This window comes from Bacillus sp. WP8 (assembly GCF_000800825.1).
In the GTDB taxonomy this organism is placed as follows: Bacteria; Bacillota; Bacilli; order Bacillales; family Bacillaceae; genus Bacillus; species Bacillus safensis.
On sequence record NZ_CP010075.1, the window covers coordinates 3,047,684 to 3,163,026 of the forward strand.

114 protein-coding genes, 1 tRNA gene, 1 pseudogene and 1 other annotated feature (2 of these 117 running past the window's edge) are annotated in these 115,343 nt (G+C 41.7%); of the genes and pseudogenes, 22 read left to right on the forward strand and 94 right to left on the reverse strand.

Annotation, left to right across the window (positions count from 1 at the left end; all coding sequences use genetic code 11):
• From nikA (QR42_RS15475) to QR42_RS15540, 14 genes are all read right to left on the reverse strand, one after another.
• On the reverse strand, positions 1 to 24 hold the 5' end (the start) of the coding sequence (nikA, locus tag QR42_RS15475) for a nickel ABC transporter substrate-binding protein (RefSeq protein WP_039181547.1). Its footprint begins 1,599 nt before the window's first position; only the first 24 of its 1,623 coding nucleotides appear in the window; its start codon is at positions 22 to 24; its stop codon lies beyond the left edge, outside the window.
• Between the two features lie 149 nt (positions 25 to 173).
• Positions 174 to 1,352, reverse strand: a complete 1,179-nt coding sequence (locus QR42_RS15480) for a DegT/DnrJ/EryC1/StrS family aminotransferase (protein ID WP_039181549.1) — start codon at positions 1,350 to 1,352, stop codon at positions 174 to 176.
• Positions 1,352 to 2,038, reverse strand: a complete 687-nt coding sequence (locus QR42_RS15485) for an acetyltransferase (protein ID WP_052196535.1) — start codon at positions 2,036 to 2,038, stop codon at positions 1,352 to 1,354. The genes QR42_RS15480 and QR42_RS15485 overlap by 1 nt, the downstream gene beginning before the upstream one ends.
• Entirely contained in the window at positions 2,001 to 2,594 is a 594-nt protein-coding gene (locus QR42_RS15490; protein WP_039181552.1) for a sugar transferase, read from the reverse strand. Before QR42_RS15490 ends, QR42_RS15485 begins: the two co-directional genes overlap by 38 nt.
• Before the next feature lie 20 nt (positions 2,595 to 2,614).
• Entirely contained in the window at positions 2,615 to 4,129 is a 1,515-nt protein-coding gene (locus QR42_RS15495) for an MATE family efflux transporter (protein WP_039181555.1), read from the reverse strand.
• A 28-nt stretch (positions 4,130 to 4,157) separates the two neighbouring features.
• On the reverse strand, positions 4,158 to 5,186 hold the full coding sequence (locus QR42_RS15500; protein WP_052196536.1) for a polysaccharide pyruvyl transferase family protein: 1,029 nt from the start codon (positions 5,184 to 5,186) through the stop codon (positions 4,158 to 4,160).
• A gap of 5 nt (positions 5,187 to 5,191) precedes the next feature.
• Positions 5,192 to 6,214: a glycosyltransferase family 2 protein gene (locus tag QR42_RS15505; RefSeq protein WP_039181558.1), complete on the reverse strand. Its 1,023-nt coding sequence runs from the start codon at positions 6,212 to 6,214 to the stop codon at positions 5,192 to 5,194.
• A 27-nt stretch (positions 6,215 to 6,241) separates the two neighbouring features.
• The gene (locus QR42_RS15510; protein WP_039181561.1) at positions 6,242 to 7,345 is read right to left on the reverse strand and encodes an EpsG family protein; all 1,104 of its coding nucleotides are present in this window, start codon (positions 7,343 to 7,345) and stop codon (positions 6,242 to 6,244) included.
• Between the two features lie 14 nt (positions 7,346 to 7,359).
• The gene (locus QR42_RS15515) at positions 7,360 to 8,490 is read right to left on the reverse strand and encodes a glycosyltransferase family 1 protein (RefSeq protein WP_039181564.1); all 1,131 of its coding nucleotides are present in this window, start codon (positions 8,488 to 8,490) and stop codon (positions 7,360 to 7,362) included.
• Positions 8,483 to 9,322: a glycosyltransferase EpsE gene (locus QR42_RS15520; protein WP_039181568.1), complete on the reverse strand. Its 840-nt coding sequence runs from the start codon at positions 9,320 to 9,322 to the stop codon at positions 8,483 to 8,485. The genes QR42_RS15515 and QR42_RS15520 overlap by 8 nt, the downstream gene beginning before the upstream one ends.
• Positions 9,315 to 10,463 carry a glycosyltransferase family 4 protein gene (locus QR42_RS15525; protein ID WP_039181571.1) on the reverse strand — a complete coding sequence of 383 codons (1,149 nt, stop codon included), beginning with the start codon at positions 10,461 to 10,463 and terminating at the stop codon, positions 9,315 to 9,317. Before QR42_RS15525 ends, QR42_RS15520 begins: the two co-directional genes overlap by 8 nt.
• Positions 10,429 to 12,303, reverse strand: coding sequence for a polysaccharide biosynthesis protein (locus QR42_RS15530; protein WP_039181574.1), 1,875 nt, complete (start codon positions 12,301 to 12,303; stop codon positions 10,429 to 10,431). The genes QR42_RS15525 and QR42_RS15530 overlap by 35 nt, the downstream gene beginning before the upstream one ends.
• A gap of 165 nt (positions 12,304 to 12,468) precedes the next feature.
• Positions 12,469 to 13,152, reverse strand: coding sequence for a CpsD/CapB family tyrosine-protein kinase (locus QR42_RS15535; RefSeq protein WP_024423527.1), 684 nt, complete (start codon positions 13,150 to 13,152; stop codon positions 12,469 to 12,471).
• Complete coding sequence (locus QR42_RS15540) at positions 13,142 to 13,873, reverse strand: YveK family protein (RefSeq protein ID WP_024423528.1); 732 nt, start codon at positions 13,871 to 13,873, stop codon at positions 13,142 to 13,144. The genes QR42_RS15535 and QR42_RS15540 overlap by 11 nt, the downstream gene beginning before the upstream one ends.
• A gap of 257 nt (positions 13,874 to 14,130) precedes the next feature.
• Here QR42_RS15540 and slrR point away from each other — a divergent pair, with 257 nt between their 5' ends.
• The gene (gene slrR, locus QR42_RS15545; protein WP_039181579.1) at positions 14,131 to 14,601 is read left to right on the forward strand and encodes an HTH-type transcriptional regulator SlrR; all 471 of its coding nucleotides are present in this window, start codon (positions 14,131 to 14,133) and stop codon (positions 14,599 to 14,601) included.
• A gap of 86 nt (positions 14,602 to 14,687) precedes the next feature.
• Here the strand turns inward: slrR and QR42_RS15550 are convergent, their stop codons facing one another.
• The 4 genes from QR42_RS15550 to QR42_RS15565 form a co-directional block, all read right to left on the reverse strand.
• Complete coding sequence (locus QR42_RS15550) at positions 14,688 to 14,912, reverse strand: phage holin (RefSeq protein WP_039181582.1); 225 nt, start codon at positions 14,910 to 14,912, stop codon at positions 14,688 to 14,690.
• A 144-nt stretch (positions 14,913 to 15,056) separates the two neighbouring features.
• Complete coding sequence (locus QR42_RS15555; RefSeq protein ID WP_039183325.1) at positions 15,057 to 15,956, reverse strand: iron-hydroxamate ABC transporter substrate-binding protein; 900 nt, start codon at positions 15,954 to 15,956, stop codon at positions 15,057 to 15,059.
• A 17-nt stretch (positions 15,957 to 15,973) separates the two neighbouring features.
• Positions 15,974 to 16,975, reverse strand: a complete 1,002-nt coding sequence (locus tag QR42_RS15560) for a FecCD family ABC transporter permease (protein ID WP_039181585.1) — start codon at positions 16,973 to 16,975, stop codon at positions 15,974 to 15,976.
• Positions 16,972 to 18,000: a FecCD family ABC transporter permease gene (locus QR42_RS15565; protein WP_200885520.1), complete on the reverse strand. Its 1,029-nt coding sequence runs from the start codon at positions 17,998 to 18,000 to the stop codon at positions 16,972 to 16,974. The genes QR42_RS15560 and QR42_RS15565 overlap by 4 nt, the downstream gene beginning before the upstream one ends.
• Positions 18,001 to 18,323: 323 nt before the next feature.
• Between QR42_RS15565 and QR42_RS15570 the strand changes: the two genes are divergently transcribed.
• Positions 18,324 to 19,733 carry a polysaccharide deacetylase family protein gene (locus tag QR42_RS15570; protein ID WP_039181592.1) on the forward strand — a complete coding sequence of 470 codons (1,410 nt, stop codon included), beginning with the start codon at positions 18,324 to 18,326 and terminating at the stop codon, positions 19,731 to 19,733.
• Positions 19,734 to 19,748: 15 nt separating this feature from the next.
• Here QR42_RS15570 and abc-f read toward each other — a convergent pair whose 3' ends face one another.
• The 11 genes from abc-f to QR42_RS15625 all read right to left on the reverse strand — a co-directional run bounded on the left by abc-f (position 19,749) and on the right by QR42_RS15625 (position 30,595).
• A complete protein-coding gene (gene abc-f / locus QR42_RS15575) occupies positions 19,749 to 21,308 on the reverse strand; it encodes a ribosomal protection-like ABC-F family protein (protein ID WP_200885532.1) in 1,560 nt (519 codons plus the stop codon).
• A gap of 332 nt (positions 21,309 to 21,640) precedes the next feature.
• Positions 21,641 to 22,411: an ABC transporter ATP-binding protein gene (locus QR42_RS15580; RefSeq protein ID WP_039181599.1), complete on the reverse strand. Its 771-nt coding sequence runs from the start codon at positions 22,409 to 22,411 to the stop codon at positions 21,641 to 21,643.
• Positions 22,405 to 23,223, reverse strand: coding sequence for an ABC transporter ATP-binding protein (locus QR42_RS15585; protein ID WP_039181602.1), 819 nt, complete (start codon positions 23,221 to 23,223; stop codon positions 22,405 to 22,407). The genes QR42_RS15580 and QR42_RS15585 overlap by 7 nt, the downstream gene beginning before the upstream one ends.
• Positions 23,186 to 24,073: a nickel/cobalt ABC transporter permease gene (gene opp1C / locus QR42_RS15590; RefSeq protein ID WP_039181605.1), complete on the reverse strand. Its 888-nt coding sequence runs from the start codon at positions 24,071 to 24,073 to the stop codon at positions 23,186 to 23,188. The genes QR42_RS15585 and opp1C overlap by 38 nt, the downstream gene beginning before the upstream one ends.
• Before the next feature lie 5 nt (positions 24,074 to 24,078).
• Positions 24,079 to 25,008, reverse strand: a complete 930-nt coding sequence (gene opp1B / locus QR42_RS15595) for a nickel/cobalt ABC transporter permease (RefSeq protein WP_039181606.1) — start codon at positions 25,006 to 25,008, stop codon at positions 24,079 to 24,081.
• A gap of 15 nt (positions 25,009 to 25,023) precedes the next feature.
• Positions 25,024 to 26,667 (reverse strand): nickel ABC transporter substrate-binding protein, encoded by a 1,644-nt coding sequence (nikA, locus tag QR42_RS15600; RefSeq protein ID WP_039181609.1) that lies wholly within the window; start codon positions 26,665 to 26,667, stop codon positions 25,024 to 25,026.
• A 119-nt stretch (positions 26,668 to 26,786) separates the two neighbouring features.
• The gene (locus tag QR42_RS15605) at positions 26,787 to 27,956 is read right to left on the reverse strand and encodes a macrolide family glycosyltransferase (RefSeq protein ID WP_039181612.1); all 1,170 of its coding nucleotides are present in this window, start codon (positions 27,954 to 27,956) and stop codon (positions 26,787 to 26,789) included.
• A 168-nt stretch (positions 27,957 to 28,124) separates the two neighbouring features.
• Entirely contained in the window at positions 28,125 to 29,015 is an 891-nt protein-coding gene (locus QR42_RS15610) for an ABC transporter substrate-binding protein (RefSeq protein WP_039183327.1), read from the reverse strand.
• Between the two features lie 295 nt (positions 29,016 to 29,310).
• The gene (locus QR42_RS15615) at positions 29,311 to 29,775 is read right to left on the reverse strand and encodes a DinB family protein (RefSeq protein WP_039181615.1); all 465 of its coding nucleotides are present in this window, start codon (positions 29,773 to 29,775) and stop codon (positions 29,311 to 29,313) included.
• 317 nt (positions 29,776 to 30,092) lie between these two features.
• Positions 30,093 to 30,168, reverse strand: a tRNA-Arg gene (locus tag QR42_RS15620).
• A 118-nt stretch (positions 30,169 to 30,286) separates the two neighbouring features.
• Positions 30,287 to 30,595: a TM2 domain-containing protein gene (locus QR42_RS15625; RefSeq protein ID WP_039181618.1), complete on the reverse strand. Its 309-nt coding sequence runs from the start codon at positions 30,593 to 30,595 to the stop codon at positions 30,287 to 30,289.
• 228 nt (positions 30,596 to 30,823) lie between these two features.
• Here QR42_RS15625 and clpP point away from each other — a divergent pair, with 228 nt between their 5' ends.
• Entirely contained in the window at positions 30,824 to 31,420 is a 597-nt protein-coding gene (gene clpP / locus QR42_RS15630) for an ATP-dependent Clp endopeptidase proteolytic subunit ClpP (protein ID WP_024427684.1), read from the forward strand.
• A 58-nt stretch (positions 31,421 to 31,478) separates the two neighbouring features.
• Here clpP and QR42_RS15635 read toward each other — a convergent pair whose 3' ends face one another.
• Positions 31,479 to 32,057, reverse strand: a complete 579-nt coding sequence (locus QR42_RS15635) for an LOG family protein (protein WP_039181623.1) — start codon at positions 32,055 to 32,057, stop codon at positions 31,479 to 31,481.
• A gap of 137 nt (positions 32,058 to 32,194) precedes the next feature.
• Here QR42_RS15635 and QR42_RS15640 point away from each other — a divergent pair, with 137 nt between their 5' ends.
• The gene (locus QR42_RS15640) at positions 32,195 to 32,536 is read left to right on the forward strand and encodes a MazG nucleotide pyrophosphohydrolase domain-containing protein (protein ID WP_039181626.1); all 342 of its coding nucleotides are present in this window, start codon (positions 32,195 to 32,197) and stop codon (positions 32,534 to 32,536) included.
• Positions 32,537 to 32,563: 27 nt separating this feature from the next.
• Here QR42_RS15640 and QR42_RS15645 read toward each other — a convergent pair whose 3' ends face one another.
• Both QR42_RS15645 and QR42_RS15650 read right to left on the reverse strand, forming a co-directional pair.
• The gene (locus QR42_RS15645) at positions 32,564 to 34,186 is read right to left on the reverse strand and encodes a SulP family inorganic anion transporter (protein ID WP_039181629.1); all 1,623 of its coding nucleotides are present in this window, start codon (positions 34,184 to 34,186) and stop codon (positions 32,564 to 32,566) included.
• A 38-nt stretch (positions 34,187 to 34,224) separates the two neighbouring features.
• Complete coding sequence (locus QR42_RS15650) at positions 34,225 to 34,806, reverse strand: beta-class carbonic anhydrase (RefSeq protein ID WP_039181632.1); 582 nt, start codon at positions 34,804 to 34,806, stop codon at positions 34,225 to 34,227.
• A 554-nt stretch (positions 34,807 to 35,360) separates the two neighbouring features.
• On the opposite strand from QR42_RS15650, the gene QR42_RS15655 reads away from it, so the two are divergent.
• Both QR42_RS15655 and QR42_RS15660 read left to right on the forward strand, forming a co-directional pair.
• A complete protein-coding gene (locus QR42_RS15655) occupies positions 35,361 to 36,338 on the forward strand; it encodes a 2-hydroxyacid dehydrogenase (RefSeq protein WP_039181635.1) in 978 nt (325 codons plus the stop codon).
• A gap of 345 nt (positions 36,339 to 36,683) precedes the next feature.
• Positions 36,684 to 37,010: pseudogene (locus QR42_RS15660) on the forward strand (ribonuclease); the annotation flags it as partial.
• Between the two features lie 50 nt (positions 37,011 to 37,060).
• Here the strand turns inward: QR42_RS15660 and QR42_RS15665 are convergent.
• From QR42_RS15665 to QR42_RS15745, 17 genes are all read right to left on the reverse strand, one after another.
• A complete protein-coding gene (locus QR42_RS15665; RefSeq protein ID WP_039181641.1) occupies positions 37,061 to 37,804 on the reverse strand; it encodes an arylamine N-acetyltransferase family protein in 744 nt (247 codons plus the stop codon).
• 37 nt (positions 37,805 to 37,841) lie between these two features.
• Positions 37,842 to 38,099, reverse strand: a complete 258-nt coding sequence (locus QR42_RS15670; protein ID WP_024423549.1) for an HPr family phosphocarrier protein — start codon at positions 38,097 to 38,099, stop codon at positions 37,842 to 37,844.
• Positions 38,100 to 38,125: 26 nt separating this feature from the next.
• On the reverse strand, positions 38,126 to 39,076 hold the full coding sequence (whiA, locus tag QR42_RS15675) for a DNA-binding protein WhiA (RefSeq protein ID WP_024423550.1): 951 nt from the start codon (positions 39,074 to 39,076) through the stop codon (positions 38,126 to 38,128).
• A 17-nt stretch (positions 39,077 to 39,093) separates the two neighbouring features.
• Positions 39,094 to 40,053: a gluconeogenesis factor YvcK family protein gene (locus QR42_RS15680; RefSeq protein WP_034281026.1), complete on the reverse strand. Its 960-nt coding sequence runs from the start codon at positions 40,051 to 40,053 to the stop codon at positions 39,094 to 39,096.
• The gene (gene rapZ, locus QR42_RS15685) at positions 40,054 to 40,941 is read right to left on the reverse strand and encodes an RNase adapter RapZ (protein WP_039183329.1); all 888 of its coding nucleotides are present in this window, start codon (positions 40,939 to 40,941) and stop codon (positions 40,054 to 40,056) included. It abuts the gene before it with no gap.
• A 39-nt stretch (positions 40,942 to 40,980) separates the two neighbouring features.
• Entirely contained in the window at positions 40,981 to 41,445 is a 465-nt protein-coding gene (locus tag QR42_RS15690) for an 8-oxo-dGTP diphosphatase (protein WP_039181644.1), read from the reverse strand.
• A 358-nt stretch (positions 41,446 to 41,803) separates the two neighbouring features.
• Positions 41,804 to 42,754 carry a thioredoxin-disulfide reductase gene (gene trxB / locus QR42_RS15695; protein ID WP_039183330.1) on the reverse strand — a complete coding sequence of 317 codons (951 nt, stop codon included), beginning with the start codon at positions 42,752 to 42,754 and terminating at the stop codon, positions 41,804 to 41,806.
• 234 nt (positions 42,755 to 42,988) lie between these two features.
• Positions 42,989 to 44,377 carry a C40 family peptidase gene (locus QR42_RS15700; protein WP_039181648.1) on the reverse strand — a complete coding sequence of 463 codons (1,389 nt, stop codon included), beginning with the start codon at positions 44,375 to 44,377 and terminating at the stop codon, positions 42,989 to 42,991.
• 364 nt (positions 44,378 to 44,741) lie between these two features.
• Positions 44,742 to 46,202 (reverse strand): tetratricopeptide repeat protein, encoded by a 1,461-nt coding sequence (locus QR42_RS15705; protein WP_039181650.1) that lies wholly within the window; start codon positions 46,200 to 46,202, stop codon positions 44,742 to 44,744.
• Between the two features lie 130 nt (positions 46,203 to 46,332).
• Positions 46,333 to 46,962: a bifunctional phosphoribosyl-AMP cyclohydrolase/phosphoribosyl-ATP diphosphatase HisIE gene (gene hisIE / locus QR42_RS15710; protein WP_039181653.1), complete on the reverse strand. Its 630-nt coding sequence runs from the start codon at positions 46,960 to 46,962 to the stop codon at positions 46,333 to 46,335.
• Positions 46,959 to 47,717 (reverse strand): imidazole glycerol phosphate synthase subunit HisF, encoded by a 759-nt coding sequence (hisF, locus tag QR42_RS15715; RefSeq protein ID WP_039181656.1) that lies wholly within the window; start codon positions 47,715 to 47,717, stop codon positions 46,959 to 46,961. Before hisF ends, hisIE begins: the two co-directional genes overlap by 4 nt.
• The gene (hisA, locus tag QR42_RS15720; RefSeq protein WP_039181659.1) at positions 47,714 to 48,451 is read right to left on the reverse strand and encodes a 1-(5-phosphoribosyl)-5-[(5-phosphoribosylamino)methylideneamino]imidazole-4-carboxamide isomerase; all 738 of its coding nucleotides are present in this window, start codon (positions 48,449 to 48,451) and stop codon (positions 47,714 to 47,716) included. Before hisA ends, hisF begins: the two co-directional genes overlap by 4 nt.
• Positions 48,448 to 49,086: an imidazole glycerol phosphate synthase subunit HisH gene (hisH, locus tag QR42_RS15725; protein WP_039181662.1), complete on the reverse strand. Its 639-nt coding sequence runs from the start codon at positions 49,084 to 49,086 to the stop codon at positions 48,448 to 48,450. The genes hisA and hisH overlap by 4 nt, the downstream gene beginning before the upstream one ends.
• Positions 49,086 to 49,670, reverse strand: coding sequence for an imidazoleglycerol-phosphate dehydratase HisB (gene hisB / locus QR42_RS15730; RefSeq protein ID WP_034281037.1), 585 nt, complete (start codon positions 49,668 to 49,670; stop codon positions 49,086 to 49,088). Before hisB ends, hisH begins: the two co-directional genes overlap by 1 nt.
• On the reverse strand, positions 49,670 to 50,956 hold the full coding sequence (gene hisD, locus QR42_RS15735; RefSeq protein WP_039181665.1) for a histidinol dehydrogenase: 1,287 nt from the start codon (positions 50,954 to 50,956) through the stop codon (positions 49,670 to 49,672). The genes hisB and hisD overlap by 1 nt, the downstream gene beginning before the upstream one ends.
• A complete protein-coding gene (hisG, locus tag QR42_RS15740) occupies positions 50,953 to 51,600 on the reverse strand; it encodes an ATP phosphoribosyltransferase (RefSeq protein WP_039181668.1) in 648 nt (215 codons plus the stop codon). The genes hisD and hisG overlap by 4 nt, the downstream gene beginning before the upstream one ends.
• Positions 51,593 to 52,768: an ATP phosphoribosyltransferase regulatory subunit gene (locus QR42_RS15745; protein WP_039181671.1), complete on the reverse strand. Its 1,176-nt coding sequence runs from the start codon at positions 52,766 to 52,768 to the stop codon at positions 51,593 to 51,595. The genes hisG and QR42_RS15745 overlap by 8 nt, the downstream gene beginning before the upstream one ends.
• 233 nt (positions 52,769 to 53,001) lie before the next feature.
• Between QR42_RS15745 and QR42_RS15750 the strand changes: the two genes are divergently transcribed.
• Positions 53,002 to 53,796 carry a C39 family peptidase gene (locus QR42_RS15750; protein ID WP_039181674.1) on the forward strand — a complete coding sequence of 265 codons (795 nt, stop codon included), beginning with the start codon at positions 53,002 to 53,004 and terminating at the stop codon, positions 53,794 to 53,796.
• Positions 53,797 to 53,811: 15 nt separating this feature from the next.
• On the opposite strand, the gene QR42_RS15755 is transcribed toward QR42_RS15750, so the two are convergent.
• From QR42_RS15755 to hprK, 8 genes are all read right to left on the reverse strand, one after another.
• Positions 53,812 to 54,468, reverse strand: a complete 657-nt coding sequence (locus tag QR42_RS15755; RefSeq protein WP_039181677.1) for a DsbA family protein — start codon at positions 54,466 to 54,468, stop codon at positions 53,812 to 53,814.
• Positions 54,469 to 54,512: 44 nt separating this feature from the next.
• Positions 54,513 to 55,154, reverse strand: coding sequence for an NAD(P)-dependent oxidoreductase (locus QR42_RS15760; RefSeq protein ID WP_039181680.1), 642 nt, complete (start codon positions 55,152 to 55,154; stop codon positions 54,513 to 54,515).
• 87 nt (positions 55,155 to 55,241) lie between these two features.
• On the reverse strand, positions 55,242 to 55,670 hold the full coding sequence (locus QR42_RS15765; RefSeq protein ID WP_024423567.1) for an Rrf2 family transcriptional regulator: 429 nt from the start codon (positions 55,668 to 55,670) through the stop codon (positions 55,242 to 55,244).
• Between the two features lie 69 nt (positions 55,671 to 55,739).
• Positions 55,740 to 56,258 (reverse strand): acyltransferase, encoded by a 519-nt coding sequence (locus QR42_RS15770; protein ID WP_039181684.1) that lies wholly within the window; start codon positions 56,256 to 56,258, stop codon positions 55,740 to 55,742.
• 1 nt (position 56,259) lies between these two features.
• Positions 56,260 to 56,910: a pyrophosphatase PpaX gene (gene ppaX, locus QR42_RS15775; RefSeq protein WP_039181686.1), complete on the reverse strand. Its 651-nt coding sequence runs from the start codon at positions 56,908 to 56,910 to the stop codon at positions 56,260 to 56,262.
• Positions 56,907 to 57,851 (reverse strand): nucleoside recognition domain-containing protein, encoded by a 945-nt coding sequence (locus QR42_RS15780; protein ID WP_039181688.1) that lies wholly within the window; start codon positions 57,849 to 57,851, stop codon positions 56,907 to 56,909. Before QR42_RS15780 ends, ppaX begins: the two co-directional genes overlap by 4 nt.
• 19 nt (positions 57,852 to 57,870) lie before the next feature.
• Entirely contained in the window at positions 57,871 to 58,695 is an 825-nt protein-coding gene (lgt, locus tag QR42_RS15785; protein WP_039181691.1) for a prolipoprotein diacylglyceryl transferase, read from the reverse strand.
• 11 nt (positions 58,696 to 58,706) lie between these two features.
• Positions 58,707 to 59,639 (reverse strand): HPr(Ser) kinase/phosphatase, encoded by a 933-nt coding sequence (hprK, locus tag QR42_RS15790; RefSeq protein ID WP_024423572.1) that lies wholly within the window; start codon positions 59,637 to 59,639, stop codon positions 58,707 to 58,709.
• Positions 59,640 to 59,816: 177 nt separating this feature from the next.
• On the opposite strand from hprK, the gene nagA reads away from it, so the two are divergent.
• The 3 genes from nagA to QR42_RS15805 are packed head-to-tail and all read left to right on the forward strand — an operon-like array spanning position 59,817 to position 62,476.
• Entirely contained in the window at positions 59,817 to 61,007 is a 1,191-nt protein-coding gene (gene nagA, locus QR42_RS15795) for an N-acetylglucosamine-6-phosphate deacetylase (protein WP_039181693.1), read from the forward strand.
• The gene (nagB, locus tag QR42_RS15800; protein ID WP_039181696.1) at positions 61,007 to 61,732 is read left to right on the forward strand and encodes a glucosamine-6-phosphate deaminase; all 726 of its coding nucleotides are present in this window, start codon (positions 61,007 to 61,009) and stop codon (positions 61,730 to 61,732) included. The genes nagA and nagB overlap by 1 nt, the downstream gene beginning before the upstream one ends.
• Before the next feature lie 18 nt (positions 61,733 to 61,750).
• Positions 61,751 to 62,476: a GntR family transcriptional regulator gene (locus tag QR42_RS15805; RefSeq protein ID WP_039181699.1), complete on the forward strand. Its 726-nt coding sequence runs from the start codon at positions 61,751 to 61,753 to the stop codon at positions 62,474 to 62,476.
• A 30-nt stretch (positions 62,477 to 62,506) separates the two neighbouring features.
• On the opposite strand, the gene QR42_RS15810 is transcribed toward QR42_RS15805, so the two are convergent.
• The 5 genes from QR42_RS15810 to QR42_RS15830 form a co-directional block, all read right to left on the reverse strand.
• Positions 62,507 to 66,361: a metallophosphoesterase gene (locus QR42_RS15810; protein ID WP_039181702.1), complete on the reverse strand. Its 3,855-nt coding sequence runs from the start codon at positions 66,359 to 66,361 to the stop codon at positions 62,507 to 62,509.
• A gap of 94 nt (positions 66,362 to 66,455) precedes the next feature.
• Entirely contained in the window at positions 66,456 to 66,842 is a 387-nt protein-coding gene (locus QR42_RS15815; protein ID WP_024423577.1) for a phage holin family protein, read from the reverse strand.
• Positions 66,843 to 67,037, reverse strand: coding sequence for a PspC domain-containing protein (locus QR42_RS15820; RefSeq protein ID WP_024423578.1), 195 nt, complete (start codon positions 67,035 to 67,037; stop codon positions 66,843 to 66,845).
• Positions 67,038 to 67,043: 6 nt separating this feature from the next.
• Positions 67,044 to 68,135, reverse strand: coding sequence for a DUF4097 family beta strand repeat-containing protein (locus QR42_RS15825; protein WP_039181705.1), 1,092 nt, complete (start codon positions 68,133 to 68,135; stop codon positions 67,044 to 67,046).
• 11 nt (positions 68,136 to 68,146) lie between these two features.
• Entirely contained in the window at positions 68,147 to 68,482 is a 336-nt protein-coding gene (locus QR42_RS15830; RefSeq protein ID WP_039181708.1) for a membrane protein, read from the reverse strand.
• Positions 68,483 to 68,679: 197 nt separating this feature from the next.
• Here QR42_RS15830 and QR42_RS15835 point away from each other — a divergent pair, with 197 nt between their 5' ends.
• Entirely contained in the window at positions 68,680 to 68,910 is a 231-nt protein-coding gene (locus QR42_RS15835) for a hypothetical protein (protein ID WP_034281058.1), read from the forward strand.
• A 31-nt stretch (positions 68,911 to 68,941) separates the two neighbouring features.
• Here the strand turns inward: QR42_RS15835 and uvrA are convergent, their stop codons facing one another.
• The 3 genes from uvrA to QR42_RS15850 form a co-directional block, all read right to left on the reverse strand.
• Positions 68,942 to 71,818, reverse strand: a complete 2,877-nt coding sequence (gene uvrA / locus QR42_RS15840; RefSeq protein WP_039181711.1) for an excinuclease ABC subunit UvrA — start codon at positions 71,816 to 71,818, stop codon at positions 68,942 to 68,944.
• 7 nt (positions 71,819 to 71,825) lie between these two features.
• Positions 71,826 to 73,811, reverse strand: a complete 1,986-nt coding sequence (uvrB, locus tag QR42_RS15845) for an excinuclease ABC subunit UvrB (protein WP_039181713.1) — start codon at positions 73,809 to 73,811, stop codon at positions 71,826 to 71,828.
• Between the two features lie 279 nt (positions 73,812 to 74,090).
• Positions 74,091 to 74,336, reverse strand: coding sequence for a CsbA family protein (locus QR42_RS15850; protein WP_025093987.1), 246 nt, complete (start codon positions 74,334 to 74,336; stop codon positions 74,091 to 74,093).
• Between the two features lie 281 nt (positions 74,337 to 74,617).
• On the opposite strand from QR42_RS15850, the gene QR42_RS15860 reads away from it, so the two are divergent.
• The 8 genes from QR42_RS15860 (at position 74,618) to QR42_RS15895 (ending at position 85,877) form a co-directional block, all read left to right on the forward strand.
• The gene (locus QR42_RS15860; RefSeq protein ID WP_039181717.1) at positions 74,618 to 77,149 is read left to right on the forward strand and encodes a PEP/pyruvate-binding domain-containing protein; all 2,532 of its coding nucleotides are present in this window, start codon (positions 74,618 to 74,620) and stop codon (positions 77,147 to 77,149) included.
• A gap of 80 nt (positions 77,150 to 77,229) precedes the next feature.
• Positions 77,230 to 77,802: a TetR/AcrR family transcriptional regulator gene (locus QR42_RS15865; protein ID WP_039181719.1), complete on the forward strand. Its 573-nt coding sequence runs from the start codon at positions 77,230 to 77,232 to the stop codon at positions 77,800 to 77,802.
• A 40-nt stretch (positions 77,803 to 77,842) separates the two neighbouring features.
• Positions 77,843 to 79,177 carry an MFS transporter gene (locus QR42_RS15870; protein WP_039181722.1) on the forward strand — a complete coding sequence of 445 codons (1,335 nt, stop codon included), beginning with the start codon at positions 77,843 to 77,845 and terminating at the stop codon, positions 79,175 to 79,177.
• Between the two features lie 277 nt (positions 79,178 to 79,454).
• Positions 79,455 to 80,438, forward strand: coding sequence for a YncE family protein (locus QR42_RS15875; protein ID WP_039181725.1), 984 nt, complete (start codon positions 79,455 to 79,457; stop codon positions 80,436 to 80,438).
• A complete protein-coding gene (locus QR42_RS15880) occupies positions 80,435 to 81,121 on the forward strand; it encodes a response regulator transcription factor (protein ID WP_039181727.1) in 687 nt (228 codons plus the stop codon). The genes QR42_RS15875 and QR42_RS15880 overlap by 4 nt, the downstream gene beginning before the upstream one ends.
• Complete coding sequence (locus QR42_RS15885) at positions 81,118 to 82,533, forward strand: HAMP domain-containing sensor histidine kinase (RefSeq protein ID WP_039181731.1); 1,416 nt, start codon at positions 81,118 to 81,120, stop codon at positions 82,531 to 82,533. The genes QR42_RS15880 and QR42_RS15885 overlap by 4 nt, the downstream gene beginning before the upstream one ends.
• 205 nt (positions 82,534 to 82,738) lie before the next feature.
• Complete coding sequence (locus QR42_RS15890; protein ID WP_039181734.1) at positions 82,739 to 84,853, forward strand: ArnT family glycosyltransferase; 2,115 nt, start codon at positions 82,739 to 82,741, stop codon at positions 84,851 to 84,853.
• Between the two features lie 31 nt (positions 84,854 to 84,884).
• Complete coding sequence (locus QR42_RS15895; protein ID WP_039181735.1) at positions 84,885 to 85,877, forward strand: glycosyltransferase family 2 protein; 993 nt, start codon at positions 84,885 to 84,887, stop codon at positions 85,875 to 85,877.
• A 44-nt stretch (positions 85,878 to 85,921) separates the two neighbouring features.
• On the opposite strand, the gene QR42_RS15900 is transcribed toward QR42_RS15895, so the two are convergent.
• Positions 85,922 to 87,271 carry an amino acid permease gene (locus QR42_RS15900; RefSeq protein WP_039181738.1) on the reverse strand — a complete coding sequence of 450 codons (1,350 nt, stop codon included), beginning with the start codon at positions 87,269 to 87,271 and terminating at the stop codon, positions 85,922 to 85,924.
• 74 nt (positions 87,272 to 87,345) lie between these two features.
• Positions 87,346 to 87,570: a binding site (T-box leader), on the reverse strand.
• Between the two features lie 89 nt (positions 87,571 to 87,659).
• On the reverse strand, positions 87,660 to 88,334 hold the full coding sequence (locus QR42_RS15905; protein ID WP_039181741.1) for an NAD(P)H-dependent oxidoreductase: 675 nt from the start codon (positions 88,332 to 88,334) through the stop codon (positions 87,660 to 87,662).
• 228 nt (positions 88,335 to 88,562) lie between these two features.
• Between QR42_RS15905 and QR42_RS15910 the strand changes: the two genes are divergently transcribed.
• Positions 88,563 to 88,928: a winged helix-turn-helix transcriptional regulator gene (locus QR42_RS15910; RefSeq protein ID WP_024423595.1), complete on the forward strand. Its 366-nt coding sequence runs from the start codon at positions 88,563 to 88,565 to the stop codon at positions 88,926 to 88,928.
• Positions 88,929 to 88,937: 9 nt separating this feature from the next.
• Here the strand turns inward: QR42_RS15910 and QR42_RS15915 are convergent, their stop codons facing one another.
• The 3 genes from QR42_RS15915 to ctpB form a co-directional block, all read right to left on the reverse strand.
• The gene (locus QR42_RS15915; RefSeq protein WP_039181742.1) at positions 88,938 to 90,125 is read right to left on the reverse strand and encodes a PDZ domain-containing protein; all 1,188 of its coding nucleotides are present in this window, start codon (positions 90,123 to 90,125) and stop codon (positions 88,938 to 88,940) included.
• 68 nt (positions 90,126 to 90,193) lie between these two features.
• Positions 90,194 to 90,547, reverse strand: coding sequence for a swarming motility protein SwrAA (locus tag QR42_RS15920; RefSeq protein WP_003212923.1), 354 nt, complete (start codon positions 90,545 to 90,547; stop codon positions 90,194 to 90,196).
• Positions 90,548 to 90,891: 344 nt separating this feature from the next.
• Positions 90,892 to 92,340 carry a carboxy-terminal processing protease CtpB gene (gene ctpB, locus QR42_RS15925; protein ID WP_039181746.1) on the reverse strand — a complete coding sequence of 483 codons (1,449 nt, stop codon included), beginning with the start codon at positions 92,338 to 92,340 and terminating at the stop codon, positions 90,892 to 90,894.
• Between the two features lie 153 nt (positions 92,341 to 92,493).
• Between ctpB and QR42_RS15930 the strand changes: the two genes are divergently transcribed.
• A complete protein-coding gene (locus tag QR42_RS15930) occupies positions 92,494 to 93,234 on the forward strand; it encodes a sulfite exporter TauE/SafE family protein (protein WP_039181748.1) in 741 nt (246 codons plus the stop codon).
• Between the two features lie 49 nt (positions 93,235 to 93,283).
• Here the strand turns inward: QR42_RS15930 and QR42_RS15935 are convergent, their stop codons facing one another.
• From QR42_RS15935 to QR42_RS15955, 5 genes are all read right to left on the reverse strand, one after another.
• Positions 93,284 to 94,546: a murein hydrolase activator EnvC family protein gene (locus QR42_RS15935; protein ID WP_039181752.1), complete on the reverse strand. Its 1,263-nt coding sequence runs from the start codon at positions 94,544 to 94,546 to the stop codon at positions 93,284 to 93,286.
• 110 nt (positions 94,547 to 94,656) lie between these two features.
• Positions 94,657 to 95,547: a permease-like cell division protein FtsX gene (ftsX, locus tag QR42_RS15940; RefSeq protein WP_039181755.1), complete on the reverse strand. Its 891-nt coding sequence runs from the start codon at positions 95,545 to 95,547 to the stop codon at positions 94,657 to 94,659.
• Entirely contained in the window at positions 95,540 to 96,226 is a 687-nt protein-coding gene (gene ftsE / locus QR42_RS15945; RefSeq protein WP_024423601.1) for a cell division ATP-binding protein FtsE, read from the reverse strand. Before ftsE ends, ftsX begins: the two co-directional genes overlap by 8 nt.
• 383 nt (positions 96,227 to 96,609) lie before the next feature.
• Positions 96,610 to 96,939, reverse strand: a complete 330-nt coding sequence (gene cccB, locus QR42_RS15950) for a cytochrome c551 (RefSeq protein WP_039181758.1) — start codon at positions 96,937 to 96,939, stop codon at positions 96,610 to 96,612.
• A 48-nt stretch (positions 96,940 to 96,987) separates the two neighbouring features.
• A complete protein-coding gene (locus tag QR42_RS15955; RefSeq protein WP_024426245.1) occupies positions 96,988 to 97,836 on the reverse strand; it encodes a YitT family protein in 849 nt (282 codons plus the stop codon).
• Between the two features lie 189 nt (positions 97,837 to 98,025).
• On the opposite strand from QR42_RS15955, the gene QR42_RS15960 reads away from it, so the two are divergent.
• Entirely contained in the window at positions 98,026 to 98,760 is a 735-nt protein-coding gene (locus tag QR42_RS15960) for an alpha/beta fold hydrolase (RefSeq protein WP_039181762.1), read from the forward strand.
• Between the two features lie 16 nt (positions 98,761 to 98,776).
• On the opposite strand, the gene QR42_RS15965 is transcribed toward QR42_RS15960, so the two are convergent.
• The 19 genes from QR42_RS15965 to QR42_RS16055 form a co-directional block, all read right to left on the reverse strand.
• Positions 98,777 to 100,570 (reverse strand): M3 family oligoendopeptidase, encoded by a 1,794-nt coding sequence (locus QR42_RS15965; protein ID WP_039181766.1) that lies wholly within the window; start codon positions 100,568 to 100,570, stop codon positions 98,777 to 98,779.
• 124 nt (positions 100,571 to 100,694) lie between these two features.
• Positions 100,695 to 101,796 (reverse strand): peptide chain release factor 2 gene (prfB, locus tag QR42_RS15970; protein WP_098677688.1). Its coding sequence is split into 2 segments (ribosomal slippage): positions 100,695 to 101,723 and positions 101,725 to 101,796, totalling 1,101 coding nucleotides; the frame shifts between segments, so codons are not numbered across the junction.
• 67 nt (positions 101,797 to 101,863) lie between these two features.
• Complete coding sequence (secA, locus tag QR42_RS15975) at positions 101,864 to 104,389, reverse strand: preprotein translocase subunit SecA (protein ID WP_039181769.1); 2,526 nt, start codon at positions 104,387 to 104,389, stop codon at positions 101,864 to 101,866.
• Positions 104,390 to 104,587: 198 nt separating this feature from the next.
• Positions 104,588 to 105,151, reverse strand: coding sequence for a ribosome hibernation-promoting factor, HPF/YfiA family (hpf, locus tag QR42_RS15980; protein ID WP_024423608.1), 564 nt, complete (start codon positions 105,149 to 105,151; stop codon positions 104,588 to 104,590).
• 188 nt (positions 105,152 to 105,339) lie between these two features.
• Positions 105,340 to 107,025, reverse strand: a complete 1,686-nt coding sequence (locus QR42_RS15985; RefSeq protein WP_039181772.1) for a methyl-accepting chemotaxis protein — start codon at positions 107,023 to 107,025, stop codon at positions 105,340 to 105,342.
• Between the two features lie 33 nt (positions 107,026 to 107,058).
• Positions 107,059 to 107,439 carry a DUF8042 domain-containing protein gene (locus QR42_RS15990; protein ID WP_039181775.1) on the reverse strand — a complete coding sequence of 127 codons (381 nt, stop codon included), beginning with the start codon at positions 107,437 to 107,439 and terminating at the stop codon, positions 107,059 to 107,061.
• Between the two features lie 13 nt (positions 107,440 to 107,452).
• Entirely contained in the window at positions 107,453 to 107,794 is a 342-nt protein-coding gene (gene fliT, locus QR42_RS15995; protein ID WP_039181778.1) for a flagella biosynthesis regulatory protein FliT, read from the reverse strand.
• Positions 107,791 to 108,195: a flagellar export chaperone FliS gene (gene fliS, locus QR42_RS16000; RefSeq protein WP_039181781.1), complete on the reverse strand. Its 405-nt coding sequence runs from the start codon at positions 108,193 to 108,195 to the stop codon at positions 107,791 to 107,793. Before fliS ends, fliT begins: the two co-directional genes overlap by 4 nt.
• 17 nt (positions 108,196 to 108,212) lie before the next feature.
• A complete protein-coding gene (locus QR42_RS16005; protein ID WP_039181785.1) occupies positions 108,213 to 109,727 on the reverse strand; it encodes a flagellar hook-associated protein 2 in 1,515 nt (504 codons plus the stop codon).
• 20 nt (positions 109,728 to 109,747) lie between these two features.
• Positions 109,748 to 110,089 (reverse strand): flagellar protein FlaG, encoded by a 342-nt coding sequence (gene flaG, locus QR42_RS16010; RefSeq protein WP_039181788.1) that lies wholly within the window; start codon positions 110,087 to 110,089, stop codon positions 109,748 to 109,750.
• Positions 110,090 to 110,250: 161 nt separating this feature from the next.
• Positions 110,251 to 110,475, reverse strand: a complete 225-nt coding sequence (gene csrA, locus QR42_RS16015; RefSeq protein WP_039181790.1) for a carbon storage regulator CsrA — start codon at positions 110,473 to 110,475, stop codon at positions 110,251 to 110,253.
• Positions 110,469 to 110,903: a flagellar assembly protein FliW gene (gene fliW / locus QR42_RS16020; RefSeq protein ID WP_039181793.1), complete on the reverse strand. Its 435-nt coding sequence runs from the start codon at positions 110,901 to 110,903 to the stop codon at positions 110,469 to 110,471. Before fliW ends, csrA begins: the two co-directional genes overlap by 7 nt.
• Positions 110,904 to 110,931: 28 nt before the next feature.
• Positions 110,932 to 111,510 carry a DUF6470 family protein gene (locus QR42_RS16025; protein ID WP_039181796.1) on the reverse strand — a complete coding sequence of 193 codons (579 nt, stop codon included), beginning with the start codon at positions 111,508 to 111,510 and terminating at the stop codon, positions 110,932 to 110,934.
• Positions 111,511 to 111,556: 46 nt separating this feature from the next.
• A complete protein-coding gene (gene flgL / locus QR42_RS16030) occupies positions 111,557 to 112,465 on the reverse strand; it encodes a flagellar hook-associated protein FlgL (RefSeq protein ID WP_039181799.1) in 909 nt (302 codons plus the stop codon).
• 9 nt (positions 112,466 to 112,474) lie between these two features.
• Positions 112,475 to 113,995 (reverse strand): flagellar hook-associated protein FlgK, encoded by a 1,521-nt coding sequence (gene flgK / locus QR42_RS16035; protein WP_039181802.1) that lies wholly within the window; start codon positions 113,993 to 113,995, stop codon positions 112,475 to 112,477.
• Positions 113,996 to 114,010: 15 nt separating this feature from the next.
• Entirely contained in the window at positions 114,011 to 114,493 is a 483-nt protein-coding gene (locus tag QR42_RS16040; protein WP_039181805.1) for a flagellar protein FlgN, read from the reverse strand.
• 18 nt (positions 114,494 to 114,511) lie between these two features.
• Positions 114,512 to 114,775 carry a flagellar biosynthesis anti-sigma factor FlgM gene (gene flgM, locus QR42_RS16045; RefSeq protein WP_024423620.1) on the reverse strand — a complete coding sequence of 88 codons (264 nt, stop codon included), beginning with the start codon at positions 114,773 to 114,775 and terminating at the stop codon, positions 114,512 to 114,514.
• Positions 114,776 to 114,854: 79 nt separating this feature from the next.
• The gene (locus QR42_RS16050) at positions 114,855 to 115,274 is read right to left on the reverse strand and encodes a TIGR03826 family flagellar region protein (protein WP_039181808.1); all 420 of its coding nucleotides are present in this window, start codon (positions 115,272 to 115,274) and stop codon (positions 114,855 to 114,857) included.
• A gap of 56 nt (positions 115,275 to 115,330) precedes the next feature.
• Positions 115,331 to 115,343: the final stretch of a ComF family protein gene (locus QR42_RS16055; protein WP_064497978.1), read on the reverse strand. It continues 674 nt past the right edge of the window; the window shows 13 of its 687 coding nt (coding positions 675-687); the start codon falls outside the window, past its right edge; its stop codon occupies positions 115,331 to 115,333.

Genomic DNA, 115,343 nt, shown 5'->3' on the forward strand with positions numbered 1-115,343 from the left:
CGGAAAATTATTCCAAATAGTCATAAGTTGCTCCTCCTAATTGATGCTGATAATCATTTTCATTTTAAGGAGGAAGGGAGCCCTTGTCAATATCATATTTGAAACGACATGACAATACTTATTCCTAATTATTCCACAAATTGAGGAATTTGATAGAAAGAGAGGCAGGCTGCTTACGAATGAGCAGCCTGTGAAGAGGTAAATGTTTTTTCTCGCAGCATGTCATGAAGTATATGGATGATACGCTCCTGATCTGCATCTGTCATGCTCGTTCCAGACGGGAGACAAAGCCCCCTCTCAAATAACAGCTCGGATACAGGCGTCCCTTTTTCCGCAGTATAAAAAGGGCAATGGCGAAAGAGCGGCTGCTGGTGCAGCGGCTTCCATACATGCCTTGCTTCGATTTGTTCTTTTTCTAAAGCAAGAATGATATCTGCTGGAGACAATTTTGTATCACGATCAATGGTCAATGCCGTCAGCCAGCGGTTGGATTTCGTTTCTTGATATTCTGGCATCAAATGAAGACCCTCCGCTTCTGATAAAGCGTCCTGATAACGCTGGAAAATGCGGCGCTTTTGATCAACACGCTCGTCCAGCACTTCCATTTGAGCAATCCCGACCCCTGCTAAGAGGTTGCTCATGCGATAGTTGTAGCCCATCTCTTGATGCTCATAGTGCATGGCTTGTTCTCTGGCCTGTGACGCAAGAAAACGGCATCGTTCAATCGCAGCTTCATCATCACTCACAAGCATTCCGCCCCCTGATGTTGTAATGATTTTATTTCCATTAAAAGAATAGATACCGAACCTGCCCATTGAGCCGCTTTTCCTTCCTTTATACAGCGCACCTAACGATTCAGCCGCATCCTCAATGACGGGTACATCATATGCTTCACACAGAGCCATGATTTCGTCCATTTTTGCACTTTGCCCATATAAATGGACGACAATGACCGCGCGAGGTTTTTTACCAAGACGTTTTGATTCAACAAAGGCTTTCTCTAAAGCAAGCGGGCACATATTCCACGTCTCCCTTTCAGAATCAATAAAAACGGGCGACGCTTGTTCATATAAAATCGGATTTGCCGTTGCAACAAACGTGAGGGTGGAACAAAAGACAATGTCTTCTTTTTGTACACCTATCAGCTTTAAAGCAAGGTGAATCGCCGCTGTTCCTGAGGATAAAGCCGCGCCTGTCTTCACTCCTGCATAGTCCGCTACTGTCTGCTCAAATTCATTCACAAGCGGTCCAAGCGGCGCAATCCAGTTGCTCTTGAAGGCTTCCTCTATTTTGAGATACTCTTTTCCGCTCATATGCGGAGGAGATAAGTAAATTCGCTTCTTTTCTTTCATCACTTTCCACCTTCTTTCCGATCTTTGATTTCCATTGCAGGAATTCCTACCGCAACCTTCTGATCATGTATATCTCTTGTCACTGCTGCTCCAGCGCCAATGACCGTCCAGCTTCCAATCGTTGTACCCGGTGTCACGACGGCACCTGCCCCAATATGTGCACCCTCCCGCACGGAAACACCGCCAGTCAGAACCCCGCCTGGTGACAGGTGCACAAACGATTCGAGTATGCAGTCATGCTCCACGATAGATCCTGTATTCATAATCGCATGCTCACCGATGGCTGCATCTGCTTGTACCACTGCCCTTGCCATCACGACAGTCCCCCTTCCAATGACAGCTGACGGACTTATGACCGCCTCTGGATGAATGAGTGTGGCGTACGCTGTATTTTCAAATGAGAGGCGTTCCTTCATGAGCAGTCTGATCTCATTTTGTCCGATTGCAATCAGCCATTTCATATGTGGCATGGTCTTTCTCAGCTGCTCACTCATGGAGATCGGTCCATACAAAATCCCGCTTTGAGTGACCACCTCTTCAAATTGATCATCTAACACCGCACATAATGAGTAATCGGAATGTGCAAAAATGAGATCTTGGATGACTTTGCTATGTCCTCCAGCCCCAATTAAACCAATGGTTTGCTTTTTACATATCGGTTCCTTTGAATTTTTCAGCTGTGGCATGATCCGGCTGCTGCACCCCCTCTGTTTTCATGACTTTCAGCAAGGTCATCCATAGAATTTTCATATCGAGCCAAAACGATTGATGCTCGACATACCAAAGGTCATAGGTGAATTTCTCCTCCCAGGAAAGCGTGTTTCGGCCGTTCACCTGTGCCCATCCTGTTATGCCGGGCTTCACAAGATGACGCCTTGCTTGTTCCTCTGTATACATAGGCAAATACTCCATCAAAAGCGGTCTTGGCCCGACGAGACTGAGCTCTCCTTTGAGTACATTGACAAGCTGCGGCAATTCATCAAGACTAAGCTTTCGAATCAAGGCGCCGGTTTTTGTTAAACGCAGATGATCTGGCAGCAGCTCCCCATGTTCGTCGCGTTCATCGGTCATTGTCCGAAATTTATAGAGCATAAAAGGCCTGCCATACAGACCAGGCCGCTTCTGCCGAAACACCACAGGCGTTCCAATTTTCCATCTAATCAGTCCATAGATGAGAAGAAAAAGAAGACTGCCTGCGATGAGCAGCGTCAATGCCACCATCACATCGATCATTCTTTTCATCATTGCATCTCCTTTTCATATTAGCGGGAGACCGCATGTTTTACCTTACGCATCAGCTGCATCCGCTCTCGTTTCGTTCCTGCAAACACATACAAGTAGCCTATATAGAGAATGAAACAAAGCCCGCCAATACAAAACAGCTCCCACCATGAAGTCACGTTATATACCACTTGAATTCCTGCGCAGACGCCCCAAATAAATAGCGCTCCTGCAAGCGGAACCAGCGTATGCTTGTAAAAGATGGTGCGTTTCTGATTCGTGATGCTAGCCGTATAAAATGGCAGAAACACAATATTTTTGATCAATAAAACCATTGCCCCCGCGGATGCAATGCCATATAAACCGAGCTGCAGCATATGAGTCAATCCATAGGCAAAAAGCACATTAGACACACCTAATATAAGGGTGATAACCGCAGGAACTTTAAAACGATTAAACACGGTTGGCACATATGTGAGCGGTAAAAACATCAAGGTCAAACATAAATAAGCCGCATGAATCATGAGAAGCCATTTCAGCTCCTCAAAAGCAGGGCCAAGCCATAGAAGCATGAGCGGACCAGCGAGACCTCCTAAAAGCGCGGCTGGGAACGCAACAAATAAGCCGCTCCACTTAATAGCATTTGCAGCATATTGAATGAGCCCCTCTTTGTCGTGATTCGAATAAAATTTCGTGATTGTTGGTGCAAACACAACGGCCAGTGTCCCTGCCAGTGTGCGTAATAATAATGGAAATTGTAAAATCGCCGCATATTTGCCTGTCGCTTCAGCTCCAATGAGCAAGTTGGTCATCAATAAATCAATTTGTAAAAACAACAAAATCCCCATTTGCTCAAATGAATGCCAGACCCCTGATCGAACAAGGGTGAGACTAGACGATAACGAGACATGCCGCCACTTAAACGAAAACCAAGGGATGAGTTTTTTAAAATAATAGATACCGATCCCCATAGCCGCTAAGCTTCCAAGGACGGCCGCAAGTGGAATATGCCAAATGGCTGGTGTCGTCCATGTAAACAGGATGACAATCATCAGTGCTCTCAGAAACATTTGAATTGCCTGTCCAACACTTGATACATAGAGCTTATTCGCATAAAACGGTGCAGCCCCAATGCCAGACATGACGAAATTGAGCATAAATAAAAGACCCCCTAAAATAAAGGCGGTCTGTGTGTCTTTTGCGAGATGATCGGGCACATGAAGCCACTCAACCAGCTGATGAGATATGAAAAGACAAAGCAAAAAGAGACTAATAGATAGTAAAAACGAACTGACGAAATAGGAAGCGAGATAGCGCTGCGCCTTCTCCATCTCTCCTTTATGAGCCGCCACAGAAAAAAAACGCACAACAACCGCACTTAACGAAGCGGTAATGACCGATAAATAGTTGATCATATTTTGCGTCAGATGGATTAAGCCGAATGCTTCCACTCCAAGCGTATGAACAATATAAGGTGTTAAACAAACAGACATGAGCATCATCAGGACAAATGTGATTAAGTTCGCACTGGCATTATAAAGAAACGCTCGATTCATTGTGCTTTCACGCAGCGTTTAAGAGCCCTCATCCAGCTTCCTCTCCCTTTTGACCACTTGTTTTCATCAGCTGATGAACGGCCTCTTTCACAGCGGTCTCATTTGGTTCTTTTAAAAGGGTCATAAACGGAAGGTGAGCCACCCACTCAAATCCCTCCATCACCTTATGATCAAACGACCTAAGGACAACACACGGTGTATGAGTGATCGCACAAAAGATCATGCCATGCAGACGATCTGTCACGACGACCTGCGTTTGTTTTAACTCCGTCCACAAAGACGTTAACTCCTCCAAGCGAGTTGTTCGATCGACCCGTCTGCCAATTGTCGTTGTGATCAAACCGACTTGATCATATGTCTCTTGGATATACTGCTGCAGCTGCTGGCGCTCCTCCTTTGTGAGATATGCTTCTTGATCCTCACGCAGACAAAGCAGAACCCCTTCACGTGTTTCATCCTTTGATGATTCGTCTAATGACAGCACCATATCAGGCTGTTTCCACACATCTTGATCAGGAAAATGCTGCTTCATCCATTCATAGGTTGTTTGATCTCTTGCCATGAGGAGCAGTCTTGGATGCTGCTTATACGTGTGTATGGCGCGGCGCTCCTCCCTTTTCCCTTTCTTTGTTTCTGTAAAATGCACAGTAGCAGGCAGCTGGATCATGGGATAGGACTTGAAGGTCTTGATGATAAATTGTCTCGTCCATTCTTCGTACCGGTATAAATCCCCCATATTGCCCCCACCGATCATACAGACGATGTCTTCTGGATGCCGGCTGCGCTTTAGCGGACGGGCAAGGCGATAGATCTCTTTCATGTCCACTTCTATGATGTCATAGGCTGGAAAGTGTTTCTTTAAAAAACAATAACTCGCATAGGCAATCGCATGATCCCCTAAATTATCATGGCCCGGCAGCAGCGTGAGAATGATTTTCTTCTGATGACTCAGCTCTGGCAGCCTTTGGCGGCTCAGTCTATACTCAAGCGGATATTTGACCTTTAAGAGCAGCCACTCTGCGGTTTTTGCCTTCATTTGCTGCACTGTCAATCCCATCACCCCTATTTCCTTGTCTGATATTCGATCCATTTTTGATAGCTAGATGCCGCGGCAGAAAGCGGATAAACCAATCGGCACTTAGCAAGAAATAAAATCATTCGCTTTCGTACTGTGAGCTTCGATGGTTCCACTTGTTTGACGGCATGCTGAAAGGCATCATGTGTGACCATTTCACGCATGTGATCAAGCTTTTCCTGAATAGAGAGATCATTTTGGCTCTTCCATTCGTTGAGCATACAATGAAGCGTATGATTGACGATAAAAAAGTCTAATGCTTTCTCATATAGAGAGATGTCATCATGCTCTTTTAAAAACGAGCGCTGTGCATGATAATAGGTCAGTCCATGATGAAAATACTGCTTCTGATATCGTTGCACAATAGATGACAGATGAACCCTGTAGTAATAAAGGGGCTCATGAACAAAAGCAATGCTGCGTGATAAAGAAAAACAGCGCAGCGTCACATATTGATCTTCAATGTTCTCAAGCTCCCCCCGCAGCGGAAATCGAATGTGATGTTCTTCCATGAAGGCACGCCGATACAGCTTATTCCATGAGAATCCAGTTAAGTTTCCATGTAATAACGCTTTGATTAAATCCGTTTTTTCAGCTGACCGCTTGTCTAACAGCGTCGTTGGTATCGTTCGCTTTGACTGTTCAAATTGAATCCAATACTCACTCACAACAAGATCTGCCCCGGTCATTTCGGCTTTTTCGTACATGGCTTCACAGTAATGAGGAGCGAGAATATCATCTGAATCCACAAAGGCGAGGTACGTCCCTTTCGCTTCCTCGATGCCCCTGTTTCTCACAGCGCCTAACCCTTGATTGGATTGATGAATCACCCGGAAACGCTCATCACGCTCAGCAAATGCTTCAAGCCATTCACCGCTGCGGTCGGTCGATCCATCATTGATAAGAATGACTTCTATATCGGAAAAGCTTTGATCTGCAATTGATTGAAGACATTGCTCCACATATTGACTCGTATTGTAAACTGCGACCAATAGACTGATAGCTGGCATTACAGCATGCCCCACCTTTCTTCAAATCTATTTATTAAATATCGTTCTATACGGCAAAACCGAAGAATCGAACGGCATCAGCATGATGCTGTACAGAATATAGCAAACAGCAATCCCTACATACATAAACACATTAGACCGCTGATCAAAAATACGTGTGAAATATGGCAGTAAAATGAGCTGATACAAACCAAAATAAATATGAAATCTTGCATAAATGACATCCTTCGTTGCAAGGATGCCAAACAAGAAACCAAGCAAACAAAAATTCACAATGTAATCACTCTCAGGTGTCAGCTCACGAAGTCGTTTCCGATAAAAGAAAGCGAGCAGAAGCGGCAAAATCAAGACACCGATTTTTGTCACATTCATTCCATTCGTATTCGTTGTGAGCCATTCCTCGTAATGACCATATGAACTTCCTTGCAGCATCACGACAAACACTGAGACAAAACGGTCATAAAGCGCGGTTAAGCCTAAGAAAATCAGGCATAAGAACAGCATCATCCAAGACCAAGCCTTTGTCCTCACAATAAAATAAACAGGAATCATGATGAGAGCCGATGAATGAAACAATGAACATACAAGGACGAGCGGAAAATACAATTTCCACTGACCATTGATCACCAACCGGATGGCATAAAAAAGAATCGCTGCCACCATATACTGACGCATGCCATTAAATGACGCATAATAATGAAAGGTCCCAAGAAAAAGCAACATACTCAGCTCAAATGGACGGCCATATTGAATAAGCGTCTTGATAATAAAAAAATAAGTAATGGCTCCGACTGAGATATACATGATTTGCGGATCATGAGACAGTTGATTAAGCATCCATAAAATAAACGTAAACCCCGGATCCGTTGCGGCTTTATCCACACCGAATCCGAATATATGCCAAGGCCTTTCATAGTTGATGGAGAACTCATACATCTGTCCATATGTGACAAAATCGGTTCCTACTTTGTACCGAATCCCAGAGACAATACAAAGAAACAAAAACGGAAAAAACACAAGAAGCTTGTTAGGCCGCCATCCGCTTTGAATGGTATCATCACGTCTGCCGTAAAATGCGGCAAAGCTCGACCATAAATAGACCATGATCATGTTCACCAAATAAACCGCCATCTGCCATTCCTTCCTTACAGTCCATATAGATTCATCACACGTGTAATATTCTGTTTCACATCAAATCCTCTTTGTTCAAGCTGTGAGGTAATGGTCTCTTGAAGAGGAGGTTCTGCATGATATGCTTCAAGCACCGCCTTCATCCATTCATGCGCGGAATCTCCCAGCGACATCCTTTTCACAAGCCCGCAGCCTAAATCTACTTCCTCTGTAATATGATCTGAAATCACACAAGGCAGCCCAGACGCCTGTGCTTCCACTAATACAAGCGGAAGACCTTCAAACAAAGAAGGCATCACAAAAACGTCAAATGCTTTCATATACTGCGGAACGTCTGATACGACGCCTGTAAAGACAATGTCCTCCATCAAGCCAGCCTTCTCCGCATACGATTCGACTACTTGCTTCAGCGGTCCATCCCCTACGAGGACAAGCTGAAATGAAACGCCTTGCTTCTTTAAGGTCTGGGCCAGCTCCATAAAAAAAACATGATTTTTTTGCTCATGGAACCGCCCAATATGACCGATGACCATGTTTTTTTCGCGAAGATGGAGCTGCTTTTTGATCTCCGCCTTTTCGTCTGGATCAGGCTGAAAAAAAAGGGATAAATCAATCCCATTTGGCAGCACCTCAACTTGCCCGTTCTGCATTTTTTTCTGTCCAAATAAAAAGACTCCGGCATCCTCGCCGCATGCAACAAGCTGTGTAGAGAATGCAAAGATCAGCTGGCGAAACCCTTTGAGCATCATATGATCCAGCCAGTTTGGCGACTGCTTCCACGCTGTATTATGCGAATGGCAAATGCGCACCTTCACACCCGCTAGTTTTGCAGCAAATGCGGAGAAGCCTGTCTGAAAATCCGTATGTGCATGCACGGCCTGATAGGGTCCTGTTTGCCTAATTGTCTTTGTCAATGTTTTCACAAAAGCAACCGGAGAGGACGCCCCAATACTCGGGACATAAAAGATGCGTCCCCCAAGCTCGCGAATTTCCTCATCATAATCACAGACGTCCTGCCGGTGGGTAATGAAATCAAATTGAAGGACATTCCTGTCGAGTGCACGATAAATGTTCATAATCATCGTTTCAGCTCCGCCGCGGTTCATCCCGCCCACAATATGAAGCACGCGCTTTGGCTCACTCATCCCGAACAGCCCTCCTCTTCAGCATAGACGTCGCCAGCTTCCGGCGATGATAAAGCTTCATGACCTTCGGTGACAAGCAGGCACGGACCACCGGCTTTAGAGCAAATAAATAGTCAAGCGGTGATAGCTTTAATAGCCAGCATGCTTTCAAAACGAGCCAGGCATTATCCATCGAATATCGAAACTTTCGCCGCTGAAAGGCTGCTTCATCCTCTCTCACAAGATATAACGGCTCTTGTAAATTAAAGCCTTTCCTCCCAGCAACAAAAAAGCGGATCCAAAGATCGATATCTTCCATCCGCCTTGTTGTTTTCACAGAGCGATATCCATTTAAAGCTTTGTAAGCAGAAGCCCTCATCATAATGGTCCCATGACAAAAAGGAGTTCCTCTTGCCATCACCTTCCGATCAGGCTCTGAAACAAGTGCCCGCACACCCTTTGTTCCCGTTTCATCAAAAACCGTCATCGCCGTACCGACCACATCGTATTCAGGATATGTATCGAGGAAATGAACCTGTTTTTCTAAACGAACAGGCACCGATAGATCATCGCCATCCTGCCTTGCAATCAACTCTCCCCTCGCTTCAGCCAGACAGCGATTGAGACTGGCAGCGAGCCTTTGATTTTCTTGATTACGGATCAGGCGAATTCTTTCAGGATCTCGTTTTGTATAAGACAGCACCTTCTCATAAGTGCCATCTGTTGATGCGTCATCACATATAATGAGCTCCCAGTTTTTATATGTTTGATGAAGAATGGATTCAATACTTTCTTCTACTGTCTCTTGGCAATTGTAGACGCCCATGATAATTGACACCTTTGGTTTACGCATGCTGTATCACCTTCTCTGCTTGATCCATATAAATTGTATAAATTTCTTCCATTGCACTGACCGTCTGCTCCTGTGCAAATGCATGAGCGATAGAGCGTCCCGCTTTTCCCATGAGAAGCAGCTGATCCTTTTTGTCATAGAGCTGCTGCAAGTAATCAGCTAAACCATTCACATCTTGCGGTTTAACTAAAAAACCATTGACGCCATGTTTGACAAGCTCACAATGCCCTCTATTCTCCGTTGCAATCACGGGTTTTTCTGCCGACATCGCTTCAAGCAGGTTCATGCCGAGCCCTTCTCTCAAGCTGGTGGAAACACACACATCGCTCAAATGCATCCATTCCTCCATTTGTTTGCAAAACCCAGCAAAGTGAACATGCTTTTCAAGCTGGAGCTGGCGGGTAAGCTTTTCATAGTTTGGTCTCATTGTCCCTTCCCCGGCAAACACGATCTTTATATTTGGTATTTTCCTAGACAGTTGTGCACATGCTTTGATGAGCATTCCTTGATTTTTATTCATGTTTAATTCGCCAGCACACAGTACGATAAAATCTTCCGCAGAAAAGCCGTAGGCTGCGCGGAGACGCTGTTTCTCTTTTTCATCAACTGGTGCGAACCGTTTCATATCCACACCCATACCGGGCACATAATAAACAGATGTCCGCTCTTTTGATAGACGGTCTGCTCTTTTAAAATCCTCCCCATTAATGGTGATCAGTGCGTCTGTATAGCGGGCAAGAAATCTCTCAATTGGATAATAGAGCAGCCAGTTTTGAAGCGGCGCCCCCTGCCAAAAGTGAAAGCCATGTGCCGTGTAAAGAACCTTCGTTCCTTTTTTGCGCGCGCCTTTGGCTGCAAGCCTGCCAATGACACTTCCCATTGGTGTGTGGCAATGGATGAATTCATAGTGCTCTTTCGTTAACAGCTTCTTCAGTTCTACATACGCAAGCCGGTTGCGGACATGAAAAGGAGAGCGCTGAATTGGAATCGAGTGAGCTTGATTCACATAGGGCAGCTCCAGCTGGCCATTTGCCGCTGTATGCACTTCCCATCCTTTTTCCTGAAACCACCGGAAATATGGAAGATGAAAGGCCTTAAAGTGATAATCAACCGTTGCGCAAAACAAGACTTTTTTCTTCATTGGCAAGCGGCTCCTCCTCTCGTTTCATCTGTTCAGACAACATATCATGCGACTCAATGGCAGCAAATAATGCTTGTCTCATTTGCTCTTCACTCATCATGTCAAATTCATGTATAAAGCGGTTCAGCACATATGGGTCACCATCCAGCGCATGGCCGATATGAATTTTCGGGAAGATTTGTTCCTGTGCTTTTTCATGCTGGTTCAGTAGTTCTTCGTACATTTTCTCCCCAGGACGAATGCCTGTGAAAGTGATCGGAATCTGGTCTGTGGTGTAGCCTGAGAGGTGAATGAGGTTTTCTGCAAGGTCTACGATTTTCACTGGCTCCCCCATATCTAAAACAAAAATCTGTCTTCCTTCTGCCAGTGCACCTGCCTGAATCACAAGCCTTGATGCTTCTGGGATGGTCATAAAATATCTTGTCATGGCTGGGTGCGTGACTGTCACCGGCCCGCCTTGCTCGATTTGTTTCTTAAAAATAGGGATGACGCTCCCTCTGCTTCCAAGTACATTTCCAAATCGAACGGCGACAAATTTTGTTTCGCTGCTTGCCCCCATTTGCATAATCAGCATTTCAGCAAACCGCTTAGTGGCTCCCATCACATTGGCAGGGTTGACTGCTTTGTCAGATGAGATGAGGACGAATGTTTCAATGCCGTGCTCGTGTGCGGCTTCTGCGACATTTTTTGTCCCGATAATATTGTTTTTCACGGCTTCTTTCGGACTGATCTCCATGAGTGGAACATGCTTATGTGCCGCAGCATGATAAATCATATCCGGTTGAAACTGACCAACGATTTCACTCATTTTCTGTTTATCTTGAATATCCGCAATTTGTGGATAGAGTCTGATGCTGTCTCCATATAATTCTTTCAGCTCTAGTAAAATAGAATGAATGCTAAATTCTCCATGTCCCACAAGTACAATCGCTTGAGGAGCAAACACACAAATTTGACGGCAGATTTCTGACCCAATTGATCCGCCTGCCCCTGTGACCATGATCGTTTTTCCTTTTAAATGAGCAGATAGACGGCTCGTATCTAATTGAATCGGTTCTCTCCCTAGTAAATCCTCTGGCTGTACATCCCGTAATTGATTCAGCGCATGGGTTCCTTTTAAAATCTGCTCCATTTCCGGCATGATCTGTGTTTTGACCCCAGTCGCTACACATTCCTTATACAGCCCTTTTAAGGTGTGGCTGCTTTTAGATGGAATGGCAATGATGATCTTCTGAATATCCATCATCACGACAGCTGTTTGAATTTGTTCTTTTCCTCCTATGACAGGCAGACCCATAATTTCAAGCCTATGTTTCGTCTTGTCATCATCGATGAAGGCGACTGGCTCAATATGTACATCACTCGATTGCTGTAGCTGACGAACGAGCATGGTCCCCGCTGATCCGGCGCCAATGATTAATGCCCGCTCCTTTTCTGCCTGAAGCCGCTTTGCTCCGTCATGAAATAGCCTGGAAGCCATCCGAGAGGCACCGATGAATAAGATATGAAAAAGCCACACGATGAATAAAAACCGAAATGGCCATGTCTGCACGAAAAGGTACAGCATCGTCATCGAAAATAAAAAAGAACACACAAAGGTCTTCATTAAAGAAAATAACTCTCTTACTCCTGTATAAGCCCATACTTGCTTGTACACATGAAATATGCAGGCAAATAGATGGTGCCCAATGAGCAGACTGAGTGAAGAAATGGCGAGCATTTCAAATGTATAAACGGTTAAAGCCGCCTCTTGGACAAATTGAAAACCAAAAAAGACGGCAACTAAGATGAGATATGAATCTAGTGCTACGATGATTGATAATCTTTGGGCGTAAGTCAACGCTCCTCCCCCTTTTTAAAGCATCACTATTCTTACGTAACATGGGCATCAAACCCGTCCTCACATCCCACTACTGATGACGAGCATCTAAGGCACCGGTTGTGCCCACAGCAGGATCGAGTGCCTCCATTGTTAAAGATTAGGAGACATCACCTATCAATCTTTTTAATACATGTACAGTCTGCCCTTTTTCTCTTTCTTGCCATTTAGCATAGCTCCAAGCAGTTTACTTGTTGTTCCCTCTAATACTTCTTTTGATTTCTTCACAGCAGCAATCTTTGTTTTGCCGCTTAAGACAACGAGAATGCTCCCATCCGTCCGGTTCGCCAAGATCTTTGCATCTGCAACTGGCAGAAGCGGCGTGGAATCAACAATCACCATGTCATATTGCTGTTCAATCTCATAAAATAGCTGCTTCATCACAGAAGAGGAGAGCAGCTCTGCTGGATTCGGCGGAATGGTTCCGCTCGGAAGCAGCTCTAAATGCTCAATCGGTGTAGGTAAAATAGCTTCTTCCAAGCTGCAATTATTTAATAGCACATTTGTCAAACCGGTGTGATGACTCAGGTCAAAATATTCATGAACGGCCGGCTTTCGCAAATCAGCGTCCATGAGCAGCACCCGCTTGTTCTGCTGTGCAAAAACAGCTGCTAAGTTTGCAGCCGTAAATGATTTCCCTTCCTTCGGCAAGGAGGAGGTCACTAATATCGATTTCAGCCTTGTTTGGATCGATGTGAATTCGATGTTTGTTCGGATCGTACGGAATTGTTCCGCAATGACAGAGTGAGGATTTAATACAGAAATACAGGATAAATCTCTCTTTTCTCTCTTCTTCCTCTTAAAGATCAATGTTCTGTCCTCCCGTTATGACGGACTGCTTGTCTTTTTTGGCCCTCCTGTCTGCCTGCATCTGATAGACACTGCCAAGGGACGGCAATCCGATCTCTTCTCTTATTTGATGTGTTCGTTTTACAGTATCATCGAGTAAATTCATTAAGAAAATGAGTGTCATTCCCCCTAATAAAGAGGCGCCTAGTGCCAGAACGATATGAACGAATTTTCTCGAATTCATCAGAATCGTGTTGGACAGCTTGGCTTCAGACAAAACATTAATGCGATCCATATTCATTGTTTTTTTGATTTCTTCTTGCAGCACCTCTGTTGCAGTATTCGCAATGGCGACTGCCTTCGCGCGATCCTCATCTTGTACAGAAATATTGATGACCTCAGACTCATTTTCTGTACTTGTGGCAATTTTGTGTTTTAGTCCTTCTGCTGATTCTGTGAGATGGAGTGTTTCTTTTACTTTTTCAATGACAATTGGGCTTTTTAATAAAACTTGAAAGGTACGTGTATATTGAAGGTTCATCTGAATATCGTTTAAATCTGCTTGTGCGTCATTGCTGCGTTTATGAACAAGAATTTGAGTGGTTGCCTGATATACAGGAGTCGAGACATAGAACTGATAATAGGCTGAAATGCCCGTTACGATCAGGACAATCAGGATCAGAAGGGCCATTTTCTCTTTAATGACAGAAAACAGCTGCTTAAAACCTATATTCTCATTCATAGATACCTCCCGATTTCATCATAAAAAGGTTATATATGGTTTCTTTTTGTTAATGATTGGATTATAAAAGATAATACCCGCAAAGAAAAATGTCATAATAGGTCTTATAGTTCTTTTTAAAGAACGAAATCGTTCGTTTTCTTTTGTTTACTTCCTGATTCTTACGTTTTTGAATTTTATAAAGAACAATTTATTTCTTATAATGAACGAAAAGGTCGCAGAACTATTCGCCGGGGAGAAGGGAGATCATTGATCGAATGATAGGCAAGGTGATACGCATTTACCGAAAGAGAAAAGGATACTCGATTCAGCAGCTGGCTGAGGATGCTCATGTCTCTAAGTCATATTTGAGCAAAATTGAGCGTGGTGTCCACAGGAATCCATCTGTCCAGTTCTTAAAAAAGGTATCCTCTTCATTAGAGATTGATTTACAAGAGCTGTTTGATGCAGAGACGATGATGTTTCATTACACTGAGGGTGATGAACACGAATGGCGGGAGCATATCGTCAATGCCGTCCAAGCCGGCATGCCTAAAGAAGAGCTCTATCAGCTGCTCCAAATGTACCGAAAGGAGCAGGAAGAAAAGTCGATACATGTCACCCATAGAAAGCTGACTGACTCAAATATCACAGAGTGGAAACGTCTAATGAGTGAAGCGAAGGCAATTGGCTTAAGCATTGAGGAAGTAAAAGCTTTCCTCAACAACATGGGAGAACGCCGGGCGTAAGCCTTTCAGGAAGAATGATTGCGGGGAGAGGCGTTTGACGCTTCGATGAAAAAGAGCCTTTGATTCATGAAAGGCTCTTTTTTCTCTTATTCTTCTTTTTTTGTTCGTGCTTTTTTCGTTATATCATTGTTTTTCCAATAGGCCCATAGTGATGTAATCCCAAGAAAGGCCAGCGTGATGAATTGCTGAACGCCTTCTTCATCAATAGGAATTGGGCTTTTTCCTGCAGCAGTTAACGCACTGTTAATAAGCGCCAGTAAAAGCAGCACAAGCCTTGCAATGGTACCTGCACTAATTTTTTGAACCTCCAACTGTAACCCCTCCCTTTCCTCTTCTTACGGGCGGTATTGCTCGTTCTCTCTCATATGTATGCAGCAGCCAAATGAATAGAAGAACGAATCAAAAAAAGAGACATCATTCCTATATGCGGAATGATGCCTGATTTCATTTGCTATTTATTTAGAAAACATCTCTTTTGCTTCATCCAATGCCATTTTATTGCCTAGAGCTGAGTAATCGAGCCAAGGCTGATCGGCAATCGGATAGACTTGGTTTTTCTTCACTGCTTTTAGACCCTTCCAAATCGGAGTCTTTTCTAATTGCTTGAATGCCTGCTGCGCTTTATCATCACGGTTGACGACAACAAAGATCGCATCAGCATCATAGTCAGGAAGAACCTCTTGAGAAATCACTTCAAATGGGCGCTTGCTGTCCAGCTTTTTCACACCATCGACAGGTGTCAGGCCTAAATCATCGTATAAAATAGGACCCATTGGGCGCTTCATGCTAAATACGCGAAGCTCCTTTGCTGTCACACGGATCGCCATGACTTTTCCGTTTCCAATCTTTTTCTTGATGAGCGATTTGACTTCTTTTGCTTCTTGATTGTAATTCTTTATATATTGGTCCGCTTCTTTTTCTTTATTGACGTGTTTGGCGATTTTTTTCAAATGATCCCGCCATGTGCCATCATTTAAATTAAACACTTCTGTTTTGGCGATCTTCTTATATTTCGATAAGTCTTGTCCGGCTAATTCTTCATCAACATAAATAACATCTGGTTGTAACGCAAGCAGTGATTCCATATCTGGATCAGCTGCAATGCCGAGCTTCTTCGTCTGACTCAGCTGCTTTTTCGCATGTGGAAGGAAATCTTTTAAGTCTCCTCCTACAACAGAGCCCGCTGGTTTGATACCGAGTGCTAACAAGTCATTCGTTAAATGAATGGACAAGGAAGCAATCTTTGGTGTTCCATTGGTCTTTTCATTTGTTGTATTCTTTGTTTCCTGTTGTCCGCAAGCGGCAAGCAGCAAGAAACAGAGCGTTAATCCAAACACTAGTAGTTTTTTCATGATGAGTTCCTCTTTCATGTTTATTTCGTTTTAGTTAATAAATAGAGAAAATACGGGGCACCGATAAAGGCCACGACCACACCCGCTGGTATGGCATTTGGAGCAAAGATAGATCGCCCGATTGTATCGGCACTGACCAAAATCAACAAGCCAAGCAGCGCACTAACTGGTAAAAAATACTGATGCAGTGACCCGACCAGCCGTCTAGCCAAATGCGGGGCCACGAGGCCTATAAAGCCAATACCGCCTGTCATCGAAACACTGGCACTCGCGAGGCCTACCGCTAAGGTCAAGAGGAGAAGACGTTTACGCTGAACACGAACACCTACACTTGAGGCGACAGCATCTCCTAATGTCAATGCATTGAGCGTGTTTGACTGCATCAGCGTGAGCGGCACAAGGCATACAATCCAAGGCAGAAGCGCCAGCACATGAATCCAGTCTCTCCCCCATACATTGCCCACAAGCCATCTTGAAGCAAACGTGTATGTATCTTCATCAAGCTTCAATGACAAATATAAGGTGAGTGCACTAAAACCCGCAGCAACCGCAATGCCAACTAAAATCAGACGGATAGGAACAAGCCCCTCATGCCGGTCATATGCAAGAAGCACAATAACCGCTGCCGCAAGCAGTCCGCCGCCAAACGTAAAGAGCGGAATAAGAAGAGACGGATTGCCTTCAAGTGCATGAAAATATGTCACAAACACAATTAAGCCAAATGCTGCCCCTGCATTCAGTCCAATGATTCCAGGATCGGCCAGCGGGTTACGGGATAAGCTTTGCAAAATGCCGCCAGCAATGCCAAGACCAATACCAGCTAACATCGTCACCACGATTCGAGGCAGACGATAGTCAAACAGCACCGTTTCACTTTGGAAATCTCCAAAGCCAAATAGTGTCTTGACGACCATGACAGGGCTTAGTTTCAGCGTACCGGTATTTAAACTATACAGCACAACAGCCGCACTCAGGCAAAGCAAAACGACTGTCACGGCAAGAGCACGCTGTTTCTCTCTCATGACAGGTTCCTCCCTTCTTTTCTGGCAATGTATAAGAAGAAAGGAACACCAACAAGTGCCACCATCACGCCAATGGCAAGCTCTCTTGGCGGATTGACTGTACGGCTGGCAAGGTCTGCAAAGACAAGCAGCACTGCGCCTAATATCGCTGACATCGGAATAACGAAACGATAGTCTACACCAACAAGCTTTCGTGCAATATGCGGGATGACAAGACCGACAAACCCAATCGACCCGACTGCTGATACAGAAACCCCTGCTAATAACACAGCAGCGGTCATGCCTAGTATTCGCACTTGCCGGGTTTTCACCCCTAAATTCGCCGCTGTATCTTCACCGAGCGATAGTAAGGAAAGTGACCGGCCTAATAGCATTGCCCATACGATCACAATCAGAATAACCGGGGCGAGAATCGTCAGCTGCGGCCATTTCACACCAGCTACCCCGCCTGCATACCAAAAAGCCAAATCCTGACTCAGGTCAAAATAAATCGCAATCCCAGAGCTGAGCGCATGAAGCAATGCGGCGACAACCGCTCCTGCTACAGTGAGACGCAGCGGTGTCAATACGCCGCCAGCCGCCCCAATCGCAAAGATCAGCAGCGTACTGAGCACAGCACCAATAAAGGAAAAAAACATCAGTGCCGAATAAGGCATTCCTGGGAAAAAAGCAAAACAGAGAGCGACCACAAACATCGCACCGCCATTAATACCTAAAATCCCCGCATCTGCCAGAGGATTTCTTGTGATGCCCTGCATAAGAGCACCCGCTACAGCAAACGCCGCTCCCACTAGAGCTGCCCCTAAAACACGAGGAAGTCTTAATTCATGGATGATCTGCTGCTCTGTGACATTTGACTGATAGTCAAATACAGCTGTCCAAACCGTTTGCAGAGACAATGTTTTTGCACCGTATGACACAGCAAAAAACATGGCAGCCGCTAAACCAATAACGGCGAGAAAAAATATTAAAAAGAACAGAATATGTGATGATCGCTTTTGTTGAGGTTTTCGCTTATCCTGCAAAATCGGTGTCATCCTTTTCTTCATTAAAAGTCAGTTTGAAAATGAGAATCATAATCAACAAAATTATAGCCGCCAGCCTCTAAAAAATCAATGTACACCCTATTTTTTAATTAATGAAGGTATGTGCGGAGCAGCGAGATGAGAGGTTCTATTTTTCGCTTGGAACAATCTATCATTTTTTCTTATATTTTAATAGGAAAATAGTTGACATTTCGCATGCACATCCTCTAAAATTACAAAAGTGAGTCAAATATTATAAAAATATTACAAACAGATGTCAAAATAATAAAGAATGACCCGTCATGAGAGGAGATTTGAAAGTTGTGTCAGTAAAGGGAAAATGGAGTATCGTCCTATTTGCGCTTGCAGTCGTCATTGGAGCAGTTGCTTTCTTTCAAAATCAACAAGCAAGCGGTACAGAAAAGAAAAATGTAAAGCAAGATACGAACTATAAAAACGTGGAAATTGTCACTCTCGTAAATGACGGGAAATTTATGAGATATGCAGTCAACTATCCTCTTTTTCATCAAAAAGAGCTAGATGACAAGATTCAAAGCTATGCCAATTCAGCATTAGAGCATTTCAAAAAAACATTCAGCGAAGCAAAGGATATCGATGAACATAAACGCTATGAACTGAATATTGATTATGAAATGGTGCATTATGCAAAGCAGTCTGCTGCCATTCGCTTTACGACCTATACGTATACTGGTCAGCAAAATGGAACCACCAATCATCTCACGATTAACTTTGATTTTCAGAAAAAAACCTTTCTTGACACAAAAGATCTATTTCTGCCTAAAACCAATTATTTAAAGAAATTATCCTATATTACATATACGGAGCTTCGAAAGGATAAAACCTTATTTAAGGATCAGCCTCTCCTTCAGAAAGGAACAGCCCCTGATGCTCAAAACTTCAGTCAGTTTGCCTTGAAAGACAAATATGTAGAATTTTATTTCCCTGCATCTCAAGTAGCCGCAGAGGATCTTGGTCCGCAAACACTCGCAATCAAAAAGACATTGCTGAAGGACATATTAAAGCCAGAATATATGGATAAAATCAAAAATAAAAATGAAATGAAAGAACCGAATCCAAAAAGAAAAGCCGTCAAGCTTCCGCAAAAATCAAAGCTTGATCCGAATAAAAAAGCCATCGCACTCACATTTGATGATGGACCGAATCCAGCGACAACCTCAAAAATTTTAGATGCGCTGAAGAAAAATAAAGGACATGCCACCTTTTTCGTCTTAGGCAGCAGGGTGCAATATTATCCTGGAATGCTTGCCGACATTCTAAAAGGCGGGAATGAGATCGGAAACCATTCCTACAATCACCCTTTATTAACAAGACTGCCTCTAGAAGAAGCCGTGAAACAAGTGAAGGACACCCAGCAGCTGATTGAGAAAGCAAGTGGATATACACCTACGCACTTTAGACCGCCATATGGCGGTACAAATCAAGACATCAATGAGGCGATTGGGATGAAGGTCACTTTGTGGGATGTTGATCCTGAGGATTGGAAAATCCGCAACAGCCAGCAGATCACAAACCGCGTTCTCTCACATGCAGCAGATGGCAGAACAGTGTTAATGCACGATATTTATGAAAGCTCAGCTCAAGCAGCAGTAAAGATCATCCGTGAACTCACCAAACAAGGCTACCAGCTCGTCACAGTGAGTGAACTTGAACAATTAAAAAAAGAACGACATGAACAAACCCCTGTAGAGTAAACAGGGGTTTTTGTTTTATAACTCCAAAGACTTTTTTTGCTTCAATAATGCTTGAAATCTCTCTTCAAGCTCTTGCGACGGCTCAATACTTAAACGGCTGAGCACTTCAGACAGCTCCATATCAATTAACAGAAGCTCCTCTTCTCTATTTGTCACAGCTGGTTTTTCTTCCTTTTGTTTATATGCTTCATATGTGCCGTCAAATCCTTCAATACGTTCCTCATGAATATGGAAAATACGAGTGGCAACCTCCTCAATCAGCCTGCGATCGTGGGAAACAAACACAACGGTACCTGGATAATCTTTCAAGAGACCTTCAAGTGCTTCAACTGCGGCCAGATCTAAAAAGTTCGTCGGTTCATCCAGCATGAGAACATTGGCATCACTGACAAGTAAGGACGCAAGCATCGTTTTCACCCGTTCTCCCCCGCTTAATACGCCAACAGGCTTATGCACATCATCCCCTCTAAATCCTAGTCTCGCCAAAACCGTTCGAACCACTGTCTCTTCTTGAACCGCCTCTTTCAGCGCATTTTGTAAAATCGATTCATCTACCTTCAATCCTGAAAGATCCTGACGGAAGTACGCTAGCTTGACAGCCTCTGAGCGAGTAACTCCGGGATGTCCATTCACTAACATACGGAGAAATGTCGTTTTGCCGCTCCCGTTGTTTCCGATAATGGCAACCTTGTCTCCGCCCCTCACTTCCACATTCGCCTGCTTCCAAAGCACTTTATCGCCCGCCTTGCCATCTACATTTTCCACTCGCAAAATGGTACGGCTAGCTACTTCCTTCATCGTATGCTGAGTCATTTGGATCGGCTGAATGTCCTTTACTTTCTCAACCTTTTCTAATTTCTCCATCCTGGTTTCAATGGATTTGGCTGTTTTTTGCAGCTTTTTTTGCTTATTTGCATAGTAGGGCTTTGCAATTTTAGGTCCTGAGGATTTCACCTTTTGGGATGGCTTTGTCGCTTTGTCCGCCTTTTTCTTTTTCTTTTCCAGTGCATGCTCTAATTGTTTTTTCTTTTGTGTATAAGCTTCGTACGCTTCCACCTGCTGACGATGTGCCAGCTCTTTTTGCTGTGCAAAATGTGTGTAGTTGCCTTTGTAATGATGAAGCTTCCCATGATCCAGCTCCCAAATCTCCGTACATATTGCATCTAAAAAAGCACGATCATGTGAAACAACAATGAGAGCTCCTTGATAATGACGCAGCTTATCTTCCAGCCACTCAATATGCTCTGTATCCAAATGAGTTGTCGGTTCATCTGCTAATAAAAGGGCTGACGGCCGGCTTAATGCTCTTTCAATATAAGTCTGGGTCATTTCACCGCCACTCTGTCTGCCATCTCCTTGTTTCAATTGTGGAAGCAGGGTACAAGTCGCAGTGGCGGCCACCGTGCCGCTGTCTGGTGTTTCCTGCCCCGCCAGCACATGTAATAAAGTCGTTTTGCCGCTGCCATTTGTCCCTACAAGACCAATGCGATCATCTTGATGGATGGCTAGTTCCTCAATATCAAATAACAAGCGATCTTTTCGAAATGCCTTTAACTGATTGGCTTTTAATAACATCCAATCCTCTCCTTTCGTATCAGGAGACATGAAAAAGCCTCCCATTCTCAGAATAGGAGGCAAAATGGTGTACAAAAATAAGCGGATTGATCCAGTATGGTGTGCCGTTCCAATTTGAACACACACATCCCACGTATCAATCACCTCATTCTTTGATTCCCAAGCTGTACCATCCTATTCCGAAGCTAAAAAATGAAAACGCAGCAAACATGGCAAACCGATCGTTTGCTCACTGCCTTCGTTCGTTCATTTTGCTTACAGGTCATAGGATTAGTACTTCATTGCATTGGGTCACCCTTCCGTCGTTTGTTACGTATACGATAAAAGATTGGTTATTTTTTGTCAAGCTGAAAAGGCATAAGTGAGTCGATTAACTGGAGTGTAAATGGATGGGACACTTCAAACAATTCGTCCTTTTTGCATTCCTCCACTAGGCTTCCTTCATGTAAAAATAGAAGACGGTCACATAGATACACCGCTGCTTCTACATCATGGGTAATGAGAAGGATCGTCATGTCTAGCTCTTGTTTTAATGTCTCAAGCAACTCCAATATTTGTACTTGAACAGAAACATCCAGTGAACTCAGGACTTCATCTAGTATGAGAATGGATGGGTGCGTTGATATAGCTCGTGCGATGCACACTCGCTGAAGCTGACCGCCGCTTAGCTGATGAGCATATTGATTCAGTACAGACGAGGGCAGCCTGACTTGCTGAAGTAATGACAAAACTTTCTGATCCAGATTCTGATTTTGCTTTAACAAACGCATCGGTTCTGCTACGATCTCTTTCACCGTAAAGGAGGGATGAACAGAAGATAGATAATCCTGAAAAACAACACTCATTTTCCCCCGATTCACTCTCCGCCACTTGTCAGCTGGCATGCCATCAATCTGTACCTCGCCTCCATCTATTTTTTCTAAACCGAGCAGGATACGTGCCAATGTACTTTTGCCACTGCCGCTCTCACCGACTAATCCGGCACATTGTCCTTTTTCAATTTGAAACGAAACGTTTGATATGCGGTCTTTTGGTTTCTTTTGATGTGAAAAAAGACCTTTCTTCTCACCGTGTTTGACTAGATTTATAGCTGTGATCAACATGGAAACGCCTCCGCTCTCTTCTGCTGCCGCAGTGCTTTAATAGGAGCAGATAATCGAAGCCTCGTCTCCAGTAAATGCTTTGTTTGGGGATGCTCGGGTGATGTGAACACTTCCTTGGCTGACCCATGCTCAAGCATCACTCCTTGGTGCATGACCATCAACTCATCGGCGATTGCCTGAACGACGCCTAAATCATGCGTTATGACGATCAAGGTAACACCGGTTTCTTCCTTTAGCCTGTGTAATTGTCTGATGACTTCACGCCGATTAAAGGCATCAAGCGATGCAGTTGGCTCATCTGCAATGATCACGTTAGGAGAAATCATCATCGTGATGCCGATCATCACACGCTGAAGCATTCCTCCAGACAGTTCATACGGATATTTTTTCATCAAATCATATGGATTTTTTAAATGGACACGTGCAAGCCCAGCCATAGCATGTGCTTTTGCTTCTTTCCCGCGTAAGCCCAAATGCTGCTGAAATGTTTCCATTATTTGATGACCAATCGTTTCGATGGGATTGAATGCATTCATAGCATCTTGTGAGATGAAACCTATTTGTTTCCCCCGCCATTGATGCGCTTCTTGATTTGTCAATGTTTTGCCGTCAAAAATGATCGTTCCTTCCACTTCTAGCGAAGGGGCGACAAGGTCAATTAACGCTTTTGCGAGAGTTGATTTTCCACTGCCACTTTCTCCAATGACGGCTAAACAGCGTTGTTGGTGTAAAGAAAATGTGATATTCGTCACTATATTCCTTTGCTGCTGTGGATCATGTACGGACAGATTTTTTACGTCGATTAAAGGCAAATGGCCTCACCCCTTTCTTTCTTGTATGATGCATGGCAGGATTCGCGGCATGCTGAAGGCTGTCTCCTAAAAAGTTCAACGCCATGACCACAAACAAGATGGCAAGTCCAGGCGCAAGCATATGGGCAGGATGTGTCACCATAACATTCTTCGCCTCGTTGAGCATCATACCCCACTCTGGTGTAGGTGCACTCACACCTAACCCAAGAAAAGACAGTGCTGATATATTTAAGATTACCCAGCCCGCATCAAGTGTCGCAAAAACAGCAATTTCTCCTGAGATACGAGGAATTAGATGTCTCCTCAATATGTAAAAGGGTGTGCCGCCAGACACCTTCGCAAACTGAACAGAAGGTTCATTCGCATATTGAAGGACAGATGAACGAATCATTCTTGTATACCAGGCCCATTTCGCTAGGACATTCGCCAAAATAATATTGAATAGTCCAGGTCCGAGGATTCCCACAACCGCAAGGATCATCACCTCTGCTGGAAAGGAAAGCATGACATCACACAGCCTCATCAAAACCCCATCCACCTTTCCTCGAAAGAATCCTGCCATGAGTCCAAGTACACTGCCAATGAGCATCGTGATACACATCGTCAGCATGGCCGCAAGCATTGTTGTCCGAATGCCATATAAAAGCCGAGACAATACACATCTCCCTAGATGATCCGTTCCTAATGGATAAGTAAGACTGATACCGGCATATTTTTGAAGAATGTTCGTATTTGTTGGGTCATGTGGTGCTAACACTGGTGCAAACAGTCCAGCTAATGCGACAAGTGCTAACAGCCAGATTGAAAGAATCGCCATACGGTCTTTTCTTAATTGATGCCACCCTATCATCGTTGTCAGACCTCCTTTCGCAACTGCGGATTCATGGTCATTTGGATCACATCAGCGATGAGATTGCACATAACAAACAGGAACCCCATCACAAACAAATAGGCTTGAATAATAGGGAAATCAGCATGGAAAATAGCTGTTACACACAACCGGCCAACCCCTGGCCAAGCAAAAAGGTTCTCAATAATAACAGTTCCCGCAATGAGCTTTGGAATAGACATGCCAAGTGCTGTCACCGCTAATTGCAAGGCATGCCTCATGACTTTCAGTTGAACGGTTCGTTCCTTTAAACCACGTGCTCTTGCGTAAAAAACAAAGGGCTCGTGCTGAAATTTTAGAATTTGATTACGTATTAGTCTCACATAGGTCGATAAGTAGCCTAATGATAATGTGACAGCTGGAAGAAGAATCGATTTGAACCCTTCCATTCCACTCGTATTAACCCAATTGAATTTGACAGAAAAAAGCCAAATCAACAAAATCCCCAGCCAAAAACTAGGCATTGAAGCGGCGATAAACACAAAGGCTCTCAATATCCGGTCCACCCAGGAATGAGCAGCATATGCACAAATCACCCCGAACAACAAACTGAGCAATATGATCAAAAAGAGCGCTGCTCCTGCAAGCTGCAATGTAGCAGGCAGCGCCTCCATGATAAGATTAAAAACCGGCTCCTGTGTAACATAGCTCTTGCCAAAATCACCTGTTAATCCATCTTTAAGCCATGTGGCATAGCGGATGAAAAACGGCTGGTCTAAGCCTAACTCCTGACGCATCGATTCAATCATTTCTTCTGTTGGAGTGACTTGATTCACCCGCAAAGCGACCTCTGCTGGATCACTTGCCCGCATCGTCAGCAGGACAAAAGCAAAGAAGGTGATGAAGATCATAAGCGGAAAAAGCATCAGTATTCGTTTTAAGAGATAGCGAGTCATGTCTCTACCTCCGTTTTATGACGCAAAATACATACGGTCAAATGGGATTTCATATTGAGACACATGAAAACCTACGCCTTTCAGGCGCTTATTATAAACGGCCTTTGTCACAGAATAAGAGATTGGGATGTAGACATTTTCATCATGGATATACGTCAATATTTCTTGATACATTTGTTTCCGCTTTTGCTCATCTGGTTCTACTAATACTTCCGTAATCGTCTCGTCCAGCCACTTTTTCTTTTTCAGTCCTAATTGGGCTTGATAATCAGCATGGGATGCTACACGGAATGAAGAGACATAAGTTTGTGGATCATATGGGAGTCCCCAAGACAGCGAGTACATCAGATCGAACTTTCCTGTTTTTTGGCGATCTAAAAATGCTTGTTTTTCTTCACCTCTAATATCCAGCTTGATCCCCACCTGCTTGAAATCTTGTTGAATTGATTCGCTGATCGTTCTTTCACCCGCATTATCGGAATTATAATAAATAGCCACACTCAGCAGTTTGCCATTTTGATAGCGATAGCCATCTTCTTTCATCTTCCAGCCTGCCTCATCCAATATTGCCTCTGCTTTCTTCTTTTGATAAGTTTTCTTTTTCAATGGAATATTTGCGTAAGGGACAGAAGGAGCAAGCAATGTGTGTGCCACCTTTTCCGTTCCATTTAAAATGCCTTCTGTGATCATGTCCTTTTGAATGGCGTATTGAAACGCTTCTCTTACTTTCGGATCTTTTGTGATTGGCTGGTTTGAATTAATGACTATCGATCTTGAACCAACAGGAGGACTCACGGTTACACCATATTGACCTGCTTCTTTTAAAGCCTGGAATGAGTCTCCATCGATCATGTCACCATCTGCTCCAAATAAAAGATCTATCTCTCCTTTTTGGAGCGCAAGTAAGATGGTCTGGTGGTCCGGCATGACTTTCCATTTCACGGTTGAAATTTTCGGCTTTTTCCCCCAATAGTGGTCATTCATTTCAAAAACGGCATATTGATTTTTCTTATGTTCCTTTAGAACATAAGGACCTGTACCTGCATAGCTTTTGACTCCTTTTGCAGTCGTTCCATCAATGAAGCTTTTTGGAGAAATAAAACGGAAGGGGCGTGTTAAGCCCAGCTCTTCTAACGTAGGATAATAAGGCTCTTTCAACGTGAGAACAAATGTATCGTCATCTAACGCCTTTGTGGATTTGATTTCGGATACGAGATTAAGCCAAGCGTTCTTTTCAATATTTTTGACGACAGCATCAATGTTCCATTTCACTGCCTTTGCATTAAAAGGCTCACCATCTGAAAAAGTCACACCTTTTCGAAGATGAAAGGTGTAGGTTTTTCCATCTTTTGAAATGTCCCAGCTTTTCGCTAAGGCAGGCTGAACGCCCTTCTCTGTATTGACGACAAGCGATTCAAACACCATATTTTGAGCAGCCATCTCTCCGCCGTATAGATGGGGATTGATGTCCCTGATATCTTTTGTACTTGCATACACGAGCTCGTCTTCTTTTCTATCATTCATGCTGGAAGATGCTTTGTTTCCAGAGCATGAGGCCAATAAAAAACAAGCCATCACTGAAAACAGCATAAAGGTGTATATCACATAGGGATGCTTTTTCTCATATTTCTTCTTTATGTAAACAGGTTGATCACTCATATGTACTTCCTCCAATTCAACATTATCGTAATCATTACGATTATTAATCGAAATGATTACGAATTGAATATTAGCATACAGAAATGGGAAATACAACGTCTTTTCATAAAAAAACAGACTCATGATTGAGTCTGTTTCGCTTGTATGAATTGATCGATCACCCTTAATGCTTTTTCTGTTCCACCTGCTGCTTGGAAGCTTTCTTCAATTTTCTCAATCCCCGCCCGGTACGTATCACTGCCTAAAACCGTCTCAACGGTCTCTCTTAGCTGCTCTGCTGTCAGCTGATCTTTATCAAGTGCGCAGGCAGCAGATAATTCAGTCAGTCTTTGTGCCACCATCGGCTGATCTTTGTCGACTGGAATGACGACCATCGGAACGTGGTAATGAATACCTTCATTGACACTATTCATCCCGCCGTGCGTTATAAACACATCTGTCAGTTCGAGCACTTCAAGCTGCGGCACATAAGGCTCGATCAGAAAATGAGCAGGCGCCTCTTTTAAGAGAGAACGATCTACTTTTTCACCTGTTGCGATAATTACTTTTCCGTCAAAGTCTGCGAAGGCATCTATACACATATTAAAAAATGCTTCTGTATCCCCAAGAACGGTGCCCATGGAAATAAAAACGACTTTTTCTTGCTCAAGTGCTTCCAGCGGGAAATCATGCTGGTCGGCTCTTTTTAGAAAGCTCGGTCCAATGAAGACAAACGAATCGTTTAATGAATCAACAGAAGGCTGGAAATATTCACTTGTATAGACGATATTCAGTTCTCCACGGTTTTTCATAAATTGCATCAAACGCGTTGGCTGAACGCCAAAACGCTCTTGTATTTTTTCTAACAGATGCTCAGCTTTCTCATCCTTCCTGTATAGCGGTGTATCAAAATGCGCCTCTTGCAGCACAAAAGATGGGTTGGATCCAATGCTCGGAATGCGCAAGTAATCTCGAACAAGCTCTCCTGCCCCAAACATATCGTAGTAGACCAAATCAAATGAATGCTTATCGGAAAGTGTTTCCACTACCTCTAAAATATCATATGATGTTTGCAGCATGGCATGAAAGAACGGCTGCATGGAATCTAAATCTCCTTCTTCCACATGTAATGTCCGAATATAGTCTGGATGTATATGTACGTGAGCGCCTAAGCGTTTGATTCGTTCCTGATAATGTACAGTTGTAACCGCATGCACTTCATCGCCTCGATCCGCCCATGTTTTGATCATTCCTAACATAGGGTTCACATGTCCTTCAGCTGGAAACGTAATCAATAAAATCTTCGCCACAAGAAATCCCTCCTCATTGTCAATTCCCTTCCATGTTAATCATATACAGCAAGCCGGCTCAACAAATACGCCTGAAAAGGGAAGAAATGAGTCTTATGTCCAGTATTTCATCATAAAGTGGCAGAAAAAAAGACAAAGTCTCCTAATAAGCACTTTGTCTTTTTCACATTATGATTTGAGCAGCATTTTTTTAAATGCATCAGACTGTTTTTCAATGGAGATCGGATCTGCATAGATAAATTCCTTGATTGAATAGTACAGGACATGCCCTTGCTTCACCGCTTGATTTTTCTTCCATACAGCGCTGTTCGTAATATCAAGATTTGGCTCTTTTCCATCCTTTGTTGGTACAAGTAAATAGTCTCCTGTATACTCATTCATCTCTTCTAATGAAATTCCAAGATAGCCTTCCTTTGGAAGTGCCTTTTCTGCCTTTTCAGGTAAGCTGAATCCATAGCCTTGATAGATGACTTCCCCGCCGCGGCCAAAGTCCGTACCAAATAAGTACACTTGCTTTGGCTGGACATCCATAATGGAGAATGTCTTGTCATCACCAATTTTCGCTTTCACTTCTTCTCCGTCTTTCTTCAGCTTCTCGTCCATTTCTTGTATTTGTTTTTTCGCTAACGCTTCTTTTCCAAGAATCTTTCCAATTTCAATATGCATCTCTTTGAAGCTATGTTCACTTGTCGTAAACGTGATCGTTTTGGCAATCTTTTTATACTTTTCAATCTGTTTGTTTTGTGAATAAGCAATGATTAAATCAGGCTTCAGCTTTGCAATCGCCTCCACATTTTCCATCGGCACCCGCTTCACACCTGTTTCATCTAAAAAGGATGATTTAGGATAAACATCTGTCATGCCAACAGGTGTCACACCTAACTTTTTAAAGTTCCCAAGCTGCGCTGTTAACACAACAATCCGCTTCGGCTTGGCAGGAATCGTGATCTTTTCACCCGTTTCCGTTGTATATGTACGCGTACTTGCTGCTTGCTCTTTATTCTCTTTCTGCCCGCATGCTACTAACAGCAGTGCCAGCAGACTGACTAGCCAAATCATTTTTTTCACTTACAAAACCACCTTTAATTGAGAATGATTATTAATTATAGCATAATCAGTGTGGCTTAGATGTAAAGTTTTAGAAGTGAATGCCACACACAAAAAACCCTCTCCTGATAGAGGGTTCGAGAGACCTTTTTATATCGTGAACTAGATCAAGTACACGCGCAGAGAATGTATAAAACTCCGACACGAAGGATGCTATGAGAATATCTTGTGAATATTTTTTTGTATACTTTTAAAGTTTTTAATAGCAGAATCTTATTAAAGTAAAACACCCTTTGGTTAAAGAACATTATTCAAACATTAAAATTTTGGGGTCTTTATTGTAACAGTGAACAAGCATAGCATGTAATTGTCCCCTATGATGATAAACATGTGCTAATATCTCTAACAACCATTCATACCTTGTATATGTCACACCCCAATATGAAGTGGTACGAGACAGTAGTTCTGCGTCCGATAATTTCATATAATTATTTTTTAATGAATGAAAATTAGTCATTAAGCCATTTTCTATCGACTCTAAAGTTTTATATGATACATTAGCATAAAATTTTTCCATCTCTTCTTGGGCAGCCTCATTAGCAATACGCCAGTCAGCTTCACAAATGATCGCAATGTGTTCCAGCAACTCCCCGATAGACTGCTTATGAGGTGTTGGTTTTTTTTGTAAATCACCTTCTTCTAATTGACGTACTATTTTTATTAATGTTTTAACAGCTACTTCAATTTGATGTAAAACACTTTCACAATTCATTAGTACCTCCTTATTAAAGAATTCTGCCCTTTTAGTTGAACAAGCTTTGAGAATATTGTTGATACAATGATTTTATACCCCAACTATAGATTAACTTTACTTAATCACTATCATAAAGAAAATTTGTTTTTTTAACAATTTTATTCTGTGCTTTTTGATACAAAATGAACTACTTCACTTAAACGCTGATAAATAGTGAAGTTCCTCTCAATTTACTCACACAATACCACTCATAAAAAAACAAAAAAACCCTTTATTTCAAAGGGTTTTCAGGCTCTTTCACAAATGATAAATCGAATTCTATGGGATACGATAGACGCGCTCGGAGGGATTCGAACCCCCGGCAGACGTGGTACCGGAAACCACCGCTCTATCCAACTGAGCTACGAGCGCACGATATGTTTTTTGAACGTCAGCATATCAAATTATAAGGGAAATGCTGCGAGAAAGCAATGATATTCTGATGACTTCAAAAAAGAAGCCTGCACCGAAAAGATGCAGACCATTCTACTTACGCCATTTTAACAGATGCAATAATTTTCCGTTCCATGTTTTCATTTACTTCATCCACTGTTTTCACAAGACAGATGATGCCATCAATAAACGGCCAAATGAACAAGGTCAACCATCCTAAAAGAAGCATGACAACTGCATAGCCTTTCTTTTCATCTAAATAAAAACGATGAATTGCAAAAGCTCCAAGGAACCACCACAAAAGAAAAACAACTAGTTTTGACTTTTTTTTGGCTTGAAGTTCAGTAGAGACAACAATACGCTGCTGATCAGTTAAACCACTTTTTTCTAGAAGTAGATTATCCACTATTTTTCCTTCTTTCTGACTATAAATAATAATAACCTTAGTAATATTAACTCATAACAGGAAGTTTTACCATATTTTTTTAAAACTTTTCCATGGTTTAAAAAAATTGAATTTTGGGGAAAATAACATGTGGCTGTCGAATTTTTTGATTGCGTTTTGTTTGACCTTTATTGACCAAAAATGTATCATTGAATTACATACTTACCTAAAAGGTGAAGGAGGAACATTATGAATTTAATACCTACAGTCATTGAGCAAACAAATCGTGGGGAAAGAGCTTACGACATTTATTCTCGTCTTTTAAAAGACCGTATTATCATGCTTGGTTCTGCGATCGATGACAATGTTGCCAACTCCATCGTGTCACAGCTGCTTTTCTTAGAAGCTGAAGATCCAGAAAAAGATATTTCTATCTACATTAACAGCCCTGGCGGTTCAATCACAGCTGGTATGGCCATTTACGATACGATGCAATTTATTAAACCAAAGGTATCAACTATTTGTATTGGTATGGCTGCATCTATGGGTGCGTTCCTGCTTGCTGCTGGTGAAAAAGGTAAGCGTTATGCTCTTCCAAACAGTGAAGTCATGATTCACCAACCACTAGGCGGTGCCCAAGGTCAAGCAACAGAAATTGAAATTGCGGCAAAACGAATCCTTTCTTTACGCGATAAACTGAACCAAGTACTTGCTGAACGTACTGGTCAGCCAATTGAAGTCATTGAGCGCGATACAGATCGTGACAACTTCAAAACAGCGGAAGAAGCACTTCAATACGGACTCATTGACAAAGTCTTGACCCGTAATACAGAAGACCAAAAATAATGATCACAACACAAACCGTCTGCTCCTTGAACAGACGGTTTTTTGTTTTAATCATACTTTAAGACAGCTCCGTCCATTTCTGCTGAAGAGACGGTGTTTGATAAGAAGCCATCTGCGTGATTAATTCCTCCGGTTCACTCGAAGCATGTAACAATTGAAGGTGTGATTCATTCGAAAAACCTTCTTGTATACTAAATTTCACCATGTCCATGAGCGGGTTGAAATAGTCATTCACTTGATATAAACCAATTGGCTTTTGATGAATGCCGATTTGTGCCCAGCACAGCACCTCAAATAATTCTTCATATGTACCAAAGCCACCTGGCATCGCAATAAACCCATCAGCCAGCTCGCTCATTTTCGCTTTTCGTTCATGCATGCCTGTTACCTCAATTAACTCTGTCAGCTCTTGATGCACGACTTCTCCTCTAAAAAGCCCCTTAGGCATGACACCGATCACTTGCCCGCCATGTCTCATGACCTCATCGGCAATCGCGCCCATTAACCCAATACGCGATCCTCCGTAAACAAGACGAATGCCCTGCTCCGCCATATAAGCACCCAACTCCACAGCCTTTTGTTTGTAGACATCACTTACACCTGGATTCGAACCAGCAAACACACAAATCGTTTTCATCAAAACAGCTCCATCTCTCTCTATGATTTCTTCACCCACTCATTCTACTATAATGATTTGTAAAGAAACAGCCGTTTCTTCTATATATAGTGTAAAATCAAAAGAGTGAATACCATATAAGGAGCTGTAGATAGAGAATGCAAACAACTGAGATGGAGAAGTGGATCAAAAATTTTTATCAAACGAGAAATTGGACAGAATATGGACCGTTTATCCGGTTAGGCTTCTTAATGGAAGAAACGGGAGAACTCGCTCGTGCTGTTAGAGCAATAGAAATCGGACGAGACCGGCCTGATGAGCAGAGGCAGGAATCACCTGAGCTAAAAAAAGAACTCATTGAAGAAATGGGAGATGTCTTAGCAAATCTCCTCATTTTAGCGGATCAATATGATGTGACAGTAGAAGAGGTCTTCAGCGCTCATCAACAGAAACTCACAAAACGCTTTTCTGGAGAAAAAGAGCCAGTAAAAAACACGTGACCAAGCTGTCACGTGTTTTTTTACACCTTACAGATGCTGTGGTGAAATGTCATCCGTTCGTTCAAAGAAATGCTGTTTTCCGATATGATGGAATAGTCCCGTTCGATGCAAAAGCTCCTTAGGCTGTGATTGAAGTCCAACGATCATCAGCTTTCCATTATGATGCTTTAATCGATTGGAGATATTCATTAGAACCGCTTCTGCCGATGTGTCCATATAATTGACTTTATTCATTAGCAGAATGAGCGTTTTTGGCTTTGTTTGAACATGGTCCAAAATCGAATTTTCCAATGAATCTGTTGTTCCGAAAAAGAGCGGTCCTTCAATGGAATACATACTGATTCCTTTTTCGTCTGTCTGTTTTTCTAAAGCAGCTGCTGTTTCCATTTGAGGAACAGCGACATTGGTATGAATATTGGTCGTCTGGCTCATTTTTTTGATAAAAGCGATAAACGCTAAAATGAGACCAGCAGTGACGCCAATAATCAAATCACCGATGACTGTGAGCAGAAAGGTCACGACAAGTACAAGTGAATCGGCATTTTTCACTTTCACAATATTGATAAACTCTTTTCTCTCACTCATATTCCAAGCAACAAACATTAAAATCGGTGCCATTGCAGCAAGTGGAATCATCGACGCATACGGCGCAAATAGCATTAAGATCAGTAAGACGACAACGCCATGCACGACACCAGAAATCGGACTTGCCCCGCCATTTTTTATGTTCGTGGCCGTTCGGGCAATAGCTCCCGTCGCTGGAATTCCTCCGAAAAGCGGTGCCGCCATATTGGCAATTCCTTGCCCCACAAGCTCTTTATTGCTGTCATGCTTAGAGCCTTTCATATTATCAGCGACCATTGCGGACAAAATCGATTCCACGCCGCCTAAAAGCGCAATGACAATTGCTGGAGGCAGCAGGTATATCATTTTTTCAATTGTCAATTCAGGAAAAGCGAAGGTTGGCAGCTGACGAGGGATTTCACCATATGCAGAGCCAATCGTTTCAACTTGTCCTTGAAAAAAGAGAACGGCTAGAAACGTTGAAGCCAATAGACCTAATAGAGCACCAGGTATTTTGGGAATGTATTTTTGTGCCGCCAAAATCACGATGAGCCCGATGACGGCTGTGATGATGGCGAGACTGTTTGCGGTCCCAAGATGGACCACAATTTCTCTCATATTGAGGAAAAAGCTTTCATGTTTTTCAACACCCTTTAATCCGAGGAAGTTGGCAATCTGTCCTGAAAAAATAATGACAGCAATGCCCGCAGTAAAACCGATGATAACCGGACGAGGAATAAATTTCATGAGCTTTCCTAGTTTGAATATTCCGAATAATACAAGCATACAGCCTGCCATAAAACCGGCAATGAGCAAGTTTTCAATACCGTACTGGCTGACAATTCCGAATAAAATTGGAACAAACGCCCCGGTCGGCCCGCCGATCTGATACTTTGAACCACCAAACAATGAAATCAAAATGCCGGCAACGATGACTGTATATAATCCATATTCTGGTCCGACACCAGATGCAATGGCAAATGCCATGCCTAAAGGAATTGCCACAACGCCCACGACAAGCCCAGCGATTAAATCGCGTCTAAACTTTGATGAATTGTACCCTTCAAATCTTCCATAAAAACGCATGGTATGTGTTGGCCTCCTTCAAGTATTGTGTAGATGATTTAGATATACTGCGCGTCAATCTGTTTGTCTTTCACAACGACATCCAGCTTTCCTGTGGCTGGATGAATCACCAGTCCATGAACAGCCACATCACTTGGCATCAGTGGATGCTCTTTTACTAATTTCACACTTTGAGCCACACTCTCTTCAACCGAATCAAAGCCTGTCAGCCAGCCCTTTAAATCGACTCCTGAGTTTTTCACAATGCTTAAGCATTTCTCTTCGATTCCGCGTGCTTTCGCCTTTTCAAGTAAAGGGTCCGCCGCAAGACCTGCCATTCCGCATTCATGATGCCCTACAATGCATACTTCCTCTGCCTTTAACTCATAGATGGCTAGCAGGATACTCCGCATCACACTGCCGAACGGATGTGTCACGATGGCGCCTGCATTCTTAATGATTTTCGCATCCCCGTTGCGCAGCCCCATAGATTGCGGCAATAATTCCAAAAGACGGGTATCCATGCACGTTAAAATGACCAGTTTTTTCTCAGGAAATTTCCCCGCTTTGTAAGGCTCATAATGTCTCTCATTCACAAACTCTGAATTGTGCTGAAGAATCTGTTCTAATTTAGATCCCATTTTAATCATCTCCCATCTTTTTTTAAGTAACGTAAGCCCGCGCCTGTCCCCCTTTTCTTTCTTGTGTTCTCAAGCATAGAGAAGAAAAATGATAGAAAAAAAAGAAAAAAATGAGAAAACGATGAGAAGAAATATCATCATTTTCTCTATTTTACGCTGCATCCCAACGGGTTCGCGGGTTTGTTTTCAAACTATTGTTCTCATAAAACCAAAAGACAATAAAATGGTTTAGTAGAAAAAGACCATCCCGTTTAATACATTTCAAATATAATAAATTTTCTATCAAAAAGTCTCGATCTATTTTCCAGTTTGTCAGATAATCTCTCGTAAAATCTTGCAATTTCACATGTCTCATCTACCATCAGCTTATTTTTATATAGATAAAAAATGCATCAGATGGCATATGAATCTACTTTTTCACTAAGAAAATGTCTTTCTTTTCCGTTATTTCAGTATATTAAATATTGAGTGGCTAACATTCAAACGTGTTCTACCGAAATGGTTGCTTTATAATAAAAGGAGCAAGATGACCATGTGAAAGGAGCGAATTGACTGTGACACCACACATTTTTGTCGCAAAACCCTTACCTGCCTCTTTTGAGGAAATGCTAAAGGAACATTGTACATACGAGGTTTGGCAATCCAAAGACCCTATTCCAAGAGACATGTTGTTTGAGAAGCTGCAGCACGCTGATGGTCTTTTAACGTCTGGAACGAAAATCGATCAAGAGCTGTTAGACCACGCACCAAAACTCAAGGTAGTGAGTAATAACTCTGTCGGCTATGACAATTTTGATATAGAAGTGATGAGGCAAAGAGGCGTGATTGGTACGCACACTCCTTATACGCTCGATCATACCGTGGCTGACCTTGCCTTTTCGCTCATTCTCTCCTCTGCGCGAAGAATCGCCGAACTTGATCGTTTTATCCGTGACGGAAAATGGACGAAATTCGTACAGGAAGAAGATATCTTTGGCATCGACGTTCATCATCAAACGCTCGGTATTATTGGTATGGGACGTATCGGAGAACAAGTGGCCAAACGAGCAGCACATGGCTTTGATATGAACGTTCTTTATCATAACCGAAGCCGGAATGAAAAGGCTGAATCGGCGTATGGCGCTGTATATTGCGCACTTGATGACCTTTTAAAACAAGCTGATATCATCGTGTTGATTACACCGCTGACCGAGGAAACGTATCATATGATTGGGGAACGAGAATTGAAGTTAATGAAGCAAACGGCTTTATTTGTCAACATTTCCCGCGGGAAAACAGTGGATGAAAAAAGCCTCATTCAAGCCCTTCAGGAGGGTTGGATCAAAGGCGCTGGTCTTGATGTGTATGAGCAGGAACCGCTCCAAGAGGATCATCCTTTCAAAGAAATGAACAATGTCACCCTTGCCCCTCACATCGGTTCCGCTACTGAAACAACAAGGGATCTCATGCTGAAACGAGCCATTCATAATGTGATTCATGGAATAGATGGGAAGGCGGCTGTTGATGTTGTGAAGGAGCTTGCTTCCTCTTGATCAAATAAGACGCAGGGAACTGAACTGCGTCTTTTTATTTATTTCTTTAAGAGGATTCAGGAGAAAAGTCTCATTTTAGCAAAGATCCTGATTCTTTACATTTCCTTCATGTTCGGGTGCTATAATATGAGGTAGACAAGCATCAAGAGGACGGCATCGGATTTCCTTAATAGGAGGATGAAGATGAAAAGATTGAGTTCAGTTTTGACTATGTTCGCTCTGATCGCTGCTATTCTGTTTTCTGGATTTATCCCGCAGCAAGTTCATGCAGAAACACCTCTTACACCAACAGCCACAACTGAAAATGCTTCTATTCAGCTCACGCCAGATGTACGTACCCTTGCCGTCATTAATACGTTTGATGGTGTAGCAGATTATTTAATTCGCTACAAACGACTGCCTGATAACTACATTACGAAATCACAAGCAAGTGCTCTCGGATGGGTGGCATCTAAGGGAAATCTAGCAGAAGTGGCGCCAGGTAAAAGCATCGGTGGAGATATTTTCTCAAACCGGGAAGGACGTCTTCCTTCAGCAAGCGGCCGCACATGGCGTGAGGCAGACATCAACTACGTTTCGGGCTTCCGCAATGCTGACCGTCTTGTGTATTCAAGCGACTGGCTCATTTACAAAACAACAGACCATTATGCGACTTTCACACGTATTCGATAATCAATAAAAAAGACAGCCCTGTTTCATCTGGGGCTGTCTTTTAGTATGGTTTACGGAATAAGCTTTTTCACGTAATCCTCAAAAGGGACCGAAAGCGGCTTTTTCGACACTTCTTCATGTTCATGTGTGGTGACATGATCCTCAGTAACGACCACACGTCCTGTTGGCGTGAGCTTTGACGCGAGCGGTCTTTTGTTAAAAGTAGAGGATTCATTTTCATAAATCTCGTGTCTCAATTGGACCAATGCAGCCTCGTCCACCTCGTTCAATGTGAAAGCATAGCCTGTTTCAGCACCATCTCCCCTATCTAATTGGAGTAGATGTGTCCCCTTTTCGGTTTTCTCTGCTTTGACGCGAAACCGAATAGACGCTCCTTCCACCCAATCTTCTGTAAAAGGCACAGGCTGAAGAGGTAAATTCACACCAAATCCCGCATCAATGAGAAAGCGTACGTTATGATGCTTCAACATAATGGCTACATGCGTGCCATCAATGGCCCACGTATCCGCTTCTTTGATATACACTGTCCCTTGAAGAAGCTGTACAGAAAGCCCAGCCTCTTTTAACACATAGTATAAGAGAGGATTGAGATCGTAACAAAGGCCTCCTCTATTTTCTTCAAGAAGATGCTGCTTCAACCCTTCTTGATTCAAAGCGTAGGATTGTTTGTTCAGAACAGATCTATTTTCAAATGGAAAGGTATAGGCCATTTTTTTTAATAATACAGGTAAGTCATTAAAGGTGATCGACTGGCCTTCATATCCGATCTTCTGTAAAAAAGCTGATTGAATCATGACATTCCCTCCTAAAAAACTGAGCCTTTGAAGAGACTCAGTTTTCTTGATTGATAAAATCTGTTAACGCCTCAATGGCTTCTTGTTCGTCCGCACCATCTGCAATCAGTGTGACAGTAACCCCAGAGCTGATCGCAAGACTCATGAGACCCATAATGCTTTTCGCATTGACTTTTTTCCCATCTTTCTCTAGAAAAATATCAGCTCCAAAGCGATTGGCTTCTTGCACGAACAAAGCAGCTGGACGTGCCTGCAAGCCTGTTTTCAGCTGGATGGTGACCGTTTTTTCCACCATATGATCTGCCTCCCTTTTTCATTCTCCTATTTGAGTGTAACAGCTTGTCCGTTTCGTAATTGTTCTGCGATTTGATCTAGCTTTCTTAAACGGTGGTTAATCCCTGACTTGCTGATCTTGCCGCTTTCCACCATTTCTCCAAGTTCCTTCAGCGTGACCTCTTGATAGTCGACTCGCAGTTTAGCAATTTCACGAAGCTTTTCCGGCAGGGCATCAAGTCCAATTTTTTCATCAATAAATTGAATGTTCTCGACCTGACGCAGTGATGCACCAATCGTTTTATTCAAGTTTGCTGTTTCACAATTGACGAGCCGGTTGACGGAGTTCCTCATGTCTCGGACGATTCGCACATCTTCAAAGCGAAGCAGTGAGTTATGAGCGCCCACAACACTTAAAAATTCCGTGATTTTTTCTGCTTCCTTCATGTACGTAATGTACCCTTTTTTGCGCTCAAGTGTTTTACTATTGAGATGAAATTGATTCATCAGCTCACAAAGGGCATCATTATGTTCTTTATATAGTGAAAAAATCTCAAGGTGATAGGAGGACGTTTCTGGGTTATTCACAGAACCGCCTGCTAAAAAAGCACCTCTCATATAGGAGCGCTTGCAGCATCTTTTCTTCACGAGCTCTTCTGAAATATTGCGCTCAAATACAAATTGCTCACCTAATATTTTCAAATCCTCTAAAATGGTTTTCGCTCGTTCTACCAGTCTGACAATATACACGTTATTCTTTTTCAATCTCATTTTTTTACGGACGAGCAGCTCGACTGTCACATCGTATTTCTTTTTAAGCAGCGTATAAATACGTCTTGCAATGGCTGCGTTCTCTGTCTGTATATCTAAAATCAATTTTCGATTAGAGAAAGATAATGAACCGTTCATACGGATGAGGGCAGAAAGCTCTGCTTTTGTGCAGCAGTCCTTCACGTCCAGATTAGTCAGCTCTTTTTTTGTTTCGGATGCAAATGACATCCTTGCCACCCCCATTCCTATTTTTTCTGATGCAGCAGATCGACAAGCAGCGAGGCTACTTTTAGCGTGTCATGACGAATGACATGCTGGTCGTATGTAATGATTTCTCCAGGAATCACTTCTAGTCCCATTGCTTTCAGTGCATCTGTGTCGAATTGGACAGGCTGTGCCTGTTCTTCTGCATATTTTGCTTTGATTTCTTCTGGAATTTCTTTATTGTTCACAAAAATCGTATCGATAAATGGACGATCCATATGATCATTTAATGCCTGAACATGATCAGCTGCACTGTAGGAAAGCGTTTCCCCCGGCTGCGTCATGACATTGCAAATATACACTTTTTTCGCCTTTGAGCGAATCACTTCTTCTCCAATATGCGGGACAAGCAAGTTTGGCAAAATACTCGTATACAGACTGCCAGGCCCAATGACGATCAAATCCGCCTCACGAATGACTTGAATAGATTCTGGCAGCGGTTCAATCGTATCGGGTGTGAGGAACACTCGTTTAATTCGCTCACCATAGGTGGGAATTTTCGATTCTCCTGTCACCATTTGCCCATTTTCTAATTCCGCATGAAGAACAACACTTGAATTTGCTGCTGGCAATACTTTTCCTCTCACATTTAAAACCTTGCTCATTTCAGTGACGGCATGAAAAAAATCACCGGTTATATTTGTCATGGCCGCAAGAATGAGGTTGCCGAGTGAGTGGCCTGTTAAGTCATTCCCTTTGTTAAAACGGTGCTGAAATAAATCTTCTACAAGCGGTTCAACATCAGAGAGAGCTGCAAGGACATTTCGAATATCACCTGGAGGGGGAATATTCAAATCATGCCGCAGTCTGCCTGAGCTGCCTCCGTCGTCAGCAACCGTTACTATAGCGGTAATGTCCACTGGCTTCGTTTTTAGCCCTCTGAGCAAAACAGATAAGCCAGTGCCACCGCCAAGAATGACCACCTTTGGTAGTGTCGTCATCTATTTTCTGCTTCTCTTTTCAATGTCCCGGTGAGTGACATGTGTATAGTAATCGTTTTTAAAATACTCCGATAAATAGTTGGCCAGCGTCACAGATCGATGCTGCCCGCCTGTACAGCCGATGGCGATCACAAGCTGACTTTTTCCTTCCCTCTTATACGACGGAAGCATAAAGCTGAGAAGATCGATTAATTTCTCTGTGAATTTTTGCGTTTCACTCCATTTCATCACATAGGAGCGCACTTCTTCATCGTTTCCAGTCTGTGGACGCATACTCTCAATATAGTAAGGATTCGGCAGGAATCTCACGTCAAAGACAAGATCAGCATCAATCGGCAGACCGTATTTAAAGCCAAAGGACATCACGTTTACTGTAAACACCTGTCCTTGGTTTGTGGCAAAGTGCGTGACGATTTTTTCTCGCAGCTGTTTTGGTTTTAAATCCGATGTATCAAAAATCATTTGAGACCGGCCTTTTAACTCCTCTAACAGCTCGCGCTCCATTGCAATTCCTTCAAGCGGCAAACCTGTTGTCGCAAGGGGGTGCGAACGTCTCGTTTCTTTGTATCTTGAGACAAGCACCTTATCATTTGCATCTAAAAATAGAATCCTTGGCGTGATCCAGTCAAGATCACTCATTTCATCTAATGCCGCAATTAAGCTGTCAAAAAATTCGCGTCCGCGCAAATCCATCACAAGAGCGACCTTGCTCATCTTGGAATTCGATTCCTTCATGAGCTCTAGGAATTTCGGTAAAAGTGATGGCGGCAGGTTATCAACGCAAAAGTAGCCTAAATCTTCAAAGCTTTGAATGGCAACGGTTTTCCCCGCACCTGACATTCCAGTAATAATCACAAGCTGAATATCTTCTTGTTTGTGTGTATTCATGCCTGCTCCCTCTCCTTCTTTATGAAAACGGTTCATGTATTATTCTCCCTGAGGATCTAACCGATAAGCAATCAGCTCAAAATCGGGTGTATACGTAAAAGTGCCGTGCAGAAGCCCTTTTCCTTTGAGCATAAAATCAAGAATATGGGAATCTCCTGGAGCCATCGGCAAATGAGGCACATCCTTTGCGTCATGCCATTTTAAAATGCCTTCCTCTGACTCTGTTACGTTTTTTCCAGTAAATGAATCTGCCATAAAGGTGAACATCATCCACTCTTGAACGATTTGATCGCCTTCTTTTATGATAAAGGTAAAAACACCTTTTAGCTGCGGATTTAAAATATAAATACCTGTTTCTTCTCTATATTCTCGAACGACTGAATCCTTGACCGATTCTCCGCTTTCCATTTTGCCGCCCGGCGCTACCCACCAGCCGCGTCTTGGCTTTTGCAGCAAGAGAACTTGATCTTCGTGATGCAGCACACAATTGGTTACTCGTTGCATCAGCTGTCACCTACTCTTTTATGTCTTTAACTTATTATACAGGTTCAACCTGACTCCCACAATGAACATGCCCGTTCTTCCCTGAAAACAGACCGGTTTCCGTTTGAATGATGTAACGAGCCATTTCTCTACTCTTTATTTTACAGCATCTAACGGTTCTCCATGCGTCATTTGTGAACATCTCGTGAATTTCTAATTTTAGGCAAAAAAAAAGGACACGGATTCACATCCGTGCCAAACATGTATTCCTTATAAAAGGGGGTCAATTACTAGTTTTATCATAACGGAAAATTATTTCACCCGTGTTACATTCCAGTTAAAAGCCCATGACGCTATATTAAGGATTTACGACAGCCAATTATTTCGTTGCTTTGAGTTTTTCAGCAAGCTCTTCTACATAATGCTGTGCGCTTTGTGCTGCAATACTTCCGTCTCCTGTTGCTGTGACAATTTGACGAAGTGTTTTTTCACGAATGTCACCCGCTGCGAAAATACCTTCCACTCTCGTTTCCATTCTTTCGTTTGTCTCGATGTAGCCTTCTTTATTTGTAATGCCGAGATTTTCAAATGGTTTAGACAGTGGCAGCATTCCGATATAGATAAAGGCGCCGTCTGTTTTAAACTCTTCTTCTTCACCAGTCACCGTATCAACCAATGTCACACTGCCGACTTTCCCGTTTTCTTCATTGATCTGTTTGACGGTTTTGTTCCACATGAAGTCAATTTTTTCATTATCAAAGGCACGCGCTTGTAAAATGCTTTGTGCACGAAGCTTATCGCGTCTATGGATAATCGTTACTTTAGAAGCGAAGCGTGTGAGATACACACCCTCTTCTACCGCAGAATCTCCGCCGCCAATGACGACAAGCTCTTTGTTTTTAAAGAATGCCCCGTCACATACTGCACAATATGATACGCCGCGGCCGCCAAGTTCTTTTTCACCTGGTGCACCGATTTTTTTGTATTCAGCGCCTGCCGCGATAATGACAGAGCGTCCTTTGTATTCTTTTGAGCCGGCTTTGACGATTTTGTACTCTTCACCGTTCACGATTTCTTTGATATCACCATATGCATATTCTGCACCGAATTTCTTCGCATGCTCAAACATTTTATTTGAAAGTTCCGGCCCCAAAATGCTTTCAAAGCCAGGATAGTTCTCGACATCTTCCGTATTCGCCATTTGTCCGCCTGGAATTCCTCTTTCAATCATTAATGTTGAAAGATTTCCCCGTGATGTATAAACAGCGGCTGTCATTCCGGCAGGACCCGCTCCAATGATGATCGTATCGTAGATTTTTTCTTCTGACACAACTGTCACTCCCTCTTCAATTGCTGCTCGCATTTCTTATTAGAATGCCCTTGGGTGATGCTTCCATTCATGACAGAGAGCATCATTTCCACTCTTAGCTTTTATTCCTTATCCATATCCTATTAAATCTGCGGGGAATAAGCGAATCATTTGCTCATATCTTCAAAAAAAGAAAAAGCTTCCTTAAACTGCTGTTTAAGGAAGCCTGTTTACGGTTATATAAAAAGTAATGATTTATTCAACGACTCTTCTTACAACGCCTTTGAATGCTTTTTTCCAGTATACGTTGCTCATTGAGTCAACTGAAACACCGCGAGAGCTGTTATCGTTCAAGAATGTACCGTTTCCTAAGTAAATACCAACGTGTCCATTTACTTTATACGTATCAAAGAACACAAGGTCTCCGCGTTTCATGTCAGATGCACTTACAGCTCTTCCTTTACCTACAAGCGTATCTGTTGTTGTACCGCCAACTGGTCCAAGGTTGATGCCTGCTGATGCAAATGCCCAGCGAACGAATGAAGAACAGTCAAAACGACGAGCGTCAATATCGGCTTGTGATCTGCCGCCGCCCCATTTATATGGAGATTGTCCAACAATAGTAGAACCTGTGCTGATCGCACCTTCGATTCCGCCTACGTTACTGCTGACAGGTGATCCGCCGCCAGAAGATGGCTTCTTGCTTGGTGAACTGCTGTTGTTGTTATTGTTGTTGTCATTAGATGATCCACTGTTACTTGAAGACGGGCTGCTATCGTTATTTGAGCTGTTGTCTTCCGCTTGGACACTAGCTTGACGCTGCTGCTGTTGTCTTTGCGCTTTTTCTTCTTTTGCTTTTTGAGCTGCTTCTCTTGCTTCTTTTTCAGCTTGTTTTTGTGCAGCTACTGTTGCGTCTTTTTCAGATGCAATGCTGTTAGCCTCACTGTTTAACTCGCTGATTTCAGAAAAAGCACTTCCTTTTTGCTTTTTCACTTGCTTGAATAGCTTGTCTTTTTCATCAAGCTGTTTATTCAAGTCTGATTGAAGTGTTTCAAGCTTTGCAAGTGTGTTTTGCACATTTTCAAGCTTTGTGTTTAATTCGTTTTCAGACTTTTGAAGCTCAGCTTTGTCTTTTTCCTGCTCTTTAATGATTTCACTGTCTGCATTGATCAGTGTAGATACTGCACCTGCACGGCTGATGAAATCGCTAAAGCTTTTTGCTCCTAGTAATACATCTATGTATTTCGTAGAACCGCCGCTCTCTTGAATGGCACGTACGCGCTTTTTCAAGAACTCGTTTCTTTCTTCAATACGTTTTTCTGTATCAGCAATTTCTTTTTTCAGTGCTTTGATTTCTTTTTTTGTTTTTTCATTTTCTTTTTGTTTTTCTTCGATTTGATCACTTGTTTTTAAAGCTTTCTCGTCAATATCTTTAAGCTTTTGTGCAAGTGCCTCTTGTTTTGCTTCAAGCTTTGAAAGCTCTTCTTTTTTCTTTTGAAGGTTCTTGTTTACCTCAGATTGCTTGCTGTCTAGTTCTTGTTTCTTTTGTTCAAAGTTCTGTGCGTTTGCTTCATGCGTAAATGGAATAAATAAACCGCTCGCTCCGATCACCGAAGCTAAACCAAAAGTAATAAACTTTTTCACGAATAGTTCCTCCTTTGACAATTTCCCAAGCGACATTAGAAAGCAGCAAATTCTCTGCGACCAATCTGTGCTCTCTATGTCTTTCTTCCTGATTGTTCAGTCAGATGTTGACCAGATTGTTTCTATCACTAGGTGTTTCATTATGTATAGTAAAATATTTAAATATCTATCTTTGTTTTAATCCACGATTTTCATTATACATGAGACATCGACAAAATGAGCTAATATTTTTATTACATTTATGTTTCAAAAACATGTCGTGATTGTCATACTTCGCCAATTCCTTGCAAATCCCACCTTTTTATCCAAGAAAAAAGCATGACCTTTTCGGCCATGCTCGGATCTTCTGAATCTATTTACCTATTTAATCGATTAACGTACAGATCTCTCGTTCGTATTTTGATAGTGTTTGAACACTGATCTGAAAAGCGGACGCAACGTCTTTTTTGCTGACAGCTGATTCTTCTTGTTCATTCATCCATAGATAATAAGATGCTGCTGCCCAGGCAGGCGCATTTTTCTTATCCATACCAGAAGCACGTGCCTGCTGAATAATATGGAATAACCAAAAATAAGGCATATGGCTGTCAGGCTGAACCGCTTCCTCCAAACTGGATGCCGCCTGTTTTGCAAAAACTGCATCTTCTGAAAAAGACTTTTCTTTCATTTCATCTTCATACAAAAGCAGTTCTATAAATTGCTGTTCAAAGGCCGTTTTCGCTGCGCGTGCATCAAGGACAGACTGCAGAACGTCACGTTCCCCTTTTTGTTTGCTGACATAGTACGCAGTCAGCCGTTCCTCAATCGAGACCATTGGCTCAGTCTCCTCAGGTTTATCCTGCCACGGCTTGATCTCATCTGCGTCGATATCTTCTTCGACCATCTTATCCCAAACCGTTTGGGCGAGCGTTTTGTGGCCTGTATGATAGGCTGCGCTTGCAAGCCAGTATAAAAATGTACTATCTCCCTGAAAACCTGTTTTGTACAAAGAATAAAGCCATTTAAAGGCCCATTCAAATTCTCCCACAAGGGCAAATGTTGCGCCAAGCTTATAACGCTGTTCACTTAGTATTGGATACACGTGCGTTAATTGCTTCGCTAACATGTTGACCTTCTCTTCTTCTTTTTCATAATGGTAGAAGACAAGCTGATTGCAAAGGGCATGCAGATTACCGGGATTTTCATGAAGGACCCGGTTCAACATTTCTTTCGCCTGATGGATTCGGCCAGAATAAAAATAGGCCAAAGCGAGATTGTTATACGCTGACCAAAATTCTGGATACTCAACAATCATCTGTTCCAGCATCTCAATGGCTTCATCGAGTCTGCCGCTTTCAAGCAAATGGTTTGCTTGATCCTGCTTCACAATCAGGTCATCCTGATCATAAGGAAAATCTTCGTCCTCTTCGTCGCTCATATCGAGCAGGTCCAGGAGTTCGTCATTTTCATCCGCAAATTCCCCGTTCTCTTCCAGCGCGGCATAAGCAGTAGCTGATTTATATGCCTCTTGAAACAGTCCGAGATTGGCATAATTATTGGCTTTAAAATAGTGGCACTCAGACATGTTTTCATCGATGTGTTCAAGGATGAAATCAAGCAGTTCGTTTGATTGCTGGTAATGACCCATTTCAGTATAAATAATGGCAAGCTGTGACAGCATTTCTACATTTTCCGGCTCAAGTACGATGGCCCGCTGGATCAGCTTACTTGCCCTAGACAGATTTCTTTCTCTATATGCTTTAAGACCTTTATGAAAAAAGTAATGCCCATCTTGAAATAGCTGGACGACTTGTGTGTGATTATTTTGAGAAGTGTATTTACTCACCGATACCCTCCATTTCGAACAGTGTACCGTGTGTAGTATAACATACTTCCCTAGTCGTCACATAGAACAAAAGGAAAGGAAGGATTTGTTTTTCATTTAAAATGAAAAAACCAGGGATATCCCCGGCTTTTCATTCACCTTGATGACGCTTTTTTAATACCTTTAATACATCATCAAGCGGCAATTGCTGTTCGCGTAATAATACAAGAAGATGATAGAGAAGGTCAGCAGTTTCCCATTTCAATTCTTCTTGATCCCGATTTTTCGCTGCAATGATCACCTCGGACGCTTCTTCCCCTACCTTTTTCAGGATTTTATCGATCCCTTTTTCAAATAGATAGGTTGTATAAGCACCTTCTGGCATTTCCGCCTGTCGCTTTGCAATGACCTGTTCAAGTTCATTTAAAATCGCAAAACGATCCTGCTCTTCGCTTTGGCGCTTCACGCCTTCTTCCGAAAAACAGCTATAGCTGCCAGTATGGCAGGCTGGACCGCTTGGCGCGACAAGGACAAGCAGAGCGTCCTTGTCACAGTCATATCGAATAGAAGTCACTTTCTGTGTATGTCCAGAGGTGGCGCCTTTGTGCCAAAGCTCGTTTCTTGACCGGCTATAAAACCATGTTTCACCGGTCTCCAGCGTTTTTTCATAGGATTCTTGATTCATATATGCCAGCGTCAATACTTCCTTACTTTGAGCATCCTGTACAATCGCAGGAATCAGGCCTGCTTCATTAAAAGTTAATTCATTTGCCTGTTTCATCTGACCTTCACCCCGTGTTCTCTCAAATATGTCTTCACCTCGTGAATGGAGGTTTCTTTATAATGGAAAATGGAGGCTGCTAATGCTGCATCAGCTTCTCCTTTTGTAAATGCCTCCAGCATATGCTGGGCATTGCCAGCGCCGCCAGAAGCGATAACTGGCACAGTAACTGCTTCTGATACAAGCTTTGTCAATCGATGATCAAAGCCTGTCTTTTCACCATCGGCATCCATACTTGTCAGCAAAATCTCTCCTGCACCTCTCTGCACAGCTTCCTTCGCCCAGTCGCTAACCTCTAAATCTGTTTGACGGCGTCCTCCGTGTGTATAGACCATATATGCTTTTTTCTCTTCATCGTACTTTGCATCAATTGCGACAACGATACACTGGGAGCCAAAAAAGTCAGCACCTTCTGAAATCAGTTCCGGCCTTAACACAGCTGCTGTGTTGACAGATACTTTGTCTGCACCCGCTCGTAATATACGCTTCATGTCATCAAGATGGTTAATCCCGCCTCCCACCGTAAATGGTATGGCAAGAGTGGACGCGACTTGTTTGACCACATCCACCATCGTTTTCCGGCCTTCATGAGAAGCAGAAATATCAAGAAAGACGAGTTCATCCGCCCCTTCCTCATCATAGATCTGCGCCAATTCGACCGGATCACCAGCATCCTTTAAGCCTAGGAATTGCACCCCTTTGACAACACGCCCTTCCTTCACATCAAGACATGGGATGATTCGTTTTGTCATCATATGCGGTCAAGCCCTTCAAATGCTTCTGCTAAAGTAAACTGCTTTGTGTAAAGTGCTTTTCCAACGATTGCACCAGACACACCAGACTGTTTTTGCGCTGACAGCTTTTGAAGATCAGCTACTGCGCTGACACCACCTGAAGCAATCACTTGTTTGCCGGTTGCTTCTGCTAAGCGAACTGTGCTTTCCACATTTGGACCAGACAGCATGCCATCCATTTGAATATCAGTAAAAATAAAGACCTCTGCGCCTTCCTTTGCCAATTCCCTGCCGAGTTCCTCTGCCTTCACTTTAGACGTTTCAAGCCACCCTTCAGTCGATACAAAGCCATTTCGCGCATCAATCCCAATCGCTATTTTCTCTCCATATTGCGCCAGCATTTTTTTCACAAAGGCTGGGTTAGATACAGCTGAGCTGCCGAGAATCACTCTATCTACGCCGCTCTTTAAATAGAAGGCAACGTCTTCCTCTGTCCGAATACCGCCGCCGATTTGCACCTTCACATCTAAGGAGGAAGCAATCGCCAGCACATGCTCATGATTGACACGTTTCCCTGCTTTTGCACCATCTAGATCGACAAGATGAATCCATGTTGCTCCTTCTTTTACAAATTGCGCGGCCATGTCGAGCGGTGAATCTCCATAAATGGTTTCTTGATCATAATCTCCTTGCACAAGACGTACACATTTGCCATTTCTCATATCAATCGCTGGATATAATGTAAACTCACTCATTTGCTCACCCTCTGTTCGTTTGCTAATTGAATAAATTGTTTGAGCAGCGCCATTCCCGTTGTACTGCTTTTTTCAGGGTGAAACTGTGCACCAAACACATTTCCCTTGCCAACAACAGCTGGTACTTGAACACCATAGTCCGCGCTTGCTAATTGTTCATCTGGATTCATATCGCTCACATAATAAGAGTGAACAAAGTATGCAAATCCTTCTGGTACACCGTCAAACAATGGGGAGGGCTGATGAAATGTGAGCTCATTCCACCCCATATGAGGTACCTTCAGCCTTTGACCGTCCTGATCACGATCCTTTAAAAGAACGACACGCCCTTTTAACAGCCCTAATCCTTTTGTGTGTCCTGCCTCTTCACTTTCTTCAAATAATAGCTGCATGCCAAGGCAAATGCCGAATAACAGCTTTCCTTCCTGCACAACTTGGTGAATAAACGCCTCAAGTCCTGTCTGTTTTAACAGCTGCATTGCATCACGAAACGAACCGACCCCTGGCAAAATATAAGCATCTGCTTTTTTCAGCTCCTCCACATCAGCGGAGACGATATAGCGGGCACCTGCTCGTTCCAGTGCTTTTGATACGCTGAACAAATTTCCCATTCCGTAATCAATGACTCCGATCATTAGAGCATCCCCTTTGTTGACGGTATCCCTTTCACTCGTGGATCAATGGTTGTTGCTTCATCTAAGGCACGTGCCATCGCTTTAAAAATGGCTTCAATTATATGATGTGTATTGGTTCCGTAGTGAACAATCACATGAAGATTGATCCGGGCTTCAAGTGCAAATTTCCACAGAAACTCATGCACTAGTTCTGTATCAAAGGTACCAACCTTTTGACTCGGAAAGGCCGCTCTCATTTCCAAATGAGGCCGATTGCTTAAGTCGACCACGACCTGGGCAAGTGTTTCATCCATCGGAACAAAGCTTGATCCATATCGCTTAATTCCCTTTTTATCGCCTAACGCTTCCTTAAACATTTGCCCAAGTACAATGCCGATATCTTCTGTTGTGTGGTGATCATCAACATCCGTATCCCCTTTCGCATCGACGGTCAAATTAAAGTGTCCATGCTTCGTAAATAAATCAAGCATGTGCGTCATAAAAGGGACATCTGTTTGAATATCCGCTTTTCCTTCTCCATCAATTTCTAGCGCTAATGAAATATTCGTTTCATTTGTTTTTCTCGATGTTTCCGCCTGTCTCATTAAGATTCCTCCCGCTTTCTCGCTTCAATCGACCTTGCATGTGCTTCAAGCCCTTCTAATCTGGCAAAAGCGGCAATGCTTTCCCTGTGTGTTTCAAAGGCCTCTTGACTATATGAAATAATGCTCGTTTTCTTTTGAAAATCAGTCACACCAAGAGGGCTGGAGAATCGAGCTGTTCCGTTTGTTGGCAGCACATGATTCGGCCCTGCAAAATAATCGCCCACCGGCTCTGGACTATAGCGTCCTAAGAAAATCGCCCCAGCATGCTTGATTTGACCAAGAAGTGATTCTGGATATGCTGTCAGCACCTCTAAGTGCTCTGGCGCTAATTGATTGATTACGTCTACTGCACGGTCGATTGATTCTGTCACGTAAATACGGCCATGATCTTGTATCGATTGTGCTGCGATTGATTTTCTCGGCAAAGTATCGAGCTGCTTTCTGACTTCAGCCTGCACGCTTTCAGCAAGTGTCTTAGACGGTGTCACCAAAATACTAGATGCCAGCGCATCATGCTCTGCCTGCGAAAGTAAATCCGCCGCTACCTCATGCGCGACTGCTGTTTCGTCTGCTAGAACTGCAATTTCACTTGGACCTGCGATCATATCAATGTCTACCTGACCAAATACTTCCCGCTTTGCCAGCGCGACATAAATGTTGCCTGGACCTGTGATTTTATCAACAGGCTTGATGCTGTCCGTTCCATAGGCAAGTGCCGAAACAGCCTGTGCTCCGCCCATTTTATACATTTCAGAAATACCAAGCTCCTTCGCCGCAGCCAGTACAGCGTCAGAGAGACGGCCATCTTTACCAGGGGGTGTCACAAGAACGATTCGTTCAACGCCAGCAACTAGCGCAGGAATCACATTCATTAATACAGATGATGGATAGGCAGCTGTTCCGCCGGGAACATACACACCTACTGCATCAAGCGGTGTTACCTTTTGTCCAAGCATTGAGCCGTCCTTTTGGTGATAAAACCAAGAGGACGTCAGCTGGCGCTCGTGGTATGTGCGAATATGCTTGATAGCCGTTTGAATAATTTGAACCATCTCTTTGTCCAAGCGGTCCCAGGCTTTTGCCATTTCATCTTCTGTGACAAGTGGATCTTCAATCAATACCCCGTCAAATTGCTTTGTAAAAGACCGTACAGCTTCATCACCATTTGTTCTTACTTCTTGTATAATGCGCTGAACAGCCTGACGCTGTTCTTCTGTTCCTGTATCTAAAGACCGTTTGAGTGAGAGAGTATCTGTCTCACCTTCTTGTATGCAGGTGATGTTCATGATGATTCCTCCCCTTCTCCTTCAATGATTCTTGCAAGACGCTGCGCCATTTCATCAATCACCGTATCCTTCATCCTATAGCTCACAGGATTAACAATAAAGCGTGACGTGATATCACAAATATGCTCCGTTTCCACAAGTCCATTTTCTTTTAATGTTTGACCTGTAGAGACAATGTCTACAATGCGATCGGCAAGCCCAATGAGCGGTGCTAATTCAATGGAACCATTCAGCTTAATGATCTCCACCTGCTCCCCTTGCTCTCTAAAATAGGAAGATGCGACATTTGGGTACTTTGTCGCCACACGCGGTGCGACACCACCCCAGCTCGCTCCCGGCAATCCAGCAACAGCTAAATGGCATTTACTGATGTTTAAATCGAGCACTTCGTACACATCACGAGCTTCTTCAAGCATGACGTCCTTCCCTGCAATGCCAACATCCGCCACACCGTGCTCTACGTAGGTGGTCACATCCATTGGCTTGGCTAAAATAAAGCGGAGGTTTTCTTCTGGTACATCTATGATTAATTTTCTTGAATCCTCGAATTCCTCTGGCAGCTGGTACCCCGCCTGTCTTAACAGCCCGGCTGCTTCTTCAAATATCCGGCCCTTTGGCATCGCCATCGTCAACACTTTACTCATTTCGCTCTTCCTTTCTAGCGCCGATAAAATAAGTCACCTGTTCAAATGCCTTGGTCATCGCGTCAATATTTTCAATCCCCGCTAAGTCTTGCAGGACGATCTTTTTCCCTTTTGACCGCTCCTTTTCTGCAAAAGCAAAAGCTTCAAGTCTTTGTTCTTTACTAAAAATCACAGCCTCTTGCGGCTCAATGATTTCTTTTGCATCGAGCGCTTCAAGAAGACGGTCTAGTCGAAGTCCGAACCCTGTAGCTGGCGCGGGTGCATCAAAATGAGCAAGCAATTGATCATATCTACCGCCGCTTCCGATGACAGATCCAACATGATCTGCAAATACTTCAAACAAAATACCCGTATAATAGCTCATATGACTCACCATGCTTAAATCTAAACGGATATATTCTGTACAGCCGTAATCTTCAAGTGTCTCCCATAGCGACTTTAACTGTGCAAGCACCTCTTTTCCTTCTTGTGAAACGACGATTTCCTCTGCCCGTTCTATGACCTCTTGGCCGCCTCTTAACTCTAAAAGCTGTAACAGCCTCGTTTTATCGATGGAGGAAAGCGGTAATTGTTTCACATGCTGACGGTATCCTACATAATTTTTTTCATATAAGAAGCGGCGAAGGACGTTTGCACGCTCTGTATTTCCGAGTACATCGACAAATAACGTTTCTGCTAAAGCGACATGCCCGATCGCGATTTTGAAGGACCTTAGCCCGGCATTTTTTAAGGCAAATACGGCAAGCGCGATGACTTCAGCATCTGCACTAATCGAACCATCACCAATCAATTCAATTCCGACCTGCTCAAACTCTGACGGCCTTCCGCCTTCTCTTTCCTGAGCACGAAACACATTGGCTGCATACCCAACACGAAGCGGATACGCCTGTTCATGAAGCTTGGAAGCCGCCACTCTTGCAATCGGACCTGTCATATCAGGTCTCAGTACAAGGGTTTGCCCGTTTTGATCAAGAAGCTTAAAAAGCTGTGTATCAGTAATCGCCGATTGAACACCGACTGTATCGTAAAATTCAAGCGTTGGTGTCTCCATCAAACGGAAACCCCAACCAGTCATGACCTCTGTTAAAGAATGTCTCACTTTTTTCTTCGTCTCATACAATCCAGGTAATGAATCCCGCATCCCATATGGTTTCTCAAACATAAACATGTTTCTTCCGCACCTCCAACACATTAAAACGAAAAATTCCGAATCCTTTAGTTCGCTAATATGATAATATGCTAACAGAATAAAGCGATTAAATCAATCATTTTTATTTCTCTCTATTTTCATCAACATGTTCGGGAATTATTACATTCAAGTGACACCTGTGCCTTTTCTGTATGTTCAGTGAAAGAACGTGCTATAATACTTAAAAATATTGAATAACACAGGAGATTACAGTGAAGTTCATCCAGACACTAATCTTAACTTTGTTGTGCGCATGTCTTGTTTATTTTGGTTTTATATACGTTTCACAAATCGACCAAGTCAAGAAAACAGCTTCTCCGCAAGAAGCAGCAAAAGAAAAAGAAAACGATACGGCACTTGCGGCTGAAGAAACTCGTTCAACGAAAAAAGCAGAAACCCCACATCATTCATTAAAAGGAAGCAAAAAAGCCATGGACGTCATTCTCTACAATCAAATGGATGCGCCAAGGCTTTATAACGGATGCGAAGTCACGAGCTTAGCGATGCTGCTTCATTACAGCGGCTATGAGCAAGTAACGAAAAACGCATTGGCAAATGAAATCAAACGTGTTCCTCTCAATTATGAAAATGGCTTGAAAGGAGACCCTCATGATGGGTTTGTAGGCGATATGGAGAATGGACCGGGTCTTGGTGTTTACCATGAACCTATCTATCAGCTTGCGAAAAAATACGCGGGCGATCAAGTTGTCGACTTAACCGGAAAGCCTGTTAAAAAGGCCATCTATCAATCACTTGAAAAGGGCTATCCTGTCTGGGTGATTACGACATCCACCTTTGACAAAACAAATAACATCGAAACTTGGAATACCCCAAATGGCAAAATAAATGTAAGCTTTGATGTGCATAGCGTGGTCATCACAGGCTATGACAAGGAGCATGTCTACTTGAATAATCCATATGGAGAAAAGAATCAAAAAGTCGACCGTGATCAATTTGAAGATTCTTGGGAACAGATGGGCAGTCAGGCGATTATCATTAAAGCGTAAAAAAACAACCTCTATTCACGTAGAGGTTGTTTTTAATTCTTCATTTTCTAGTAATTCCTTCAGGCGGTCTTCAAGCTTTTCAGCTGTCATCGCACCTCCACCCAGGCTGAAGTATTCATCCCCTCTTTTTAATAAAAGTGTAGGATAGCCATTCACATGAAGTTGATGAACCTTCGCAAAGTCGGCATACGCATCATTGATCGCTTCTTTTGTTTTCATGCGTTCAATGACTGCGTCAGGATCAAGTTGATGCGCCAAAGCGATCTCCCGATATGTTTCTTCATCACTCAGGCTTTTTCCGTCTTGATAAAAAGCCTTTTGCATTGATGAAGCCAAGTACAATGCGCGCTCAGGTGCGATGGATCTTAATGCAGAAAAACCAATGGCCGCAGCCTCAGAGTCTAAAAGAAACGTTCCGTTTGCTAACAGCTCCTGATAACGTTCACCAAACTCGACACCAGTCAGCTGACTAATACGCTGATTTGCTTCTGGAATGTGTGGATAATCCTTTATTGGAAGACTTCTTTCCCCTACAAATAAACCGCCCGACACAAGTGTGAGTGATATCTCCGGATGATTTTCATGCAAAGTGCGAATACTGTTTGAAAATCCATAACACCAGCCACAATACGCATCCCATACATAGATGAAAGACAATTCTTGCTCATTCATACGTTAGACTCCCCATTATCATTTTTAAGCAGCCATGAAACTGCTTATTCAGCTTCAGATACGACGGTAAAACGTTCTCCAACATGGGCTGCCTGCTCCACTTCATCAACCAGCGCAATGGCGTAGTCTGCATAGCTCACATAGCTGTCACCTTTAGAATTGACAATCAGATGGTCTTTCCCTTTCACGTAAGAACCTGTACGTTTGCCAGCTGGATTAAAGAATGCAGCTGGGCTGAGGAATGTCCATTTTAATCCTTCTGACTGTTGAAGATCTTTTAGGTTTTCTCCTTGCTGTGAAGCCGTAGCAACAAATTCTTTTGGAAACTCTGGTGTGTCCACTAGTCTTGTTGTTTTCTCCTCATCTACAAATAGACTTCCTGCTCCGCCCACAACGATCAAACGAGTCTCAGGTGCTTCTTTTAAAATATCAATCAGCTTTTTCCCAGCTTCTACGTGAAGATGCTCCTGTCCAGCAGGTGCGCCAAATGCATTTACAATCACATCAAAGCCTTTGACGTCATCTGCTTGCAAGTGAAACACATCCTTCTCAAGAACAGCTAGTGATGAATCTGTTACTTTTTGTGCATCGCGGACGATTGCCGTTACTTCATGTCCTCTTGATTGAGCCTCTTTCACAATTTCTTGTCCTGCTTTACCTGTTGCGCCAATAATTCCAATTTTCATGTTAACTCCTCCTGCAATATGGTTTTATGATGATAAATAAAGGTGTAACTAATTCGGTTACAACAGAGGCAAAAAAAATTGAATAGATCATCCAATTTTTTTGATTAGCACATGCGTTAGTTCACTTAATTTGATCTCAGCAAGTACTTGCTCCATCGCACTTTGAGCGCGGCATAAAATTAATTCAAGCACCGCTTGAATATTTGCACCGATCGGACAGTCAGGATTTGGGCTTTCATGAATTTGAAACAATTCTCCCTCATCTACGACTTCAACCGCTTTATACACATCGAGCAGTGTGATGTCGTCTTCACTGCGGTTCAGCTGAGAACCACCTTTGCCAAGACTCGTTGAGATTAGGCCTGCTTTTTTTAATTTACTCATAATGCGGCGGATGACCACTGGGTTTGTATTCACACTTCCTGCGATATCCTCCGATGTCTGTAAAGATCCTTTTTCAAGTGATAGCAAGGCCAGAATATGGACAGCGACAGTAAATCTGCTGCTGATTTTCATGTTTTCTCACCTCTGTTGTAATCATTATAGTTACACCATGTCACATTGTCAACAAAAAAGTCTGCCGAGCTACTCAGCAGACTTAGATTGACGTGCTTCCATCTCTTCCTTCGTATAAATCATACGCATTGGATTTCCTCCAACAAATGAGCCTGCTGGCACATCCTTATGAACAAGTGTGCCAGCCGATACGATTGCTCCATCCCCAATGGTCACACCAGGTAAAATAGTGGAATTAGCTCCAATTAAGACTTCATCACCAATATAGACTTCCCCAAGTCTGTATTCTTTAATCAAATACTCATGGGATAAGATGGTCGTGTTATAACCGATTACACTATTTCGACCGACGGTGATTTTCTCAGGAAACATCAGATCAACCATCACCATTAAGGCAAACGCCGTATCCTCGCCGACCTTCATACGAAGAAAAGTTCGGTATATCCAATTTTTCATTCCCATAAACGGCGTGTACCTTGCCATTTGAATAAAAATGAAATTTTTCACCACTTTGAAAAAGGGAACTGTCCGATAGACTTGCCGCAGTGAATTGACCCCTTTTACAGGATATCGATCTGTTTTTCTCAACTTAATCAGCTCCAACAATCGCCAGGAGATCACTCATTTTCTTCAGCATGAAGTCAGGGCGATGCTTTAAAAGGGCCTCTTCTCCTTTAATAGACCAAGCCACACCTGCCGTTTTTGTCCCTGCCGCTTGACCAGACAAAATGTCATGATAATTATCACCGACCATCACCGCTTCATGCGGATCACTGCCAAGCTTTGATAATGCCAGCTGAACAGGCTCCGGATGCGGCTTCTCATTTTGTACATCATCGAGCGTCACAATGACCTCAAAGAACGGCTCTAAACCGGTCAGCTTCAATCCCATTAAAACCGTATCCCGTATCTTCGTTGTGACAATACCGAGCTTAAATCCTCGATCCTGCAGGACTTTCAATGTGTCTAAAACGGTCTCATATTCAGTCACAAGCAGATCATGCTGCTCATGATTAAACGTGCGGTACATCTGAATCATGTCATCCGTCAACTCAGGATCCATCGCAGAGAATGTATCAAACAAGGACGGACCAATGAAATGAAGAATATCCTCACGGCTATACTGACCAGGGTAATAATGATCCAGCGTATGCTGAAATGAAGCAATAATTAATTCATTTGTATTGATTAATGTGCCATCTAAATCAAATAGCACTGTGTTGATCGTCGATTCGTTCATATGGCTTCCTTTCTAACAGCTGCATGTTCCCGCTTCCGCCAAATATAGCTAATGGCAGCTGTCAATAAAATTGCAGAAATCAGGCGGATCACAAGAAGCGGCCATACTGGAATACCAAGTGGAATAAAAACCAGCGTATCTTCGACCACCGCATGGCAGGCAACGAGGAAAATAAAAGCAAGGGTTAAGTCCTTTTTACTCACACCGTCCTCTTCCACTGCCTTCATCATCACGCCGGCTCCATACGCCAGACCAATCGTTAATCCAGCCACCATTGTCATAGACGTATTTTCTTTCATCCCAAGCATTCTAGTAAAAGGTGACAGCCACTTAGACAGTGTATGAAGCCAGCCTAAATCTCTCATGAATTGAATGATGATCATGAGCGGGATAACGATACAGGCAAGCTGCAGCACACCGAGTACTGCTTTTTGTATAGCAAGAAGAACGATCATGTACCAGCTGGAAGGCACATCAGCCGCCTGAGCTGCACTCAAAAGTCCATATTGCGCCGGCTCCTCGCCTCCCTGCCAAACGAGATGAATGACAATAGCAGAAATAACAGCAAGACTGATTCTAACCAGCAAAATCACAGATACTCTCAGTCCAACCTTTGCCGCCACTGTCGATTCGATGATCAGGTTATGGCAAAAGGACAGCATCACTGCCAAAATAAACACTTCCTTCACAGGAAGCTCTAATGTCAAAATGGCTGCAATTCCCGCATACAAATTCAGCATGTTTCCTAATACAAGCGGAATCGCTGCTTCCCCCGAAAGACCAAACAGCCCCATAAATGGCTGAATGAATCGGATGATCCAATCCATGACAGGCGTATGCTGCAAGATACTGACGAGAATAGTTACTGGAAAGATAACTTTGCCAAGAGTCCAAGTTGTCGATAGCCCTGCTTTCAAGCCGTTTTTCCATGTCTCTCTCATCTCTTCTCATCCCCCCTGCTTAATTCGATGAATTGTTCTCTTTATACGGAATTGATGCGTATCCTTTCATTCTTCTAAAGAAAATCAGTAGAACAGCCACTGCGAATATCGCAATCGAAATCATCTGTGCGATTCGAAGATGTTCCGTCAGCATTAAGCTGTCTGTTCTCATCCCTTCAATGAAGAAACGGCCGATTGAATACCAAATTAAATAAGACAAGAAAATTTCGCCTCTGCGCAGCGAAGTTCTCCGTAATAAAATCAATATGACAACACCGGCAAGATTCCATAATGATTCGTATAAGAACGTCGGGTGATAATAGGTACCATCAATATACATTTGATTAATGATAAACTCAGGCAGATGCAGATTTTCTAAAAAGGCTCTTGAAACCGCCTCACCATGCGCTTCTTGGTTAATAAAGTTCCCCCAGCGCCCAATTGCCTGCCCTAGTAAAATACTTGGTGCTGCGACATCAGCTATTTTCCAAAACGATACCTTTCTCACTTTTGTAAAAACGATGGCTGTCAGCACAGCACCAATCAGCCCGCCGTGAATCGCAATTCCACCATTCCAGATTTTAATGATTTCGTTTGGATGCTGCTGATAGTAATCCCATTCGAAGGATACATAATAAATTCGGGCACAAATAATCGCGATTGGAATGGCAAATAAGATTAAGTCAATAAACAGATCTTTATTGATTCCTCTTTTTTCACATTCTCTCAGTGCGAGCCAGAGTCCAAGCAAGGCTCCGACCCCAATAATCACACCATACCAATGAACCGAAATAGGTCCGAGCTGAAAAGCAATCGGATCAATTGGCTGAATTGCTTCGTTCATATAGTCAACTCCTATTCATCTTGGCCATTGTCTTCAATGACATCGGCAAGCTTACTTGTAAATTGTTCTGCTGCATTATGCCCCATACGTTTCAGCCTGAAGTTCATCGCAGCCACTTCAATGATAACCGCTAAGTTTCGACCTGGCCGCACAGGGATCGTCAGCTTCGGCACATCTGTATCAATAATTCTCATTTTCTCTTCTTCAAGTCCTAAACGATCATACTGTTTGCCTTGTTCCCAAAGCTCTAGATTCATCACAATCGTAATTCTCTTATAACTTCTGACAGCGCCTGCTCCAAATAAGGTCATCACATTAATAATGCCTAACCCGCGGATTTCTAAAAGATGTTCAATCAGCTCTGGTGCACTTCCGACTAACGTATCCTGATCCTCTTGACGGATTTCCACGCAATCGTCTGCAACGAGGCGATGTCCCCTCTTCACTAATTCTAAGGCTGTTTCACTTTTTCCTACTCCGCTTTTCCCAATTAATAATACACCTACACCATATACATCGACGAGCACACCATGAATGGCAGTCGTTGGTGCCAGCTTACTTTCTAAAAAGTTGGTCAATCGACTTGAAAGTCTTGTCGTTTTTAGGCTAGATCGTAAAACGGGCACGCCATTTTCATTTGATGCTTCGATTAATTCCTTCGGCACATCACGATCTCGAGACAAAATAATGGCAGGGGTAATATCTGTACAAAGAGACATCATTCTCTGCTTTCGTTCGCGTTCTGGGAGCTGTTCAAAAAAAGAAAGCTCTGTTTTCCCTAAAAGTTGAACTCTTTCTTTTGGGTAATATGTAAAATAACCAGCCATTTCAATACCTGGTCTGGAAAGATCACTGATTGTAATGGGACGATTAATCCCTTCTTCCCCACTTACCAGTTCAAGATGAAATTGTTCCATTATGTCCTTCGTACGAACTTTCGGCACGCTTCTTCCTCCTTTTATCACAGGCGATTCAGAAATACAGCTCTATTTTATCACTTTCAATGATGAACCCAAAACAGTATTTTATCCTGTTCCTGTTTCACCGCCCTCACTGGTATAGACAACTATACTTAAAAAGAGTAAACTTAAATGAAAGATAACGAATAAGGGGGCTCAAACATGAGCGGTTCTTTATTGCTCTCCAATATTCATATTGTGACAAAGACAAAGATCATTGAAAACGGTTTTGTCGGTTTACGCGATGGCAAGATTGACTATATTTCAACATCACCACCGACAGGAAATTATGAAAAAGTATATATTTCCCGGGAAAACTTTTATTTACTCCCTGGAATGATTGATATTCACATCCATGGTGGATATGGTGCAGATATGATGGATGCGACAGCAGAAGCGATGAATACACTCGCTGACAACCTTCCATCAGAAGGAACGACAAGTTTTTTAGCGACAACCATTACACAAAACCATCATGAGATTGAGCAGGCACTTAAAAATGTCGCTCAGTGGAAACAAAGTAATGAAGAACAAGCAGGAAGTCAGGCGCAATGTCTAGGAATCCACCTAGAAGGTCCATTTATTTCTAAAGATAAGGCAGGGGCACAGCCTGTTCAATGGATTAAACAGCCCGATATTCCGCTTTTTAAAAAATGGCTGGATGCAGCTGAACAGCTAATTCGAATTGTCACGTTTGCGCCTGAGGAAGACACAGATTTTGCTTTTCTTTCCCTGTTACAGGAAAAGAACATGATCCCTTCTATTGGACATACGAATGCCCATCATGACATGATTAATTTAGCAGCTAAGCATGGTGCACGCCATGTAACGCACCTTTATAATGCACTGAGTTCGTTTCAGCATCGTGAACCGAACGCTGTAGGTGCTGCTCTTACGAATGAGAACCTTTATACCGAGCTGATCACTGATGGGATTCACTCCCATCCTCTTTCCATCAAGCTTGCGTATTTGGCAAAAGGAAGTGATCGTTTAATCATGATCACAGACTCGATGCGTGCAAAAGGGCTCGGTAATGGAACGTACGAATTTGGCGGTCAGACGGTCACAGTCAGCGGCGAAAAAGCATTGCTGGAAGATGGTACACTTGCAGGATCGATTTTGCGAATGAAAGATGGCGTCAAACGGATGAAACAGCTCACAAATTGTGAGTGGACAGAGATTGCGAAGATGACCTCAACCAATGCAGCCGCTCAGCTGGGACTTGATCAACAGCTCGGTTCCATCGAAATTGGAAAACTAGCAGATTTGGTGATTTGGGATGAATCTGGTGAACTGATGATGACGATCTGCCGTGGACAAATCGTCTTTGAAAAAAAGGAGGCTAACCACTAATGAACATCATCGAATTTGAAAGCAAGGAGCAATTAGGAAAAGAAGCAGCCGCCATTATTGCACATGCAATAGCTGCTAAACCTGATGCCGTACTCGGCCTAGCAACGGGCGGTACACCTATTGATACTTACAAAGAGTTAATTCAACTTCATCAAGCACATCAATTGTCTTTCAAGCAAACAAAAACAATCAATTTAGATGAATATGCAGGACTTGATCCAGAACACGAAAATAGTTATATGACCTACATGAAACGTCATTTATTTAACCATATTGATCTACCTCAGGGTCAGTATTTTCTTCCAAATGGCAATGCAGCTCACTTAGAAAAGGAATGCTTAAGATATGACCAGCTTATTGAGGATGTAGGCGGCATCGATCTTCAGCTCCTTGGAATCGGTCAAAATGGACATATCGGTTTTAACGAACCTGGTACCCCTTTCAACTCAAAGACTCATGTCGTGCAATTAGATGAGAACACGAGACAGGCTAACGCAAGATACTTTTCTTCTATTGATGAGGTACCTACTCATGCGATCACAATGGGAATTGCGAGCATTCTTTCAAGTAAAAAGATTCTCCTTCTTGCTTCGGGAAAATCGAAAGCGAAAGTGATACAATATTTAGAACAGGCAGAGATTCATCCAGACTTCCCAGCATCTGCACTGAAACTCCATGAAGATGTAACAGTTTTGATTGATCGAGAAGCTGGATCACTACGCTAAAAACGAGAGGATTTTCACATGTTTATTGATAAGCAGTCACCTATTCCGATGTACCATCAGATTATGGAGAACTTGAAAAAGCAGATTGAGGATGGAACATTAGCACCTGATACACTCATTCCTTCTGAAAGAGAATATGCCGAACGCTTTGGTATTAGTCGAATGACTGTCAGACAAGCCTTATCGAATCTTGTGAACGAAGGATATTTGTATCGACAAAAAGGTAAAGGCACCTTTGTTAGCCGAAAAAAATTTGAACAGCCGCTTCAAGGCTTAACAAGCTTTTCAGAGGATATGAGGCAGCGAGGGCTCAAAGCATCAAGCCAGCTGATTGACTTCAAAAAAACCGTATGTCCAGAGCACTTGCTGCCAGCCCTACAACTGTCAAATAGTGATGATGTTTTTGAACTAAAACGGATACGCCTTGCAAATGATGAACCGATGGCGATTGAAACGAGCTATATACCTGAAAGATTTGCAGGAGATTTAACAAAGGAACATTTAACTGGCTCTTTATATGAATATATAGAAACTCACACTGGTCATGTCATTGCTCATGCCAAACAGGAGCTTGAAGCCAATGTTGCCTCAAAGGAAGAAGCATACTTGCTGTCTATTTCAACAGGCGATCCTGTGCTTTCCATAACAAGAACGACTTTTTTTCAACAAGACGTTCCATTTGAGTATGTTGTTTCCGTTTATAGAGGGGATCGTTACAAGCTCATTCATACAATGGAAAGATAAACAGTGCCCCTGACACGGAGCACTGTTTTTTTATTTCCTAAGAAATTTTGTTTCATCATCATTTTTTGTATGAATTTTCCATATTGGTGAAATGGCTTTTCCTTGGAAACGATCTTTTGCTACAGTGTACCAATAATAATCTTCATTTGGCTTTAAGCCCTTCCACTCAAAGCTCGCTTTTTTGCCGCTTTTTACGCCGCGCGCTTCTCCTAGAAGAACATTCGTATACACATTGAGTTCAAAATAATTGGTTTTGACAGATTTCATTTTCGGTGTCAAATCCACATCGATTGAAAATTCATCTTGATCTCCATACGTTTTTGGATCGTAAAAATGCTCTTTATTCAAGTATGGTGAATATGTTGTAAAATGAAGCTGATTTTTTTCTTGATCGGCTGTTATGACCCTCATAAACCCTTGCCCACCTTCAGGTCCTGACTGATAATCGGCGAGTATTTGATATACTTTCCTGTCTGCTTTTCCATCATGGTCATCATCAAGCTCATCTACTTTCCTGCTGGCTCCATGGTAGTGGCCGCTAAATACTGCCACAATATTAGGATGGCGTTTCACCACTTGATGGAAGATGAGATCGCCAATCGGGCTTCGATTGCCGCTCACTAACAAATACTCATGGAAATTTAAAATGACAATACGATCTGGATGCTCAGAAATCACGCGGTTTAACCAATCAATTTCATCTTGCTTAATCCCCCAGCCCATGTACACCATCATATAATCATTGCCGCCGGCAGAGATGAGATCATAATGACCTTTATTGTTTCGATAGGATTCACCATAGTAAGGCTTATCAGCAAAGCGTTTTTCCCCGAAATATTTCCCGTATTCCGCATATAAACCGTCCTTGTGTCTAACATCATGATTTCCTGCTAAAACACCATAGGGAATGTGATTCTCATCTAATACACGCATAAATGTATCAGCACGGTGCCATTGCTTATCCTTTGAATCATCCACAATATCGCCTGTATGGAACACATATTGAATGTTTAATTTCTCCCTCTGATCTCTGATCCATTCGACCATTTGTTTAAAGATATGAGGATAGCTCTTTGCATAATATTGAGTGTCAGACATCCACACCATCTTATATGGCTTTTGTGATTTGCTGATTTCATCCTGTACTAGCAAATCAAACGTTTGATTCTTCATGTACTGTCTCACTGACAGCAGCCCTTTTAGGTAAAATTCCTTTTGATCCTTGGCAAAGTGATGAGTGATTTTATCCCACTTTTCCTGGTGGTGATTCCATGCGTACATTGTCACCTTTCTCCCCGACAATGAACTCCCTTTCCATACAGCTTCGACGATATCCTTTTCGCGCACATCATGATGAACCTTAATTTGAAAACGATGATAAGGAAAACGCTGTAAATCCTTCGTTTCAACTGCCTTTCCATCAACAAATGCAATGCGGTTCCTTTCTTGATCAGAAAAAATCATTTCTCCTTTTTGGAGAAAACTCTTTGGCGGCTCTGTCTCTGCTGCATACTTAAAAATCTTCATTGAAGGATGCAGCGATGTATATTGATAGGCACGATAAAAAGAGTAATCTAACTTATCATTGGTTGGATCCTTGGTTAGCACAGTTTGCTTTGATGATTTCATTTTCGTCTTATCTGCCACCCGTTCTGGTGTTTCTGGATGCTCATGTACAGTCTTGAACTCTTTTTTCAACGTCGACATGTTCCCAGCAGCGTCTTTTGCTTTGATCATAAACGTGTGCTTCCCAGGCTTTAATTCACTAGAGGACGTCTGATATGGCAAAGAAACTGGTTTGCCATCTACATACGCCTTCAACTCCTCTATGTCACTCCAGCGATCCGTTACTTTTGCTTTTAATGTAAAGGCGCCTTTATATTGATCCTTTGCTTGTACGTTGGTCTTAATTCTCGGCCCAGTGTTATCAACTTTCACACGTACTGAAGCATGCTCGTCTGAGGTTTTGGCCTCAATTAGGTGTGGCCCTTCTTTCAGCCTTTTTGTATCCCACTTTATATAGGTTGAGACATAAGCCTCTTTTGGAATCTCAAATTGAAACGTTCTAACCTTTTTTGCGTTCCCGCTGTCTCCCATTCTCCATTCCTTTTGCGGCTTCGCATTGATTGGCTGAATTTGTGTTCCATTCGATAAGATCATCCTGACGTTTTTCAATTCAAAATCATCATGATTCTCTCCAGGGAGCCTGTCTATCGGAGAAGACTTTGTGCCAGCGTGGAATGAGATCGTTTGGAGACCTGCCTTTTTTATCTCTTCTTCTGGTATTGGCATTGTATAGGTACGGTACACTTTTGTCGAATCATCAAAAACAGAAAGTAAACGCTTACCTATAGACACCCCATTTTTAAAATATAAATTTGTTCCTTTGACATCAAATGCGATATATGGATCTGCTTCAAGGGCAGCGGATACTTGCTGATTCCGTTTTCCATCTATCCGTAATTCGATGCTTTTTTTCTGATCAGACGTTGCCTTTAATGAAAATAACCCTGAAACCGTATCTCCCTCTTCTACATTGAATCGGAGACCGTGGGCTTTGCTAACCTGCTCCACATCAACCGCTTTTTTCAACGTCTTGGCTTCATTTTCGCCATCTGACGCTTCAAGCTGATATTCCAATTGTTCCTTCCCAATCAACTCAGGTGAATAGATAATATGATGAAATAACCGGTCATTTTGGTCTTTTTGCAGCAGTATTTCCTTGAACGCTTCTTTTCGATTCGTTCGATAACGCAGCTTGACGGTTTTCACGGCATGATCATCCTGGACATCTGCTTTAATCTCTACGCTTTCAGTTGGTTTCACCGGTTTCCTTATCGTCATATCTTCAATCACAGGTTTATGGATATCTTGAGAAATTTCCTTTTTCTCTGATGGAATTTGTGCTTTTAGCACTTTACCTGGAGTGGGCTCTTCCTCAATTTTCGAAATCAGCTTCGTCTGCGTCGTACCATCCATTGGATACTTAAACAGCAAGGATTTATGCTCGCTAAACCATGATGGCTTCAAACGAAATGCGGCAGAAGAAATCTCTTCACCTATATTTGTTGTGATCGAAACAAGACGAGATTTAGAGTTGGACAGCCCTTTGCTCTCGATAATGGTTAGATGCTCGCCCTCTTTTAATTGGCTTTTGTACATGGCATTAAAGTCCGCTACAGTTAAATGCTCCTGCCCTTTTTTTCTCAGCCAAAAAACATAAGGTTTTCCAGGTGAAATGGTGATTGGATTTTTATGAAAGGAATATACATCATCCAATTCGATACCCTGCGTGGGATTGCGGTAGCGGATCTGATAATGTTTAAGTGAGATAGGCGCATGTGTCGTGTTATACACTTCGATAAACTCAAAAGCATCTTTGCCTTTTCGGTTTTTTGAATTAACGACAATTTCTGTGATGAATAAGTCCGGGATATGCGAGAGATCCTCTTCAAATCCATTTATATGAACCGATTTCTCTGCTGTTTTGATCACTGATTTTTGCGTAAGGAACTCTGTATAGTAATGAACGGTTGGATTCCATAATTGATCTGGCGGAATTTTCGCTGTAAATTCTGGCTTCATTCCGGGCAGCCGTTCCATTGGAATCAAGCGATACCCCAGTTCATCACTTTGTTTATAATACAAGTTCGCAGACAAAATCTGTTCTTGGTCACTAATGGACGCACGAAACTGAAGGTCATGGCTTTTTCCTTGAACCGGGCGGATATCCACATGAAATTGATCAAAGATAAAAGGCGAAAAAGGCTTGTCCGGTACATTCACTTCTGTTTGAAGAAAAGGCCCTGCTGAAGCAGGCTGACTGAAACAAAAAAGAATGATAAAAAAACATAAAAGCATGATTTGTCTGTTCACGTTCACCATCTTGCACCGCCTCCCTTCGGATATTGTGTCTCCTGAAGGTGGTTTTTATGTCAGATGGAACGGAGAAACGATACAAATTTGCACAAAAAAACCGTTAGCTTTTTTTCGCTAACGGCTCTACGATTCCTTTTTGTATCAACAGATGGAAAATGGACAAAATGACAGCCATCCAAATGGCCGTTCCGAATCCATCAATGTTAAAGCTATCTCCCATAAAGCTCGATGTCATCATGAGTGTAATGGCATTGATGACAAATAAGAACAATCCTAGTGAAAGGACGGTGACTGGAAGCGTTAAAATGATCAAAAACGGCTTCACTAAAATATTGAGCAAGGACAAAATGATACTTGCCACAATGGCTGCGCCAAATCCTTCAATATACACGCTCCCGAGCCCAGGCAAAATGCCTGAATCAAAATATCCAGCAATGACGATTAAAAGTAATGCATTTACTAAAATACTGACGATCCATCTAAGCATTTATTTAGTGCCTTCTTCCGGAACAACAAAATACCATATGAAGTAGATCAGGAAGATCGGCATAAATGCTGTCAAAAATCCGATGATGACGGTTAAAATGCGAAGCAGCGATGCATCAACACTTAAATATTCCGCAAGTCCACCAACAACACCCGCTATTTTTTTATCTGTTGCTGAACGATAAAGTTTCTTCATGTAGAATCACTCCTTGTCTGATTGGTGCTTTACTTGTATTGAGCCTGTTTTTGTTTCTGCAAAAATGGATATATTGTGTGCCGCTTGTTGATTGGCTTTGATCATTTTCTCTTTTTGTAATGTTTCATTTTTTTCTTTAATCATCTCTGCATCAAGTAAATCGTGAGAGATAGACCCGAGATTGCTTTTCAGCTCAGCGGTCACTGCACATGCGCGCGGGATCTGAACGTCCACACTGCCTGTTGTCGTTTTCGCATAGATGGAACGGCACTTTTCATCTGACAGCTGAACCGCAATATTTCCGTTAAAGCTTTGGGCATCAATTGATTCACTTTTCCCGCGCAGGTCTATGAGCCCATTGATGGTTTCTACTTCAATCATACCACACTCGTGATCTGCCAGTTTGATTTGTCCGTTTGCTGTTTCAATTCCGACTTTTTCTGCCTGTAACGAGGCAAAAGAGACAACACCATTTGTGGTTTTCGCGGCAAGTTCTTTTGTCTTTAGCTTTTCCCCGCGAATCGGCCCATTAAACAGCTTGACCTTGATCTTATCGTATTGGATACGCGGTACGTATAAAGTAACATTGACTTTCATCGTCTTCTTTTCGGTTCGAATAAAAAATTTATCCCCTTCAAGCCCGCAGTCCAATTGATTGAGGAATTGCTGCCTTGCCTGCTCTCCATCCTCTGCACGGTAGATTTTCGCATGACACTCTGCTCGAATATCTCGATCGTCCCAAGGCATCACGTTGAGGCTGCCGTTCGCTAATTGAATATCTAAATGAGAGAGCGATGCGTCTTTGAACTGAAAAATATGCTCAACATCAACGGACTGTCCAAAGTTCAAATCAAGATCCACGTCTTTTACCTTTTTCACCGCAGTATCTAACCAGCCAAACAGCTTTGCCCCAAGATTTTCGGTGCCGTTTCCTTTACTCTCTGCTCCAGCTTTTTCTTCATGAAAGGTGTGATCATCCGTAGACTTTTCTAATGAGATGGACTGACCTTCTTCTAATTTTTCTAACAGCGTAATTGCTTCTTTTGCTGATAATACCCCGTCTTCTACTAATTTTAAAATTCGTTCTTTTTCATTCATACAAAGCCCTCCTAAGATTTGATGGATTGAAGTACTTTAATACCTTGAATGATATTCCAAATGACAGAGATCAAAAAGCCAATGGCTACTAAAAAAGACAAGATGAACACCGTCATGACTGGAATGAGCGAGTCGCCTGCCTGTGTCGCCAATAAAAACGGGATAGACCCAAAAAACAATAGAATGCACGCTGCAACCGGCAAAAGATGTGACCATAATGCCCGCATCGCATGCCGTTTCGTTTCCTTTTGGTCTACTACAAAAACCGCCACGATCGGTACGATAAACGGCATAAAAAATACACTAAAGTAACAAATAGAAGCAATAATCGACTGATCTCTATTCATATATATTCGCTCCTTCATAACGAAAATTCCTTTCTAACTCATACGTTTATTGCGTATAAAAAGTTTCAAAATCATTCGATTTACATATGACCTTAGACACAAATTATTTCTTTTTGCACCTAAGAGTAGATTCTTCACAGATTACCCTTTAAAATATGTTGAAAAGATGGTGATTATCATTATAGGGGGTAATTATTTTGACAGATCATCATAATTCAAACCACACGGCTCAAACGCTTTTAGACCTTATACAGAAACAGAAAAGCATGAACAGCGATATGATCAAGGAGCTTGAGACCATTCATCCGTCTCATCCAAAGTATGGTGATATCCGTTATTTAAAGGTACTGCTCGATAGCAGCAGCACGCATATTTTAAAGGATTTAACGCACCTCAGTAATTTAATGCCGAAGGAAGATGTCCAATAAAAGAAAAACCCCTCTTATCGAGGGGTTTTCTTTATGAAGAAGTCACACTTTCTGTTTCTTTGACCAGCTGTTTCATACGCTTACGGTCACGCTCTAAAATAGGCTTCAAGTATTGGCCTGTGTAAGATGCTTCTTCTTTTGCAATGTCCTCAGGAGTGCCAGAGGCAATGATCGTTCCGCCGCCTGCACCGCCTTCTGGTCCGAGATCAACGAGGTAATCAGCAGCCTTGATAATGTCAAGGTTGTGCTCAATGACCAGCACCGTATCACCGTTCTCAACCAAACGCTGAAGCACTTTTAATAAACGGGCAATATCATCCACATGCAGACCTGTTGTCGGCTCGTCCAAAATGTAAAGAGACCTTCCGTTTGAACGGCGGTGAAGCTCAGATGCCAATTTCACGCGCTGCGCCTCTCCTCCGGACAATGTCGTTGCAGGCTGTCCAAGTGTAATGTATCCAAGCCCCACATCATAAATCGTTTGAAGCTTCCGCTTAATTTTCGGGATATTCTCGAAAAATTGGAGTGCGTCCTCCACCGTCATTTCCAGCACATCAGCAATGTTCTTCCCTTTATATGTGACCTCAAGAGTTTCACGGTTATAACGTTTCCCGTGACACACTTCACAAGGTACATACACATCTGGCAAAAAGTGCATTTCAATTTTAATGATGCCATCCCCGCGGCACGCCTCACAGCGCCCGCCTTTGACGTTAAAACTGAATCTGCCTTTTTTATAACCTCTTACCTTTGCTTCGTTGGTTTGTGCAAACACATCCCGCACATCATCAAAGACACCTGTATACGTGGCAGGGTTCGATCTCGGTGTACGGCCAATTGGAGATTGATCAATATCAATGACCTTATCCAAATGATCCATTCCTTTGATTTCTTTGTGCTGCCCTGGCTTCGCCTTCGCTCTGTGCAATTTTTGTGAAAGTGATTTTAATAGAATTTCATTCACAAGCGTACTTTTCCCTGAGCCGGATACTCCAGTCACAGCTGTAAAGACGCCAAGAGGAAACTTCGCATTCACGTTTTTCAGGTTGTTTTCTTTTGCACCTTTTATCTCAATATAGCGGCCGTCAGGCTTTCTTCTCTCGATTGGCAGCGGAATAAATTTCTCACCTGATAAATATTGTCCTGTTAATGATTTCGGATCCTTCATGACTTCTTCTGGCGTTCCAGCTGAAATCACTTGTCCTCCATGAACTCCTGCTCCAGGTCCAATATCTATTAAATAATCAGCGGCAAGCATGGTATCTTCATCATGCTCGACGACAATCAGTGTGTTCCCGATGTCGCGCATGTTTTTCAACGTCCCAATCAACCGGTCATTATCGCGCTGATGCAGACCAATGGATGGTTCATCTAATATATAAAGAACACCTGTCAGCCTTGACCCGATTTGAGTCGCCAGGCGAATCCGCTGCGCTTCTCCACCTGATAGTGTGCCAGCTGACCGGCTCAAATTCAGATAATCTAATCCCACATTATTTAAGAAAGACAAGCGCTCTTTGATTTCACGCAAAATGAGCTGGGCAATCTGCAAATCTTTCTCAGACAACTCGATTTTTTCATAGAAATCAAGGGCATCAGAGACAGACAAATCGGTGATTTCTCCGATATGCTTGCCATTGATGAGAACCGCCAGCGTTTCTTTTTTCAGACGATATCCTTTACATGTCGGACATGGCTGATTCGCCATATATTTTTCCATTTGCTCACGAATATAATCAGAGCTGGTTTCTTTATAGCGTCGTTCAATATTACGAAGAACACCTTCAAACTCAATTTCATTTTCACGTACCTGTCCAAAATCATTTTCGTATTTAAAATAAATCCGTTCAGATCCGCTTCCATATAAAATTTTATCGAATAAATGCGATGGGATATCTTTCACAGGAATGTCCATATCGATGCCATAATGTGTACATACGGCCTCAAGAAGCTGAGGATAGTATTGCGAGCTTTGCGGCTCCCATGGTGCAATGGCATGCTGACGTAAAGTCAGATCCTTATTAGGAATGACAAGCTCAGGGTCGACTTCTAGTTTGGAACCGAGCCCATCACAGCTCGGGCAGGCACCAAAAGGACTATTAAATGAAAACATTCTCGGCTCAAGTTCACCAATAGAGAACCCGCAATGCGGACAAGCATGATGTTCGCTGAATAACAGCTCTTCTTGTCCAATCACATCAATCATCACTCGGCCTTCACCCAGCCGAAGCGCGGTTTCAAGTGAGTCAGACAGACGAGCAGCCACACCTTCCTTCACCACGATACGATCAATAACCACTTCAATGGAATGCTTCTTGTTCTTTTCAAGCTCGATATCTTCTGAAAGGTCTTCCATCTCTCCATCGACTCTCACTCGCACATAGCCCTGCTTCCGAATTTGATCAAGTACTTTCACATGTGTTCCTTTGCGGCCGGAAACAACTGGCGCAAGCACTTGTAATTTCGTTCTTTCAGGATACTCTAAAATACGATCTGTCATCTGCTCAATCGTTTGTGACGTAATTTCAATCCCATGTATAGGACAAATCGGTTTTCCGACTCGAGCATACAAGAGACGCAAATAATCATAAATTTCAGTGACAGTACCAACTGTTGATCTAGGGTTTCGGCTCGTCGTTTTCTGGTCAATACTAATCGCCGGAGAAAGACCTTCAATGGCATCTACATCCGGTTTATCCATTTGCCCAAGAAATTGGCGTGCATACGCTGAAAGAGATTCAACGTACCTGCGCTGACCTTCTGCATAAATGGTATCAAAGGCAAGCGACGATTTTCCTGAACCAGATAATCCCGTAATGACCACTAGCTGGTCACGCGGGATATTCACATCAATATTTTTAAGGTTGTGGGCTCTAGCACCTTTCACCTCTATTCGTTCCATAGCCATCAGGCAATCATCCTTCCGCTTTTAGCTCTAGCAATAGATCTCTTAATTCTGCTGCTTTTTCAAAATCAAGCGCTTTTGCTGCATCTTTCATTTCCATCTCGACTTTTTCGATCACTTTTTCTCTTTCTTTTTTGCTCATTTTCGAAAGCTTTGGTGCTGCTTTTGTTTCGTATTCTTCCGAATCCTCATGTATCTTTGTTGCCTTAATAACATCTCGAATTTTCTTATGGATCGTTTGTGGGGTAATCCCAAACTTCTCGTTATATGCTTCTTGCTGTTCTCGTCTTCGCTTCGTTTCTTGAATCGCAATGTCCATCGATTTCGTCATATTGTCTGCATACATAATGACCCGGCCTTCTGCATTTCTCGCTGCACGGCCAATCGTCTGGATGAGGGATCTTTCAGAGCGCAAAAAGCCTTCTTTATCCGCATCTAAAATGGCCACGAGCGACACCTCTGGAATATCCAGTCCTTCACGAAGAAGGTTGATTCCAACAAGCACATCATATTTACCGAGACGCAAATCACGGATAATCTCAATCCGCTCAAGGGTCTTAATTTCTGAATGCAGGTAATTTACCTTGATTCCGATTTCTTTTAAGTAATCAGTAAGATCCTCAGACATTTTCTTCGTCAATGTGGTCACGAGCACACGCTCATTTTTCTCAATTCGTGCATGAATTTCTCCAATTAAGTCATCAATTTGTCCTTCAATCGGACGGACTTCAATAATTGGATCAAGTAATCCTGTTGGACGGATAATTTGTTCCACAACCTCAGGCGTTTTCTCAAGCTCGTATGGACCAGGCGTTGCTGATACATGCACGATATGATTGATATGCTTTTCAAACTCATCAAAGGTGAGCGGTCTGTTATCAAGTGCTGATGGCAGGCGGAATCCGTGATCAACCAACACTTGCTTTCTCGCTTGGTCCCCGTTGTACATGGCACGGATTTGCGGAATCGTCACATGCGACTCATCGACAACAATCATAAAATCATCTGGGAAATAATCAAGCAGTGTGTACGGTGTTGAACCAGGAGGACGCAAGGTCAGATGTCTTGAATAATTCTCGATTCCTGAACAAAAGCCCATCTCTCTCATCATCTCAAGGTCATATCTTGTCCGCTGCTCAAGGCGCTGCGCCTCAAGTAATTTTCCATTTTCGCGAAGCTTTTCAAGCTGTTCTTCTAGCTCTTGTTCAATATTGATAATGGCTTTTTCCATTTTTTCTTCTCGTGTGACGAAGTGAGATGCTGGGAAAATGGCCACATGGTCACGATCACCAAGTATTTCTCCAGTCAGCGCATCCACTTCACGAATACGTTCAATTTCATCACCGAAAAACTCCACTCTGATACAATGCTCATCTCGTGAAGCAGGAAAAATCTCAACGACGTCTCCTCTGACTCGGAAGGTTCCGCGCTGAAAATCTATATCATTACGAGAATACTGAATATCCACCAGCTTACGAAGGAGCTGATTGCGTTCAATCTCCATTTCAGTGCGCAAAGACAGCACAAGCTCTCTGTATTCCTCTGGCGAACCTAAGCCATAAATACAGGACACACTGGCAATGATGATGACATCCCTTCTCTCAAATAACGAGGAAGTAGCCGAGTGTCTCAGCTTATCAATCTCATCATTGATGCTGGCATCTTTCTCAATAAATGTATCGGTCTGAGGTACATATGCCTCTGGCTGATAATAATCATAGTAACTCACAAAATATTCAACAGCATTATTCGGGAAAAACTCCTTGAATTCACTGTATAACTGACCGGCAAGTGTCTTATTATGCGCAATGACAAGCGTCGGTTTGTTCACTTCTTTGATCAGGTTGGAGACAGTAAAGGTCTTTCCCGTACCTGTAGCACCTAACAGCGTTTGATGCTGTTTCCCCTGATGGATCCCCTCAACAAGCTTTTCAATCGCCTTTGGCTGATCTCCTTGGGGCTGATAGTTAGAAACTAATTCAAAGCGGTCACTCACATCAAAGCCTCCGTTTCGTTACGAAATCTATCTAATGAATATATTATCATAAAAGAACACAAAAATACGAACTAAAGTTCGGCTCTCACTTGATTTTTATTTCCAATACAGTCATACCCTCTCTCCCTTGGCAAATAACCCTCTTAAGAAAACCTTCCTTTCAGTATGGAACATTTTGGAGTGAGATATTCGATGAGCAGAAAAAGAAAGCTGTGCTTACTAGAAATCGTAAGCACAGCTCTTGTTTAAAACATGTCAGCTTTCAGCATTGAGATAACATCATTGATGCTTTTCAGCTTTTTCTCTCTTTTCGATTTCTTTTTTAGCCATAAACAAAGCCCCAGCTACTAAAGAAATAATATCTAATCCCACAATAAAGTAGGTTTCTGTATAGCCTTTCATATACGAAGCAAATAAAAGCGCTGCTGTTAACGCAATGCCCACGTAATGATTATAAGTAACCTTTGAAAATAAAATAACGAGCAGGAAAGGAAAAACTAGTGCAAATATGGCTTTTGTAATCACAAAAACCCTCCCTCTTCATGGTCTACTTCCTTGATTATAGTAAAGATTGGCATATTGAACAATTCACAGTTTTCAATTTTGCCTTTTTTCTTCATGTTCGGAGACTTTTGTTTTAGAAATAGCAGAAAATTAGTGAGATTGTCCCCTTTATAAAGATAGGTCTTTCCGTCTTTGACAATAACATCCAATCAATCCTATGATTAAAATGATAGTGCGCACTATCATTTTAAATAATAGAGACACATACAAACCATTGGCTATTTGGATAAGGGGGCATTCCCATGTATTCAGTTTTATTTCATGCGGCTGAAGAATCCGCATCACTCGCAGGGGCAAAAGGCCTAAATTTAATCAAATTAAACAATCACGGTCTGCCAGTCCCAGATGGATTTATTATTAAAACCAACAGCTTTGAAAGCTTTCTTTCATATCACAATCTGCAGCCAGCAGAACAAAATCTTTCTCAAAAAATCAAAGAAGCATCGTTTCCTTCACAAATGGAAGCAGAGCTGCTTTCGTCCTTTCAATCATTGCGGAAGACTTATCCCTCAGTTGCAGTCCGCTCCTCTGCTGTTGCTGAAGATCTCGAAGGGGCCTCATTTGCAGGACAGTACGAGACCTATTTAAATATCAAATCAAATGAAGAATTTTTACTAGCTGTCAAAGAATGCTGGTCTTCTTATTTTGCAGCGAGAGTCGCAGACTATAAGGAAGAGATGAATGAAAACGAAGAAGAGATTCCACTTATGGCCGTTGTCGTTCAAGGGTTGGTCCATTCTGACGTCTCCGGTGTCATCTTTAGTGAGAATCCCATATCGGGAAAAACAAATGAAATGATGCTGACCGCAAGCTACGGCTTGGGAGAAGCAATTGTCTCCGGTCTTGTGACACCGGACACGTTTATTGTAGATAAAGAGAACTTTTTCATTGAAAAAACACTTGGGGCGAAAGAGCTGCAAATTGTTCCTTTCCAAGAGGGTGTCATCGAGGAGCCAGTAGCGGAGGAAATGGCTGGCCAGTTTTGCCTGAACGATGATCAATTGAAAGAAATCGCACAAATCACAAAACAAGTAGAAGCACTTTACGGACATGGAGTCGATATCGAATTTGGTATAGCAAATGGGTCGTTTTATTTACTTCAAGCAAGGCCGATTACGACAGCTCTCTCAAAATCAGCAAATGAAACAGCAGGTGCTTCTTTTCTCATGCAGTCAGAAGAGCTGCAGGATTTCTGGATTTCAATGGACGATCATATGCCTGGTCCAACAAGCCCTCTTTTCTCAAGCCTGATCATACCAGCCTTAAAAAGCGGGATGAAGAAAAATGGAGAAAAGTATCAAGTACCTGATATGAACATCAAAGATATTAAGCTTTACAGGGGACACCTATACTCGGCACCGGAAATGTCTCAAGTGGGAGAGACAGCTGCACCCGTTTTTAATGAAAGTATGTTTGAGTTATTTCCACATCTAAGTGAACGGATGTATAAGATTCTTGAAGAAAACTTCTTTCCATTTTACGAAAAACTCGATCGCCAAATAAATGAGCCTATAACCATTGAAAAAGCAATCGAAGGCTTTGAAGAATTAAAGGCTTTTTATATACGAGCATATGATGATCATTTTGATATCATCATGCCACAAGTCATTCTGTCATCCATAATCGAAGACATGCTTGTGACGTATACCGGTGATCAAACACAAGTCGTCTTGCTGCACGAAATGATGATAGGCGTGATGAACAAATCTCTTGAAATAGATAAGATGCTATCGGATATAGCAAAGGAAGTCCTTCAAGATCCAGAACTTCATCAAGCATTTATTCAGCATGAAAAGAACCCAGAGCTGTTGTATGCACTCAATCACTCGAAAAAAGGAAAACACTTCATTTCGAAATTAGAAGAATTTCTCCAAGTTTACGGCTGGCGATCTGTTAAAAGTCATGACTTTACGGAAGAAACATGGATAGAGAACCCTGAATATATATTAGATATCATTAGAAATAACATTCAGACCCAATGTGATTTTGATGAAGAATTTGCAAAAGCAGTGATCAAAAGACAAGAAACGTATAAACATTTTATGAGTCAAGTGAAGGATGAGTCGTTTAAAACAAAATTTGAGACGCTGTATCAATATGCCCTTCAAGCAGCGAATATCCGAGATGACCACCATTTCTACATTGATGCCATGTTAGATGCTAAAGCCCGGGTATATCTATTAAAAATTGGTGAACTTCTTACACAAAAAGGAGCAATTCCTCATCAAGATGATATATGGAATCTCTATGATGAAGAGGTATACAAAGCACTCACAACGTCTACCTCATTCGAATCGGTTGTCCAGCAAAGAAAAATAGAAATGAAAGAAAATGAAGACATTCAACTCCCAGCTTACACCGGCACACCAACTGAAGCTGAATTGCAGCAAGTGGAAAGAATGCTTGGTTCGTTAAGAGAAAACGAAAACAACACAAACGATGTGATCCATGGAATTGGCGCATCCAGTGGTATTGTTTCTGGAAGAGTAAAAGTCATTACATGCGCTGAAGAATTCTCACAATTTCAAAAGGATGATATTTTAGTTTGCAAATCGACTACACCCTTATGGACGAGCTTATTTAGAGATGCAAAAGCAGTCATCACAGATGCTGGAGGCATTTTATCCCATTCAGCTATTATTGCTAGAGAGTATATGATGCCAGCTGTCTTAGGGACTAGAATAGCAACTGAAACACTCCAATCCGGTGACCTTGTGACAGTAGATGGCAGCAATGGACGCGTTCAGATATTAAATCAGCATTCACGTTCATGAACTAATCGTATTGGCGGTCATAGATTTTATCGGTATACTTACTTTGTTGCAAACACATTCATAACCTGAGGTGAGTATGCTTGTTAAAATCTACAAATCAACGAATCATTCGCGCAACAATGGATTTATTAACTGAAAAGGGCTATCAAAAAACAACAACCAAAGAAATAGCGACAAAAGCGAATGTGAGTGAAGCAACTATTTTCCGCAACTTTAAAAACAAACGCGGCGTCATTGCTGCCATTATGAAGATGAAATCATTACCGACAAAAACCCTAGAAGCAGAATTTAAAGGCGATTTATACACCGATTTAAAGTTTCTCGGTACCTATTTCCTTGAAAATTTGACTTCCAAAAAAGAATTTATTTATATCAGCATGCGAGAACCGGATATGTTTAAGGATTTAACGAATCATGAAAAGTTATATCCTCAAGAACTGAGAGAAATGCTGATACAATATTTCAAAAAGATGGGTGCCAAGCATCATGTATTAAAAGAAAAAGAAGACATTTATGCAGACATCTTCATTAGTACGTATTATGGATTTTTCATTCAGCAACTAGAGCAAGATTTCCAACTCGTGCTCACACAAAAAGAAGATTTTATTGAGACATGCACACACATTTTCATGAGAGGAATTTCTCCCGCTTAAAGGGTGAAATTCTTCTTTTTTACAAAAGGTGGTATACACATTGAAGTTAAACAAAGAGAGCCTCATCATCTATTCTTTGTTGCTTGGGGCTATACTAGTTCCAGTCAACTCAACGATGATCGCAGTTGCTCTATCATCCATATCAACGTATTATGATCAATCCCTTTCAAACATCACTTGGGTTGTCACAATTTATCTTATTGTCATGGCAGTCACACAGCCTATCGCTGGTAAGTTAGGAGATATATACGGACACCGGCGAATGTATTTAATTGGGGTCATGCTCTTTTTAATTGGCTCGATCGGATGTGCTTTAGCACCTAATCTAGCTTTTCTCATCATTTTTCGTTCCATTCAAGCAGCTGGTGGTGCTATTTTAACACCGAATAGCATTGCATTGATTCGTGCAACAGTATCCCCCGAAAAACTGTCTAAAACAATGGGATACTTTGGGTTTGGAGCCGGTATTGGTGCCGCACTTGGACCTTTTATTGGTTCGATTCTTATTCAGAGTTTTGATTGGCACTCTATATTCTTTGTAAATATCCCATTCTTGTTCCTTACACTTGTTACCGGCGTATTACTCATTCCAAAAATAAACCATACACGCTTACAAGTAAATGTGGACATCATTGGTTCATTGTACTTAACCATCGGGATTGCCACACTCATTCTATGCACAAAAAGCCATTTGCTAAATGAATACTTGATCTATGGAATTCTAGCGTTGATCGTCATTCCATTATTCTTTATACATGTACGGAAAGTAAAGAATCCGATCATCGATTTATCGCTTTTTAAAAACAGTTCATTTACAAATGCTAACCTGTCGATCATGCTAAGTAATTTTGTCATGTACGCCATCCTTCTAATTATGCCGCTGTTTATGGAACAACAACTTTCACTGTCTCATACACAAAGCGGTATCATTCTATCAGTATTTTCTCTGTGCATGTCTATTAGCGGCTTGCTAGGGGCAAGACTCCATCCGAAAAAAGGCGCTAAAAAAATGATTGGCTTTTCATTTATCTGCCTCACTTTATCAGGGATCATGTTAATCACACTCAGTCAGTACCCTACCTTACCACTGCTTATCGTGACACTTATCGCAGGTGGAATTTCATCAGGGATTGGAATGACTAGTATGCAGATGGCTTCTTTAACGTCTGTTGATCAAAGCTTATCCGGTTCAGCATCTGGTATTTTCTCTACCTTTCGATATTTTGGCAGTATCATTTCGTCTACATTGATTGGGATCATGAGTGGTTTTCAATCTTTATTTATTGTATTAATGGGTGCAGGCATTCTTGGTTTCTTTTTATCTCAACGTGTAAAAACAAAATCAACCTCCCCATCATCTGAACATTCCGCCTAATGGCTCCCTTGCTCTATGTCTATTTAGAGCGGGGGAGTTTTTCATCATTTGTATCACTGTAAGCTATAGCAAGTGCATCCATCAAATCCTGAAAATCATCTTTTAAAGAAGGAAAAATGGCATACGACCAGACAAAAAAGGAACTTCAAGTACAAATTGTCTCCCCTCACTTCACCTAAAAACTCTTTTTCATTCTTTTCAGCATAGATAACTTCAATTTTTTTTCACAATTTTTGTGGTATGATTTTGAAAATAGAGAACGCAAAGGAGCGGAAGAATGGAACGTATGAAATATGTTTTAATCTGTTTATCAGCTCTACTTTTATTCTTGACAGGCTGTGGAAAAGAACAGCAATTTACACCGCCAGGCAGCTCTCAATCGATCGCTGTCATCTCTCAATTAAAAAAAGCCTCCTTTTCAATAGTTGATATACAAAAAAATAAAATGCTCTCTTCTGTGGATTTAAAACACCCACTTACTGATCTTATTCAAATCAATAAAGACGTCATCATCGCTACAAGTAAAGAGGGAGAATCCCTTATCGAAATCAATCTAAAAAATGGGACAGCAACAGATTATATGAATGTGGATAAAGGGCTGACTTCCCTTACATATGATGCAGCTTCTCATACATTAATTGCTGCAAATTCGCAGAAAAATGTCGTTTATTTTATTGATACGAAGAGTAAAAAAATAAAATCAACTGTGAAAACCGGAAAATTACCTTCTTCTATGACACTTTCTTCATCAGGTGTTTTATTTGTTTTAAATGCAGAAAGTCATACTGTCTCAGTCATAGATATTAAAAAGGAAAAAAATATACGTACGTTTTCTGTACTTGAACGGCCTTCTGGGATTCATTTTGATGGACAGTCCATTTGGATCGGCGGCCATGGTAAACAAGGTACCTTAAATAAAAGTATTCTTGCTTATGACCCTAAAACAGGCAAAAAACAGCGAGAAATAAAGCTAGGCGTTATGCCTGTTGCATTTTTTCCAGAGAAAAATTCTTCTACTTTATATGTACTATGTCATGGAGATCATACGCTATACAAAGTAGATACCAAAACAAATAAGCAGCTTGCTTCTGTTGAAACTGGTCAAAATCCGAATTATATCACCGCTGATACGACATCAATTTATGTGAGTAACTTGGATGACAACTCAGTATCCATCATCGATAAACACTCACTTATTATGAAAAATCAACTAAATGTCCCATCAGGACCTTATGCTATCGTGTTGGAGGAAAAGAAATGAAGGAACAAATGCGTATTTTAATCGTAGATGATGAGCTTGATATGCTTGAGTTAATCGGGTCTTTTTTAAAGAGACATGGCTTTCACATTACTACTGCGAATAATGGAAAAGATGCCTTGCATCAGCTTGAAAAGGAATCTATTGACCTTGTTGTATTAGATATCATGATGCCTGACATGGATGGATTTGAAGTCTGTCAGCGTATTCGACAAACATCTCAAATTCCAATTTTATTTTTAACAGCAAGGAGTTATGAGGAGGACCGAATTAGAGGTCTTGAAATTGGAGCAGATGACTACATCATGAAACCTTTCAGTCTGCGTGAGCTTGCAGCAAGAATTGAAACAACCCTGAGACGAATTAGAGGTCTTTCGCTAAAGCGCAGCCGAATACAGATTGGTGACATGGAGATTGATCAAGATGGCAGACAAGTTTACCTCCATCAACAGCCCGTTAATTTAACAAGAAGAGAATTTGATTTACTCATGTTTCTTTTGCTCAACCAAGGACAAGTGTTTTCAAGAGAACACCTTTATCAAAAATTGTGGGAATCACATTCAACGAGCGGCTCTTTAAGAACAGTCGATACACATATCAAAACGCTGCGACTGAAATTAAAGGAAGCAGAACGATATATTAAAACCGTTTGGGGTGTCGGCTATAAGTTTGAGGAGGAAGAATGAAGCCATTATCGATTAAAAAGAAAGTACTCTTCTTAATCCTTGCAGTGATCGGAATCGTTGCAGCCTCAGCGCTTGCCCTTACTTTTTACTTATACCAGCATTTATATATTGATAAACAGATCGATTCCTTAAGTTTGCAAGGTAAGAAGCTGGCAGAAATCTATCACACACACGGGAAAGACAAGTATTTTACCGACAGAATGAAATGGGCAAATGACTCAAGTCAGGCGAACGTTATTTTTACAGATGATCCAATGGAACTTTCAAGTGGACTTCCTTTTGATACGGACACAAATGACAATCTCATTACGTTCAAGGAACGCCAAAAGCTCCTTCAAGGTGAAACCGTCGTGTTAATTAGAGAACACCCGAAGTTTCACCAAGATATTCTTGGCATCGCCATTCCTGTTTTCTCAAGCAATGATGATCTATCGGGAACTATTTTCCTCTCCATGCCCTTATCAGATGTATATGAACCCTTTGTTCAAATTAGATTGACGCTTGGTATATCCATCTTATTGATTATGCTCCTGATATTCTTGATCGGATATAAGAGCTCCAATAAAATTGTGCAGACCATTAATAAAATGAAAGAAATTGCAATAGAAATGGAATCTGGTGATTTTTCAAAACGAATGGCCGTAACCAAAAAAGGAGATGAGTTAAACCAGCTTAGCCGCTCCTTTAATAAACTGTCTTCAACTCTCGAAAAAGTTGAACAGCACCGCAGAGAATTTCTTGCGAATGTCTCTCACGAACTTAGAACGCCTTTAAGTTATATGAAAGGCTATGCAGAAGGAATTGAAGAAGGGATCATTGATCAAAAGAAAGGGATGCAAATCATCCAAGATGAGGCCTCACGTTTAAGCCGTCTTGTGCACGATCTTTTAGATCTTGCACAGTTAGAAGGAGACTCTTATCCACTAACGATGGAGCCAATTGTCTTTGCACAGCTGATCCACGATGTTCTTGATCAAATGGCATTCGTCGCTGATAAGAAAAGCATTACTTTCAAACGAACGCTTGAAGAGGATTGTATTGTTTATGGTGATAGCGACCGTCTCCAACAAGTGATACGTAATTTACTGGACAATGCCATTCATTACACGCCATCTGGGAAATCAATATCAATTGAATTACAAGTTCACCAAAGTGTTGCTGAATTAAGAGTGACTGACGAAGGCAATGGTATTCCAAAAGAAGATCTTCCACATGTTTCTGAGCGATTTTATCGTGTCAATAAAGCACGAACAAGAAAAGATGGCGGCTCTGGCCTTGGATTAGCCATTGTCTATCAAATCATCAAAAAACACCATGGGACATTCAACATTCAATCTGATCCTGGCTTTGGTACAACAGCCATCATTCAACTTCCCAATGCTCCATTCAATGAGAGCTCACCTACTCTATAGCTACTCACATATTTTACTCTCATTGGAATCACTATTTTATCTGATAAATTCAGTATCCATAGAACTTTCTACAACTTGAACAGCTCTTTTCATTAAGAGCTGTTTTTATTTCTAAAAAATAAAAAAATGGCCTTTTTTTATTAACATTTTATTCATATTTGCTTGTTACACTTTTTTCAAGTGAAGAAAAAGGAGTGACATGCTTTTGATCAGACGTTTTCAGAAATTTGATATTTATTTATTTTTCATATTGATCTTATCTGCCATCTTAAACATTTATAACATTTGGGAAGATGATACGGTGAATGCGTATTATACTGCGGCTGTCACAAGTATGATGCAAAGCTGGCATAATTTCTTCTTTGCTTCATTTGATCCAGCAGGATATGTCACGGTGGATAAACCCCCGCTCACCTTCTGGCTGCAAACGATGAGTGCCAAAATTTTTGGTCTCCATGGATGGAGCGTCATCTTGCCTCAAGCTTTAGCAGGCATTGGATCTGTTTATCTGATCTATCGTCTTGTCAAACCAACTTTTGGTCAAGCAGCGGCAAGATTAGCGGCACTTATCATGGCGTGTACACCTATTGCGGTTGCTGTATCTCGAACAAATAATATTGACAGCTTACTTGTCTTTATACTTTTACTAGCAACAGGAATGATGTTCAAGGCTGTAAAACAGCAAAAGGTTCTTTGGGCGATTGTTTCGTTTGCGATGATTGGCGTCGGCTTTAATACAAAAATGCTACAAGCCTATATGATCGTACCAGCACTCATTCTTTTTTACATCATTGCCTACCGAACGACATGGAAGAAAAAGTTGTTATCACTGATGATTTCAATGATTGTTCTTTTAGGTGTATCTGCTTCTTGGTCTATCGCTGTTGATCTCACTTATAAAGACAATCGCCCTTATATGGGATCAAGTCAATCGAACTCAGCACTAGAATTAGCCTTTGGTTACAACGGTCTTCAGCGGTTGACTGGTCAACAGTCTGGCGGGGGAGGTGGCACAAATCAGGGTGAGGGACAGCCACCTTCACAGCAGGGTGATCAGCAAAATGACAATGATTCATCCACCATGCCTCAGCCGCCATCTAATGGAAATCAAAACAACTCAGACAATTCAAACCAATCATCCAGTCAGGAACAGCCTTCAATGCAAGGACCACCAAGCAGTGCAAACGGCACAACACCACCTGATATGCCATTTGGCGGTAATGGTGATGGGCCGCCAAATGGCGTGGGCGGAAAAATGGGAAATGGCTCCGGCATGTTTGGTACAGGAACCAAGGGACCGCTACGTCTGTTCCAATCTGAACTATCCGATCAAATCAGCTGGCTGCTTCCATTTGCAATCTTCGGTGCGATTGGTATCTTCTTCTCGACTGCCTTTGAAAGAAGACGTCTCAATACAAAACAAAAAGAAACTCTATTTTGGTTAGCTTGGCTTATACCTGTTGCTGCATTTTTCAGTGTAGCAGGATTTTTCCATCATTATTATTTGATCATGCTGGCACCACCAATTGCTGTATTAGCAGGAGCCGGATGGGTTTCGATGACACAATCGCTTCAAACAGGAACTGGGTTTAAAAAATGGCTGCTTCCATTTGCGATATTCGTTACAACAGCATTTGAAATCTTTATCCTATCCACTTTTACAAGCACGATCGGTCTTGGACTAAGCATTGCAGTCGGTATCATTGGTGTTGGAACAATCCTTTCTCTGCTTTTGATAAAAGGGAAAGAAAAACGAAAACAATTCGTGTCTCTCATCGCCATCCTAGGCATGCTGATTGCACCACTATACTGGGCAAGCACACCTCTTCTTTATGGAGGAAATAGTATGCTTCCAGAGGCTGGTCCTCAGCTTGCAACTTCAAGTGGCAGCATGAGTTCACAAGTCAATGAAAAGTTGATCAGCTATCTTGAGAAAAACAATACGGGAGAAGAATTCCTATTCGGAACAACAGATGCAACCACTGCTTCACCTTACATTATTAAAACAGGAAAAGCTGTTATGGCATTAGGTGGATTTAGTGGATCTGATAACATTCTCACGCTTAGTGAATTCAAACAGCTCGTCAAAGACGGCAAAATCAAATACTTCTATCTTTCTGGTATGAGAGGCGGCAGCTCTGACATTCTAACCTGGATTCAAAAAAATGGCAAAGAAGTATCTGCTTCTAAATGGCAGAACAGCTCTACATCCAAAGTGAACCAGCAAACAGACAGCCAACAATCAGAACAAAATGATCAGTCAAATGGACGAATGGGCGGAATGGAGAGCGGCACTCTTTATGAACTATCCGTTGATTAATTCATCTATTAAAAGGGAGGAACGATGACTGATGGAAAAGAACATACAATATTCTATTGTAGTCCCAGTCTATAATGAAGAACTTGTGATCCATGAATCCTATCAGCGACTGAAAACAGTCATGGATTCGACGGGAGAAGCATACGAGCTTCTCTTCGTTAATGACGGTAGTATGGATCGAACAGCTGAACTAATTAAAGGGTATTCCCAAAACGATCCGAAGGTAAGACTTATTGATTTCTCACGTAACTTCGGACACCAAATTGCAATTACAGCTGGGATGGATTATGCAAAGGGTGAAGCTGTCATCGTGATAGATGCAGACCTACAAGATCCGCCTGAATTGATATTAGAGATGATCGCAAAATGGAAAGAAGGCTATGAAGTCGTATACGCCGTGCGCACCAAACGAAAAGGTGAAACTTTTTTCAAAAAGCAAACCGCTTCTCTTTTCTATCGCGTTTTACGTCAGATCACCGAAGTAGATATCCCAATCGACACCGGTGACTTCAGGTTAATGGATCGTAGAGTGTGCCATGAAATGAGAAAAATACGAGAAAAAAATCCATTTGTTCGCGGTCTAGTCAGCTGGGTAGGTTTCAAACAAATTGCAGTAGAGTACGTTCGAGATGAACGTCTAGCAGGAGAAACAAAATATCCGCTCAAAAAGATGCTTAAGCTCTCGATGGATGGAATCACTTCCTTTTCCTATAAACCTTTGAAGCTAGCAAGTATAGCAGGAATTGCCCTTTCCGCTATCGGATTCATTTCAATGTTTCTTGTACTTTACTTAAAGCTTTTTACAAACAGCACCATTACAGGATGGAGTTCATTAATTGTCATACAGCTGTTCTTTAGCGGCATTATCCTCTTTATGCTGGGAATGATTGGGGAATACATCGGCCGAATCTACGACGAGGCAAAAGATCGACCACTTTACATCGTAAGAGAGAGTTACGGGCTTCAGTCAAAGCCACATCCTGTTCAACCCCCTGTTCATTTCAAGCAATACAAACAGCATTAAAAAAGCGTGTGAGACCTCTTTCAAGGTCCCGCACGCTTTTTGTATTAAGCAGCTCTTTCAAACCGCTTTCTGTTAATGAAGAAAGAAAGAGTAATCATCAGATAAATGCCCATTGTGACCATTGTTTGGACAATCGGAGTTGTTGACACAACGCCGATGAAAATGGCAATGATCGCAATCACAGAAAACCATGTTGTAAAAGGATACAGCTTCACACGATATCCTCCTGGTTCTGCTACACTTCGAGATTTTAAATGCCCGACAGCAATAATAAACCAGATGAATAAGACCGTATAGCTTAAAGATCCCATTAAATAATTAAAGGTTTGACTTCCTACAAAAAGAGAAATCAATACAGCGGCATACAATGTAGATGTACACACTAGGATTGCTCTAACAGGCACCTGCTGTTTTGATAGCTTTGAAAAGCCCTTCCATACTCGTCCATCCATCGCTTGCGTATAAAGTACCCTTGAGGATGCGTACAGCCCAGAGTTCATAGAAGACAAGATCGCTAGTAAAATGATACCGTTCATGATGTCACTTGCGTATGGCACGCCAATCGTTGCAAACACGGTGACGAATGGACTCACTTGCTCATTGTTTACTTGATTCCAAGGAATCAAGCTGACGATGATGAAGAACGGCAGTACATAGAAACCGATGATTCGTACAAATGTACTTTGAATAGCCTTTGGGATGACTTTTTCAGGGTTTTTTGTTTCTGCTAATGTGACCCCAATCATTTCCGTCCCGCCATATGAATACACCACAACAAGCATAGCCGCAATTAAGCCGCCCGTTCCATTCGGGAAAAATCCTCCATGGCCGGTTAAGTTGGATAATCCCGGTGCTGCATGCTGACCAAATGAGACAAAAAGCATGGTTAACCCAATGATAATAAATAAAATAATGACAGCAATTTTAATAGAAGCTAACCAGTACTCCGTCTCAGCAAACATTTTAACGGAACAAACATTGATCAATGTCACAACAAGTGAAATGATTAACACAAGTATCCAAATCGGCACCTGTGGGAACCAGTACTGAATAAAGATCGCAGATACGATCGCTTCTGCTGCAATGTTCAGCACCCACATTTTCCAGTATATCCAATCTAAGAAATAGGCCGGATATTTGCCTAACACAGGTTCAATTAAATCACGAAATGTTCTTGCACCAGGTCGTGCAACCGTCATTTCAGCAAGTCCTTGCATAATAAATAATAAAATAAGACCACCAATCATATATGCCAAAATGACAGCAGGACCTGCGATATCAATAGCAGAGCTGCTTCCTTTAAAAAGACCAGCACCAATTGCACCGCCAAGTGCGAGCATCATAATATGCCTTGACGTCATTGTTCGTTTTAACTGCACATGTTCCTTTTCCATTTTCTTTAGCTCCTTTAAATTTGAATCTTCAGACAAATATAAGATAAAAGCATATAAAAAGGCCAGTCATCTCCTGAAGAGACGACTGACCTTGCAACCGCGTTACCACTCTAATTGATTCAACCCTAGCTGAATCCAACTTAAAACCCGTTAACGGAGGTCACACGTAAAGACTTACTATTCATTCAGTCTTACCGCTCTTTGAGCGAGTTCAATGATTCGTTTTACTGCGTTGCACCAACCCGCAGCTCTCTTAAAAAACGGATGTTCATCTACTATTCTCAAGTCAAAGCGTTTATAGTCCATTTGTATATTCATCAAAGATTTTATTTTTTAAATATACTGACTAACCACGCAATTGTCAACATCCTTTTTCAGACATTCTCTTTTAACGAATCCAAACAGCTACTTCATCCATCGGACGGCGCGTTTTGCCGCGCTTCGGCTCGGTCACACGATAACCAAAGGCTGCCATGACAGAAATATCATACTGACCATCCTCAAGCAGCCCTTCTTCATCTAGAATGCGATGAATCTCATCGTAGCTGAATCCCTCGACTGGGCATGAATCAATGCCAATTTGTGCAGCGGCTGTCATCATGTTTCCAAGGGCAATATACGTTTGTTTTGAAGCCCAATCAAAGAGCGTACGTTCATTTTCTAACAAATGAAGATCATTCTCTTGGAATTCTTGGTAGCGTCCCTTCACCATCTCGAACGTTTCGTCTGTCATTCCTTTGATTTGCTTGTTGATGTATTCTGCATATGCTGAATCATAACGGGCGTCTGTTCTTGCCAAGATGATCACAAAATGGCTCGCAGTCGGAAGCTGCTTTTGCGCTCCCCATGTATACTCTTTTAATTTTTCTCTAAATGCTTCATTTTGAACAACGAGGAACTTCCAAGGCTCAAACCCTACAGAGCTTGGGGAAAGTCTTCCTGTTTCTAAAATAAACGCAAAATCATCCTCTGATATTTTTTTCGCTGGATCAAACTCTTTTGTCGCATGGCGGAACTCATACGCCTCAATGATTTCTTTTTTTAATTGTTCTTTGTCTCGCATTGTATTCATCCTTTCTATTAACCAATTAGGGTGTGTGTTTCATCAATCCATTTTCTTTCCATTCACATATAGAAATTGTTATGATAAGAAAACAAACAGCCCGAATGTGTGATGTGATATCTCTATGGTATAAGAAAAGCTTCGGGTGATTCAAGTACGCACATTTTTGTTCGTTAGTTACCATCTTGTTCGTATATCACCAAATTTGCCTTAGAAAGGAGTCTTAAGATGAGTGCACCATCCAATCCAGTCAGTATTGTCAATCATGGCTGTCCCGTTTCAGTGACGACAAGTGTCATCGGAGGGAAATGGAAAGGAGTGATCCTTTATCATTTGACTTGCGGACCAAAACGCTACAATGAATTGCGCCGGCTTCTGCCAAGAATTTCTCAGCGTGTCCTCACACTGCAATTGCGTGAGCTTGAACAAGACGGCGTTGTTCATAGAGAAGTCTATGAGGAGGTCCCCCCTCGTGTCGAATATTCACTCACTTCTCTCGGAAATACCTTAAAGCCTATCATCTTCGCCATGCGTGAATGGGGCGAATCCTACGGGAAAGAAGCGCGCCCAAAAGAAAAAAGCTGCCATCTCTAGCAGCTTTTTTTAAGATGAAATTGCCGTTGGTTCTTGCTGTGGATCATCCTTTACAAACAGGATGCCAAGCTGATGATGCTCCCCTTCATAAGAAGCCCGTTTCTCAAATCTTGTCTGACCATTTAAGCCAATGATCTCGAGCTTTGTTAGAGCACGATTGGTTTGAAGGGCTTCATAAAATTCCGAAACGGTTTTTACCTCAATTCCATTCACTTTTGTAATGACCTCTCCGATCTCAAGCTTTAAATCAGCCGCTGGTGTATTTGGAATAATTCCTAGCACCATCAGCCCTTGATTACGCTTAGAGAAGTAGAACGGGGCTGCATTGTCATTGACCCTCTGCTTCCATGAGAGAAAGGCTCTTCCTACCACCGCAATCAATACAGCTCCCCAAGCAATCGGTTCAAACCAAATACTTGCAGCACCTAATAAGGCGACAGCGAGTCCGAGCATGAGAATACGCCGAGCTGTAATTTGAATACTAACAATTGGCAGTGAGCCTTGAATTCTCTGACCGAATCCGATGATATAAGGAATCAAAATAAATGAAAAGCTTTGATCATGCACTTGAAGCACCGGCCACCATGGCAGAGAAGAAGTGAATTCACCTGCCGGCATCAGCAAAACAAGCGGTAAAAGCCACAGACGGTTTGCCCGCTGCTGACCAATTAAAAGTCCTCTCGCACTCATCACCATAGCAGGCGATGTACGTAAATGCGCCGTTCGATAGGCTAGGATCCCCTCGGTCATTAATAAAAGTCCTAGCAGAATGACAACGGCTGATGCATTCATCATTGAGAGCTGCGGCAGCCAAGAATGACTCACTTGGAAATGCATCAGTCCAAGTGCCGCAATAAAACTGAAACCGAGTGTGTATGCAGACGAAAGCGCACTCGCCTTAAAGAATAAAGAGAAAACGATGGTCATCGCTGCAATCAGCACGATGAATCCAGGGGGGAGGGCAATCCCTAAGCCTACTGAAATGACGGATAGGCATATCCCTAGAATCCATCCCTTTGAATATGTAAATTTAAGTTCATCGTATACATCTTCTATTCTTGTTTGAAACGCTTTTCTCTCCCGCTTTACGCGGATGTAGCCATGCAATAGGCTGATTAATATCATGAAATAAAAAAGAGGATGGATTAAAAACAGACCGACCGCTTTTAATCCGGCTCCCATCCACTCCGAGCTCATTATCGTTCACCGCCCAAGTCAAGCATTTTCTCTTATTCTATCAAATAAATCGATGCTTGACATCAGGTTTATTTCTCCTGATTCATCCAAAGTGTGACATTCGACAGTGAAAAATCTTTTAAGTAGTGATTGACATCTACATCTAGTATGCCGCCGAGCAGCTGCATCGACCTCTTGATGTCGGTTAAGTTTATACCAAGTCTCTTATGATTATCCATTAAATAATTGAAGTATATCTCAGCACAGTCTTCATCGATTTCGTCGACTGATTCTACCGTTGTGTAATTGACCAAGTACCTGCTTAACAGCATGAGCAGACTTAATGCCTTTGTAGCGGAAAACGTCACATCTTTCGAACGACTCTTAAGTTCCTCTACCAACTCGTAATATTTTTTCTCTCTCACAATACTTGCCCTTTTCAATTGTGTACCCCCATTTACTAGTTCTTTTAAGAAAAGCGCAAACCTCGGTACAGCTTAATGCTCAAGCTGAATATCCGCAAAAAATAAAATATTTAAAATGAGTGCTACTTTTTATTGTAAGAATTATTTATGTAACATACAACTTTCAAAAGTTTCATTTTCATGACATGTTTAAATCAACAGAAAGTCTCTTATATACATATGTTATCGGGTAAAATCGAAGGAATGTTATGTTTTTTGTAAAATAAATGAATATATTTCTCGATATAATTTATTTTTAATCATAAATTATTACATGTTCATGACACTTATGAACCAAAAAAAAGAGGCTATTATTCGCCTCTTTATTTTTTAAGATATAGTGCTTTTAGTGCAGTCTGTAATTGAAGGTCATTTTTTTCGTATGATTTCACTTCATCCACCATTTTGTTCATCATTTCCGCTGTTTTCAAATCAATGACACCTGATTTATCGAGATTGTATGTGCTTTGGAAGGCAAGTACGGCCTTTTTCGTTTCTTCATCAAAGTATCCATCTACTCTGCCAGGGTCAAATGACAATCCCTTTAACAGCGTCTGGGCTTGTCTCACTTCCTCATTGTTCATATCAAGCTGAAGCGGTTCTTTTAGCTGAAGCGGACCTGCGGTAAAGTAATCTGGCTGATGAATTGCAATTGTCGGTACGACGCCTTTTTTGTGAATCCAATTGCCTTTTGGGGTGAGCCATTTATACAGCGTTAATTTAATATTACTTCCATCTCCCATCGGAACCGCCTGCTGCACAGTTCCTTTTCCAAAGGAGACATCACCGACGACTTCATACTTTCCGGCTTCTTTCATGGCTCCAGCAAGTATTTCCGAAGCGGAAGCACTGCCTTTATCAATTAAGACGTTGACTGGGTAAGGCTTTTGTTCTTTCAGTTTTGAAAAATATCGCTTCCGGTCGCCATTCCGTTCTGCGATTTGAATATAGGGCTGATCCTTCGTAATAAAATGCTTCAAAATATCTTCCACACTTTGCAGATAGCCGCCAGGGTTTCCTCTCACATCCAGTACAAGGCCTTCTATGCCCTTTTTCTCGAGCTGTTTCAGGCTTGACGTGAAATCCTTCGCCGTATCTTCAGAGAAGCTGGAGATCGCAATATAGCCTGTTTTATGCCCATTGACCTCTTTTACAGAGGAAGTCACTGTTTCAAGCGGGATTTCCTCTCGTTTGATATGGAACGTTAGCTCTTTTTCAATCCCATTTCGTTTGATTGTTAAGGCGACAGACGTTCCTTTTTTCCCTCTTATTTTCAGCACAGCATCGTTTAAGCTTTTTTCTTTCATCGGTTCACCGTCAATGCTGATGACTTCATCTTTCGGCTTTAGACCCGCTTTTGCCGCAGGGGATTTTTTAAAGGCTGAGACGATAATGATTTTTCCTTCATCCATCCCCACTTCTGCCCCAATTCCCTCAAAGGAAGAATCAAGCGAATCAGAAAATTGCTTTGCGGTTTGCTTGTCCATGTATACTGAATATGGATCGTTTAACGTCGAAAGCATTCCTTGGATCGCGCCTTCAAGCAGCTTTTGCCGATCCACTTCCTCTACATATTCATTCGAAATAAGGTCATAGGCTTTCTCGATCTTTTCCATCCCATTCTCTTTCGCCTTATCACTTGATTGAGCTTGTCCAGCCATTGCAGCAGCTGCTTGCGGTGACTCCGCATGAGTTCCTTCTTTATGCGTCATCACACCTGCACTTATTAAGAGAACGACACTTGCCATAATAGATGCGATTTGTTTTTTCATATTTGGCCTCCTTCTTCAACTCTTCCTGATGACCTGAGTTATTATATGCCAGAAGAAGGGATTTCATGTAAAGACATTCTCCCGTGAAGGCTTGACGAATCATTTTATTAGGTGTAATTTTTATTTTGTTATGATTGAGAAGGAGTCTTCGCTATGTATATTATCTTGACGATGCTTTTATTAGGAATTTTATTAGGTTTTGTAGGAGCAGGCGGGGCGGGATTTGTCATCGCATTGCTTACATTATTTTTTGATATCCCTATCCATACAGCACTCGGGACGTCATTAGCCGCTATGGCATTTACGACACTATCAGGTGCATACAGCCACTACAGGGAAGGGAACATTCAGTTGAAATCTGGTTTGATTGTCGGGGCTCTGGCTTGTATTGCTTCTTTTGCCGGGGCTAAGGTCGCTCCTTTTATTCCAGAAGAGAGTCTGCACTATTTAACAGCAGGGATGCTTTTTTTATCCGCTGTTTTTATGATGATCAAACTATTTGTTCTTAATGAAGAGGCTGAGCAGCAGCCGCTTTCTTCACGCCAGCTGATGACAAGAGGCATTATTTTAGGCCTTGTGTCTGGAATGCTGTCAGGCATGTTTGGTATCGGGTCTGCACCGTTTATTCAAGTAGGACTTTTGATTTTACTGAAGCTGTCGATTCGGCAAGCTGTTGGCACGACGATGCTTGTCATTATTCCGATTTCCATCGGCGGTGGAATTGGATATATTTCAGAGGGCTATGTTGATTTTATCTTGCTGATCCAAATATTAATTGGAACCGTCTTAGGCGCATTTATAGGCGCGAAATTCACACGCCTTGCACCGAAGCTCTTATTGAAATCAGCTGTTCTGTTAACACCTATTATTGCCGGGTTACTGCTGTTATTTTAATTCTATCTATACAAAAAAAGCCGATAACGTCATGTTATCGGCTTTTTGATTAGCGGATATATTGCGCTGGATTGACTGCATTTGATTTCGCGCCATTCCATAATCCTTTATGAATTTCAAAATGAAGATGCTGACCATGCGATTGGCCGGTATTTCCCATATAGCCAAGGAATTGTCCTTGTTCAACTCTCTGTCCTGTTGACACACTTCTTGTAGACAGGTGGGCGTATACAGTTTGATATGTCTGTCCATTGATATTGTGCGTAATGAACACAACATTTCCGTAGCTCGATGAGTAGCTTGAGTTTGTGACGGTTCCAGATGCTGCTGCATAGACAGGAACTGTGCCTTTTGCTGCAATATCTAATCCGAAGTGGTTTCCGCCAGAACGTCCGCCAAAGCCAGATGAGAAACGCCCTGCAGCTGGTTTAATAAAGCCTGAGCTGCTTGCTGGTGTATCAGATACTTGATCTGATCCGCCGCTACGAGGTGCAGGTGCATTTTTTTCAGCTGCTTGTTTTGCTTTCGCCGCTTCTTCCTTTTGACGGTGTGCTTCCTCAGACTTCACAGCCGCTTTTTGGTTCGCAAGAATTTCTTGTTCATTCTCAAGCTTACCTAGTTCATCATGTGCATGATTTTTTTTATCTGTCACATCACCTAAAATGTGTTCTTTTTCTTTGTGCTTCTTAGATAAATCTTTTTTCAGTGCTTCTAACTCTTTCAGAGATGTTTCAAGTCCACTTAGCTGATTATTTAGCTCTGCTTCTTTTTGCTCCACCAGCTTTAAATCATTTTCATGTTCTGTAATCATGTCTTTGTCTGCTTCGACAATCGTTGTGACAGCCCCAACACGACCGACAAAATCACTAAAGCTGCGAGCACCTAGCAGCACATCTAAATAGTTGATCGTACCGCCGCTTTTTTGCATAGAACGAATTCGGTCTTTGAAAATGGCTTTTCTTTTTTCAATTCGCTCATTGATGACTTGAATGTCTTTTTTCAGCTGTTTGATCTCTTGCTTCGTTTTTTTAACTTCTTTCTCTTTTTCAGCGACTTTTTCAGTTGCAGTACTTACCTTTTGGTCAATTTGTTCAATTTCTTTCTTGAGCTTTGATTCTTTCTTTTCAAGCTTTGCCAGCTCTGACTTCTTCTTCTTCAAGTTTGATTCAGTCTTCGATGTTTTCTCTTCGATTTGTTGACGTTTTTGATCTAGGTCTTCGTATGCGAATGCACGATTCTCGTTCCCTGGAATGTATAGCCACGTTGTTCCAATAAACGCTGCCATTCCAGCCATCATCAGCTTTCTTTTCAAAACGATATTCCCCTCCCATGACAACTGTCGACATGAAGAGCCGACCGGATGAATCGGATCAACCGGTCACATCTTCTATAGAATCCTCGAATGCTGCCATCAAAATATATTTATACTTTTAAGAATTTACGGATAGACGTTAAGCTTCCCCATACCCCAATGATTGCACCGATCACTAGCAGGATCAGTGATACTTGATAGACAAATGGGTTGTATGGAAGCATTGAAATAAATGAGCCCTGTACTCTCGGTGCGACCCAGCCCACTGCATATTGATACGTGCCAAGCAATAGAGCAATAGGTATAATGGAGCCAAATACACCAAGCAATAATCCTTCAATGAAGAATGGCCAGCGGATAAACCAGTTCGTTGCACCTACCAGCTTCATAATCTCAATTTCTTTACGTCTAGCAAAGATCGTAATTTTGATCGTATTGGAGATTAAGAACATAGCTGTAAATAACAGCCCAATAATGAGCACAATGCCGACATTACGCGCTACTCCGACTACATTAAAGAGTCGGCTGACCTCTTCTTTCCCATAGGTTACTTTATATGTACCCTTTAGGTTTTCTAATTTCTTCGCTACTTTTGGTGTATCGTGAGGATCTGTTGTTTTCACAATGAACGCATCGTTTAATGGATTTTCTTGATCAACAAGTCCCATGGATTGTCCATTTTCTCCGAAGCTTTTAATCAAAGCTTTCAGTTCGTCATCCTTAGATGAGTACTTCACATTACTGATTTCAGGAATCTTTTCAATTTCTGCTTTTAATTCATCCTGCTGCTTTTGATTCGCCGTTAATTCGATTAATACTTTTACTTCTACTTCTTTTTCAGCGTTCGATGCCATGTTATTCAAGTTGAGCATAATCACAAGGAAAACCCCAACTAAAATCAATGTGACAGTAACCGCACTAATTGATGCAAAAGTCATCCACGTGTTTCTTCCTAGTGAACGGAAGCTCTCACGTAAATGCCGCGAGAGAGTTTTAATCATAAATTCCGTACTCCCCTCTTGCTTCGTCACGCACAATCATTCCATCTTCGATTGCGATGACGCGTTTCTTCATGGTGTTTACAATTTCTTTGTTGTGTGTCGCCATAACCACTGTTGTTCCGCGGTTATTAATCTCTTCGAGCGTCTTCATGATTTCCCAGGAAGTGTCTGGATCAAGGTTTCCTGTCGGCTCATCTGCAATGACGACCTCAGGGCTATTGACGATCGACCGAGCGATAGATACCCGCTGCTGTTCACCGCCGGACAGCTGGTCAGGAAATTGGCGCGCTCTGTGCTTTAGCTGGACTAGATCGAGAACGTCAAGCACTTTTTTCTTAATGATATGAGGCTGTTCACCAATCACTTCAAGAGCAAATGCAACGTTCTCAAACACTGTAAGAGTTGGAAGCAGCTTGAAATCTTGGAATACTACGCCAATTTCTCTTCTTACGTAAGGAATTTCTTTTTCCTTCATTGAACCTAAATCTTTGTTATTAATTAAGATTTGCCCTTTGGTTGGCTTCTCTTCACGATACATCATTTTGATGAAAGTGGATTTACCAGCACCACTGGGACCAACAACATACACAAACTCTCCTGGATGGATAGAGACATTGATTCCATTGATCGCCTTTACGCCATTAGGATAGATCTTGTAGACTTCCTTCATTTGAATCATGTAATCACCTAATCTTTTCTTATTCGCTGACTAACAGCTTATCATGATGTTTTGACACTTCTCGTCAAAAAACGTTATGTATGGTTACGCACATACCCTTCGATACTTACTAGCAATTTATGTCCTTTTCATCCAAAAAGATGAAAAAATTGAATCGTCTCATTTTCAACAACTCCAATTATACGTCATGAATCGACGCAATGGTATTACATTTATATTTCAAAACTTATAAATAAAAGGTAAATAGAACAATCAAAACCGAAAAACATGCCTTTATACCCTTATTTTTTAAATAAAAATTTAATATAATGCGTTTTCATACTATCCAAAAGTCTTTTTCTACATATAAAAAACAAAAAAACCTTGTCGATTAGACAAAGGTTTTATTTTTTCTCTGCAAGCCATTTTGCTACTTCTTTTGCTTGCTTCTCATCTACCATTCCGCTTGGCATAGAGCCTTTACCGTTTTGCGCAATATCTGCGATTTGGCTTTCATTATATTTCTTCCCTACTTCTTTCAGGCTTGGTCCGCCTCCGCCAGATAGGTCTTTCCCATGACAGCCAATACAGTTTTGCTGATAGATCTCCTCACCACTGCTCACAGATGAAGCACTTTTGCTGCCTTCTTTTTCGCTGCTGCTTGAATTTCCTCCACAAGCCGCCAGAACAAGAAGCATTGATGCAAATAGCATCGTTAATCCGCTTTTTTTCATCTATTTCCCTCCCTTACAATCATTTGGTCAACGCTATTATATCCTTGTTTATGCCCTTTTAAAACCCTCACCAAGCACCTCTTTTGCATCCATTACAATGACAAATGCTGATGCATCGATTGCTTTCACCACTTGTTTCAACTTTGTGAATTGTGACTGCCCAACGACACACATCAAAATTGGGCGGTCATGATCGGTATATCCTCCGACTGCTGAGATCTTCGTCACACCGCGGTCAATTTGATCAAAAACCGCCTGTCTGACCTCATCTTCATGCCCTGTAATGATCATCGCCATTTTCGAATGACTGAAGCCAGCCTGTACCACATCAATCGTTTTACTCGAAATAAACACACCAATAACCGCGTACAGCCCCTCTTCGATTCCAAAGACTGTCATTGCAGCCAGAACAATCAAACCATCCATCATCGCTAAGCATGTGCCTAGCGTGAGTCCGGTGTACTTATTGATGATTTTGGCAGCGAGTGCCGTTCCACCTGTTGATCCATTCCCAAGGAACACGAGCCCTATACCGATTCCAATGACCACACCGCCAAAAATAGCTGCCAGCAGCGCTTCATGTGTGACAGGTGCAATATGTCTTGTGACAAACACCATGAAAGGTAAAAAAATCGAGCCGACGAGTGTTTTCACTCCAAATGTACCGCCTAATAAATAAAAGCCAGCAATAAACAACGGAATATTGAGCCCCCATTGCACATACGCTGCTTCAAAGCCGAATGACTGCATAATGGTACTAATTCCGCTCACACCGCCTGCTGCAATCTGATTCGGCAATAATAACGTATTAAATCCAATCGCCACAATGGCAGATCCGATTAAAATGAACAAATAATTTTTCACTTCGATCCAAAATTGTGAATGTCCCTGCTTCATGTCTTTCTTCCTCCGTTACTTCTGAATGCACACCTATTTTAAGCCCTCTTAAAACGATTGTAAATAACAGCCAAATGCAGTGCTAATGGATTAATACTTTATCACACAGACGGATCAGCGTACTTGCCGGTTGGCATAGGAGTAAATGATGGTATATTTAATATGTACATGAGAAAGAAGGGGCATGCGATGAAGAAAATACTGAAGATAACAGGTATGACATTACTTGCACTGATCATCTTAGCTTTTGGTGCTTTCTATATATGGAGCCGCTTTACATACGGACCATCAGAAGCATTAAAAAAACAGGTGAACATGGAGCAAGTGGAACATAAAAACGATGTTTATACTTTTAAAGCATCAAAAAGTGATACTGGCATCATTCTCTATCCTGGGGCAAAGGTGGAACCACTTGCGTATGCCTATATTGGGGATACGCTGATGAAAAAAGGCTACTCTGTCTTTATCCCTGACATGCCATTTTCCTTTGCGATCTTCAATTCAAACAAAGCGCAGGACATCATCAAAGATCATCAAACGATCAAACACTGGTATATTGGCGGACATTCACTTGGCGGAGCAGCTGCCGCTATGTTTGCAGAAAAAAATCAGAGCAAGCTAGATGGACTCTTTTTCCTAGCATCTTATCCAGCATCAGATGACCTGAAACAATCGTCACTAAAAGTCCTCTCTATTTCAGGTGAAAAGGATGGGCTGGCAACACAAGAGAAAATCAAGAAATCGAAAGCAAATCTGCCGTCTCAAACCGTTTATCATGAAATAAAAGGCGGGAATCATGCGCAATTTGGCATGTATGGCAAACAAAAAGGGGATCAGCCGGCGGACATTCCAGCCCTGTCGCAGCAAAATGATCTCATTCAGACAATGCTGGATTGGCTGAAGCCAGCAAAAAAGCTCCCATAACGGGAGCTTTTCATTTTTATTTTTTCGTCACTTCTAAAAATTCTTCAGCATCTGCTACAGCCAAACGAATGGCTTCTTCCCAAAATGCTTTTTGGGTAAGGTCAACGCCTAGATGCTTTTTAGCTAAATCTTCCACTGTCATTGAAGCAGTATCTTTTAATAATGCAATGTATTTCTCTTCAAACGATGTACCAGCCTGCAATGCTTTTGCATAAATTCCTAACGAGAACATGTATCCAAAGGTGTATGGGAAATTATAAAATGGAACATTCGTGATATGGAAATGCAGCTTAGACGCCCAGAAATGAGGATGGTATTCATCTAATGAGTCACCAAACGCTTCCTTCTGCGCTTCGACCATCAATTCATTCAATCGGTCAGCCGGCACTTCTCCTTGTTTACGCTCTTCATAAAATCGCTGTTCAAATAAGAAACGAGATTGAATGTTCATGAAGAATGCTACACTGCGCTGCAGCTTATCCTCTAACAAGCTGAGACGCTCCTCTTCATATGCCGCTTCTTTTAATGAAGCATCAGCTACAATCATTTCTGCGAAGGTAGACGCTGTTTCAGCTACATTCATTGCGTATTTGCGATTCAGAATGCGAACATCCTGCATCACGTCCTGATGGAATGAATGACCAAGCTCATGCGCTAGTGTCGCCACATTGGATGGACTTCCTGAGAAGGTCATAAAAATGCGTGATTCTCCGCTGTCAGGGAAATTTGTACAAAAGCCGCCTACCCGCTTGTTTGGACGGTCCTCAGCTTCTACCCAGCGTTCGTTAAAGGCTTTTTCTGTAAAAGCAGCGAGCTCTTCTCCAAATCCAGCGAAGTGTTTCACAATAAAAGCAGCTGCTTCTTGATAAGGATAGATTTTGGTCTCACTGCCGATAGGAGCCCCAACATCAAACCAGCTCAGCTTATCCACTCCAAGCATCTCAGCTTTTCGATGTAAATAATCAATGAATGGCTGCTTATGTTCATCAATCACAGACCACATTGTATCAAGGGTTTCTTGTTTCATACGGCAAATTTCAAGCGGCTCTTTTAAAATGTGATCCCAGCCTCTTGCTTCATACACTTGCAAACGAAAGCCAGCAAGGTGGTTGAGCGTACTAGCAAATAAATGTTCATCCTGTGTCCATGCATGCTCTAGGTTGTGGTAAACAGCCTTTCTGACTTCACGATCGGAATCATCCATTGCATTTTCCGCTTGGCCTACAGAGATCATCTGCGTTTCACCATGCTGTTCAAACGGAATGGTAATTTTATTCACTAAGCTGGAATAAAGCTCATCCCACGCATGGTACCCATCTACAGCCAGCTTTTGGATCAGTGTTTCTTGTTCAACAGGTAATTGATCCTTCACACGGTCTCTTCGCTCATTTAATATGTAGCGGACATCTGAAAAGGCTGCTGAATTCATCAGTTCTTCCCACTTGTTTGCAGGAATAGCAGCAAGCGCTTGATCAAACAGTGCAAGGATGGTTCCTAAATCCGCTTCTAGCTTGGCAATCGTACCTCGAAGGCTGCCTGCTTTCATATCCTTCGTATTTTGAGCTTGGAGGCAGGATACAAATGAACCTGCTTGAGACAATTTTTTATATGTAGTTTCATACGTGTCAAGGACAGACGTTAATTTGCTTTCAATGTGTGTATCTTCTTTTGAAAAGGCATCCACCTTTTGTCGTAATTCATCTAATAGCTGCTGAATGGTTTGCAGGTATGTCTTAAATTCTGGTGAAGAACTGCCTCCTTTAAAAAAGGCATCTAAATCCCACGTTTCTTGCAATGGTGTTAATCCCAAAATATTTCCCCCTTTATTTGCTAATTTCATCATACAAAGGATATAGAATCAGTATGTCGTAAGTATTCCTTTATATTCATTATATTTTCTCACAATTAAAAAAACCCGGCAAGAAGCCGAGTTTTTATGATAATTTCGAACGTAGGTATGCATCGATAAATGAATCTAAATCTCCATCCATCACCGCTTGAACATTTCCCATCTCCGTATTGGTTCGATGGTCTTTCACAAGAGAATAAGGGTGGAATACATAAGAGCGAATCTGGCTGCCCCAGCCAATTTCTTTCTGCTCTCCTCTGATTTCATCCAATTCTGCCTGCTGTTCTTCGATCCGTTTTTGATAAAGTTTCGATTTCAACATTTTCATCGCACGTTCTCTGTTTTTGATTTGTGATCTTTCTGTTTGGCACGTCACGACGACATTGGTTGGAATGTGTGTAATACGAACAGCAGAGTCCGTCGTATTAACGTGCTGTCCGCCTGCACCGCTTGCACGATACGTATCTACCTTGATATCCTCTGTGCGAATATCAATATCAATTTCTTCATTGAATTCCGGCATAACATCACATGAAACGAAGGATGTATGTCTACGGCCAGATGAATCAAAAGGAGAAATACGGACCAAACGATGGACACCTTTTTCTGCTTTTAAATAACCGTACGCATTATGCCCTTTGATCAGCAATGTCACCGACTTAATTCCTGCCTCATCACCTGGAAGGTAATCAAGCGTTTCGACCTTAAAGCCTCTGCGCTCTGCCCAGCGAGTGTACATTCTCAGAAGCATAGAACCCCAGTCCTGTGATTCGGTACCGCCTGCACCTGGGTGAAGCTCCAGAATGGCATTGTTTTTATCATAAGGTTCGCTTAAGAGAAGCTGCAGCTCAAATTCGTTAAATTGCTTCGTTAAGTTCTTCAGCTCTTTTTCAAGCTCTGCATGAAGCTCTTCGTCATAATCTTCCTTTAATAAGTCATGCGTCATTTGCAGCTCTTCATGCGATTCACTGAGCTCATGATAGGAATTCACAGAATCCTTCAGTGCATTGGCTTCATTGATAACGCCTTGAGCCTTTTGCTGATCATTCCAAAAATCAGCCTCTGACATCGTCGCTTCAAGCTCTGCGATTTTGGCTTCTTTTGTTTCTAAGTCAAAGAGACCCCCTAAAATCAGCTAGTCTGCTAGCCATATTTTCAAGCTCTTGTCTAATTTCTACTAATTCCATATCCTTCACCTCATAGATGTATGGGGGCTGACATGAATAGAAAGAGGTTTTCACCTCTTTCCATTACTTATTCTGTCTTCCCATGACAATTTTTATATTTCTTGCCGCTTCCGCAGTGACATGGAGAGTTTCGTCCAATGTCTACGACTTTACGTACCGGCTTTTTCTTCACTGTCTTCTCCTCATCGCCCTCTTGTGGCTGATGAGCCGTTGTTTGACCTTGAACCACTTCTTCACGTTCTAGGTTGTTTTGGATTTCTGATTTCAAGACATACTTGGCCACATCATCTTCAATTGAAGCAACCATATGCTCAAACATCGCAAATCCTTCCATTTGGTATTCACGTAGCGGATTCGTTTGTGCATACGCACGTAAATGAATACCCTGACGCAGCTGATCCATTGCATCGATATGGTCCATCCACTTCGAATCCACCGCACGAAGAACGATGACTTTTTCAAATTCACGCATTTGTTCTTCGCCAAATGTTTCTTCTTTTGCATCGTATTTTTCTTTAATACGATCCATGATGAAGCCTGTGATTTCATCTGCTTCTTTACCGAAGATATCTTTGACCGTGATGGCACCTTCGTCTAAATAGTTCGTGTTGATTAATTCAACAAGACCATCTAGTTTCCATTCTTCAGGCAGCTCTTCTTTTGGCGTATAAGATCCCACAGCACGCTCAATTGAAGATTGGATCATATTGATGACAATTGATTTTAAGTTATCGGAATCGATGACTTCAAAACGCTGTTTGTAGATCACTTCACGCTGTTGACGAAGCACATCGTCATATTGCAGAAGCTGCTTACGGGAATCAAAGTTGTTCCCCTCTACACGTTTTTGAGATGATTCAACGGCTTTAGACACCATTTTACTTTGGATTGGTGTAGAGTCATCCATGCCAAAGCGGTCAAGCATCGCCATCGTTCGCTCTGCACCAAATCGGCGCATCAATTCATCTTCCATGGATAGATAGAATTGGGTAATCCCTGGGTCTCCTTGACGTCCAGAACGTCCGCGAAGCTGGTTATCAATACGACGGGATTCATGACGCTCTGTCCCGATAACAGCCAGACCTCCAAGTTCTTTTACACCTTCTCCAAGCTTGATGTCAGTACCACGTCCTGCCATGTTTGTCGCAATGGTCACAGCACCTTTTTGACCAGCCTCTTCAATAATTTGTGCTTCACGCTCATGGTTTTTCGCGTTTAACACTTGATGAGGAATGCCTTTATTTTTAAGCAGCTTAGAAATAAGCTCAGATGTCTCAACTGCTACTGTTCCGACAAGAACTGGCTGTCCTGTCATATAGCGCTGCGCAACATCTTCAGCCACTGCTTTAAATTTACCATCCATTGTGCGGTAAATTAAATCAGGTCTGTCATCACGAACTACTGGTTGATTGGTCGGGATTGACACAACCTGCATGTTGTAAATGTTACGGAATTCTTCTTCTTCCGTTTTTGCTGTACCAGTCATACCAGATAACTTTTCATACATACGGAAGTAGTTCTGGAACGTAATTGTTGCTAGTGTCATGCTTTCGTTCTGCACTTCAAGACCTTCTTTTGCTTCGATGGCTTGATGCAGACCTTCACTATAACGGCGTCCTTTCATTAAACGTCCTGTGAAGGAGTCTACGATGACTACTTGGCCTTCTTCTACCACATAATCCACGTCTTTTTGCATCGCAACATGTGCTTTCAGTGCCTGAGCGATGTGATGGTTCAGCGCGACATGTTTAACATCAAACAGGTTCTCGATGCCAAATGCTTTTTCCGCCTTCGTCATTCCGCTTTCAGTCAGCTGCACACTTTTTGTTTTAATATCATACGTGAAATCATCTTCGATTTTTAATGTGCGGACAAATGCATTGGCTTGTACGTAAAGCTTTGTTGATTTCGCAGCTTGTCCAGAAATAATAAGAGGTGTTCTCGCTTCATCAATTAAAATGGAGTCAACCTCATCGATCACAGCATAATGAAGTGGTCTCTGAACCATCTGCTCTTTATAAAGCACCATGTTATCTCGTAAATAGTCAAAGCCGAGTTCATTGTTTGTTGAATACGTGATATCAGCGGCGTACGCTTCTCTTTTTTCATCTTTGTCTAAGCTGTTTAAGTTTAAGCCGACCGTTAAACCAAGGAATTCAAAAATTTTGCCCATTTCCTGCGCATCACGGCTTGCCAAATATTCGTTGACTGTCACGATGTGGACGCCTTTTCCAGAAAGAGCATTTAAGTAAACAGGCATTGTGGATGTCAATGTTTTCCCTTCACCTGTTTTCATTTCAGCGATGTTGCCTTCGTGAAGTGCGATCCCCCCCATAAGCTGCACCTTAAATGGGAACATTCCTGTTACGCGGCGGGAAGCCTCGCGAACCGTAGCAAATGCTTCAACCAACAGGTCATCCACGGATTGTCCTTTTTCAAGTTTTTCTTTAAATTCAATCGTTTTATTTCGTAAAGCCTCGTCAGATAATTTTTCAAAATCTTGAGCGAGAGCTTCGATTTCATTTGCCTTTTTTTCATATCGGCTGATCGTACGTTTCGTAGGATCAAACACTTTGTTTAAGATTCCAAGCATATAATAACGCTCCTCTATTTCATGCAATTTTTCGGCATGTCCAAAAGTTTGACAGGTCCATATTTACCTGCATTTATCATACCATACCTTCTTTCATTTCCAAAGAATTTGCCATAATTTCGCACAAAAAACCCGCCCCTTATGAAAGGAACGGGCTTACTTTATTTAGGTTGTTTTTGAATCAGCATCAACTGATATTTAAGCGTTTGGCTCAATGAGTCCATATTTACCGTCATTTCGGCGATAAACCACATTGGTCAAATTTGTCTCAGCATTTGTGAAAACGAAGAAACTATGACCTAACATGTTCATTTGGAGAATGGCCTCTTCGCTATCCATCGGCTTTAAGTTGAAACGTTTTTGTCTGACGATTTCTGTTTCATCAATCTCTTCGTCATCTTGAACTGCTACTTCAGCCGTACCATTTCCTCCAGCAAATAAGTGCTTTTTGGCACCTTGCTCGCGGAATTTACGGTTTACTTTTGTTTTGTGCTTTCTAATTTGACGTTCTAATTTACTGGCTGCTAGGTCTACTGCATTGTACATATCCTCATTATGCACCTCAGCTCGAAGTGCTAGATCAGTCATTGGAATGGTAACCTCAACTTTAGATTCTTGATCGTTGTAAAACTTCAAGTTCACGTTGACTGAAGCATCAACATCTGTCTCAAAATAACGCTCCAGCTTTCCAATTTTTTTCTCGACATGATCTCTTAGTGCAGGTGTTACGTCGATGTTTTCTCCTCTGACATTGTAATTCATGTAAAGAACGCCTCCTTTAAAATTAAGGATATGTAAACCTATTTCTACTTTTCCCTCCTTTTCTCCTGCTCAAACGTAAAAAAAATGTGAATATTTATTGAAATTTGTCGAATTTTGCGGTGCTTCAACTGTTTCTTGATAGGTGATGAATATATATTCGGCTGATTCTTGAAAAAGACCAGCGCACATTAAATGGTAAAAGATGATATCGATGTTTTCAGCGATTGAGACAAGGATTTTAAATCCTCCGCAGCGGCTTTCATTTCTTCATTTGCCGCTAATGATTCTTCAACAGCAGCAGACATATACTCTGTTTCTTCTGAGTTTCGTTTCGCACCTTCTTCAATGACACCAACCGTTTGAGAAATTTCCTCTGTACTAGCAGAAATCTGTTCTGCAGTGGCTGACAGTTCTTCGGCTTTCATTGAAATATCACGAATAGATTCCAAGATTTCATGGAAGCTCTGTTCAGATAATTGTGATACTTTTACACCCTCTGCTACATCCCGCTCAACCTTCGTCATCGATTGCGATGACCTTTCTGTATCTTTGTTCACGTTCTCGAGTAATTGACTAATTTGATCTGTCAGCTGACTAGATTCTTCTGCCAGCTTCCTCACTTCATCTGCTACAACTGCAAAACCTCTTCCATGTTCTCCCGCTCTTGCTGCTTCTATGGCTGCGTTTAAAGCAAGTAAATTCGTCTGGTCAGCAATGGCATGGATATGACCTAACAGACCTTGAATGCCTGTAAACTGCGCTTGTACATTGGCCATTGTGGAATGGTGTTCATTCACAGACTCTTTAATAGAACTCATTTGTTTCACAAATTGTTGAATAAGAGCGGCACCCTCTTCAGCCTTTTCAGTCACTGAAATTGAGTGACCCGAAACATCGGACGTGTGTACAGCTGCGTTTTGCATGCCAGTCGATACTTCTTGAATGGCAGAGGCGACTTTTCCGACCGCATCTGATTGTTCACGTGAAGCTTCACTGACCTGTTCGATCGAGCTAGATGTCTGCTCACTAGCCGATATCGTTTGACTGATGGTTTCCTCAAATTGAGCAGCAGAATCAGCAAGCTGTCTTGATCCGCTTTGCACCTGCAAAATAAGCTGACGCAAATGAGCCGTCATTTGATTAAAGGCTGTGCCGAGCTGACCAATCTCATTTTTAGAGGTCACTTCAATCTCTTCAAGGGTCAGGTCACCATCTGCCATCCTTCTTGCGGCATTTGTGACAGAAACAATTGGTTTTGTCATGCGATGAACGAATCTGACACCAATCACCAGAAAGCCAACAATAATCGCTGCACTGACCAAAATGAGTGTAAGCAATAATTGATTACTATCTTGATTGAGCTGATTGATTTTTTGATCACGTTGTTTTAGCTGGTTTTGAGCGAATTCTTTTGTAAAGGTATGTATTTCTTGTTCGATAGGTTGTAATTCTTGAGTGAGGCGGGTGTTGAATTCTTTTTGATTGTTGGTATTTAATGATATAAATAACCTTTTTGTGGATTCATAGTAGAGTTCATTCTTTTGAGATATCTTTTCTAATAATTGTTTTGCCTGTTTGACTGTACTAAGTTTTAAAGCATCTCCTGTTTTTTTATTAATATCAACATAAGTATCTTCAATCTTTTGTGAGATTTCCCTGTCTTGCATGACGACATATGTTTTAATCTGTGCTTCCTGCTTTTGCAGAAGCGCCTCTAATTCCAGTGAGGTCTGATAAAGCTTCACTTCCTTGCTTAATAATGCTTTATAGGATTGATCTGTTTTGTAATAGAGAAAGCTTGAGAATCCTAACATACTGACAAACAATACACATATGACAATAAGCCCAAATAAAAATTGATTTTTTAGTCTCATAATTTCCTCCGAATGGTCTGAATTGGACAAAAATTAATGAATGACATACGGCCTCATACAGGCATGTATTTCATCCATCCACTTTCTATATTCAGGTATAAAATATGATTTCAGGAATGATTGGAAGTGATTTGAAGGGAATGTATAGAAAGCTAGTATATCAAAACTTAAAAATATTTGATCAAACGAACGAATCGTTTTGGCAAAGTGTTCATTTTCAATAATTGAAAGCAGAAGGGGGTGTGTTGTGTCTAAATGAAAGAAGGCATGGATCAGATCATTAAAGATCCGATCCCCTTCTGTTTTGTCAAAATCCTTCTCAATTTCATCTAAATATTTTAGACTCTCTTCTATCGTGTATAGAAGTTCATAATATGTGGTTAATAAAATATAGTCATTTGAACGATACGCCACAGATCTCACCTATTTATTTCCGTTTATCGTAGTATACGCCGTCACTTGTTATGGGCTGGTATGGATTTTGATAATTCAGCTGTTTTGTTTTCTTTTTTTGAATGGCTTGAATATCTGCTTTTATCCCATTTTGGATAACCGTTAATTGCTTCGCCATCTCTTGATCTGTTTGTATGATTTCTCGGATTTTCTCTTTTTCTTGATCCGTCAATTCATGCTGTATATCTCTCATTAATTCGTCTCTCTCGATTAAAAAGGCATCAAAGTCTTCAACCAGTGTCTCACTTTGCGGATTTTCCGCTATCTCTGCTGCCATTTTTAATGTTTGATCATGCAGCTGGTCCACAATACTCATAGAGAGCCCCCGATAGAGTGGTGACGGCCTTTTCGATCGGTTTGAATGACTTCCTTCCACGCATCACGGAAATCAGTTACGTACTGTTCTACTTCATTCAATATCTCTTCGTCATTTTGAAGATTAGCTTCTATCAGTCTGCGATAAATGTAATCATACATACTTGCCATACTCTTTGATACGTCATAGGAACGATTTAAGGTGACATTTAATTCTTGAATGATGTTTTGAGCCTTTTTCAGGTTCAAGTTTCTCGTTTCTGCATCCTCTTTTTGAATGGCATGCTTCGCTATTCTGATGAACTTTAAGCAGCCTTCATAAAGCATAAGCGTCAACTCGGCAGGTGTTGCGGTCTCAATAGAATTTTTCTGATAGGCGGCATAAGGGTTTTGTATTGCCATATGTTATAAACCTCCAATTATTGTCCAAGCAGTTGAGAAAGGTAGCCAGATTGGTTGTTTAGCTTTTGAATCGCACTATCCATGGCGTTAAACTTTTTGTAGTAACGGGCTTCAACCATCTTTAAACGGTCTTGGAATGTACTCATTCGTTTTGTCAAAGAATCAAGGTCCTTACCAAGTCCGTATTCCTTTGATTCCATTGTTGTGCTGCCAGCCTTTTTTTGAATGCTCTTCGTGAAGGCAGATAAGGAATTTTGGACACGATAAATGATTCCTTGTTCTTTATATTGCTGCTGCGCTTTTTCTTTATCCTTTGAATCCACATTTAAACTACCTGATATGAACATTTGACTGATCTTCTGTGGATCTGCTTCAATGGCTTCTTTTAGTTTATTGTCATCAATTACAAGCTTTCCTCCATCTTTATATTTATCTGAAGTAGTAATTCCAATTTGTGTGAGGTGAATTTTATTCCCATCACTAGTCGTAATATCAGCATAAAAATCACTTCTTATTTTAGAAGCTCCAGATCGTAAAATAGAATCACTTCTCAGCAAGCCAGACTTCGCGGTCGTTTCCCATAGTTCCACTTCTTTATCAGACATTGCTTTTTTCTCTTCTGCTGTTAAAGGATGATAGTCTCTATTTCTTTTTTCATTGACTTTACCATTAATTTGCTCAACAAGCTCATTGTATTTATCAACAAATTGTTTAATCTTATCAAAGATTGCATCAACATCTGTTGAAACGTTTAAGCTGACAGGCTTATCCGTTGTTCCTTTAAGCTCGTACGTAATACCAGCCTGTGTAAAGGTATTGTTGTTATTCTCCATTTTCAGGCCGTTAATCTCGTATTGCGCCTTCTGTCCTTGAGTGGTCGCAACCAATTTGTTATCTCCATCTACTTGAAAGCCTAATTGCGTAAAGAATGAAGCCGAATTACCATCAGCTGCTTTAATACTGACGCCTTCACCCGTTGTCCGAGAAGTAAGAGCGATGGTATCCACGTAGTTCGTTCCATCAAAGATTTGGCCTTTGTAAGCCGTCACACCTAATTGCGAGCTGTTCAGCTTTTTCACGATGTCATCGATTGTATCGGTATCAGAAGTATTGATTGTTACCATTTTTGGTTTTGTTGAATCTGGTGTTGTCACTTCAAACGTAAATGTGCCATTTGCAGGTGTAAATCCAGATGTACCAGAGGACTTGAAGACAGAAGCTGTCGCTAGCTGAGTGACATGAATAGAGCCAGAGGTCGCATTAGTTGATCCAGTTGCTGTGACGGCAGATTCATTTGAGCTTGTCACTTTTTTGGCGCCATATGTACTTGGATACCCTAAGCTTAAGCTATTAATCAAATCACCTAATTCTTTGATTTTCGAGTTAACCTCGCGATAGCTGTCTCTTTGCCATTCAAGTGTTTGTTTCTGGCGCGTCATTGTATCAAGTGGTGCCTGCTCCGTTTTCATCAGCTTTGATACGATTTCATCAATATCGAACACATTTGAAAATCCAGTAATACGATTGACCATTGTTTATGTTCTCCCTTCATTTACATTCTTTTATCTACAAATAAACCGACAATTTCTGTCATTGCCGCATAGAAATCAAGCCATTCCTTGGAAGGAATTTCTCTAATAACTTCTTCTGTTTGGTTATCTACGACTTTGACATAATATTCATTGAGTTTTTCATGTAATTCAAATTGAAGATGAAATTGAGTAGGCTCAATCAGCTTGTTTGCGCCTTGAAGCGTTTTTTCAATTTCTTCTTTTGAAACAGCCCTGCCATTTGCTTGTGAGTCAGAGTTTACATTGTCATTCTGGTTATTAGAAACACGGGTTTGAAATGCATCGATAATTGGCTCTAGCGATGTCAACTTACCAACAGACATAGTTATTCAGCTCCTGTGCTTTAATCTATCTTTTATATCGGCTTTGAATTTGCAAATTAAATATAGATGGACCGATTTGTTAAAGTTTCCTATAGATCATGAACATCTGTATCGGAACACGTTCACACGGAGAAGGAAAGCTGAATGCAATAAAAAAATCCTCACTTTTTTTGTGAGGATAATTGAGAGAGAAGATCTAAGGATAAGCTCGCAGCACGATTGTTCTCTTCTTGAATAGACAGGTACACTTCTTTCCTGTGAATATCAATGTGCTTAGGAGCCTCAATCCCGAGTTTCACTTGATCGCCTTCGATTGAAATAATCTTGACTTCAATATCATCGCCTATTTGAATTGACTGGTTTAATTTACGAGACAGCACTAACATGAGGATGTCACCTCTAACAAATGTTTTGTATGATAAGCTGAATCATGCAAAATCACCTGCTTGGCTTTCATGTTTTTCCGGTTCACAATAATAGGCGCTCTTAAATTAGCTGTTGTTTTTTCAATAGATGATTCCATTGTTAAAATAACCATTACTTCCACATCATTGGCATCTTCTACTTTCAGAATGTCTACAACCGTTTCGTCTAAATCAAATTCGTATTGATTGAAGAATAAAAACGGACTGCTGACGATAAAGCCTAATGCTGCGTTTTTCAATGATTGAAGAACTAAAAACGGAGATTCTTCTGATAAAGGCAAAATGACAAACTGTTTTTGATCCAGAAATCCTGGTATCCCGTTAGAGAAGTTGATGATTTGCTCCTCTTTGATTGTCACTTCACCATGGTATTTTGTTTGAATGATCATAATTCACGACCTTTTTCGTTTTTCTTTACTATACCTTATCACCATTATGACCCGTTTCGTCAACTTCTATTTTTAATTCTGGGTATTGTAACATATCAATATTGACCTTACCTGGCTGGTAGTTAACGATTGGTTTATGAGGTGTTGCCTCTATAACAGCTTTTTGCGGCTCCACATCAATTTGAAGCTCAGAAGGCTGATAGTGAATTTTCACACTAAAGAATGAAGGTATCACACCAATGGTGAATTGTTTTGCTGGAGGACTGCCGTTGATCTTGGCAAACTCAGCAATCGCATTTCCACCATTCTCGATCTTGATAAGTTCACTTCCTTCTTCCGCTCTTCGGCCCATTCCTTCTCCAACAGCCCGCTTCCCCTCAGCTGCCCATTCCTCAGAACGTCTAAAAATCGACTTGATATCCATATCGGCAAATGCCTCGGTTTGATCAATGGTTAATTTCGATGGTGTCCTTTTGATATCCATGACAGCTCGCGGTTGCTGAATCTCAAGGTCCGCTCGTGGCTGCTCTACTTCTTGGCGAGAAGGAGTTGTCGACATTTGAAGCTTTGCATAGGTTTGCTGCATTAACAATCTAGGGATTTGCATATGTTCACCTCCATGATGCAAAAAAGCACCCATCGGATGCTTTTTATTATCTTAAGAAATCAACAAGGGATGGCTGAATGACTTTAGCTGTTGTCGCTAAAGCAGCTCTATTCACCGTCTCTTGTTGAAGAAGATCAAGAATTGCCTTTTCACTTTCAACATCTTCATTATCTGATTTAGCATTTTTCAATACTTGGTATTGTGAAGTTAAACGACTTCCTACTAAGTCAACACGATTCGAACGCGCTCCTAGGTCAGATCGCTCAGCACTCATCACTTCTTTAAACTGATCGATACTTCCTAATGCATCATCAGAATTCGCGAATGTTCCATTTTTCAATGAATTTTCTAAATCAGTCAGCATTTCAATGACATTTTGACCGTTGGCCTGTCCACCAAACGCTGAGATTGGATTTGAGTTTACATTTAAAGTAATCCCATCAGAAATATTCGCTTGAACAACATTCGCATCTGTATAATTTTCGAAGTTAAATGTATACGTTCCGTCTGCATTCTCAACAACTGGTTTAACATTTGTATTTGTCCCATTAAATACGAACTTACCTAGCATTTGAGTGTTCATTGCATCGATGATTTGATTCTTCATCTGACCAATTTCCACTCCGATAGCTGCTAAATCTTCTGGCTGCTTTGTTCCGTTTGCCGCATCAAGCACTTTATCTCGTATATTTGACATAATATCAATAATTTCAGTGACACTTGTTTCAGATGTATCAATCCAGTTTTGTGCTTCATTTAAGTTATTTTTATACTGTTCATTTCGAAACAAGGCAGTACTATATTGAAGGCTTTTTACTGCTGCAACAGGATCATCAGACGTATTCGTGAAACGTCTTCCTGTTTGTGCCTGCTCATTAATTTTAGAAAGTTTTTCGTAACTTTTACTAATATTTCGAAGTGAGTTTTGAGAAATCATACCTTGTGTGACTCGCATCCGTTATCCCTACCTTCCTACGACACCCATGCCGTTTATTACCTTATCCAGTACTTCATCTTGTAATGTCATAATTCTCGCAGCCGCATTATATGCATGCTGAAATTGGATCATATTCGTCATTTCTTCATCGATGGAGACAGCGCTAGTCGACATTCTACGTTCATTGGCTGAATTGACAAGAGCAGCTGAACTGCTTTCAAGCGTCATGTTCTTTTTCCCTTGTACCCCCATCTCAGCAATGACATTTTGGTAATAATCCTGAATTGTCGTTGTATTTCCGCCGATTGGTAACTTTAAGTCTTGTATATTAGCTAATTTCGTAGCATTCGAACCGTCACCTTGTGTTTGATTGAGAGATGCTGCAATATTATCTGTTGATGCTAAAATGACATCGCTCACTTTAATACGAGCTGCCAAACCTTTATTCAACTCATTGTTATTCTCGATATCAAAAAAGTCTTGTCCACTTGCACCATTTAACGTGTACCCCTGCTTATGTACATCGTTAAATGTATCCATGAATACTTGTGCTACTTCATCCAGCTCTGCAAGCATATCTGGATACATGCCTTTTTCAGCACCGTTTGACATGTAGCCATAAGCCTCAACAAGTGCTTTTACTTTACCGTTTACTTGTAATTGATCCGCTGCAATAGTTGTTGTTCCGAACTGAAGTGAGTTAACAAGTCCCGTTGTATTATCGTAAGAGATTTGCAGTTCAGACTTTTCATTTGTAATACCATTCAATATGTTTCCAGCAGATTGTCCATTTGCACCAATAATGTCGATGTTGACAGTTCCTTCAGCAATTTTGAGTGCATTACCGCCAGGTGGATTGTAGCTGACCTTAATATCAACAAGTGAGGATAATTGATCTACCAAAGTATCACGTGTATCATAAAGATCATTTGGAAGATATCCATTTGGCTCAACTGCTGCAATCTGTTTGTTCACTTCATCTATTTGAGATAAAAGAGTGTTTACATCTTTGGCAGTTGAATCGAGTTCCGTTTTCAAATTCTTTTGTACCGTTGTTAAAGAAGAATTGAGCAGACGGAATTGGTCAACTAGAGCCTGTGCACTTGTTTTAACAACTGTACGTGCAGAAGCTGTATCAGCATTTTTTGTTTCTGATAAGACCTGTAATGATTTCCATAGGTTATCAAAAGCTCTGTTCAAGCCTTCATCCGTCAAATCATTCATAACCCCTTCCATCTGTGAAAGGGCATCTGACTTCGTTGAATAGTAAGACAAGTTGTTGTTATGATCTCTATATTGTAGATCTAAAAAGCTGTCTCTAATTCTTTCAACCGTTCCAACTTGTACACCTGTCCCCATTTGACCATAAGTCTTGCCATCATAAACAGAAATGACTGGGTAAGGATTTTCTGCTTTAAAGGTCACTCTTTGTCTTGAGTAGCCCTCCGTATTGGCATTGGAGACGTTGTTTGATGTGACATAAAGCCCTGCACGCTGAGCTGTGATTCCTCTTTTTGCCGTTTCTAGTCCCATGAATGTAGAACCCATTGGTATCCTCCTTGTTTACGCCTTTGAATCAAACAAAGCCCTTTGCTGTTTAGGCTTTGAACTCTCAAGACCATTATGTCCGTAATTCATATTTTCTTTATTGGGGTTAACGAGATCGAATGTCAGTGAAATAAATTGAAGTGACTGCTGAATAAGCTGCTTGTTCAGTTCATTTACATCTTTTAGTTCCACCATGATGTCATTTAGTTTCTCATATAATGAAATGAGCTCTTCTTGATCTGTACCTTCAGCCTTTTCGATACATGCAGTGATGGTTGGTGATTGATCACTTTGTAAAAATTGAACGGTCGCTTCAATTCGTTTTTCTTCTAATTGAGAAATGGCCTGAATATACTTTTGCTCTAAATTCAGAACCTCTGAAAGAGCATCAATCTCATTGCTTTTCAGCATTTCTGTTTTATCCTTAGACAACTTTAATAGCTGTTCATGCAATCCATAGAGACGATGCAGTTCTTCAATAATTATTTTAACTGACATTCACGCTGCTCCCTTTTGTTATTGTTGTTTATAAAAATTCAGCATTTTATCTGCAATGCCTTTTGTATCTACTTGATATGTTCCGGCTTCAATGCTTTTTTTAATTTGGTCAATTTTATCTTGACGTTCTCTCATAATATTCGGCACCTTTTGCATTTCGATTGCCTTTTTAGAAATTTCGACTTTATCAGTTGATTTTGCTTGATTCGATTGCAACGTTTGTTTCTCATATGTTTTCTTGTAAGGATTTACTGGTTGTGTTCCATATCGATTAATTTTCACGGGATTCCTCTCGCTTTCCGTTACAGTCTGTCTTGATTCTATCCATTTTATCGACCAAACTGCAACTTAGTTTAGGGAATCAGTCGTTTTTAGGATTAATGGCATAATAGGTGTCTTTTTTCCTAGATTCAATCTCCCTTTTACGCTCTTCTTCTTGGTTCATTTGGCTGATTTGCGAATGAATATCCTGTTCACATTGGCTGCATAGCTTGTTTTTCCTGATCGCTTTGCCACATCTTTCACAAGGATAATTAATATTCGGAAATTGACTAATTTGCAGTCTTTTCAAACGAATAAATTTCAAGATTAATTCTTCATCAACTTCAGTTGCATCTACTATTTCAGCGATGGTTGATTGTCTATTACTTTGTTTTCTTAAGAATTTATATACGATATCAAAAGAACGTTCTTCTTCTTCATAGCATTTGTTACAAACCGTTTGGATGGTGGTTTTTAAAAATAGCTGATTACATTGTGGACAGTTTGCCAATTGATTCATAACCAAAACCCCTTACGTTATTTTCTTTTCTTATTATCGGTTAATTATCATGATTTTTAACTACGTATC

Coding starts and splice junctions, on each gene's coding strand:
- QR42_RS15615 (WP_039181615.1), bottom strand. CDS start 29,775: ATGAATTGTGAAAGTGTTTTACATCAAATTGAAGTAGCTGTTAAAACA.
- uvrA (WP_039181711.1), bottom strand. CDS start 71,818: ATGGCTATGGAACGAATAGAGGTGAAAGGTGCTAGAGCCCACAACCTT.
- ppaX (WP_039181686.1), bottom strand. CDS start 56,910: ATGAACGAATCGACGATCAACACAGTGCTATTTGATTTAGATGGCACA.
- hisG (WP_039181668.1), bottom strand. CDS start 51,600: ATGAGTAAAGTGTTGACGATGGCGATGCCAAAGGGCCGGATATTTGAA.
- QR42_RS15580 (WP_039181599.1), bottom strand. CDS start 22,411: ATGTTGATCACAGCTATAAATCTAGTCAAACACGGTGAGAAGAAAGGT.
- QR42_RS16025 (WP_039181796.1), bottom strand. CDS start 111,510: ATGCAAATCCCTAGATTGTTAATGCAGCAAACCTATGCAAAGCTTCAA.
- QR42_RS15765 (WP_024423567.1), bottom strand. CDS start 55,670: ATGAAAATCAGCAGCAGATTTACTGTCGCTGTCCATATTCTGGCCTTG.
- QR42_RS15880 (WP_039181727.1), top strand. CDS start 80,435: ATGAAGGAACAAATGCGTATTTTAATCGTAGATGATGAGCTTGATATG.
- fliT (WP_039181778.1), bottom strand. CDS start 107,794: ATGAGTATTGTGGACCAGCTGCATGATCAAACATTAAAAATGGCAGCA.
- QR42_RS16040 (WP_039181805.1), bottom strand. CDS start 114,493: ATGTCAGTTAAAATAATTATTGAAGAACTGCATCGTCTCTATGGATTG.
- whiA (WP_024423550.1), bottom strand. CDS start 39,076: ATGTCATTTGCATCCGAAACAAAAAAAGAGCTGACTAATCTGGACGTG.
- QR42_RS15490 (WP_039181552.1), bottom strand. CDS start 2,594: ATGAAAAGAATGATCGATGTGATGGTGGCATTGACGCTGCTCATCGCA.
- flaG (WP_039181788.1), bottom strand. CDS start 110,089: ATGTCTGTTGGTAAGTTGACATCGCTAGAGCCAATTATCGATGCATTT.
- nagA (WP_039181693.1), top strand. CDS start 59,817: ATGAGCGGTTCTTTATTGCTCTCCAATATTCATATTGTGACAAAGACA.
- nikA (WP_039181609.1), bottom strand. CDS start 26,667: ATGAGTGATCAACCTGTTTACATAAAGAAGAAATATGAGAAAAAGCAT.
- hisH (WP_039181662.1), bottom strand. CDS start 49,086: ATGATCGGAGTCATTGATTACGGAATGGGAAATTTGTTCAGCGTATCA.
- rapZ (WP_039183329.1), bottom strand. CDS start 40,941: ATGAATACACACAAACAAGAAGATATTCAGCTTGTGATTATTACTGGA.
- hisD (WP_039181665.1), bottom strand. CDS start 50,956: ATGAACATCACCTGCATACAAGAAGGTGAGACAGATACTCTCTCACTC.
- opp1B (WP_039181606.1), bottom strand. CDS start 25,008: ATGACTCGCTATCTCTTAAAACGAATACTGATGCTTTTTCCGCTTATG.
- QR42_RS15905 (WP_039181741.1), bottom strand. CDS start 88,334: ATGCGAGACAAAGAACAATTAAAAAAAGAAATCATTGAGGCGTATGAG.
- QR42_RS15505 (WP_039181558.1), bottom strand. CDS start 6,214: ATGCCAGCTATCAGTCTATTGGTCGCAGTTTACAATACGAGTCAATAT.
- QR42_RS15895 (WP_039181735.1), top strand. CDS start 84,885: ATGGAAAAGAACATACAATATTCTATTGTAGTCCCAGTCTATAATGAA.
- ftsX (WP_039181755.1), bottom strand. CDS start 95,547: ATGATTAAAACTCTCTCGCGGCATTTACGTGAGAGCTTCCGTTCACTA.
- hisIE (WP_039181653.1), bottom strand. CDS start 46,962: ATGAAACAGGCAAATGAATTAACTTTTAATGAAGCAGGCCTGATTCCT.
- flgL (WP_039181799.1), bottom strand. CDS start 112,465: ATGCGAGTCACACAAGGTATGATTTCTCAAAACTCACTTCGAAATATT.
- QR42_RS15875 (WP_039181725.1), top strand. CDS start 79,455: ATGGAACGTATGAAATATGTTTTAATCTGTTTATCAGCTCTACTTTTA.
- QR42_RS15610 (WP_039183327.1), bottom strand. CDS start 29,015: ATGATTTGGCTAGTCAGTCTGCTGGCACTGCTGTTAGTAGCATGCGGG.
- QR42_RS15915 (WP_039181742.1), bottom strand. CDS start 90,125: ATGAGCTCGGAGTGGATGGGAGCCGGATTAAAAGCGGTCGGTCTGTTT.
- hisF (WP_039181656.1), bottom strand. CDS start 47,717: ATGATGACAAAACGAATCATCCCATGTCTTGATGTGAAGGAAGGGCGT.
- QR42_RS15645 (WP_039181629.1), bottom strand. CDS start 34,186: ATGCGTTTTTATGGAAGATTTGAAGGGTACAATTCATCAAAGTTTAGA.
- opp1C (WP_039181605.1), bottom strand. CDS start 24,073: ATGATAGGGTGGCATCAATTAAGAAAAGACCGTATGGCGATTCTTTCA.
- hpf (WP_024423608.1), bottom strand. CDS start 105,151: ATGAATTACAATGTCAGAGGAGAAAACATCGACGTAACACCTGCACTA.
- lgt (WP_039181691.1), bottom strand. CDS start 58,695: ATGAACGAAGCAATTCAGCCAATTGATCCGATTGCTTTTCAGCTCGGA.
- QR42_RS15690 (WP_039181644.1), bottom strand. CDS start 41,445: ATGCAACGAGTAACCAATTGTGTGCTGCATCACGAAGATCAAGTTCTC.
- QR42_RS15510 (WP_039181561.1), bottom strand. CDS start 7,345: ATGGCGGTTTATTTGGTGAACATGATCATGGTCTATTTATGGTCGAGC.
- QR42_RS15665 (WP_039181641.1), bottom strand. CDS start 37,804: ATGATTCAATCAGCTTTTTTACAGAAGATCGGATATGAAGGCCAGTCG.
- QR42_RS15480 (WP_039181549.1), bottom strand. CDS start 1,352: ATGAAAGAAAAGAAGCGAATTTACTTATCTCCTCCGCATATGAGCGGA.
- QR42_RS15635 (WP_039181623.1), bottom strand. CDS start 32,057: ATGAAAACGATTTGTGTGTTTGCTGGTTCGAATCCAGGTGTAAGTGAT.
- QR42_RS15960 (WP_039181762.1), top strand. CDS start 98,026: ATGAAGAAAATACTGAAGATAACAGGTATGACATTACTTGCACTGATC.
- flgK (WP_039181802.1), bottom strand. CDS start 113,995: ATGGGTTCTACATTCATGGGACTAGAAACGGCAAAAAGAGGAATCACA.
- QR42_RS15755 (WP_039181677.1), bottom strand. CDS start 54,468: ATGAATGAGCAAGAATTGTCTTTCATCTATGTATGGGATGCGTATTGT.
- QR42_RS15640 (WP_039181626.1), top strand. CDS start 32,195: ATGCAAACAACTGAGATGGAGAAGTGGATCAAAAATTTTTATCAAACG.
- ftsE (WP_024423601.1), bottom strand. CDS start 96,226: ATGATTCAAATGAAGGAAGTCTACAAGATCTATCCTAATGGCGTAAAG.
- ctpB (WP_039181746.1), bottom strand. CDS start 92,340: ATGAAAAAACAAATCGCATCTATTATGGCAAGTGTCGTTCTCTTAATA.
- QR42_RS15815 (WP_024423577.1), bottom strand. CDS start 66,842: ATGCTTAGATGGATCGTCAGTATTTTAGTAAATGCATTACTTTTAATC.
- QR42_RS15760 (WP_039181680.1), bottom strand. CDS start 55,154: ATGAAAATTGGAATTATTGGCGCAACAGGTAAAGCAGGACAAGAAATT.
- QR42_RS15780 (WP_039181688.1), bottom strand. CDS start 57,851: ATGAGAGAGACATGGAAAAACGGCTTGAAAGCAGGGCTATCGACAACT.
- QR42_RS15930 (WP_039181748.1), top strand. CDS start 92,494: ATGTATATTATCTTGACGATGCTTTTATTAGGAATTTTATTAGGTTTT.
- QR42_RS16050 (WP_039181808.1), bottom strand. CDS start 115,274: ATGAATCAATTGGCAAACTGTCCACAATGTAATCAGCTATTTTTAAAA.
- QR42_RS15520 (WP_039181568.1), bottom strand. CDS start 9,322: ATGCGTAAACCAAAGGTGTCAATTATCATGGGCGTCTACAATTGCCAA.
- QR42_RS15540 (WP_024423528.1), bottom strand. CDS start 13,873: ATGAATGAGAATATAGGTTTTAAGCAGCTGTTTTCTGTCATTAAAGAG.
- QR42_RS15860 (WP_039181717.1), top strand. CDS start 74,618: ATGTATTCAGTTTTATTTCATGCGGCTGAAGAATCCGCATCACTCGCA.
- nagB (WP_039181696.1), top strand. CDS start 61,007: ATGAACATCATCGAATTTGAAAGCAAGGAGCAATTAGGAAAAGAAGCA.
- QR42_RS15820 (WP_024423578.1), bottom strand. CDS start 67,037: ATGAAGAAACTTTATCGTTCAGCAACAGATAAAAAAATAGCGGGTGTT.
- QR42_RS16005 (WP_039181785.1), bottom strand. CDS start 109,727: ATGGTCAATCGTATTACTGGATTTTCAAATGTGTTCGATATTGATGAA.
- QR42_RS15670 (WP_024423549.1), bottom strand. CDS start 38,099: ATGGTGGAAAAAACGGTCACCATCCAGCTGAAAACAGGCTTGCAGGCA.
- QR42_RS15830 (WP_039181708.1), bottom strand. CDS start 68,482: ATGAATAGAGATCAGTCGATTATTGCTTCTATTTGTTACTTTAGTGTA.
- QR42_RS15745 (WP_039181671.1), bottom strand. CDS start 52,768: ATGTTTATGTTTGAGAAACCATATGGGATGCGGGATTCATTACCTGGA.
- QR42_RS15560 (WP_039181585.1), bottom strand. CDS start 16,975: ATGAGAGAGAAACAGCGTGCTCTTGCCGTGACAGTCGTTTTGCTTTGC.
- QR42_RS15985 (WP_039181772.1), bottom strand. CDS start 107,025: ATGAGACTAAAAAATCAATTTTTATTTGGGCTTATTGTCATATGTGTA.
- QR42_RS15495 (WP_039181555.1), bottom strand. CDS start 4,129: ATGAATCGAGCGTTTCTTTATAATGCCAGTGCGAACTTAATCACATTT.
- hisA (WP_039181659.1), bottom strand. CDS start 48,451: ATGAGTGAGTTTACATTATATCCAGCGATTGATATGAGAAATGGCAAA.
- clpP (WP_024427684.1), top strand. CDS start 30,824: ATGAATTTAATACCTACAGTCATTGAGCAAACAAATCGTGGGGAAAGA.
- QR42_RS15805 (WP_039181699.1), top strand. CDS start 61,751: ATGTTTATTGATAAGCAGTCACCTATTCCGATGTACCATCAGATTATG.
- QR42_RS15525 (WP_039181571.1), bottom strand. CDS start 10,463: ATGAAGAAAAAAGTCTTGTTTTGCGCAACGGTTGATTATCACTTTAAG.
- QR42_RS15885 (WP_039181731.1), top strand. CDS start 81,118: ATGAAGCCATTATCGATTAAAAAGAAAGTACTCTTCTTAATCCTTGCA.
- QR42_RS15500 (WP_052196536.1), bottom strand. CDS start 5,186: ATGGGATTGACAGTGCAGCAAATGAAGGCAAAAACCGCAGAGTGGCTG.
- QR42_RS15680 (WP_034281026.1), bottom strand. CDS start 40,053: ATGACGACACTACCAAAGGTGGTCATTCTTGGCGGTGGCACTGGCTTA.
- cccB (WP_039181758.1), bottom strand. CDS start 96,939: ATGAAAAAAAGCGGATTAACGATGCTATTTGCATCAATGCTTCTTGTT.
- QR42_RS15810 (WP_039181702.1), bottom strand. CDS start 66,361: ATGGTGAACGTGAACAGACAAATCATGCTTTTATGTTTTTTTATCATT.
- QR42_RS15825 (WP_039181705.1), bottom strand. CDS start 68,135: ATGAATGAAAAAGAACGAATTTTAAAATTAGTAGAAGACGGGGTATTA.
- slrR (WP_039181579.1), top strand. CDS start 14,131: ATGATAGGCAAGGTGATACGCATTTACCGAAAGAGAAAAGGATACTCG.
- QR42_RS15650 (WP_039181632.1), bottom strand. CDS start 34,806: ATGGGATCTAAATTAGAACAGATTCTTCAGCACAATTCAGAGTTTGTG.
- csrA (WP_039181790.1), bottom strand. CDS start 110,475: ATGTTAGTGCTGTCTCGTAAATTAAACCAGTCAATTCAAATAGGCGAT.
- abc-f (WP_200885532.1), bottom strand. CDS start 21,308: ATGTTATTAAAAGCCAATCAGTTAAAGGCATTTCGAAAAGATCGCTTG.
- fliW (WP_039181793.1), bottom strand. CDS start 110,903: ATGATCATTCAAACAAAATACCATGGTGAAGTGACAATCAAAGAGGAG.
- QR42_RS15900 (WP_039181738.1), bottom strand. CDS start 87,271: ATGGAAAAGGAACATGTGCAGTTAAAACGAACAATGACGTCAAGGCAT.
- QR42_RS15910 (WP_024423595.1), top strand. CDS start 88,563: ATGAGTGCACCATCCAATCCAGTCAGTATTGTCAATCATGGCTGTCCC.
- secA (WP_039181769.1), bottom strand. CDS start 104,389: ATGCTTGGAATCTTAAACAAAGTGTTTGATCCTACGAAACGTACGATC.
- hisB (WP_034281037.1), bottom strand. CDS start 49,670: ATGAGACAGGCGGAAACATCGAGAAAAACAAATGAAACGAATATTTCA.
- QR42_RS15515 (WP_039181564.1), bottom strand. CDS start 8,490: ATGAGTGAGCCAAAGCGCGTGCTTCATATTGTGGGCGGGATGAACCGC.
- fliS (WP_039181781.1), bottom strand. CDS start 108,195: ATGGCAATACAAAACCCTTATGCCGCCTATCAGAAAAATTCTATTGAG.
- QR42_RS15485 (WP_052196535.1), bottom strand. CDS start 2,038: ATGCCACAGCTGAAAAATTCAAAGGAACCGATATGTAAAAAGCAAACC.
- QR42_RS15955 (WP_024426245.1), bottom strand. CDS start 97,836: ATGAAGCAGGGACATTCACAATTTTGGATCGAAGTGAAAAATTATTTG.